Annotated in this window: 118 protein-coding genes and 1 pseudogene (1 of these 119 running past the window's edge); 82 read left to right on the top strand and 37 right to left on the bottom strand. The window is 42.4% G+C overall.

The features are described 5' to 3' along the window. The 4 genes from ACTWP7_RS15495 to ACTWP7_RS15480 form a co-directional block, all read left to right on the top strand. Nucleotides 1-45, top strand: the end of a protein-coding gene (locus ACTWP7_RS15495; RefSeq protein WP_443123962.1) for a hypothetical protein. 195 nt of this gene lie to the left of the window's left edge; only the last 45 of its 240 coding nucleotides appear in the window; the start codon falls outside the window, past its left edge; its stop codon occupies nucleotides 43-45. Nucleotides 46-208: 163 nt separating this feature from the next. Then, nucleotides 209-1063, top strand: a complete 855-nt coding sequence (locus ACTWP7_RS15490; protein ID WP_443123961.1) for a GNAT family N-acetyltransferase — start codon at nucleotides 209-211, stop codon at nucleotides 1061-1063. Nucleotides 1064-1114: 51 nt separating this feature from the next. Beyond that, nucleotides 1115-1672, top strand: a complete 558-nt coding sequence (locus ACTWP7_RS15485) for a VanZ family protein (protein ID WP_443123960.1) — start codon at nucleotides 1115-1117, stop codon at nucleotides 1670-1672. Nucleotides 1673-1708: 36 nt separating this feature from the next. Further along, nucleotides 1709-2164 (top strand): hypothetical protein, encoded by a 456-nt coding sequence (locus tag ACTWP7_RS15480; RefSeq protein ID WP_443123959.1) that lies wholly within the window; start codon nucleotides 1709-1711, stop codon nucleotides 2162-2164. A 66-nt stretch (nucleotides 2165-2230) separates the two neighbouring features. On the opposite strand, the gene ACTWP7_RS15475 is transcribed toward ACTWP7_RS15480, so the two are convergent. Together ACTWP7_RS15475 and ACTWP7_RS15470 are read right to left on the bottom strand one after the other, a co-directional pair. Further along, nucleotides 2231-2848: a hypothetical protein gene (locus ACTWP7_RS15475; protein ID WP_443123958.1), complete on the bottom strand. Its 618-nt coding sequence runs from the start codon at nucleotides 2846-2848 to the stop codon at nucleotides 2231-2233. A 201-nt stretch (nucleotides 2849-3049) separates the two neighbouring features. After that, nucleotides 3050-3385, bottom strand: coding sequence for a winged helix-turn-helix transcriptional regulator (locus ACTWP7_RS15470; protein WP_014644495.1), 336 nt, complete (start codon nucleotides 3383-3385; stop codon nucleotides 3050-3052). A gap of 123 nt (nucleotides 3386-3508) precedes the next feature. On the opposite strand from ACTWP7_RS15470, the gene ACTWP7_RS15465 reads away from it, so the two are divergent. Further along, nucleotides 3509-4003 carry a lactoylglutathione lyase family protein gene (locus ACTWP7_RS15465; protein ID WP_443123957.1) on the top strand — a complete coding sequence of 165 codons (495 nt, stop codon included), beginning with the start codon at nucleotides 3509-3511 and terminating at the stop codon, nucleotides 4001-4003. 319 nt (nucleotides 4004-4322) lie between these two features. Then, the gene (locus ACTWP7_RS15460) at nucleotides 4323-4799 is read left to right on the top strand and encodes a hypothetical protein (protein WP_443123956.1); all 477 of its coding nucleotides are present in this window, start codon (nucleotides 4323-4325) and stop codon (nucleotides 4797-4799) included. A gap of 42 nt (nucleotides 4800-4841) precedes the next feature. On the opposite strand, the gene ACTWP7_RS15455 is transcribed toward ACTWP7_RS15460, so the two are convergent. Next, a complete protein-coding gene (locus ACTWP7_RS15455) occupies nucleotides 4842-6467 on the bottom strand; it encodes an L-lactate permease (protein WP_443123955.1) in 1626 nt (541 codons plus the stop codon). Between the two features lie 28 nt (nucleotides 6468-6495). Then, nucleotides 6496-7461, bottom strand: coding sequence for an L-lactate dehydrogenase (locus tag ACTWP7_RS15450; protein WP_014644491.1), 966 nt, complete (start codon nucleotides 7459-7461; stop codon nucleotides 6496-6498). A 350-nt stretch (nucleotides 7462-7811) separates the two neighbouring features. Here ACTWP7_RS15450 and ACTWP7_RS15445 point away from each other — a divergent pair, with 350 nt between their 5' ends. Further along, nucleotides 7812-7985: a hypothetical protein gene (locus ACTWP7_RS15445; protein ID WP_443123954.1), complete on the top strand. Its 174-nt coding sequence runs from the start codon at nucleotides 7812-7814 to the stop codon at nucleotides 7983-7985. Between the two features lie 30 nt (nucleotides 7986-8015). Beyond that, nucleotides 8016-8216: a hypothetical protein gene (locus ACTWP7_RS15440; protein WP_443123953.1), complete on the top strand. Its 201-nt coding sequence runs from the start codon at nucleotides 8016-8018 to the stop codon at nucleotides 8214-8216. A 155-nt stretch (nucleotides 8217-8371) separates the two neighbouring features. Here the strand turns inward: ACTWP7_RS15440 and ACTWP7_RS15435 are convergent, their stop codons facing one another. The 3 genes from ACTWP7_RS15435 to ACTWP7_RS15425 form a co-directional block, all read right to left on the bottom strand. Beyond that, a complete protein-coding gene (locus ACTWP7_RS15435; RefSeq protein ID WP_443123952.1) occupies nucleotides 8372-9541 on the bottom strand; it encodes a hypothetical protein in 1170 nt (389 codons plus the stop codon). A 171-nt stretch (nucleotides 9542-9712) separates the two neighbouring features. Continuing rightward, complete coding sequence (locus ACTWP7_RS15430) at nucleotides 9713-10612, bottom strand: alpha/beta fold hydrolase (RefSeq protein WP_443123951.1); 900 nt, start codon at nucleotides 10610-10612, stop codon at nucleotides 9713-9715. Nucleotides 10613-10652: 40 nt separating this feature from the next. Then, the gene (locus tag ACTWP7_RS15425) at nucleotides 10653-10991 is read right to left on the bottom strand and encodes a hypothetical protein (protein WP_443123950.1); all 339 of its coding nucleotides are present in this window, start codon (nucleotides 10989-10991) and stop codon (nucleotides 10653-10655) included. Between the two features lie 366 nt (nucleotides 10992-11357). Here ACTWP7_RS15425 and ACTWP7_RS15420 point away from each other — a divergent pair, with 366 nt between their 5' ends. The 4 genes from ACTWP7_RS15420 (at nucleotide 11358) to ACTWP7_RS15405 (ending at nucleotide 14237) form a co-directional block, all read left to right on the top strand. After that, nucleotides 11358-12506: an MFS transporter gene (locus ACTWP7_RS15420; RefSeq protein WP_443123949.1), complete on the top strand. Its 1149-nt coding sequence runs from the start codon at nucleotides 11358-11360 to the stop codon at nucleotides 12504-12506. Nucleotides 12507-12702: 196 nt separating this feature from the next. Next, on the top strand, nucleotides 12703-13071 hold the full coding sequence (locus ACTWP7_RS15415; RefSeq protein ID WP_014644485.1) for a nuclear transport factor 2 family protein: 369 nt from the start codon (nucleotides 12703-12705) through the stop codon (nucleotides 13069-13071). A 37-nt stretch (nucleotides 13072-13108) separates the two neighbouring features. Continuing rightward, nucleotides 13109-13498: a hypothetical protein gene (locus tag ACTWP7_RS15410; protein WP_443123948.1), complete on the top strand. Its 390-nt coding sequence runs from the start codon at nucleotides 13109-13111 to the stop codon at nucleotides 13496-13498. A 55-nt stretch (nucleotides 13499-13553) separates the two neighbouring features. Then, entirely contained in the window at nucleotides 13554-14237 is a 684-nt protein-coding gene (locus ACTWP7_RS15405) for an HAD family hydrolase (protein WP_443123947.1), read from the top strand. Between the two features lie 78 nt (nucleotides 14238-14315). On the opposite strand, the gene ACTWP7_RS15400 is transcribed toward ACTWP7_RS15405, so the two are convergent. Further along, complete coding sequence (locus tag ACTWP7_RS15400) at nucleotides 14316-15155, bottom strand: TetR/AcrR family transcriptional regulator (protein ID WP_443124016.1); 840 nt, start codon at nucleotides 15153-15155, stop codon at nucleotides 14316-14318. A 108-nt stretch (nucleotides 15156-15263) separates the two neighbouring features. Further along, a pseudogene (locus ACTWP7_RS15395) lies at nucleotides 15264-18344 on the bottom strand (efflux RND transporter permease subunit); the annotation flags it as partial. 114 nt (nucleotides 18345-18458) lie between these two features. Here ACTWP7_RS15395 and ACTWP7_RS15390 point away from each other — a divergent pair. The 7 genes from ACTWP7_RS15390 to ACTWP7_RS15360 all read left to right on the top strand — a co-directional run bounded on the left by ACTWP7_RS15390 (nucleotide 18459) and on the right by ACTWP7_RS15360 (nucleotide 23481). Continuing rightward, the gene (locus ACTWP7_RS15390; protein ID WP_443123946.1) at nucleotides 18459-19304 is read left to right on the top strand and encodes a TetR/AcrR family transcriptional regulator; all 846 of its coding nucleotides are present in this window, start codon (nucleotides 18459-18461) and stop codon (nucleotides 19302-19304) included. Nucleotides 19305-20694: 1390 nt separating this feature from the next. Beyond that, nucleotides 20695-21036, top strand: a complete 342-nt coding sequence (locus ACTWP7_RS15385; RefSeq protein ID WP_443123945.1) for a helix-turn-helix domain-containing protein — start codon at nucleotides 20695-20697, stop codon at nucleotides 21034-21036. 102 nt (nucleotides 21037-21138) lie between these two features. Beyond that, the gene (locus ACTWP7_RS15380) at nucleotides 21139-21348 is read left to right on the top strand and encodes a hypothetical protein (protein WP_443123944.1); all 210 of its coding nucleotides are present in this window, start codon (nucleotides 21139-21141) and stop codon (nucleotides 21346-21348) included. A 3-nt stretch (nucleotides 21349-21351) separates the two neighbouring features. After that, entirely contained in the window at nucleotides 21352-21651 is a 300-nt protein-coding gene (locus tag ACTWP7_RS15375; protein WP_443123943.1) for a TIGR04104 family putative zinc finger protein, read from the top strand. A gap of 36 nt (nucleotides 21652-21687) precedes the next feature. Further along, a complete protein-coding gene (locus tag ACTWP7_RS15370; protein ID WP_443123942.1) occupies nucleotides 21688-22449 on the top strand; it encodes a class I SAM-dependent methyltransferase in 762 nt (253 codons plus the stop codon). Nucleotides 22450-22675: 226 nt separating this feature from the next. Continuing rightward, nucleotides 22676-23020: a MerR family transcriptional regulator gene (locus ACTWP7_RS15365; RefSeq protein ID WP_443123941.1), complete on the top strand. Its 345-nt coding sequence runs from the start codon at nucleotides 22676-22678 to the stop codon at nucleotides 23018-23020. Continuing rightward, entirely contained in the window at nucleotides 23020-23481 is a 462-nt protein-coding gene (locus ACTWP7_RS15360; RefSeq protein ID WP_443123940.1) for an SRPBCC family protein, read from the top strand. Before ACTWP7_RS15365 ends, ACTWP7_RS15360 begins: the two co-directional genes overlap by 1 nt. A 139-nt stretch (nucleotides 23482-23620) precedes the next feature. Here ACTWP7_RS15360 and ACTWP7_RS15355 read toward each other — a convergent pair whose 3' ends face one another. Continuing rightward, complete coding sequence (locus ACTWP7_RS15355; RefSeq protein ID WP_443123939.1) at nucleotides 23621-24382, bottom strand: sporulation protein; 762 nt, start codon at nucleotides 24380-24382, stop codon at nucleotides 23621-23623. 926 nt (nucleotides 24383-25308) lie between these two features. Here ACTWP7_RS15355 and ACTWP7_RS15350 point away from each other — a divergent pair. The 5 genes from ACTWP7_RS15350 (at nucleotide 25309) to ACTWP7_RS15330 (ending at nucleotide 28461) form a co-directional block, all read left to right on the top strand. After that, complete coding sequence (locus ACTWP7_RS15350; RefSeq protein ID WP_443123938.1) at nucleotides 25309-26646, top strand: short-chain fatty acid transporter; 1338 nt, start codon at nucleotides 25309-25311, stop codon at nucleotides 26644-26646. A 148-nt stretch (nucleotides 26647-26794) separates the two neighbouring features. Continuing rightward, nucleotides 26795-26989, top strand: coding sequence for a hypothetical protein (locus ACTWP7_RS15345; protein ID WP_443123937.1), 195 nt, complete (start codon nucleotides 26795-26797; stop codon nucleotides 26987-26989). Between the two features lie 83 nt (nucleotides 26990-27072). Further along, entirely contained in the window at nucleotides 27073-27237 is a 165-nt protein-coding gene (locus ACTWP7_RS15340) for a hypothetical protein (protein ID WP_443123936.1), read from the top strand. A gap of 156 nt (nucleotides 27238-27393) precedes the next feature. Next, complete coding sequence (locus ACTWP7_RS15335; protein WP_014644471.1) at nucleotides 27394-27789, top strand: VOC family protein; 396 nt, start codon at nucleotides 27394-27396, stop codon at nucleotides 27787-27789. Between the two features lie 213 nt (nucleotides 27790-28002). Further along, entirely contained in the window at nucleotides 28003-28461 is a 459-nt protein-coding gene (locus tag ACTWP7_RS15330; RefSeq protein WP_443123935.1) for a hemerythrin domain-containing protein, read from the top strand. A gap of 141 nt (nucleotides 28462-28602) precedes the next feature. Here ACTWP7_RS15330 and ACTWP7_RS15325 read toward each other — a convergent pair whose 3' ends face one another. Further along, entirely contained in the window at nucleotides 28603-29412 is an 810-nt protein-coding gene (locus tag ACTWP7_RS15325) for a ZIP family metal transporter (RefSeq protein WP_443123934.1), read from the bottom strand. A 348-nt stretch (nucleotides 29413-29760) separates the two neighbouring features. On the opposite strand from ACTWP7_RS15325, the gene ACTWP7_RS15320 reads away from it, so the two are divergent. Then, complete coding sequence (locus ACTWP7_RS15320) at nucleotides 29761-30393, top strand: hypothetical protein (protein ID WP_443123933.1); 633 nt, start codon at nucleotides 29761-29763, stop codon at nucleotides 30391-30393. A gap of 75 nt (nucleotides 30394-30468) precedes the next feature. Here the strand turns inward: ACTWP7_RS15320 and ACTWP7_RS15315 are convergent, their stop codons facing one another. The 3 genes from ACTWP7_RS15315 to ACTWP7_RS15305 are packed head-to-tail and all read right to left on the bottom strand — an operon-like array spanning nucleotide 30469 to nucleotide 32061. Continuing rightward, nucleotides 30469-30909: a DMT family transporter gene (locus ACTWP7_RS15315; protein WP_443123932.1), complete on the bottom strand. Its 441-nt coding sequence runs from the start codon at nucleotides 30907-30909 to the stop codon at nucleotides 30469-30471. Between the two features lie 12 nt (nucleotides 30910-30921). Next, entirely contained in the window at nucleotides 30922-31617 is a 696-nt protein-coding gene (locus ACTWP7_RS15310) for a Crp/Fnr family transcriptional regulator (RefSeq protein WP_443123931.1), read from the bottom strand. 18 nt (nucleotides 31618-31635) lie between these two features. Beyond that, nucleotides 31636-32061: a DMT family transporter gene (locus ACTWP7_RS15305; protein WP_014644465.1), complete on the bottom strand. Its 426-nt coding sequence runs from the start codon at nucleotides 32059-32061 to the stop codon at nucleotides 31636-31638. A 542-nt stretch (nucleotides 32062-32603) separates the two neighbouring features. Here ACTWP7_RS15305 and pgsB point away from each other — a divergent pair. The 6 genes from pgsB (at nucleotide 32604) to ACTWP7_RS15275 (ending at nucleotide 37763) form a co-directional block, all read left to right on the top strand. Beyond that, on the top strand, nucleotides 32604-33785 hold the full coding sequence (gene pgsB, locus ACTWP7_RS15300) for a poly-gamma-glutamate synthase PgsB (protein ID WP_443123930.1): 1182 nt from the start codon (nucleotides 32604-32606) through the stop codon (nucleotides 33783-33785). 13 nt (nucleotides 33786-33798) lie between these two features. Continuing rightward, entirely contained in the window at nucleotides 33799-34248 is a 450-nt protein-coding gene (gene pgsC, locus ACTWP7_RS15295) for a poly-gamma-glutamate biosynthesis protein PgsC (protein ID WP_014644462.1), read from the top strand. Between the two features lie 12 nt (nucleotides 34249-34260). After that, nucleotides 34261-35421, top strand: coding sequence for a CapA family protein (locus tag ACTWP7_RS15290; protein WP_443123929.1), 1161 nt, complete (start codon nucleotides 34261-34263; stop codon nucleotides 35419-35421). Then, nucleotides 35414-37069 (top strand): gamma-glutamyltransferase, encoded by a 1656-nt coding sequence (gene ggt, locus ACTWP7_RS15285; protein ID WP_443123928.1) that lies wholly within the window; start codon nucleotides 35414-35416, stop codon nucleotides 37067-37069. Before ACTWP7_RS15290 ends, ggt begins: the two co-directional genes overlap by 8 nt. A 21-nt stretch (nucleotides 37070-37090) precedes the next feature. Further along, nucleotides 37091-37477: a hypothetical protein gene (locus tag ACTWP7_RS15280; protein WP_443123927.1), complete on the top strand. Its 387-nt coding sequence runs from the start codon at nucleotides 37091-37093 to the stop codon at nucleotides 37475-37477. 145 nt (nucleotides 37478-37622) lie between these two features. Beyond that, nucleotides 37623-37763, top strand: a complete 141-nt coding sequence (locus ACTWP7_RS15275) for a hypothetical protein (RefSeq protein ID WP_443123926.1) — start codon at nucleotides 37623-37625, stop codon at nucleotides 37761-37763. A 328-nt stretch (nucleotides 37764-38091) separates the two neighbouring features. On the opposite strand, the gene ACTWP7_RS15270 is transcribed toward ACTWP7_RS15275, so the two are convergent. Together ACTWP7_RS15270 and ACTWP7_RS15265 are read right to left on the bottom strand one after the other, a co-directional pair. Continuing rightward, nucleotides 38092-38322 carry a YjcZ family sporulation protein gene (locus ACTWP7_RS15270; protein WP_443123925.1) on the bottom strand — a complete coding sequence of 77 codons (231 nt, stop codon included), beginning with the start codon at nucleotides 38320-38322 and terminating at the stop codon, nucleotides 38092-38094. A gap of 115 nt (nucleotides 38323-38437) precedes the next feature. Beyond that, nucleotides 38438-39274 (bottom strand): protein-glutamine gamma-glutamyltransferase, encoded by an 837-nt coding sequence (locus ACTWP7_RS15265; RefSeq protein ID WP_443123924.1) that lies wholly within the window; start codon nucleotides 39272-39274, stop codon nucleotides 38438-38440. A gap of 285 nt (nucleotides 39275-39559) precedes the next feature. Between ACTWP7_RS15265 and ACTWP7_RS15260 the strand changes: the two genes are divergently transcribed. From ACTWP7_RS15260 to ACTWP7_RS15240, 5 genes are all read left to right on the top strand, one after another. Further along, a complete protein-coding gene (locus tag ACTWP7_RS15260) occupies nucleotides 39560-39823 on the top strand; it encodes a helix-turn-helix domain-containing protein (RefSeq protein ID WP_443123923.1) in 264 nt (87 codons plus the stop codon). 202 nt (nucleotides 39824-40025) lie between these two features. Next, nucleotides 40026-40370 carry an ArsR/SmtB family transcription factor gene (locus ACTWP7_RS15255; RefSeq protein ID WP_443123922.1) on the top strand — a complete coding sequence of 115 codons (345 nt, stop codon included), beginning with the start codon at nucleotides 40026-40028 and terminating at the stop codon, nucleotides 40368-40370. 13 nt (nucleotides 40371-40383) lie between these two features. Beyond that, nucleotides 40384-41679 (top strand): arsenic transporter, encoded by a 1296-nt coding sequence (locus tag ACTWP7_RS15250; RefSeq protein WP_443123921.1) that lies wholly within the window; start codon nucleotides 40384-40386, stop codon nucleotides 41677-41679. Between the two features lie 502 nt (nucleotides 41680-42181). Continuing rightward, nucleotides 42182-42604 carry an arsenate reductase (thioredoxin) gene (arsC, locus tag ACTWP7_RS15245; RefSeq protein WP_089752823.1) on the top strand — a complete coding sequence of 141 codons (423 nt, stop codon included), beginning with the start codon at nucleotides 42182-42184 and terminating at the stop codon, nucleotides 42602-42604. Between the two features lie 151 nt (nucleotides 42605-42755). Then, nucleotides 42756-42959 carry a hypothetical protein gene (locus ACTWP7_RS15240; protein WP_443123920.1) on the top strand — a complete coding sequence of 68 codons (204 nt, stop codon included), beginning with the start codon at nucleotides 42756-42758 and terminating at the stop codon, nucleotides 42957-42959. Between the two features lie 142 nt (nucleotides 42960-43101). Here ACTWP7_RS15240 and ACTWP7_RS15235 read toward each other — a convergent pair whose 3' ends face one another. After that, entirely contained in the window at nucleotides 43102-44343 is a 1242-nt protein-coding gene (locus ACTWP7_RS15235; RefSeq protein WP_443123919.1) for a hypothetical protein, read from the bottom strand. 1076 nt (nucleotides 44344-45419) lie between these two features. Next, entirely contained in the window at nucleotides 45420-46529 is a 1110-nt protein-coding gene (locus ACTWP7_RS15230) for an oxidoreductase (RefSeq protein ID WP_443123918.1), read from the bottom strand. A 188-nt stretch (nucleotides 46530-46717) separates the two neighbouring features. Here ACTWP7_RS15230 and ACTWP7_RS15225 point away from each other — a divergent pair, with 188 nt between their 5' ends. The 7 genes from ACTWP7_RS15225 (at nucleotide 46718) to ACTWP7_RS15195 (ending at nucleotide 55044) form a co-directional block, all read left to right on the top strand. Beyond that, the gene (locus tag ACTWP7_RS15225) at nucleotides 46718-47395 is read left to right on the top strand and encodes a lysozyme family protein (RefSeq protein ID WP_443123917.1); all 678 of its coding nucleotides are present in this window, start codon (nucleotides 46718-46720) and stop codon (nucleotides 47393-47395) included. Between the two features lie 209 nt (nucleotides 47396-47604). Continuing rightward, nucleotides 47605-48558, top strand: a complete 954-nt coding sequence (locus ACTWP7_RS15220) for an LCP family glycopolymer transferase (RefSeq protein ID WP_443123916.1) — start codon at nucleotides 47605-47607, stop codon at nucleotides 48556-48558. 377 nt (nucleotides 48559-48935) lie between these two features. Beyond that, the gene (locus tag ACTWP7_RS15215) at nucleotides 48936-50237 is read left to right on the top strand and encodes an ABC transporter substrate-binding protein (RefSeq protein WP_443123915.1); all 1302 of its coding nucleotides are present in this window, start codon (nucleotides 48936-48938) and stop codon (nucleotides 50235-50237) included. A 64-nt stretch (nucleotides 50238-50301) separates the two neighbouring features. Next, on the top strand, nucleotides 50302-51270 hold the full coding sequence (locus ACTWP7_RS15210) for a carbohydrate ABC transporter permease (protein ID WP_443123914.1): 969 nt from the start codon (nucleotides 50302-50304) through the stop codon (nucleotides 51268-51270). Next, nucleotides 51257-52096, top strand: coding sequence for a carbohydrate ABC transporter permease (locus tag ACTWP7_RS15205; RefSeq protein WP_014644444.1), 840 nt, complete (start codon nucleotides 51257-51259; stop codon nucleotides 52094-52096). The genes ACTWP7_RS15210 and ACTWP7_RS15205 overlap by 14 nt, the downstream gene beginning before the upstream one ends. Before the next feature lie 52 nt (nucleotides 52097-52148). Continuing rightward, a complete protein-coding gene (locus ACTWP7_RS15200; protein WP_443123913.1) occupies nucleotides 52149-53492 on the top strand; it encodes a GH1 family beta-glucosidase in 1344 nt (447 codons plus the stop codon). An 868-nt stretch (nucleotides 53493-54360) separates the two neighbouring features. Continuing rightward, nucleotides 54361-55044, top strand: a complete 684-nt coding sequence (locus ACTWP7_RS15195; protein WP_443123912.1) for a CPBP family intramembrane glutamic endopeptidase — start codon at nucleotides 54361-54363, stop codon at nucleotides 55042-55044. A 56-nt stretch (nucleotides 55045-55100) separates the two neighbouring features. On the opposite strand, the gene ACTWP7_RS15190 is transcribed toward ACTWP7_RS15195, so the two are convergent. Together ACTWP7_RS15190 and ACTWP7_RS15185 are read right to left on the bottom strand one after the other, a co-directional pair. Continuing rightward, nucleotides 55101-56132: a LacI family DNA-binding transcriptional regulator gene (locus ACTWP7_RS15190; protein WP_443123911.1), complete on the bottom strand. Its 1032-nt coding sequence runs from the start codon at nucleotides 56130-56132 to the stop codon at nucleotides 55101-55103. Between the two features lie 163 nt (nucleotides 56133-56295). Next, complete coding sequence (locus ACTWP7_RS15185; RefSeq protein ID WP_443123910.1) at nucleotides 56296-59298, bottom strand: carbohydrate binding domain-containing protein; 3003 nt, start codon at nucleotides 59296-59298, stop codon at nucleotides 56296-56298. Between the two features lie 375 nt (nucleotides 59299-59673). Here ACTWP7_RS15185 and ACTWP7_RS15180 point away from each other — a divergent pair, with 375 nt between their 5' ends. Further along, a complete protein-coding gene (locus tag ACTWP7_RS15180; RefSeq protein WP_443123909.1) occupies nucleotides 59674-60156 on the top strand; it encodes a sigma-70 family RNA polymerase sigma factor in 483 nt (160 codons plus the stop codon). A gap of 214 nt (nucleotides 60157-60370) precedes the next feature. After that, a complete protein-coding gene (locus ACTWP7_RS15175; RefSeq protein WP_443123908.1) occupies nucleotides 60371-62044 on the top strand; it encodes an NlpC/P60 family protein in 1674 nt (557 codons plus the stop codon). Between the two features lie 49 nt (nucleotides 62045-62093). Here the strand turns inward: ACTWP7_RS15175 and ACTWP7_RS15170 are convergent, their stop codons facing one another. After that, a complete protein-coding gene (locus ACTWP7_RS15170; RefSeq protein WP_443123907.1) occupies nucleotides 62094-63281 on the bottom strand; it encodes an aminotransferase in 1188 nt (395 codons plus the stop codon). Next, complete coding sequence (locus ACTWP7_RS15165; protein ID WP_224893563.1) at nucleotides 63278-63775, bottom strand: Lrp/AsnC family transcriptional regulator; 498 nt, start codon at nucleotides 63773-63775, stop codon at nucleotides 63278-63280. Before ACTWP7_RS15165 ends, ACTWP7_RS15170 begins: the two co-directional genes overlap by 4 nt. A gap of 174 nt (nucleotides 63776-63949) precedes the next feature. Here ACTWP7_RS15165 and ACTWP7_RS15160 point away from each other — a divergent pair, with 174 nt between their 5' ends. The 5 genes from ACTWP7_RS15160 (at nucleotide 63950) to ACTWP7_RS15140 (ending at nucleotide 68298) form a co-directional block, all read left to right on the top strand. After that, a complete protein-coding gene (locus tag ACTWP7_RS15160) occupies nucleotides 63950-64786 on the top strand; it encodes an aldo/keto reductase (RefSeq protein ID WP_443123906.1) in 837 nt (278 codons plus the stop codon). 193 nt (nucleotides 64787-64979) lie between these two features. Further along, nucleotides 64980-65552, top strand: a complete 573-nt coding sequence (locus tag ACTWP7_RS15155; protein WP_443123905.1) for an RNA polymerase sigma factor — start codon at nucleotides 64980-64982, stop codon at nucleotides 65550-65552. Further along, nucleotides 65521-66363 carry a hypothetical protein gene (locus tag ACTWP7_RS15150; RefSeq protein ID WP_443123904.1) on the top strand — a complete coding sequence of 281 codons (843 nt, stop codon included), beginning with the start codon at nucleotides 65521-65523 and terminating at the stop codon, nucleotides 66361-66363. The genes ACTWP7_RS15155 and ACTWP7_RS15150 overlap by 32 nt, the downstream gene beginning before the upstream one ends. Then, nucleotides 66335-67207, top strand: coding sequence for an ABC transporter ATP-binding protein (locus ACTWP7_RS15145; protein ID WP_443123903.1), 873 nt, complete (start codon nucleotides 66335-66337; stop codon nucleotides 67205-67207). Before ACTWP7_RS15150 ends, ACTWP7_RS15145 begins: the two co-directional genes overlap by 29 nt. Beyond that, nucleotides 67204-68298 (top strand): hypothetical protein, encoded by a 1095-nt coding sequence (locus ACTWP7_RS15140; RefSeq protein WP_443123902.1) that lies wholly within the window; start codon nucleotides 67204-67206, stop codon nucleotides 68296-68298. The genes ACTWP7_RS15145 and ACTWP7_RS15140 overlap by 4 nt, the downstream gene beginning before the upstream one ends. A 53-nt stretch (nucleotides 68299-68351) precedes the next feature. On the opposite strand, the gene ACTWP7_RS15135 is transcribed toward ACTWP7_RS15140, so the two are convergent. Further along, complete coding sequence (locus ACTWP7_RS15135) at nucleotides 68352-69536, bottom strand: M20 metallopeptidase family protein (RefSeq protein WP_443123901.1); 1185 nt, start codon at nucleotides 69534-69536, stop codon at nucleotides 68352-68354. A 35-nt stretch (nucleotides 69537-69571) separates the two neighbouring features. Between ACTWP7_RS15135 and ACTWP7_RS15130 the strand changes: the two genes are divergently transcribed. Further along, entirely contained in the window at nucleotides 69572-70216 is a 645-nt protein-coding gene (locus tag ACTWP7_RS15130) for a 3-dehydroquinate synthase II (RefSeq protein ID WP_443124015.1), read from the top strand. A gap of 232 nt (nucleotides 70217-70448) precedes the next feature. Next, on the top strand, nucleotides 70449-70799 hold the full coding sequence (locus ACTWP7_RS15125; protein ID WP_443123900.1) for a hypothetical protein: 351 nt from the start codon (nucleotides 70449-70451) through the stop codon (nucleotides 70797-70799). Nucleotides 70800-70864: 65 nt separating this feature from the next. Here ACTWP7_RS15125 and ACTWP7_RS15120 read toward each other — a convergent pair whose 3' ends face one another. From ACTWP7_RS15120 to ACTWP7_RS15105, 4 genes are all read right to left on the bottom strand, one after another. Beyond that, entirely contained in the window at nucleotides 70865-71080 is a 216-nt protein-coding gene (locus ACTWP7_RS15120) for a M4 family metallopeptidase (protein ID WP_443124014.1), read from the bottom strand. Beyond that, on the bottom strand, nucleotides 71059-72555 hold the full coding sequence (locus ACTWP7_RS15115) for a M4 family metallopeptidase (protein ID WP_443123899.1): 1497 nt from the start codon (nucleotides 72553-72555) through the stop codon (nucleotides 71059-71061). The genes ACTWP7_RS15120 and ACTWP7_RS15115 overlap by 22 nt, the downstream gene beginning before the upstream one ends. A gap of 223 nt (nucleotides 72556-72778) precedes the next feature. Continuing rightward, the gene (locus ACTWP7_RS15110) at nucleotides 72779-73906 is read right to left on the bottom strand and encodes a glycerate kinase (RefSeq protein ID WP_443123898.1); all 1128 of its coding nucleotides are present in this window, start codon (nucleotides 73904-73906) and stop codon (nucleotides 72779-72781) included. 120 nt (nucleotides 73907-74026) lie between these two features. Then, complete coding sequence (locus ACTWP7_RS15105; protein WP_443123897.1) at nucleotides 74027-75076, bottom strand: CdaR family transcriptional regulator; 1050 nt, start codon at nucleotides 75074-75076, stop codon at nucleotides 74027-74029. Nucleotides 75077-75460: 384 nt separating this feature from the next. Between ACTWP7_RS15105 and glaH the strand changes: the two genes are divergently transcribed. Together glaH and lhgO are read left to right on the top strand one after the other, a co-directional pair. Beyond that, the gene (gene glaH / locus ACTWP7_RS15100) at nucleotides 75461-76396 is read left to right on the top strand and encodes a glutarate dioxygenase GlaH (protein WP_443123896.1); all 936 of its coding nucleotides are present in this window, start codon (nucleotides 75461-75463) and stop codon (nucleotides 76394-76396) included. 14 nt (nucleotides 76397-76410) lie between these two features. After that, complete coding sequence (gene lhgO / locus ACTWP7_RS15095) at nucleotides 76411-77616, top strand: L-2-hydroxyglutarate oxidase (protein WP_443123895.1); 1206 nt, start codon at nucleotides 76411-76413, stop codon at nucleotides 77614-77616. A gap of 110 nt (nucleotides 77617-77726) precedes the next feature. On the opposite strand, the gene ACTWP7_RS15090 is transcribed toward lhgO, so the two are convergent. The 3 genes from ACTWP7_RS15090 to ACTWP7_RS15080 form a co-directional block, all read right to left on the bottom strand. Further along, entirely contained in the window at nucleotides 77727-78725 is a 999-nt protein-coding gene (locus tag ACTWP7_RS15090; RefSeq protein WP_443123894.1) for a hypothetical protein, read from the bottom strand. Nucleotides 78726-79479: 754 nt separating this feature from the next. After that, complete coding sequence (locus ACTWP7_RS15085; protein ID WP_014644424.1) at nucleotides 79480-79785, bottom strand: DUF3870 domain-containing protein; 306 nt, start codon at nucleotides 79783-79785, stop codon at nucleotides 79480-79482. A 19-nt stretch (nucleotides 79786-79804) separates the two neighbouring features. Continuing rightward, nucleotides 79805-80857, bottom strand: coding sequence for a DctP family TRAP transporter solute-binding subunit (locus tag ACTWP7_RS15080; protein WP_443123893.1), 1053 nt, complete (start codon nucleotides 80855-80857; stop codon nucleotides 79805-79807). Nucleotides 80858-80951: 94 nt separating this feature from the next. Between ACTWP7_RS15080 and ACTWP7_RS15075 the strand changes: the two genes are divergently transcribed. From ACTWP7_RS15075 to ACTWP7_RS15020, 12 genes are all read left to right on the top strand, one after another. After that, a complete protein-coding gene (locus ACTWP7_RS15075) occupies nucleotides 80952-82571 on the top strand; it encodes an ATP-binding protein (RefSeq protein WP_443123892.1) in 1620 nt (539 codons plus the stop codon). Next, the gene (locus tag ACTWP7_RS15070) at nucleotides 82549-83235 is read left to right on the top strand and encodes a response regulator (protein ID WP_443123891.1); all 687 of its coding nucleotides are present in this window, start codon (nucleotides 82549-82551) and stop codon (nucleotides 83233-83235) included. The genes ACTWP7_RS15075 and ACTWP7_RS15070 overlap by 23 nt, the downstream gene beginning before the upstream one ends. A 785-nt stretch (nucleotides 83236-84020) precedes the next feature. Further along, nucleotides 84021-85016 (top strand): TAXI family TRAP transporter solute-binding subunit, encoded by a 996-nt coding sequence (locus tag ACTWP7_RS15065; RefSeq protein ID WP_443123890.1) that lies wholly within the window; start codon nucleotides 84021-84023, stop codon nucleotides 85014-85016. 38 nt (nucleotides 85017-85054) lie between these two features. Beyond that, entirely contained in the window at nucleotides 85055-85543 is a 489-nt protein-coding gene (locus ACTWP7_RS15060) for a DUF1850 domain-containing protein (protein WP_443123889.1), read from the top strand. Between the two features lie 7 nt (nucleotides 85544-85550). Then, on the top strand, nucleotides 85551-87704 hold the full coding sequence (locus tag ACTWP7_RS15055) for a TRAP transporter permease (RefSeq protein WP_443123888.1): 2154 nt from the start codon (nucleotides 85551-85553) through the stop codon (nucleotides 87702-87704). A gap of 16 nt (nucleotides 87705-87720) precedes the next feature. Next, the gene (locus tag ACTWP7_RS15050) at nucleotides 87721-88590 is read left to right on the top strand and encodes a fumarylacetoacetate hydrolase family protein (RefSeq protein WP_443123887.1); all 870 of its coding nucleotides are present in this window, start codon (nucleotides 87721-87723) and stop codon (nucleotides 88588-88590) included. Between the two features lie 14 nt (nucleotides 88591-88604). After that, on the top strand, nucleotides 88605-89396 hold the full coding sequence (locus ACTWP7_RS15045; protein WP_443123886.1) for an SDR family oxidoreductase: 792 nt from the start codon (nucleotides 88605-88607) through the stop codon (nucleotides 89394-89396). Between the two features lie 279 nt (nucleotides 89397-89675). Then, complete coding sequence (locus ACTWP7_RS15040) at nucleotides 89676-90890, top strand: C40 family peptidase (protein ID WP_014644415.1); 1215 nt, start codon at nucleotides 89676-89678, stop codon at nucleotides 90888-90890. A 914-nt stretch (nucleotides 90891-91804) separates the two neighbouring features. Beyond that, on the top strand, nucleotides 91805-92329 hold the full coding sequence (locus ACTWP7_RS15035; RefSeq protein ID WP_443123885.1) for a GNAT family N-acetyltransferase: 525 nt from the start codon (nucleotides 91805-91807) through the stop codon (nucleotides 92327-92329). A 70-nt stretch (nucleotides 92330-92399) separates the two neighbouring features. Continuing rightward, nucleotides 92400-93299 carry a formyltetrahydrofolate deformylase gene (gene purU, locus ACTWP7_RS15030; RefSeq protein ID WP_014644412.1) on the top strand — a complete coding sequence of 300 codons (900 nt, stop codon included), beginning with the start codon at nucleotides 92400-92402 and terminating at the stop codon, nucleotides 93297-93299. Between the two features lie 95 nt (nucleotides 93300-93394). Then, complete coding sequence (gene galU / locus ACTWP7_RS15025; protein ID WP_014644411.1) at nucleotides 93395-94279, top strand: UTP--glucose-1-phosphate uridylyltransferase GalU; 885 nt, start codon at nucleotides 93395-93397, stop codon at nucleotides 94277-94279. 251 nt (nucleotides 94280-94530) lie between these two features. After that, nucleotides 94531-95166, top strand: a complete 636-nt coding sequence (locus ACTWP7_RS15020; RefSeq protein ID WP_443123884.1) for a toxin regulator — start codon at nucleotides 94531-94533, stop codon at nucleotides 95164-95166. Nucleotides 95167-95252: 86 nt separating this feature from the next. Here ACTWP7_RS15020 and ACTWP7_RS15015 read toward each other — a convergent pair whose 3' ends face one another. Continuing rightward, nucleotides 95253-96893, bottom strand: a complete 1641-nt coding sequence (locus ACTWP7_RS15015; RefSeq protein WP_443123883.1) for a PucR family transcriptional regulator — start codon at nucleotides 96891-96893, stop codon at nucleotides 95253-95255. 228 nt (nucleotides 96894-97121) lie between these two features. Here ACTWP7_RS15015 and ACTWP7_RS15010 point away from each other — a divergent pair, with 228 nt between their 5' ends. The 4 genes from ACTWP7_RS15010 to ACTWP7_RS14995 are packed head-to-tail and all read left to right on the top strand — an operon-like array spanning nucleotide 97122 to nucleotide 101137. Further along, nucleotides 97122-98489: an aspartate aminotransferase family protein gene (locus ACTWP7_RS15010; protein ID WP_443123882.1), complete on the top strand. Its 1368-nt coding sequence runs from the start codon at nucleotides 97122-97124 to the stop codon at nucleotides 98487-98489. A gap of 11 nt (nucleotides 98490-98500) precedes the next feature. Next, a complete protein-coding gene (locus ACTWP7_RS15005; protein WP_443123881.1) occupies nucleotides 98501-99202 on the top strand; it encodes a CoA transferase subunit A in 702 nt (233 codons plus the stop codon). Then, on the top strand, nucleotides 99187-99849 hold the full coding sequence (locus ACTWP7_RS15000; RefSeq protein ID WP_443123880.1) for a 3-oxoacid CoA-transferase subunit B: 663 nt from the start codon (nucleotides 99187-99189) through the stop codon (nucleotides 99847-99849). Before ACTWP7_RS15005 ends, ACTWP7_RS15000 begins: the two co-directional genes overlap by 16 nt. A gap of 19 nt (nucleotides 99850-99868) precedes the next feature. Next, nucleotides 99869-101137: a peptidase gene (locus tag ACTWP7_RS14995; RefSeq protein WP_443123879.1), complete on the top strand. Its 1269-nt coding sequence runs from the start codon at nucleotides 99869-99871 to the stop codon at nucleotides 101135-101137. A gap of 176 nt (nucleotides 101138-101313) precedes the next feature. Here ACTWP7_RS14995 and ACTWP7_RS14990 read toward each other — a convergent pair whose 3' ends face one another. Continuing rightward, the gene (locus ACTWP7_RS14990) at nucleotides 101314-101754 is read right to left on the bottom strand and encodes a hypothetical protein (RefSeq protein ID WP_443123878.1); all 441 of its coding nucleotides are present in this window, start codon (nucleotides 101752-101754) and stop codon (nucleotides 101314-101316) included. Nucleotides 101755-101989: 235 nt separating this feature from the next. Here ACTWP7_RS14990 and ACTWP7_RS14985 point away from each other — a divergent pair, with 235 nt between their 5' ends. The 3 genes from ACTWP7_RS14985 (at nucleotide 101990) to ACTWP7_RS14975 (ending at nucleotide 104898) form a co-directional block, all read left to right on the top strand. After that, a complete protein-coding gene (locus ACTWP7_RS14985) occupies nucleotides 101990-103645 on the top strand; it encodes a glycoside hydrolase family 13 protein (protein WP_443123877.1) in 1656 nt (551 codons plus the stop codon). Nucleotides 103646-103732: 87 nt separating this feature from the next. After that, nucleotides 103733-104500 carry a putative hydro-lyase gene (locus ACTWP7_RS14980; protein ID WP_443123876.1) on the top strand — a complete coding sequence of 256 codons (768 nt, stop codon included), beginning with the start codon at nucleotides 103733-103735 and terminating at the stop codon, nucleotides 104498-104500. Nucleotides 104501-104634: 134 nt separating this feature from the next. Beyond that, the gene (locus ACTWP7_RS14975; protein ID WP_443123875.1) at nucleotides 104635-104898 is read left to right on the top strand and encodes a hypothetical protein; all 264 of its coding nucleotides are present in this window, start codon (nucleotides 104635-104637) and stop codon (nucleotides 104896-104898) included. A gap of 24 nt (nucleotides 104899-104922) precedes the next feature. On the opposite strand, the gene ACTWP7_RS14970 is transcribed toward ACTWP7_RS14975, so the two are convergent. After that, nucleotides 104923-105090, bottom strand: a complete 168-nt coding sequence (locus tag ACTWP7_RS14970; protein WP_443123874.1) for a hypothetical protein — start codon at nucleotides 105088-105090, stop codon at nucleotides 104923-104925. A 183-nt stretch (nucleotides 105091-105273) separates the two neighbouring features. On the opposite strand from ACTWP7_RS14970, the gene ACTWP7_RS14965 reads away from it, so the two are divergent. Continuing rightward, nucleotides 105274-105924, top strand: a complete 651-nt coding sequence (locus ACTWP7_RS14965) for an NIF family HAD-type phosphatase (protein ID WP_443123873.1) — start codon at nucleotides 105274-105276, stop codon at nucleotides 105922-105924. A gap of 108 nt (nucleotides 105925-106032) precedes the next feature. After that, a complete protein-coding gene (locus tag ACTWP7_RS14960; RefSeq protein WP_443123872.1) occupies nucleotides 106033-106230 on the top strand; it encodes a hypothetical protein in 198 nt (65 codons plus the stop codon). A gap of 45 nt (nucleotides 106231-106275) precedes the next feature. Here the strand turns inward: ACTWP7_RS14960 and ACTWP7_RS14955 are convergent, their stop codons facing one another. The 3 genes from ACTWP7_RS14955 to ACTWP7_RS14945 are packed head-to-tail and all read right to left on the bottom strand — an operon-like array spanning nucleotide 106276 to nucleotide 108742. Then, complete coding sequence (locus tag ACTWP7_RS14955; RefSeq protein ID WP_014644396.1) at nucleotides 106276-107388, bottom strand: RNA-guided endonuclease TnpB family protein; 1113 nt, start codon at nucleotides 107386-107388, stop codon at nucleotides 106276-106278. Nucleotides 107389-107399: 11 nt separating this feature from the next. Beyond that, a complete protein-coding gene (gene tnpA / locus ACTWP7_RS14950; RefSeq protein ID WP_014644395.1) occupies nucleotides 107400-107789 on the bottom strand; it encodes an IS200/IS605 family transposase in 390 nt (129 codons plus the stop codon). Nucleotides 107790-107815: 26 nt separating this feature from the next. Next, complete coding sequence (locus ACTWP7_RS14945; protein ID WP_014644394.1) at nucleotides 107816-108742, bottom strand: prenyltransferase; 927 nt, start codon at nucleotides 108740-108742, stop codon at nucleotides 107816-107818. A 337-nt stretch (nucleotides 108743-109079) separates the two neighbouring features. Between ACTWP7_RS14945 and ACTWP7_RS14940 the strand changes: the two genes are divergently transcribed. The 6 genes from ACTWP7_RS14940 (at nucleotide 109080) to ACTWP7_RS14915 (ending at nucleotide 113273) form a co-directional block, all read left to right on the top strand. Beyond that, complete coding sequence (locus ACTWP7_RS14940) at nucleotides 109080-109328, top strand: RDD family protein (RefSeq protein WP_443123871.1); 249 nt, start codon at nucleotides 109080-109082, stop codon at nucleotides 109326-109328. 88 nt (nucleotides 109329-109416) lie between these two features. Beyond that, complete coding sequence (locus tag ACTWP7_RS14935; RefSeq protein WP_443123870.1) at nucleotides 109417-109623, top strand: hypothetical protein; 207 nt, start codon at nucleotides 109417-109419, stop codon at nucleotides 109621-109623. 24 nt (nucleotides 109624-109647) lie between these two features. Then, entirely contained in the window at nucleotides 109648-109905 is a 258-nt protein-coding gene (locus ACTWP7_RS14930) for a hypothetical protein (RefSeq protein WP_443123869.1), read from the top strand. 417 nt (nucleotides 109906-110322) lie between these two features. After that, the gene (locus ACTWP7_RS14925; protein WP_443123868.1) at nucleotides 110323-110763 is read left to right on the top strand and encodes a hypothetical protein; all 441 of its coding nucleotides are present in this window, start codon (nucleotides 110323-110325) and stop codon (nucleotides 110761-110763) included. A 176-nt stretch (nucleotides 110764-110939) separates the two neighbouring features. Further along, nucleotides 110940-111722, top strand: a complete 783-nt coding sequence (locus ACTWP7_RS14920; RefSeq protein ID WP_443123867.1) for a zinc ribbon domain-containing protein — start codon at nucleotides 110940-110942, stop codon at nucleotides 111720-111722. 111 nt (nucleotides 111723-111833) lie between these two features. Continuing rightward, nucleotides 111834-113273 (top strand): TcaA NTF2-like domain-containing protein, encoded by a 1440-nt coding sequence (locus tag ACTWP7_RS14915; RefSeq protein ID WP_443123866.1) that lies wholly within the window; start codon nucleotides 111834-111836, stop codon nucleotides 113271-113273. A gap of 46 nt (nucleotides 113274-113319) precedes the next feature. On the opposite strand, the gene ACTWP7_RS14910 is transcribed toward ACTWP7_RS14915, so the two are convergent. Next, a complete protein-coding gene (locus tag ACTWP7_RS14910; RefSeq protein ID WP_443123865.1) occupies nucleotides 113320-114732 on the bottom strand; it encodes a LysM peptidoglycan-binding domain-containing protein in 1413 nt (470 codons plus the stop codon). 363 nt (nucleotides 114733-115095) lie between these two features. Here ACTWP7_RS14910 and ACTWP7_RS14905 point away from each other — a divergent pair. Next, nucleotides 115096-115343 (top strand): helix-turn-helix domain-containing protein (locus tag ACTWP7_RS14905; RefSeq protein WP_443123864.1); only part of this gene is annotated, 248 nt, incomplete at its 3' end.

Raw genomic sequence — 115343 nt, 5'->3', positions numbered from 1 at the left:
GTTCATCTCAGAAGTGAATCCAGAACAAACCGGGCATTCGATTGAGTTAAATATCGGCAAATCTCGTGAAAATTTCCCAGGAAATAATCCTCTTCGGCAATTAACTTGTTTATGTTCCTATATGAAATTTTTAATCGTGCTGCATTGTGAACCAAACTCATGATGACTAGGAATATTCGACTTTTGTTAAAAGAAGGGTAAGGAGCCTATGAATAGAAATGATTACCGCTTAACCAGCAGAATGGAAAGAATCGTTCAATTAGCTGAAGAAGCCAGCAGTCAAAGAATTATAGAGCCTCATCACCTATTCATTGGTGCGTGTAAAGAAGCAACGGGTGTGTGCGGGGAACTTCATTTATATCTATGGCAGAAACTTGGCCAAGATTTTATGAGCCTAATTGGTAAATTACATAAACAGACTTCTAATTCGGGTTTCTCCAGCTTTCACCATTTCAATATCTCAAGAGAAACCGCTAGTGTGCTCGATATGGCGAATGAGAAGAAATTACATTATGGTCAATCTCTTATTAATGAAGGTCACGTGATCCAAAGTATTCTGGACACGGATGTTCCATTAAATCGATTATTGAATGAAGATATTATTAAGGAAATCATCCAAATAGCGTGTGTTCCCAGGGATTTAATCGTAAACTTAACTGATTTTATGGCCGATTATACAATGAATTGGACCCACTCAATAAGAAGAGCCGATAGTCACGATCGTAGGGAATTAAAAAGCTTTATCCGAAGTGAGTTTGGAGAACGTTGGATAGAGCATGTTGATACACAAATGAAGCAAACTGATCGAACTATTTTCATAGCCCACTATCATGAAGAGATCATCGGTTTTGCCTGCTATGATGTTGTTCGAAACAGAAAAGGGCTATTCGGCCCCATGGGGACTTCTTCAAGCCGGCGATTTCAATCAGTTGGAAAAGAATTGTTACATACAGGCTTGCGGGAGATGGCAGATGAGGGCTATGAATATGCCGTGATCGGGGAGGCAGGACCGATTGAATTTTATGAGAGAGCCTGCCACGCTAAGTTGATTCCGGTTTCTTAGTAGTAAGTGTGCGTAAGTTTTATCATAAATGCCGTTTGGAGTGTTTTTTAAGTGGTTCAATTATGGAAGTCTTTCGGGGAACTGGTCCCATTATTTTTGATTAGCGTAATAGCCGTAAGTATTGGAGCTTATTTTGTAAGTAAACAGAAAAAGGTAAGCTTTAGAAGAGTGATGATTGAGGCTCTCTTCCTGCTTAGTGTGCTCGGAATACTGTTCATTACTATTTTTCCTGCATCCTATACATCACAAAGAGTTTTAAACGTAATCCCATTCGTTGGAATGTACAATATCCTTTTCCATTCCGTTGATATAACGGTGCCAATCCGTATCGTGGGATTAAATATTCTGCTTTTTACACCTTTTGGCTTTTTTCTGGCAGTAAAATCTGCTTCATTAAATAAGAAATTTATGGGAAGAGTTGTGCTCGCGGGCGCTATGCTTTCCTTATTTGTGGAAGTCATTCAATTTATTTTTCCGATGGGACGCTCGGCTGATATAGATGATGTAATCTTAAATACAGTAGGTGCCTGGTTTGGGGCCTTAATCTATAAAGTAGCGAGTGCTAAGCTTAGTCATATATCTGTAATCAAGAACAGGAAGATAGGTTAAATATTAAGAACTTTTGCGATACAAGGGGGAGTGGATATGGAGTATGAGGTTAGAACGGAACGTTTATCTATGTTTAGTATTTTTGGGCTTATCCTATTATGGAACATTCTAACCGACGTTTATGGAGCTTCTATACTTCTATTCTCCATTTTATTTTTAATCATGGTAGTAATCAGTGCGTTACGATATAAATTTAAAGTAGGTCATAAGCAATTAGTATATCGATTCCTCTTCTTTAAAAAAACAATTCATACAAGAAAACTGGTTCCCAGCGATATCAGTCAAATCAGGTTTATCAGGCTAATGTGGGCAAAAAAGGCTGTGATGATTAAAGTTAAAAATGGAAGAAATATTCGGTTAGTTGAACCTTATCCTCCTACAGCTTTTGCCCAATTAATGGAGTTTGCTGACAATCATGAGGTTGAATTGCATAAAACAAGAGATTATTTGATCTTAGAAAGAAAAAAGGAAAGAAGGGGGAGCAGTTATTGAATGTGCTGCGAATAGTAAAGTTTATCATGGGGATAATCGCCCTGCTTCTGGCTGGCTATCACTTTTTCATACATCGAGTTGATTTTGGAGGGGACTGGAGTTCCCAACCATCGACGATTGGGATCCTTTTTCATCAATTTTCACTTGGGGGGGTACTCCCTCAACATTTACTATAAAGGCTTTGGAAAGTGAACCCAGGAATTCCTGGTTTTCATTATACCAATCCATTCTTACAAAATACCTTTCTTTACGTCCGTCTTTACTAGCACTATGGATCGTTATTTCATTTTCATCTAATGTTTCACCTTCAATCGTTGTCTCATAATAACGGGACAAATGAGACTGAGAGGGCTGTTTCCCATCGATATGAACCTGGATTGCCTCACCATCCTCTACTTGCGTAGGTTCCAATCCTTCCGTCATTTCCTCGTGGTTGAGCCGTTTGACGGTGGCAGAATCCTCTGAACAGTCAGGGACAAAACATCCCTGGATTTTATTCGTCTCAATTTCTTCTCCTTTGTATGTAAAGGTTACAGTGGGCCTTTCCTCTAAAACGTCCTTGCTTTCACTTTGAGCTTTAGCAGAGCCTGAGCTGGACTCAGAACTGGAATTAGAAGTTTCCGTGTCCCCGGGCTGACAGGCCGCTAAAGTTAATAATAGAACCAAATAAACAAACTTTCTCATACTCGTACTCTCCCTTTATAAAATCATAATGTTTACGAATCATTACAAGCTTTGTTTCTTACCTCAAACTATTTAGCCTTCTTTACAATCAAATAACCCAACTACAGAATGATTAAATGAAAAAAAGAATGACCAGGCTCAATGGTAAGCATGTTCACTCTTTTTTTAAGCAGAGTGAAGGAAAAAACAAAGATAATTGGCTTATTCTAAAGAACCATGCTCCGTACCCCATACGTGCATCTGCTCAAGAATCGGCATCAGCGTCTTACCGAAGTCTGTAATCGAGTACTCTACTTTGGGAGGAATACTGTTAAACTGTACGCGATGAATAAAACCATCCTCCTCAAGCTCTTTAAGCTGCTGACTTAAAACTTTATGCGAGACGCCGGGAAGTAATCTTCTTAAGGCATTGTACCGAAGAGTTCCATCTACATTCAGGTGCCATAAGATAACCGTTTTCCACTTGCCGCCTATTTTCTTTAATGTATATTCGATCGAACATTTCAATTTTCCATCGTTATCCATCGGAGCATCCATTCTCTATACCGTCCTTCCTTACTTTTTAGTAAGTGTCTCACTAAAAAGTGCATACTTACATCGTCTATTACTAAAAATTATAATGGATGTTGTACAAAAAATGAAACGAGGAGGAACGTTAGTATGCACACTTATCCGAGAGCATTTTCTCATATTGGATTATCCGTACCTAATTTGGATGAAGCAGTTCAATTTTATACAGATGTATTTGGCTGGTATGTCATTATGGAGCCTTCAGAGGTGAAAAATGATGATACGCCGATTGGACAAATGTGCCGTGACGTCTTCGGCAGCGATTGGGACGAGTTTAGAATCGCTCATTTAGCCACAGGGGACCGGATCGGTATTGAACTATTTGAATTTCCGGAGAATGAGCATCCGGAAAATAATTTTGAATACTGGAAAACGGGGATCTTCCATTTCTGTATTCAGGATCCGGACATCGAAGGCATCGTTGAAAAAATAAAACAGCATGGCGGGAAGCAGCGTATGCCGATCCGCGAATATTATCCTGGGGAGAAGCCATTCAAGATGGTTTATGTAGAGGATCCGTTTGGTAATATTTTCGAGATCTACACGCACAGTTATGAATTAACTTATTCGGAAGGCGCTTATTAAATAAGTCAGGGGCGAATCTATAAAAAAATAGGTTCGCTCTCTTTATTATAAGGAGAAATATTAATCTTCATGATGTTCCCTCCCCTGAAACTTGCATAATTTGTAGTTAGAAAATCTATAATAATACGCTGCATATTAAAGAAAATTGGAATTGGATACATAGACAAAAGAGGTATGTACTTTCTTTATTAAAGGATAATCCACGAAAATCTGAAACAATCCATTCACTTTGTACGTAATAAGAATAAAAGCAGATTAGGGAAAATTGAAATAACACTGCGCAAATCCAGGATTGGAGAGGAAGTTTTTATGACTTGTGATGATGATCAGTGAATGGAGCATTCAGTACAGCAATACATCCATTTGGAAAAAGAAGGCACGGGGAGCTCTGATTAATATGCTCGCCCAAATTTCTATACTAGTTATGATTTTGTTCATGAACGGACGTGCGGATGAGTTTTTGGTGTATTTAACCGGAGGGGTTGCCGTGATCAGTACCTGGCAGATGATTTATTACTTGAAAATGCCCGAGCGGAATTATATTCAATTCGAAGACCAGGCCATCGATATTCGCCGTGGTATTACTGGTCCAAGGTGGAGGGCAGCCGATGAGGAAGTGAAGCGAGTACAGCAGGTTGGGGACGTTCTTACCCTTCGGAAGGAAAATGGGGAAGACAAAGAAATTTATTTAGAAAACGTAACCGAAGCCGACGCGGATAAAATCATTAAAGAATTTCAGGAGAGGTACGGAGATCGTATGCATACAGTACCAGAAAAAAACGAAAGCTCGTTCTAGACCACACCACCCGTTTACTAAACGGGTGGTGTGAAGAATCTATTATATTCCGGTAAATGATAACAGGAATGTAGCTAGACAAACGATAATTAGTAACCCCAGGCTGTACTTCAGTGTCATTTTAAACAAGGTAGACTCCTGTCCTGTTTGTTTTACGGCTGCCGTCGCAATTGCGATGGATTGAGGAGAAATCAGCTTGGCCATAACTCCGCCGGCTGTATTAGCAGCGAGTAACAGCGCCGGGTTTGCCATGATTTGATTCCCTGTGACCACCTGTAAATGGCCGAACAACGCGTTGTTACTGACGACAGAACCCGTTATGAACACACCGAGCCAGCCGAGAATAGGACTGAAGAGAGGAAATAGGGCGCCAGTTTTCGCTAAGGCCAGTCCAATGGCTGAACTTAAACCAGCGAAGTTGGATAAATTCGCGAAGCCCATGACAAAACAAATAGTCAAAACGGGAATCCACAAATCCTGGATGGTTAATTTTAAAGAATCCATCCCTTGCGGCAGGGTGATCGCTGAACTGAATAATCCAGTAAGGAGTACAGCCACTAATATCGCGGTCCCAGTCGCAGATATCAAATCTAATTTAAAGAGAGCATCTAAAGCTACCGTATCCGGTGCAATGGGCGGTGCTTTTTGAATCTCCTGATGTAGAAAAGGAACAGGAATAAAGGCCGTTGTTTTCTCTAATAGTCCGCCTTCGCTGAATAGTGCTTTAAAGGAAGGCAAGCTCCAGACGGTAATGGTGGCTGTAAGGATATAGAACGGTGACCACGCTTTAATGATTTCTTTGACGCTGTAGGATTCGCCCTGTTGAATGTCTGGTGCGTTCTCCTCACGGTGAATGGTTTTCGGCTGCCATTTTCTCAGGAATAAAGCCAGTCCAGCCATACTTAATAATGCGGCAAGAATGTTCGCAAGCTCAGGTCCAAGGAAAAGAATAGTGAAAAGTTGAGCTCCTGTATAAATCCCACTGACGACCAGCAGTGCAGGTAAGGTTTCTTTTATTCCTTTTACTCCGCTTAGAATGAACACGAGTAAAAATGGAATAGCGAAGGAAATCATCGGAAGAATGTAGGCGAGTGTTCTGGAAAGCTCCATCGTTTCCAGATTTCCCATTTGAGCTCCCACAATGACAGGAATTCCGATCGCGCCAAATGCGCCGGAAGCAGCGTTTGCGATCAGGCACAAAGCGGCTGCTTTCAACGGGCGGAACCCAAGCTCTACAAGAAGAGCGGCGCTAATAGCAATCGGTACGCCGAATCCGGCTGCACCTTCGAGGAACGCGTTAAAGCTGAATCCGATTAAAAGCAGCTGAAGACGCTGATCCTGGGAGATGTTTGCAATACTGGATCGAATCACTTTAAATTTCCCTGTGCGAACGGCAATCTTATAAAGCCAGACCGCCATGATGACAATGTAACCGATCGGCCACAGTCCATTAGCTACACCGTGAAGAGATGCTGAAACAGCTTTTGCAATCGGCATGTCAAAGAATACAATGGATACGAGAATACTTAATGCAAGCGTGAGGAAAGCAGCTAAAATCCCTTTCATTCTAAAGCGTGTCAGGGCTAAAAAGAAGAAAAAGATGGGAAGAGCTGCGATCAGCGCACTCAAAAATACATTTCCAAACGGATCATACTGCTGTAACCACATGGACGATCAACTCTTTTCTGCGAATAATCTAGGTTGTTGGCTGGTTTTCAAAATTGGCGCCCAGGATATCTTTAAGGACGTTCACACTATGGTCGAACTGCTGTTGTTCTTTTTCGTTCAAGCTGACTTCTACAACATTCCGTATTCCCGTGCGGTTTACTACCGCCGGCACTCCAATATAAACGTCTTCCGCATTGTACTCTCCATTTAAATGAGCACTTACAGTCAGAACACTGTTTTCATTATTTAGAATAGCTTTTGAAATACGAGTCAGTCCCATGGCAATCCCGTAATAGGTTGCGCCTTTCTTTTCGATGATATGGTAAGCAGCATCACGGACATTGGTGAAAATCTCATCAAGATCTTCCATATGGTAATCTTCGTGACGTTCCATTAATTCATATACAGGCACCCCGCCGATAGATGCATGGCTCCATACTGGAAGCTCGGTATCTCCGTGTTCTCCAATGATATTGGCGTGAACGTTAGAAGGGGCTATGTCAAAATATTCTCCTAATAGAAAACGGAATCGGCCGGAATCCAGAATCGTTCCACTTCCGATGACGCGCTCTTTCGGCAGCCCACTAAATTTCCAAGTGGCATACGTCAGAATATCCACTGGGTTCGTTGCAACTAAGAAGATTCCGTTAAAGCCGCTCGCCATAACGTCATCGACGATGCTTTTGAAAATAGTCAGGTTCTTTTTCACAAGATCCAAACGAGTTTCTCCGGGTTTCTGGTTCGCCCCTGCACAGATGCAAACAATGTCAGCATCTTTACAATCTTCATACTGACCGTACCAAGTTTTCGTTGGATTTGGAGCGAAGACCTTACCGTGGTTTAAGTCCATGGCATCTCCCATAGCTTTATCTTCATTCAAATCGATAATGACAAATTCTTCGGTAACGGATTGGTTCAGCATAGCAAATGCATAGCTGCTTCCTACAGATCCTGCTCCAATAAGTGCCACGCGGTTTACTCGTTCTCTAGTCATATGAATTCCTCCTAAATGGTATCTGTGAATGATTGTGAAATATATCACATGTTCATTGTGCAATATTCTGCTTATTGAATCAATAGGTTTTGTGAAGTTTTTCACAAAGAAATTATTTTAGTAAGATGCAAGCGTTTTCTTGTTCACATTTTGTTCAAAAAATATTCTGACCTTGGAAAACTCGGATTTAATGGGAATGGACACACGGCCTCATGAGGAATTTATTTATGAAAAATTTGTTCTTTTTGCAACCAATACTGGAATCTAATCGTAAAGAAGGACGAATAGAAAGATCGTAAGTGAATAAAGGGACGATTATAAAAACTATTAAATCTGGGGGGGCGGAACGAATGAATTTATTCTTCTACATTACAATCATTGTTGGTTTTTCTCTTATCTATTATGGATATGTCAAAAAAATAGACAATGACCTAAAAAAGAAAGAACTGGAAATTGAAGAGAAGAAGATAGAGCTGGAAATAAAAAAGTTAGATCATAAGGACGGCGAAAAAGAGAAGGAATAGGATGAATGTTTCTAATAGCGAGCGATGATTATGAAAGAGGTGATTTCTTTGAAAACCTACGTGATCTTGTTTATGGTTGTTTTTTTTATGCATGGAATGACCCTGGTGAATGTCACGCTTTATGACGGCAATTGGAATGGAATTGTTCTAATGCTTTCCAATCTGTTATTTCTGGTTGCCTGCGTCTTCTTTGGGACGGAATTTCGGGCACGTAGAAGAGTTAAGGACTAGTTTGATCTGGGGTGTTAGATGATTAGAGAAGTGTGGTTTTACCCGCGGAAACCTTTGGTGACTGGATGATCTTAACCTTTAAACATGGAGTATAGCGCATACGCTTTTGTATAAAAAACAACCCACAGGTGAAGGACACCTGTGAGTAGAGAATTTTATGATTCTGTTTCTACAGTATCTAACCAATCGATGATTTGCGAGGAAATCTCGTGGTTGTTTTTGTCGATCATCATTAAGTGGGAGTTTCCGTTAATTCCTTCTTCTGTTAGCTGTATCACTTCGCCTGTGCCACCGTTTTCTTTAATCATATCAACGGTCGTTTGAACGGCTTCCAGACGACCTACCTGATTTCTTGATTCAAGGTAATCCCCGTAGACGCCAAGGTATGGAATTTCTGCGAACGTGTCTTGTACTTCCTGTTCGTCTGTTGGAGATCCTACAGGTTCGATAGCAATGATCCCTTTAACTAACTCTGGACGTTGACGTGCTACTTCATATCCAATTTCTCCGCCCATTGAGTGAACCATTAGTATAGCAGGGCCTTTATCCTCTAATAAGGAGATCATGTTATCTACTTCTTGCTGACTACCCCGGGAAGTTCCTCCACCAGCTTTTCCACCTGATTCAGTTCCGCTGAAAGCTTGGCCTTGACCGCGCTGGGTGCCTGCATCGCTGCTTGATTGTCCTTGACCCTGGCCTCCACGCGCATTACCGCTGCTGTCAGTTGATCCTGAGCCGCCTCCAGCGCTTACTTGCATGGGAATACCCGCGTAAAATTGTTCAAAAGAATCTGCCGGGAATTGCCCCTTTGGGTAAGGTTCATCCGGAGCGGACCCTAATCCCCAGCGCTGCCAGATCGACTGTGAATCCCATTTAGACATCGGGGAGCTTGCTTCTGATTCCGAAAGACCGGCACTAGCAAGATCTGACGTGTCTACGGTATAAACAGGATAACCGGCCTGGGCAAAATCATATGCCCAGCCATTACGAGAGTCTGGAGTGCTTTCATAAATGTTAGCCCCAAGTCCTAGTCCGGGAACCATGACCACCGGCGTATTGTCCGATTCATAAGGGATAAACGAATGGATCAGAGACTGGGTATCCTGAGAATCTCCTACATAGAAATCATCTATCGTCTTAAAGCTAACGCTGCTTTCCTCATCCCCTGCGCCGGAAGCATCAGAAGAATCGCTGGTAGCGGCGGGACTGCTCTCCTCTGTCGTTTGGTTGTCTTCTGCCGCCTCATCGTCCTCACTTGTATTGGTACAAGCACCTAGTATAAGAAGGGCGGCCATAAGTGCGAATGTGAATGATACTTTTTTCATAAAGATCTAAAACTCCATTTCTATTAAGTATATATTGGAACCGTTCCAACAACCTCAGTATGACATAAGGAGTGTGGTGGAAATTTGGGGAGTATGTGTAAAAAGCATGTAATTATATTGCAATCTTTACCTTTTTAATATCATCTTGCCGGGAATAAGGAGGAGAGGTGTTTATTTTCGATTTTTCAGTTCTGTTTCAGCCAATTTAAATATCATTTCCTGATAGTCCTTTTCAAATAAAAATAAATGACCTTGTCCTTCAAGGGGATGGAAGACAGCATTCGGTATATGATCTGCAAGATGCTGTCCGTAAGAAAAAGGCACTAATCTGTCTTCTGTTCCATGAAAGATATGGATTCTGCCCGGGATTTCTTTCAGCTTTACGCCCCAATCCACATAGTGGACAGCTGCGTCGATCGCAACACCCTTTCCACCCTGGCGGAAAGCCTCTTTCTGTTCAGCTATAAAGCGTTTTTGAAATTGCGGATCTCGCGCAATTTTTTTGTCCGTCTCACTTACCGTCTTTAAGAGACTTTTGATGGTCAGTTTTGGGAACATCTTCATGACAATCCCCATCCCTTTAAATAACAAGCGGAAAAGTGGAGGGGATTTCTCAGCCAACTTGATAGACAGCCGGTCTGCAGGTGCTTCCAGTTTCTCAGCAGCATCAGGCATTTCAGTAAAATTCGTGTATCCTGCAAACGCGAAGTTAAAGGTTAAATGGTCGGCTAAAGAGTAGCTGCAGACAGTCGTGTGGGCGCCTCCACTGGATGTTCCCATCGCACCGAATGTATCAATTGCAAGAGCGTCCGCAAGCTCTCTGATATCTTCCGGGTAATCGAGCAATGCTCGATCTTCTTTAATAGTCGAACCGCCCATTCCAGGACGATCTATCGCAATGATCCGGAATCCGAATTTCTTTGCTGTACTGTCCAGGTAGCGGGCTTCTAACCTAGATCCGGGTCCACCGTGACCATAGAAGATCGGATAGCCAGAGAGATCTCCAAACTCGCAGTAGGCGAGTGTCCTGTCATCTTTTGTTTGTATCGTATTGGTTTGAATTTCTGTCATTATGATCCCCCTCTTATCTTTGCACCTTCTCTAAAACCTTTTATTCTCCCATGGCTATTACGTACATCTTTGATAATCCGTTATATTCTACTATGATGACAGGCGATTTCTCCTCAGTCGTATAGATATCGGCCCCCACCGGTGATTTCGTAGCCATTCCTTTTTTTACTTTTCCTAGCCTCTCCCCTTTTTGATACCCTTTTTCTTTTACCCATTCAGCTCCATGAGTATAGACTTCGTTATTTTCCAACTCTATTAAATCAGCATCCGGGTTCAGTTTTAATACTTGGCTCCTTGATAGAAGTCCACCTTCATTAGCACCTGGATAACATCCAGCTACTATGAAAAGTAAGGCGAAGCAAACCGTAAAACATTTCATTATTTACCTCCTGTGTCAGGCTGCAGCAAGCGTCATGTATAGATCTCATCTCCCCTAACTATAACATTGGACTCGTTATGAGAGATGAGTAGGTTTTGGCTGATCAAAAGTTACAAAATACGTAGTAAGACCTGTGGAATAGTTGTAACGATGCAAACATTTGTTGTGAGTTTTTAGTATTCTAATATAATTTAAATATCCTTACAGCACTACCTAACAACTCTATTAATATTGTATTTACTAGTAATATTTTCGGTCGTAAATCATTCAATATACTTAAATAATATATAAAGAAAGTTTTGAGTGGTTTTACCAAGGGTAACAGTCTCCATATTAGTCATTTTCTTTCAGGGAGGAGGGAGAATTATGAAGAAAATGGAGATCGAAATTCCTGCGATATCTATCATAGGTTTACTGGCTTTATCCGTTATCTTCGGATGGTTCCGGTATGGCTACGGTTTATTAGTGCCCGAATTTAAACGAGCTTTTGGTGTATCCGCCTCTACTTTAGGAGTAATCTCCAGCCTGTCTTTCGTTTCCTTTTTAGCAGGGGTGGTGGCGGTGTTAATGCTGGTTTCTAAATTTGGTTCGCGCCCGGTTATTCTTATCGGGATATTTGCTGCATCAACAGGTTTGTTAATGGCTTCCCTTACTTCAAATCCACTCATTTTTACAGTGGGGTGTGTGGTGGCCGGCTTGAGTCCCGGTTTAACGTGGTCTTCTTTTTCTGAGAACGTCAATCAGCACGTTAAGAAAACGGTCCAGGAGCGGTCGCTTGCGGTGATTAGTACCGGTTCGACTCTGGGATTAATCGTAATCTCCATAAGCTACCTGTTCCTGGATGGACAGTGGAGAATCATTTGGATCACAGGAAGTGTCATAGGATTCTTAATTTTTATATGGGCTTTTCGGTCCATACCATCCTCCAATCAAGACAACCGTGGAGGAAAAGAAGTTAAAATCAATAAACGGTCCTTCCTGACTAAAAACGCGAGACCGCTGTATGTAGCTTCCTTATTGTTTGGGATTACGGAATCAACTTATTGGACGTATGCCGCTGACTTTGTGAAGGAAAATTTCTTCGTAGATAATTCGAACGCCATCTTTTTCTTAATTACGGGTCTGGGAGGAATTGCAGGCTTATGGGCTGGCGATTTAATTAACAAATTAGGTCATAAAATCTGCTTCGCAGTTACGATTCTACTCTACTCGATCAGTATGGTGGTTCTGTTTATCTCTCAATCCTGGTTGTTTGTCGGAATGTCAGGACTGCTATTCGGAAGCACGTTTATGCTTTATGCTGCTTACCTGCCAATCTGGAGTGCCAAAGTATTTCCTGATAATCCCGAGAAAGGCTTTAGTGTAAGCGTCATTCTATTAAACATCGGGGCAATTATAGGTCCGGCCGTTTTTGGTGGAGTGTTAAAATTTGCAGGATACGAGTGGGTGTTTCTAATCATTGGACTGATTGCCTGCCTGAAAGTATTAGTCATGCCTAACACTAGGGAGGCATAGAAGGAGTATAAGGTAAAACGATAGAGCAAAACTATTAAATGGTAAAATCACCCACCTCAGGTCATCCAGATTCTGGATGACCTGAGGTGGGTTTTTTTGGAAAGTGAGAAGAAGGGTTTTATTCTTTCCTTATCGAAAATTGAACGTAATGATAGTCTTGTATAGTTAATAGAACAGGAAACGAAGGAGATCATTTATGACTAATAATTTAATTAATCAAATAAGAGAACTGGAGGAAGCGCACTTAAATCTTAAGGTAAGAGAATCTCCTGAAGAACTCGATAAGATATTGGCAGATGATTTTTGGGAGATCGGCAGTTCAGGCATGATCTATGATAAGAAAGAATGTCTGGAACTTGGAGTTGTATTATCGCAGATGACTTTATATAACTATGAAATCGACAGGCTAGCTGAGGATGTGGTACTCGCAACGTACTTTATTGAAGATCAAACAAGGAATAGACATACCCTTAGGAGCTCTATTTGGAAATTTATAGATGACAGATGGCAGTTGTATTTTCATCAGGGGACCATAACTCAGTTACGAGTGAAAGATTTAACGTGATTCGATCATAAGTATTGGAAGGAGTGGGTAGGCTGCTATGCTTGAATACTTTGTTTTGCTTCCATTGATGGTGGTTGTATTTTACTCATTATATATGACTGCCCTATTTCCGAACTTTCTTACTTACACTGGCTATGGATATTTTCTGGTGCTTACTCTAATTTTTGTGGTACTCAGGGAAAGAATCAAATCCAATTATGATTTTGAGACTCCAGCCTATTGGGAAAAGAATTCTGAGTTAGTTGATATTGTGATGTGGTTCTATTTAATCCCGGGGTTTGCGGTTATCATCTTTGCTCTGATTTATTGGTTTAAAGGAAAGGAAGAAAGAAAGTTCAGACACATTTTTGCAAGTATTATAGGCTTAATTCTTTTCTTCATTTATAACTATGCTATTTTTGAGCTGTTTTTAGGTTATAGCCGGTAAGATCATTATAGGATGGGAACTGGATGAAGGTGGTGTTTCATAGGAGGGGATGATCATGATTAAAGCTATTATTTTTGATTTAGATGGAACGTTACTGAACCGGGATGAGTCATTGAAGGTTTTTATATCTGAACAGCACGATCGATTGAACAAGTGGCTGGGTCATATTCCTAAAGAGGAGTACATACAGAAATTTATTGAACTGGATGATCACGGATATGTGTGGAAAGATGAGGTATTTGAACAACTAACGAAAGAATTTGAAATTGAAGGGATTTCTGTTCATGAGTTACTCGAAGATTACTTGAACTTCTTTAAGGAAAATTGTGTGCCATTTCCTGAGCTATTAGAAACGTTAGAGGAGCTTAAACGAAACCACTTCCTCGTTGGAATGGTTACCAATGGAAAAGGGCAGTTTCAAATGGATAACATAAAAGCTTTGGAAATGGATTCATACATGGATGTCATTCTTATATCGGATTGGGAAGGAGTTAAAAAGCCTGATTCAATGATTTTTAGAAGAGTAGCGGAAAGGCTTCACGTGTGCCCTGAAGATTGTGTATTCATAGGCGATCACCCAGATAAAGATGTAAAAGCAGCCCGGGAAGTTGGGATGAAAGGAATTTGGAAAAGGAACGATCAATGGGATGGAGCAGAGGCGGATGACATGATTGATGATTTAAGCGAGATACCCGGAATCATTTTGCAATTCAATTCTATTTCTAATGGAACGTTATAAAATCTGCATCTCATATTTCTATGTTTATAAATAAATCCACTCCTGATTCTTCAGGAGTGGATTTGATTTTACTCTCTTTTATTTACTTCTGGTATCACCCAGCATCTGGTCCACGTAGCCGCGGATAACCGGACTATTAATCGTCGTCAGATAACTAAGCATCCATTTAATTGCTTTTTTATTCGGAGAGGTAGTATTAACTTCCTCTTCCACAGAATCCAGAGTAGAGAGAAGCTTATGCTGATTCTCTTCACTGAGATTAAGGTGAGGCACCATTTCTCTCAGCTGCTTAATACTTAACCTGGTCAAATTGAAATTCTGGTTGTCTTCATCTGTTGGACTCATATTAGCCCAGGTCAGAATCGGAGCCTGACTGCTCTGGTTCAACTGCGTCATATACCCATCCAGACACTCCATTAAGAAGGAAGTGACGTGGGAGGAGTCAACGTTTGAATCCATCACCATGAATTGTTTCACATATTCCTTGGTCAAACCATTCAGCATAACGGCTGCATCCATGGAATATGATTTTTCCGTTTGATCATAGACACTTGCGATAAGCAATTGCTGATGATCAATAAGGGATTTGTCGCTGAATGTCACAAGGGCCATATGAATAGCCTCAGCATCAGCAGGTTGATGGACCATTTTACGCAACCATAGACCTCGTTTGATGCGGGCCTCAATCTGGTGGTAGATCTTTTCAGACGGTGTCAGCTTGTCGTCCTTATTGATCTCTGCAAACTCCTGGTCCAGAGCTTTTTGACTTTGCTCAATCAAGCCTGAAAGTAAACTGAACTTTGTGGTATAGTAACCGTTTAGTTCTTGTTCATTCATTTTACTCTCCTGAGCCACGTTCGCCATGGTGGCAGCAGTGTATCCTTTTTGGATAAAAAGATGTTCAGCTTTGCTTACAATATGGCTTTGAGATTCCCCGTTCTTAAGCTCCGTTGCAGCCAGTTCATCTTGATAAACGTTGTCACGGTCAAAAGAAGGAGAGGTGTTTGCTGTTTTGTCTTCTGCTATAGTTCGTTTCTTTCTGCCTATTTTAGAAAGCAGTTCATAGACCACAGGAACAATTAACAGGGTCAGAAGCGTCGAACTTGCGAGCCCGCCGATAACCGTTAATCCGAGACCTTTACTAATAATGGATCCGCCTTCTAATCCTAAAGCGAGCGGCAGTAAAGCACCGATGGTCGCAAGGGCTGTCATAAGGATCGGACGTAATCGGGTAGTACCCGCGTCAAGCAGAGCTTCACGAGTGGTAAATCCATCTTTTTCACGCTGGATCACCCGGTCGATTAATACGATACCGTTAGTAACGACAATTCCGATCAGCATGAGTCCACCAATCATGGCCGAGATACTCAGCGTCTCACCGCCAATGAGCAATCCTAATACTGCGCCGATAATGGTAAACGGCAGGGCAAATAGAATCGCAAGAGGGGCTAACGCTCCGCCAAAGAAGATGACGAGTACCAAATAAACGATGGCAATCGCTGCAATCATGGCGAGACCCAGCTGACTGAAGGATTCATTGATATCCTCGGTCACGCCGCCAATCGATAGATCAACGGAGGCAGGGTGGTCAATGTTATCAATCTCTTCCTGCACGTCGGCAGAAATCGAGCCGATGTCGTCGGAGGAAGATGTCGCACTTACACTCGCATAGACCTGACCGCCTTGACGGCTGATCGTATCTTCTGTCGTGCCTTCTTCCACTTCCGCAATTTCATCTACCTGCACGGTCTGGCCGAGCGGTGTCTGAATTTCTTCATTCGTCAGTTCGTCAATGCTTTCATAACTATCGTTTTCAATTTCCAGATAAACCTGCAGCTCTTCTCCATCCTGCTGCACGGTGGTCACTTCCGGACGTTCACGATTCGGACTCAGCGTCTGACCAACCTGACCGGCTGTAAGTCCGAGACTGCTCAGTTCGCCAGGGTTAGCTACCAGCGTATATTCTTCATAGGATTCAGACAGGCTTGATTCGGCATCCGAGAGGTCTTCCTGGTCGTTTAGAATCTGAGTCACTTCTTCTACATATGGTTTGATTTCCTCGGTAGAATCTCCGAATACCTGGACTTGAATATCACTGCTGGAACCAGTTGAAGAGAAGTCCTGGTTACTCCAGTCTCCGCGATCGATCATTTCCTTCAGATCGTCCATAACCTGTTGTTTCTCATCAGAAAAATTCTCCGTGTCTTCGTTATACTCTACGAAAAATGCTGCCTGATTAGAGGCGCCGGGGTTCATTGGATTTTCTCCACCCACGGAATACTGGATATTTTCGACGTCTTCACGGTCAGCAAAATATTGATACGCATCTTCCGCAATTCCTTCCACATCTTCAACGGTCTGGCCTGGTGCCGGACTATACGTTGGCATGACCATTTTCTGTTCTTCAGAAGGAAGGAAGCTCACTCCAACCAGCGGAATTAAGGCAATACTTCCAGCCAGAATCACCACAGCGGCCAGGGAAGTAATGATTTTGTGATTTAATACACTGTTTAATACTTTCTTATAGCCTTTCGCCAGTCGTCCTGGGCCTTCTTTGTGACTCTTAGCTGCCTGCTTTTTATTTAATAGACTGTGAGACAGCATAGGCACAATGGTAACCGCAACCACCAGGGAGGCAAGCAAGGCAAATACAACCGTTAAGGCAAAAGGAAGGAAGATTTGGCCTACGACGCCTTCAACTAACCCTAATGGCAGGAAGACGGCAATGGTTACGATCGTAGAAGAAAGAATCGGCATAAACATTTCCTTCGTAGCGGATCGTATCAGGTCTTTACCTTCCAGTTTTTCATCAGTTAACGACATCCGCCGGTAAATGTTCTCGACAACCACAATGGAGTCATCCACTACTCTCCCTATGGCTACTGTCATCGCACCCAGGGTCATAATGTTTAACGTAATGCCCATTTGGTTTAACACAATAAGAGCGATAAAAAGGGATAGCGGGATCGAAATCACTGAGATGATTGTCGTTCTGAAGTTTCTTAAGAATAATAGAATGACAGCAACTGCAAATAGTCCTCCGAAGAGGGCTTTATTTAACATCGTGCTGACGGATTCTTCAATCGGTTCACCCTGGTCAAAGGAATAAACGAATTCTATTCCATTGATGTCTTCTTCAAATTCAGAAGCTTGGTCTTTCACAAGGTTAACCACGTCAACCGTGTTCGCTTCCTGAGATTTTACGATTTGTATAGAGATGGATTCTTCTCCATTAGTTCTGGAAATGGAATCCGTCTGGGCTACAACCTCGAGATTGGCTACTTCCGAAAGGGGAACCGTAGGAATACTCTCTTGAGCTGATTGTCCTGAACCTTGCTGACCGGCGCCCTGTCCGTTCTGGGAAGGGGTGATCGGGATTTCAAGATTCTCTAAGTCTTCCAGATTCGTAACGTTTCCATCCATAACGACCGATTTTCTCGTTTCATCGAACGTGTATAAGCCTAATGGGAAAGCCACATCCGCGCCCTGGATATAATTGGTCACGGTTTCCTGATCCAGCCCATTTTCCTGTAAGGCTTCTTCATCAAAGTTCATTTGAACTTCCTGGACCTGCTGACCGGAGACTTGAACGTCAGCGACCCCTTCCAATCCTTCCAGCTCTGGAACGATGGTATCATTAACGGTAGCGGTTAAATCTTCTAAACTACCACCTTCATTAAGCACACTCATACTAATGACCGGAAACGCGTTAAAGTTTACACGGGATACTTCCGGCTCCTGAGCAGCTTCAGGAAGCGTGAAGGAATCCACAGATTCTTGCAGTTCATCTTCAGCTTCATCTAAATCTTTACTATAGCTGTATTCAAGCTGTAAACTTGAGGCATTCTGGAAGGAAGATGAACTGACGGTTTGAACCCCGTTCAGATTTTCCACCTGCTGCTCCAGCGGTTCTGATATTTCATCTGCTACCTCTTCCGGAGTTGCTCCCGGATACGTAGTGGTTACGGTAACGATAGGTGGATCAATGTCTGGAATGGTTTCCAGTTTCATGTTCAATCCTGAATACAAGCCCGCTGCTGTTATAATGATCGTGATTAACCAGACAGCGAATTTGTTGTTCATGGAAAAATTTATTATCTGCTTCATTTGTTCCTCTCCTCTCAATTTGACCACTTAGTCAACCTGGTCTAAAATATACATGACCGACTGGTCATAAGTCAAGAATCAAACTCTGAACGTATAGAAAGGGTTACAATCAATATGGATCCAAAGAAAAAGAATATTATAGAGCAATCGATCAAGCTATTTGCAAGAAAAGGCTTCAGCTCTACTTCCGTGCAGGAGATTGCCAGAGAATGCAATATCTCCAAAGGCGCTTTTTATCTTCATTTTAAGTCTAAGGATGAGTTGTTATATGAATTGTTTGAGCATTACTGGAGAAGAATGCAGCGGCGGGTCAACGAGGTTTCTTCCGAGCCTCTTGAGCCGAATGAAAAATTCGCCCAGCAGCTAAAGATTACAATTGAGGAAGTAGCGAATCACAGGGAATTCATTATTATGCAGGTCCGTGAGCAGGTTATTCCTTTTAATGAAAATATCGAGCAATTTATTAAAAAGATGCGCTACCATTCGTATTTATTTTATAAAAATCATCTAATTTCCATCTATGGAAAAGAGGCGGAGGCTTATGCCTGGGAAGGAAGCTTAATCACCCAAAGCTTAGTCAGTAATTACATTGATTTAATCATCATAGATAACGTAGAGTTTAACTTTTTAGAAGTAGCTAACTCTATTGTTACGAAGGTAGATTACATGATGAAGGGGATTATGGAAAACAAGGATATTCCCGTCATCACGGAGGAGATTATTGAGCAGATGGCTCCAGACGACTTCGGTCTCTTACAGCTGAATGAGATCATCCGTGAGTTAAAAGAAGTCACCGTGTCAGAAGCGGATCGGGATATTAAAGATACAGCTGAAGTTCTCACTCTTGAATTGGAACGCACTTCTCCGCGTGTAGCAGTAGTCAAAGGAATGGCTTCGAATCTTGAAAAACATGAAGAGTATTTAGATTTAGCTTCTAAACTAAGAGCTTATTTTATTTAAAAAACTTATTGCGCTAAAGGGCCGGTTAGTTGAAGACTCAGTTTCGAGATATCGGGTTACAGTGAAGGTCCTGCGGGGGACGATTCGCTTTCCGTGGGCATGTGGTAAGCTTCCTCAGGCTTCGCCTTCCGGGATCTTACCGATCATGTTTATCCCACAGGAGTCTTCATCGTCCCCCTCCGGACCTTGCCAAATCAGCAACTCGAAACCACTTCAAACATCACCTGCGTGATGAGGAATTAGACCAAGTGGTTTTCTACTTATTTCAGGATGTAACTAATTTCCCTAGACCGTCATAAAAGCATTTAATCCAGATTTAGCAGGGGAATTTTTCTCTCCTAGAAGGGTCCGTTTTTCTTAATCATGATGGGTTGGTGGGGAAATTGCGAGACTCCCATGGGAGAAGGAACTAGGTGAGATCTCGCAGGGAGTGAAACGAGCTAGGAAGCTCCTGTTAAAAGGAGGATCGACTAAGGTCGCTACGTCCTGTGGCAACGTCGATCGACCCCACATCGTGTAGGGCCATAGGAAAGCGAGTTATTTCCCCACCAGCCATTTTCCATCTTACGTAACGGACCTAACTATCTCGAATTCAATTCTTCCAGTATCGGGAGCTTATATGAAACAATCTTTGAGAATTAACAGTGCTATTTGTAATTCATGAAGGGGGTCGCTTATTAGTTGTACGTTCCGTTTGTCTTTCTATCGATATGACCATCAAGTCAAAGTTAGAAGAATAAAAATATTATCCTCTTTTATCCATTGACTATCCGGTCATTTACGTTTATGTTAGTAGTGTAATTGAATATTTTCCTTTTAAGGGGAGTAGCTTTTACAGCAAAGTCGTCAATCCAGAGTGAACTTCACTCTCGGCTTTGTTGGCAGTGATGCTGTTAGCAAGACCTTACCGTCCGGGTATAGGTCTATAGATATGGAGTGGCCTATACACGTGTATAGGCCACTTTTTTTTATGAACAATGAAGAAGAGAGGAAAGATGATCGTAACCTGCAATATTATAGAAATGGATTCGATGGTTATGGGTGGGAAGCCATAAGTATGCATAATAGGGGAGGCAGAAAGATGTCCGGAATTTTCAATTCTAGCATTCAAAAGTTAAAGGACGATGGAGTAAATATTAAACAGACACCGATGAAGAAAAAGGATTGGAAGAATATGTTTTACAGCATGAAGAAAAACCCACTCATTTGTTTTAGACCAGGGGAATATAGACGGTCTTAATACAGATGAAACAAGGAGTTTGGGGAGAGGTAGAGAATATGTGAGGAGGCAGAGTGGAATCTGTGGTAAAATCCGGTAACAAGATGGTAAGTTGAAAAAATAGAGAGGTAATCTATCTCTATATACCAGAAAATATGAATGGAGGATATGATGAAGCAGTTTGCTAGCAGTCTAGCGCAGATTTTTTTAGGTTTATGTATTTTAGCAGGGTCCTGGATGATCGCCGATGCGATGAGTGATAATAATCCTTCTGGGAATTCTATTGAACAGGTACAAGTGAAACCCCAGACGAAAGATCAATTATTGAGTCATTCGGAATTACAAGAATACTTAGGAATTAAACAGGACCAAGTAGAAAAGCTCCTGCCAAAAAAAGAAGGAAACGTCACCAAGAGCCAAATTCCTTACATACAGATTGGCTATGAATACTATTTTCCAGTCAAAGCGGTTGATCTATGGCTGGAAGAAACGGAAGCTGCAATTTTTGATTAAAGATTCTTAAAGTTTACTGGTAAAAATGAATAGGTTAAGCAGAAAACTAGTTGCTGTATGTATTGATTGAAACATGCTAAAAAAACTCTCGGAGGAATGAGCATGCATACGTATCAAAAACTGACTGTCTATTTTGCTTTTCTAAGTGCTTCCTTTTTAGCAGGAGGGTTAGTGTTTCAATCCTATACAGAGTATTCGATACTCGTTGGATGGGGAGGAAATCTTATCGCGAATTTTTTTGCTTTATTTTATGCTGTGAAGTGGAGGAGAAGACGACAAATAACAAAGAATGTGAATGAAAAAGGAGTGTGAAAAATGCCTGTATGCAAAAGCTGCAAAGAAGAATGGACATGGGGTGAAACCATGAAGAAATCTTTTACGTTAGCTGCTGGAATTACGTGCCCGCATTGTGAAAAGAAGCAATACCTTACTGCTTCCTCCAGAAAGAAAAGCAGTCTAAGTATTTTCCTTATTCCTTTCGTTATGTTGATCTCTCTTTTATTCGATAACTCTTCCCCACTCTTTTTATTCTTTTTAATAGGAACTGGAGCACTTGTGATGAGCGTGCAGCCTTTTATCATGGAATTATCCAATGAAGAGGAGCCGCTTTGGTAATGAGTCCGGGTTATGAAAAGGGAGAGGAGATTACCTATGAAAGAAACCGACTTTTCTACTATTGCTGATCACTACGATAATAATCATTATAGAGTCAAAGAATTAGAAAAGGATACGACCTTAAAGGCCCATATCACTAAACAAAAGAAAGAGAAGTATGAAGTGCTTGATTTATCATGTGGAACAGGGCTGTATCATGCTAAGCAAGTTCCTTTATTTCATGATTCACGAGTTCGATGGACTGGATTGGATGCATCGGAAGCTATGCTTGAAAAAGCAAAAGAAAAGCTTGGATCGATTCAGCTGGTTCATGGCTGCGCGGAGAGTATGCCTTTTGAGTCAGACAAATTTGATTACATAGTCAATAACTATTCGTTCCACCATTATCAGGACAAAGAAAGAGCTTTGGATGAGATTACACGGATTCTCACGACAAATGGACTGCACAAGATGCACAATATGGCTATTCATGCCATGCCAAAGGGGTGGGTGTATCACTACTTTCCTCAAGCTTATGTTGAGGATGTACAAAGATTCTGGCATCATGATGAGATCTATGAAGCACTTAAGAAAAGAGGTCTTGAAGTTCAATTACACGTGGACTATCGCCGGCAGGAGGTCACGGTCTCGGACTATCTTCCGCATGCGGAAAACCGGGATATTTCCGTATTGACGTTAATCAGTGACGATGTATATGAGAAATGGCTGAACAAAATGAAGCAGGAGGTAAAGGAAGATCCCCTCCTAACCATTCCCCATGAATTTGCCGAGCTTTTCCTCACTGCAAAAAGACGATAGGTTGAAAAAATCGTTTGGTCAAAATGAACGAAATAAAGGGAGGTTAATAGAAACCTCATGATAGGTAGTAACGAATTGTTCTAAGGGACGATTGTTCCTCTGGTCAATTCTATAACCCTCTCCATGGAAAAAGGGGATCCTTGTCATTATGCCAGGTTATCTGCGAATTTCTATTGACTGTGTGGTGTACCCCATAGTTTAAGCTAAAGGAGAAGAGGAGGTCTTCATGTATAAAGTCAGCGAATTTTCAGCTTTAACAGGATTAAGCAAAGAAACATTAAGATACTATGCCCAAGTCGAGCTTTTAGAGCCTGTGTTCGTCGACCCAGCCAACCAATACAGATATTACGACGACGGATCCTACCTTCTCGCTTTATTGTTGGCGAAGCTGCGGGGGTTCGGCTTGACCATCCAGGAAATGAAGACTGTTATGAACGATAAATCCTTTGACAATCTGGAAAAATTATTGCTTAAAAAAAAGAAAAACATCGAATCTGAGATTGAAGAATTACGTTCTAAGGTAGCAGATATTGACGAGTTTATCGAGTCCGGAAAGGAGAGGGATAAATAATGGAATGGAAAGAAGAGCGAACCATAGAAGCGAATATAGAAACGGTATGGAATTTATTTCGGGAGGAAAACATGCTTGTGATTATGCCGAAAGTTATTGAAAATGAGCCGGTTCACATAGAAGAAGGGGGAGTGGGATCTAAATACCGGCAAAAGTACCAGGAAGGGAAACGCGTAGAAACCTATATCGTGGAAACGGTAGGGTATGAAGATACGGATGAGAAAAAGTTTAAACAGCTTAACTTTACCTTAGCGAAAGCATTCGATATTACTTTTTCTTTCACCCTTGAAAAAGTGACTGAGTCCACGACCCGCTTTATTTATGAAGGGAATAACCGGGGAGTCAACTTTGTGGGCAGAGCGTTTATGAAGCTTGGAAGTAAGAAGAACAACCAAAAGGTCGTAAATGACTTTAAGGACCGTGTGGAGGAAGAAGCATTAAAAGAAGAAGCTAGGACTTAAAAAAGGAGCACAGACGCTCCTTTTTTGCATGAACAAATGTAATTCCACTGCGCATACTCTTCGTGTAATAGGGAGAACTTTGGATGGATTTCGTGCTTCATAAATAAAACGTCCAGGGGACTCCTGGACGCTTTGCTTATCATTGTTTAAATTGATCAATCGTTTGCTGCAGCTTACGCGCCACGCCATCTAACGAACCGTTAAGTTCGTCGCTCGTAAGCGTGACTTTCGTTCGGCTTTCATCCATTTCCAGGGCTTCAGCAAATAACCCTCCAAGACCACGTGCGCGTCGATCCACTTCAAGCATCACATCGACATGGTTTTCTTTTAGAAAGAAAATCGCTTCCAGTTCATCTAAGTAAGAACGGTATTCTCCGCCCGGGGCGAATTCGAATTCCTGCACGTAACCAAAGTGTTTGGAGTACTCCATTTCCACTTCTCTAAGGCGGAAGCCGAGTCTGTTCTCTAATGCGTCCAGTACTTTTTCAATGTAAGGGTGCGGGGATACCTTAATCGGATCGCGGTCTTCTGGATCCAGAGCCATAGGAATATCCAATCCCGTTTCAAACCAAAGCGGCAGCCTTCCGAGGGAAGCAGGAGTGTGATACGGAAGCTGAATTGAAAATGGGATTTCCTTTGTTTCACCTTCTTTAATCGTCTCCTGATGAGCGATCGGGTATTTCTGGATCGCGACTTTTTCTTTGATTTTCTTATCGCCCGATTCACGGAGGGCTTCTGTCATGAGGAAAATGTGGATGGAGTCGATGGATTGTTCTACATCTCCTCCTTTGATGACGACTTTCCCGTGCACGTCTTCACCTGGTACAAATTGTGCTTTTTCCAACTGGGTGTCTACCTTAGCCGATCCCACACCTACACTTGCTAAAAATTTCTTGAACATCACTATCTCCTCCTTTCCTTGATTATACGAAAAAACGCCGGGAAAAGGTTCAACTTTTTCGTAAAGGATCAGAGATTAAATGGGGAATTTATTATGTATTAGACTCTGTTAAACTTCCGTGTTGATTTTAAGGTAAAGCTCCCGTTTGTTTAAGACTCAGTTTCGAGATAAATGGGTTATAAGGAAGGTCCTCCGGGGGACGATTTCGCTTTCCGGCCCTGCACGACGCAGGGTCGTTCGACGTTGCCACAGGACGTGGCGACCTTAGTCGAACATCCCATGTGGTAAGCTTCCTCAGGCTTCGCCTTCCGGGATCTTACCGATCATGTTCATCCCACAGGAGTCTTCATCGTCCCCCTCCGGACCTGGCCGAATCAGAAACTCGAAATCCACCAAAAATGCCTACTAAAATTAACGGGAGAGCAAAAGAGTATCTAGCTTATTTAAGTGTACAACCCCTGATATATAAGGGGTTAAGGCTGATCCAGAACGATTACCTCTATTATGGAAGGGTCCGTTCACTCCTCAATCATAGGATGGCGGAGGAAACGGCGAGACTCCCGCGGGAGAAGGAGCTAGGCGAGACCCCACAGGGAGTGAAACGAGCGAGGAGGCTTGCCAGTTCCCCCGCAGGAAAGCGAGTTGTTTCTGCAGCCACCCCCTCTCTTTATTAGCAACGGACGCAGAATATCTCGAAACTGAGTCTTCCACAATCCGGCCCTATTGCGTAATAAGGCTCTTATGAAAAATCAACATTAAACTTTAACAGAGACATGTATTAAAGGGTTACCTTTGAAGGATCATCTTGCATAGCAATTTGATCTGACTGGATATAATTTCTTTAATCTACCTTGAATTTTCCATTCATTTCAGAGAGACTAGAACATGTTAGATTATTTTGAAAACGTTTACAAAATTGAGGGGTGATGAAGCTGCTTAAAGGAATGACTTTGTTTTTTGATCGACTGGTTCAGCGGTATCTACCGGATGCTTTTTTGTTTGCGGTCATATTAACACTCGTGGTGTTCGGTCTTGGGATTGGTTTTACAGAAAGTTCTCCCGTTCAAATGGTTCAATTCTGGGGAGACGGGTTTTGGGATTTATTAGCTTTTGCCATGCAGATGTCTTTAATTGTTGTAACTGGATACATATTAGCCAACACCCCGCTTGTTAAGAGTGGGCTAGAGAGATTGAGTACGCTGGCTAAAACGCCAGGCCAGGCTATCTTGTTAGTTTCTTTTACTGCAGCGGCAGCGTGTTTAGTTAATTATGGCTTTGGTTTAGTTGTAGGAGCTTTACTGGCGATTCACGTAGCCAGACGTGTACCAAACGTGGATTATCGATTATTAATGGCCAGTGCCTACAGTGGATTTTTACTGTGGCACGGAGGATTGTCTGGTTCCATCCCTCTTACGATTGCAACGGAAGATCATTTTCTTTCGGACACGATTGGTTCGGTCCCGATTACAGAGACTCTTTTTAGCGGTATGAATTTATTTATCGTCTTTGTTCTATTAGTGTCCCTGCCGTTTCTGAATTTATGGCTGTTAAAGACCAGTGGTGATTTGAGCAAAAATAACCTGGAGCTGTTACATGAAGATCGGGCGGAAGAAGAGCTTGCAGCAACTGCTGAGCAGATGACACCTGCCGAACGTTTAGAAAACAGCGCCATCGTTTCTATCGCGATAGGGTTGTTAGGGCTATCGTTTGTTATTTACTTTTTCGTACAGAATGGTCTCGATTTGAATATCAATATCGTCAACTTTCTCTTCCTGTTCCTGGGGATTCTGTTTCATAAAACCCCTCGGAATTTTTTGAACAGTGTCAACGAAGCGGTAAAAAACGCAGGTGGTATCATCATTCAGTTTCCTTTCTATGCAGGGATTATGGGAATGATGGTGGCTTCTGGATTATCTGAGCAAATGTCTTCCTGGTTTGTAAGTATATCTACGGAATTCACATTTCCTTTGTTTGCTTTTATTAGTGCTGGAATTATTAACTTTTTTGTCCCTTCCGGCGGAGGGCAATGGGCTGTCCAAGCACCAATCATGGTTCCGGCTGCGATGGATCTTGATGTCAGTACCGCCAAAACAGCGATGGCTGTTGCCTGGGGAGATTCATGGACGAACATGATTCAGCCATTTTGGGCTCTACCCCTGCTTGCAATCGCTGGGTTGAAAGTGAAAGATATTATGGGATTCTGCGTGATCATTTTTCTTTGGAGTTTCATTCCGATCTCCATCGCTCTATTATTCATCAATTGATCCATTGAAAAGCGGGACCTTCGATACTGGGGGTTCCGTTTTTTCGATGTTTGGATACAAGTTGAAATGATTAAGTCTATATGACTTTAAACGAGAAAAACACACCTGTATTTTGTAAAATTGTTTATGAATTGGCAGGAGTTTAATTATGGGGGGGAAGCAGATGAACAAAAATCAAAGACTAACTATTATTTTTATACTGTTGGGCTCAATTTTGATTTCAGGAGGCATAGGTCTTCGTGATTATGTGAATTATTCACTTGCGATAGGATGGTTAGCCGGGTTTATCTCGCAACTGCTTGCAGTATGGTTTGCAATTAAATGGTATAACGAAACAAGATAATCACTAAGATTCAACTGATCATCTGTTTATCCCTCCGGTTTTAAAAGAAGAAACATCCTAGGATACAAAAAGGAGTGAAACGAATGAATGGTTTATTAATTATTGTTGTCATCATCCTTTCTCTATGGTCAATTACCAATACTATCCAAAAGGTAACGGATAAGGTATTGGAGAAGCAGGACCAGCAGACGCAACTATTAGAGGAAATAAAAGCGAATATAGAGTCTGGGGGACATGGTGATAAGTAAGGAGTGAATTGCTCTGGAATGATGAGTAGGAACTCGGAGTAATAGGTACTTTGCAGGATACTTACGCATAAAGAAGGAGTCTGAAACTAGAAATAGAATATACATACTTGAATGAGCGATTGGAATGTTTTAAAAAAATATCAACAGGAGGTTCCTATGGGAAGAGTTATTCATTTTGAAATTCATGTGGATGATATGGAACGGGCTAAGAATTTCTATAGCGGGGTATTCGGATGGACATTTGAAGATTGGAGCGAGTACGCGGGAATGCCTTATGCCGGAGCTGTGACCGGCGATGACAAGGAGCTTGGGATCAATGGAGCTTTAATGCAGCGCCAAAGCGCGCCTCCTGAATTAAATCAGGCTCTAAATGGCTATGCATGTACCATAGGTGTGGAAGATTTCGATGCTGTTGAATCTAAGATTTTAAATCATGGCGGCCAGGTCGCAATGCCGAAATATGCCCTGCCAGGAATGGCCTGGCAAGGATACTTCCTGGATAGCGAAGGAAATATTTTCGGTCTTCATCAGACAGATGAAAACGCAGAATAGAGAGAGGCTATTTATATCTATAGCCAATTAATCTGTAAACCGTGTTGTTGATTCTCATGAGAGACTTATTAAAAAATCAGGTTAGATTATTGAAGACTCCATTTCGAGATGTTTGGTGGAGAAACTCCAGGGAAAGACTCGCTTTCTATCTTTTACAGCTTTTCGTTCACTTGCTTAGTGGTCTTGAAGGTGCTTATGGAAAGGAGGATGGACATGAAAAGACATGAAGCTTTGATCCCTCTATCCCACCACCACCATCACGCTTTAGTGATGGCTCTTGAAATGAAAAAAGCTGGAACAGAAAAAAGTCAAAAGAACTATAAGCAATTAATAAGGGACATGATTGATTTTTGGAAAGACGATGGCCGGGATCACTTTAGGGATGAAGAGGATATTCTACTACCGGTTTATCTTGAATATGCTGAACAACCTAATGAAGCTTTGGTCAAACAGATGCTCTATCAACATGCGCAAATCAGATGTCTGATTCGTCATCTTCGAGAAAGTCACAATACATCCTATGATAAAGTGAATGAATTAGGCAAATTACTGGATGAGCATATACGACTGGAAGAAAGAGAATTGTTCCCATTGATAGAAGAAGCAGTACCTGATAAATATCTTTATGAAGCAAAAGGTGGTTTTCATAGAGATTCGCTCAGTGGAAAATAAAACGTATTTGCACATACAAGGTTATACCGGTCATGTTATTGTTCATTTAACTATGCAAGTGAATGGGCGGCATGATGGAAATTTTGCCGGCACGAAAATGTCCAGAGTACATCACTCTGGACATTTTTGATTCTTATTCAATTAGCCAAGCGCGACATCGAGTGTCATCATGAGAGTGAAACCAAGCATGAGGCTCATGGATGCGAGATTGACATTTCCTTTTTCATGGGAGCCTGGAATGATTTCCTTAGCCACCACAAAGATCATGGCACCAGCGGCGAAGCTGAGTGCGTACGGAAGAATAGGCTCAATGACAATCACGGCCGACGCACCGACGACTGCCGCTATTGGTTCGACCATCCCTGAGAATTGACCGAACATAAAGCTTTTCTTTTTCCCCATCCCATCACGGTGAAGCGGCATGGATACGGCCGTACCTTCCGGGAAGTTCTGGATGCCAATTCCAAGAGCGAGTGCCAAAGCCCCCGCAAGCGTCGATTCTGTCATGTTGGAAGCAAGAGCTCCAAAGGCCACGCCGACAGCCAGCCCTTCAGGAATATTGTGAAGGGTCATGGAAAAGAAAAGCAGAGCTGTGCGATTCTTAGCCTTATGATCTTTAATATCGTGCATGTAACGATCGGTGTCAATCGCTGGAAGCATGCGATCGACAAACAGCAGCAGCACGCCACCTAATAAGAAACCGACGGCAGCCGGAAGCCAGGCTGGACCTGGGCTTTTAGATGACATTTCGATCGCAGGAGCAAGCAGAGACCAATAACTGGCTGCGATCATCACGCCGCCGGCGAAGGCGAGCATGCTATCAAGGAATTTCTGATTCGTTCCCTTGATAAAAAAGACGAGAGCGGCCCCGAGAGCTGTCATCCCCCATGTAAATAATGTACCAATAAAAGCTTGCATAGTAGGATGGAGTTCTTTGAAGGCTTCTAACATATTTATTCACCTCTCAATGTTGTATATTTTTATAAAAATTGCACACGTGCAAAAAACGTTTGTGACGCCATTTTACATAGAAGCTATGCGACCGTCAAACTTCCCGTTTGTAAAATATTAGGGAGGAGTTTTTCGTACATTTCGAACAAGCGAAAACTTCACAACGAAAAGAATATACCCAATATTTCACAGATTAAATCTCGAATTTTTGAACCTAATGTGTATGTAACGAACGCGTTATCCTGAAACTTATCGGTCCATGGAATCGTAAGCGTATGTAGAGAAGATGATCTTAAACAACACTCTCTTTTTCATCTATTGGTATAAACGAGAATGGGGGCTAAAGAAATGAAGCGACTTATGATTCTGATTGGAATAGCGCTTGTACTGGCCGGGTGTACGAATCAAGGCAGCAGCGAAACGGGGCATGCTCAGGAAGAGAACGACAGTCAAAAGGCTTCTTCATCCTCACTGGTGGTAAAGCCCGCGAAGCTTTCCAAGCGCGAGAAAACGCTTGTTAATCAGATCGGTGTTGATTATCAAACTTTCTTCACGGTGGATGGAAAGGTACCAGAGGGAGAAGCCTTGATCAGTTCCATTGAAGTCTACGAAAACGGGAAAATGATCAATGAAATCACCACCCAGTCTACGGCTGAAGAGAATAGTAAATATAAGAACGCTCTCCATTCTTTTCAAGTTCGTATGGGGGAGGAGATGAATGATTTAACGATTGGAGGACCAGATGGATATGTAGCGGGACAAGCGGAGCAGCCCAAAGACCTAAAAGCGTTCCTGTTTGAACATCCGGAAGAACGGGTCACGCTCAATAAGGGAGAAACCATCTACTGGGCTTATGTAATAGGATCAAGTCAGAGTCAATTATCCACCCGGGGGACGGAGAATTTGAAGACATTGCCTCCATCCATTAAGAATGAGGACTACGCCATTATTTTTAAAATGGAACTGAATGAGGAGAAGTAGCCATTAAAAAAGGCTGAAGGTGATTTTATTCATCTTCAGCTTTTCTAATTCGTCCAGGCTGTTTATAAGCCCCCCTCATTCCACCCTTTTTTCTAATTTATAAACGAGAACCCCGCCGATCAAAAGCGTGATACCGATCAGCTTCTGCCATGAGATGGAAGAAGATTCGAACCCGAACCAGCCCGCTGTATTGATTGTAAAAGCAATCAGGATCTGTGAAATCAGTGCTATCGATATAGCGTAGGCCGGTCCGATCAAGGAAACGCCCCTCATTAAGAAGAAAACGATTCCGACACCAAATACACCTCCGAATAAAAAGATGGGATTAACATCTCCAAACGCAAACAGGCTTTTTTGTTCGACCGAGTAAAAGACAGGCAGGGAACAGACGAGACCTAACCCGAGCACAAGTGTAGTGGTAGCCCAGGGTCCTGTTTTTTCACTGACTCTGGCATTAAATATATTTTGCAGACTAATTAAAATTCCGGAAATGATGGCGAGTGACGCACCAACCATAAGAGCACCTCCTTATTCGTAGATATTTCCTTTTGCGAGGGTTCGAAGCTTTTCCAGATCTTTAATCGTAACCGATCCATTGGTTCTCTCGACGACATGATCAGAAGCCATTTTCTTCAAAACCCGGTTCAAATGACGATAACTGGTGCCGATCCATTCGGCGAGTTCGATTAAATTGGACGTTCGCATTTCCTGATGAAAAACCGTTCCTTCTCCTACCGATGAGATGGATAATAAATAACTCGCCAGCCGCACTTCTACGGGGTAAAGCATGTGCATACTAGTCGTATGGGATTCGGTATAAAACTTATGGGCTACGGTTTCCAGCAGAAACCGGATGAAGCTTGGATGCTCCTTTTCAAGCGCAGTTAAATGTGAAAAGGGGACGGAAATCATCACGCCTTCGGTAACGGCTTCCACCGAATTGAGGACCGGGCTGCCTTTAACATATTCCACATCTCCAATTACAGCGAGTGGCTGTTTAAAGCGGTTAATCAGCGACTTTCCTTCCGGCGTCAGCGTGAAAATTTTAATTTTTCCTTCGACGAGAAAATATAATTCTTCAAGTTCATCCCCGGCAGAAAACAAAGTTTCGCCCTTTTCAAAAGGGGAAACCTTCATATGCTGCCTGAAGGAAGCTGGAAATAAATCGTCCAGCTGGTACTGTTGGATATTGGAGTCTAGTGTTGTATGCGGTCTTTCTTTCACGTTAAGCCCTCCTTCTATTTACAATTGAAAAAGGATGACACCGACGAGCATCATGGTCAGGCCGATACTCTGTCTGCGTGTGATCGGAACTTTTCGTTCACCGAACCATCCTTGTGACTCAATGATAAAAGCTGTCCCGATTTGTGAAACAAGGAGTAAAGCAATAGCAGGCGCTGGACCGATTCTGTGAATTGCTGTTAACTCTGAGAACACCACAATCACCCCAAACGATCCTCCCACCAAATAAAGCCAGGGTACCTGCCTGAAGCTTTTTCCTTTTCCATCCCGTACGTTTAAATAAATAATAATGGCTATGGTGAAGGCAATGATATGAACCATGGAAGTCGTATGCCATCCGCCAATTGCTTCACTTACTCTTGCGTTAAAGATTCCCTGCATTGTAATGCAGAGCCCTCCAAGCAGGGCAAATATTGCTCCTTTCATTGATCATCCTCCTCTTCTGCATTTATTAAAGAGGAAATTATAAGCTTTCGAAAGGACATATGTCCTAACATGGATATTTTTTGATTTTTTAGTTCTTTTTGAAATCACAGTATCAAAGTCATTAGTAAGAATTCTACCCATTTTTACATTGGATAGAAAGAAGAATGATACTTTAACGAAAATCAAATTTTTTGATCTTTTACTATACCATTTCTCATCTTTAGTAATAAGGTCCCGTATCTAATAGTTATGAAATTTCATAGTTACATATCCCTGTATAATATTCTAAAAATCACCCTATATTACGTATTTGTTACAATTAACGTCTCGAAATAACAATAATTTCCTCTGTATTTATATATTGGATTAAAAAATAAACCTTATTCCTTACGGTTAATATTAATATTTTAGTAGATATGAGGAATAGTATGGATTTTTATTATATAAATATTAAGTTTATCCCTAGCTGTTGTGAATTGAAATTATATAACTTAAACTGACTTAGGGTTACAGACTAATGAAGATAGAGGAAGTGAAAACACATGTTATTAATACCTATTGTGTTGATCACGGTTCTAATTATAGGTGCTTATGAGTGGCATCAGCATAAAAAGAACGTCAATGCCCTGCCTATCCGGGTAAACATCAACGGTATTCGAGGTAAATCAACAGTGACTCGATTAATAACCGGTATCGTGAAAGAATCAGGCTACAAAACAATAGGCAAGACCACAGGAACGTCAGCAAGAATGATCTTTTGGGACACAGAGGAAGAAAAGCCGATTAAACGTAGAAGAGAAGGGCCTAATATCAGAGAGCAAAGATTGGTCGTGAAAGAAGCGGCTGATAAGGGTGCTGAGGCATTGGTCAGTGAGTGTATGGCCGTAAATCCTGATTACCAGGTTGTATTTCAGGAAAAAATGCTGCAGGCCAATATCGGCGTTATTGTAAATGTTTTAGAAGATCACATGGACGTAATGGGACCTACACTTGATGAAGTTGCGGAAGCTTTCGTATCCACTATTCCATATGATGGTCACTTGATAGTATCCGAGAGTCCTTATGTGGATTACTATAAGAGAATTGCCGAGGAGAGGAACACGAAGGTGATCGTAGCGGATAATAGTAAAATTTCAGATTCTTATTTAAAGAAGTTTGAATATATGGTTTTTCCTGAAAATGCTTCATTATCATTAGCCGTGGCAGAAGCCATTGGAATTGATGAAGCTACGGCATCCCGAGGGATGCTAAAGGCTCCTGCTGATCCTGGGGCGATGCGCATTCTTCCACTTGGTAGTCCTGAAAAGCCAGCTTATTTTGTAAATGGCTTTGCGGCTAATGACGCCGTTTCTACTATTAATATATGGAAACGAGTAGAATTTCTCGGTTACCCCTCTGAAAATCCCATCATTATTATGAACTGCCGGGATGACAGGGTGGAGCGTACCGAACAATTCTCCAAAGATGTCTTACCTTACATCCCTACTGATACGCTCGTTTTGATAGGGGAAACCACAGAACCAATAGTTACAGATGTTAATGAAGGAAAAATTGAAGTAGATCATCTTCTGGATTTAGAGGGTTATACTACAGAACAGATTATGGAAGTTCTGTCTGAGATGTTAGAAGACCGGGTCATGTACGGAGTAGGGAACATCCACGGAGCTGCAGAACCATTGATAGATAAGTTTCACGAAAATAAACTTCAACCGATTGTCAGCTAGGAGGAAAAAGCATATGTTCGGTTCCGATTTATATATATCCCTTGTATTAGGGGTAATTTTAAGCTTGATTTTTGCTGAGAAGACCGGGGTCATGCCTGCAGGATTAGTAGTGCCAGGGTATTTAGCTCTTGTATTTGACCAGCCTATATTTATAGCCGTTGTATTATTTATTAGTTTTTTGACGTATTTAATTGTCACGTATGGCGTTTCTAAATTTATGATTCTTTATGGGCGGAGAAAGTTCGCGGCCATGCTGAGTACAGGAATAGTGCTCAAATTGCTGTTCGACTATTTTTACCCCATGGCTCCATTTGAAATATTAGAATTCCGGGGGATCGGTGTGATTGTTCCCGGCTTAATTGCCAATACCATGCAGAAACAGGGATTGATTATTACCACAGGCAGTACGCTGCTTCTAAGTGGAGTAACCTTTTTGATTATGACGGTTTATTATCTCATATAGGATGGATGTCGTATGTCTATGAAATTATCATATCAAGAGAAATTTTTACAGAAAATTAAGAAGCATAAAAAGTCTACCAATAAACACGTCATCATTGGAATTATTGTTTTATTTGTATTTATTGTAGGGTTCGAACTTTTTTATAAGCAGCCCGCTCCAGAAGCTGAAGAAAAAGAAAATTCTTACTTCAGCGCGGCTTTTGTAGGCGATATGATGTTTGGGCGGAACGTAAAAGAAGTTACAGAGAGAAAAGGGACCGATTATCTGTTCGAAAAAGTGGCTCCCTATTTCGAGTCCGCAGACTATGTAACGGGGAATTTTGAAAATCCTGTGACGCTAGAGGGGAAAAGCTACGATCAAATCGATAAGTCTATTCATTTGAGTGCAGATCCAAGTGCTGTAGAAGCTTTAAAAGATGCTAACTTTTCAAATGTAAATCTAGCTAACAACCACGCCATGGACTTTGGACCCGAGGGGCTGCTTGACACGGTTCAAACCTTTAAAGATAAAGAGCTTGATATTGTAGGTGCCGGTAAAGACCTGGAGGCAGCTCAGCAGATTGACTACAAGGAGACCAATGGGTTAAAAATAGCAACCCTGGGCTTTTCAGATGTCTACGTGTCAGGTTTTCGAGCTCTGGAATATAATCCAGGGATTGCAGCTGCAGATCCTGAGTCTTTTCTTCCTCTAGTAAGAGAGGCGAAAGAGAATGCGGATATGGTGGTCGTCAACATCCACTGGGGAGCGGAGTACGATAACAAACCTCATCCGAGACAGCAGGAAATGGCAAAGGCGATCGTGGGTGCCGGTGCAGATGTCATTATAGGCCACCACCCTCATGTCTTGTCTCCGATCGAGGTATATGATAATTCAGTGATTTTCTACAGCCTTGGAAACTTTATCTTTGATCAAGGCTGGTCCCGTACAAGAGATAGTGCTTTAGTTAACTATGACTTGATGGAAGATGGAACTGGCAGGTTTGAAATCTTACCTATGCGAATTAGGGAATCACGTCCTGCCGTGACCAATAATAAATACAATCAAAAGAAAATCTTTACTCAATTAAAACGAGGAGAGCCTGAATCGAACTTTACAGTAGAAAATGGAAAACTGGTGATCGAAGTTGACCACTCTTCCATTTTAGAAGAAGGAGAATTAGAGGAGGATGAATAAAAAAATCCTTTCTATTCTTATGATGCTGATCATTGTAACTGCAGTGGGCGTTACTTACTTTATTAGTAATCAAGGAATGGAAAAGTCTCCTAATTATGGGATTAAACCTTCTCCATCCACCGGTACTACGGAAGCATACGGAGTAAGTTCGTCACATCCTCTGGCGGTTAAAGCAGGCATGGAAGTCCTCGAAAAGGGCGGCAACGCTGTTGACGCAGCCGTTGCTGTTTCCTATGCTCTCGGAGTCGTTGAACCCTATGGGTCAGGCATCGGAGGAGGGGGAGCTATGCTGATTCACCCTGCTGACGAAGAGGAGGATCCCGTTATTTATCAATACAGGGAAACAGCACCGATTTCAGGTGCAACCCCTTCTAATAAATTTGGAGTTCCAGGCCTCGTTAAGGGTCTCGAGGCAGCCCATTCTGATTTTGGTTCCATGGCCATGGAAAAACTGTTGGAGCCCTCCATTTCACTTGCAGAAGATGGGTTTAAGGCGGATGAGCACCTTACACAGCGATTGGAGGATAATGCTCAGCGTATGCCTGTTAAAAAATTAGAACATTTCTTTCCTGATGGAGAGCCGATTCAACCGAATGAAACATTAAAACAAAAAGAATTAGCCAAAACTCTAAAAAGCATTCAATCAGAAGGTTCAGGCGCTTTTTACTCCGGAGATATCTCTGATAAACTCACGGACGGTGTAAAGGAATTAACCAAATCAGACTTAAGTAATTACAGCGTTATGAAAAGTGCTCCCGTAAAAGGTGAATTTGCAGGTTATGAAGTCTATTCAGCCCCGCCGCCATTGTCAGGTGTAACGTTAATTCAATCCTTAAAAGCCAGCGAAATGGTTGATCTAAAAGAGGCGGAAGGCAGTCAAGCTGATTACATCCATATGATTGGTGAGATAACCAAGCGAACGTACGATGATCGTGTGGAGAATATCGGCGACCCCTTATTCACTGATAAATCATACGAAGAACTGACAAAGGATGATTATGTAGAAGAATTCGCTGCTTCTATTGATATGGATCAGTTATCCGATGACTATAAAACAAGTGATACAGTGGCAGAAGAAGATCATGTCAGTACCACCCATTATGTAGTCGTAGATGCAGAGGGTAACATGGTTTCGGTAACGAATACGTTAAGCGCTTATTTTGGCTCTGGTGAAGAAATCGGCGGTTTCTTTTTAAACGATCAGCTTAAAAACTTCAGTCCTGATGACTCTTCAATAAACGGAATGGAAGCTGGAAAAAGACCGAGGAGTTTTACCAGCCCGACCATTATGACAAATGGAGACAGAAAGATAGGTATTGGTTCACCGGGAGGAGAAAGAATTCCGATGATGCTCACTGAAGTTCTTACCAAAAATGTGATGTTTGGTGAACCACTCGAGGACGCCATTGCTTCGCCCAGGTTTTATATAGAAGATGAAAATGTCTATGTAGAAAAAGATCTGGATGATGAAGTGAAGGAAGAATTAGAGGAACGAGATTATGATGTTCACCTGGAGGTAACCCCCACTTACTACGGAGGAGTCCAAGCTCTGGTTGTTGATGAAGAAGAAAACAGGGTATATGGCGGCTCAGATCCACGGCGAGCTGGTGCTTGGCAGGTTAAGGAAAATAGCATGGAAAAAGATTGATAGAAAGAGAGGGAGTTTGTCATGTTTAAAACTGTAAAATCCATTATACCATTTGTACTTCTAGGACTGGCTCTAACGTTTATGACCCAGTTCAAGCAGTGGGAAACATTATCAGCAAAAGAAGAGGTCGAGATTACGAACTTCCAAAAAGAAGCTTCAAAAGATCAATCTCAATCTAAAACAGCAGAAAATAATCAGGAGGATGGTGCAAAAGCATCTGCCACCTCAGCGAATGAAACAGAACAGACTTCCACAACCGCTGATCAGCAAAAGGAATATGCCATTACGAGCAATCAAAATATCGTAAGAGTTTATGATCAGCAAGGTGAACAAGTGTTTAAAACTACACTAAGTGATTGGAAAAAGAACCAGCGTCATTATTATGATAAATACAATTTGGATTCCTGAATATATGAGAACCACCGAGGATTGGTTCTCGGGCTGTCGAGAAAGTTTTCGACAGCTTATTTTTTTGGTGCCACTGAGAAGGTTGAGCAGGTGGAAAGAGACTGAAAGAATCAATACATAGAAATAGGATAAGAGGGGGAGGAAGTTGCCCAAAAAACTTACATCCTTATCAGGTGCGCTTTCAGGGTGGTTCTTATACTATATATCTTTTATTCTAGTTAATTTTCTGGACCAGTTCGGAGCTACGTTAACGTTAGGAGATTACATAGTTGGAATTTCAGATTAATAGTGGTTTTTCCTTTGCTCTCAAAAAGGAAGCCCGGAAAGAGCGTAAGCATTCTTAAGGCCAGCTGAAAAGAATTGTTATCCATTAATTCCTACTCCCACGCCCTATTCTATGTAACCATAACAAAAGAGAACGTGAAAGTTTCTTTCGGACTTCCCGTGGTTTCTTAAACCAAAAACCAGCACCCATCGAAAAGGAGAGCTGGTTTAAGTTTATCTCGTTCTATTTGTAAAAGGGGATTACCTTTACCTGAGCGGTTTGCAGCCTTCTCATAAGCTGGATGCTTCTAAGGGGTGTTAGCTTTTTGACTGAAAAAACAACAGATGAATTACCAGCTAATGCTGCATCCCACAATAATTAATAATATAAACAACACAATAATTAATATAAAATTGTCTTTCTGCGGAGGGCAGTGGTGTACAGGAGCACAGGACATTTGCGGGGCCATCATGTAAGGTGCATTTACATTTGCATCCATATAAGGTGCATTTACGTTCGCCCCCATATAAGGTGAATTCATGTTAGCGGCCATAGCATACGGAGAATTTAAGTTATCCATTTGAAAACTTCCTTTCCTTTTTGTGTGTTCGTCTCTATATAGTACTCGCCTACCAGAAAGTTGAGCCCGTCAACCTTAAAAATGGGTAGGTGTCACGACCACACAACTTCAACTTTCAAGGTGTCAGATTATAACTCAGCTCAAACAAGTAAGTCATATAAGATATTGAATCCTTGTTGTGATGGACGACGAAAGATGTCCTTTTATGAACACGCCCGCCACCTGAGAAATTAGCTAATTGATTGAAAGATGGTCGTGTAATTAAGCTTGCTAAATAGGCTGATTGCTGACTATCCGTCTTTCTATTTCGGTTCAGCGCTTCAATCATCTGATTTGCCGTCCTGATACTGAATCCATGTCCAAAAAAACGACCATTCCCCATGGCAATTGCATTAATCCCTCTTAACCAAGGGGTATCGGGGTCAAAATCAGGGTTATTGAAATAGACCACATCACCGGGGATAAAATGATCCGCATAAAAAGAATACAGCCCAAGGTCTTCATCCGTGTACCAGCTATATAAATAGAGTCTAGGAAAAAGAGTGTTAAAAGAGAGACTGCCCATCGTCAGCAAGATGCCGTGGTAAAAATTAATGACACAGGCGGTCGCGCATTCAAATTTATAAAGATCACTATTTTTAAAAATATCAAAAATCGCATCTGAAGGGCGCACCTGGGGCTTTAATAAGAATCCGCCAGCTTCAGTCAGGGTCCAATACTCAGGGTTACAGGAGGAACCCTTAAAGGTGGCAAAAGTTGATTCTCCTTGATCCATTTGCCTTGCGCTTAGAATAATGTTTTTTCTGGCTTTGATTACAAAGGAAAGTTCCCTTTCTGAAGAAAAAGAGTATAGGTCTTGAACTTCCTGCATAGCTTCAATGATGAATTTCCCGACTTCATCCGTGTTCAAGTAGTTGCTAGATTGAAAAGGCCGTCCGGCTACTTGGATCATATGAATCCCCCTCTTCTAAAATAAAACTTCTGTTATTGTACCTATCGTATTCATACAGGGGTGGAATCATGTTTGCATCTAAACGTGATCGTTCATCAGAATTCACAAATCGGTTACTATTATGCAAGATAAATAGTCAGCTGAAGAACCTTATTTTTTAAGGGGAAAAGGTTTAATAGAGGTCCTCATGAACTTTACCTGGATTTTACGTGGAGTTTATCTCAGATTTACAACCACCCATTAACTTATAAGTATATACTTATATCATTATTGAGGAGGTCACGTATGGTAACTCAAAGACCATGTAAAGGGTTTGGTGCAGAGATTCGTCTTTTAAGGGAAGAGAAAAAAATGACAGAGGAAGAGTTTGCCTGGCTCCTGAATACGGATACGAAAGCAATTAATCGTTTGGAGAAGGAGCAATTGTATCCTTCCTCTAATCTGATAAAACGGATCGCGGATAGTCTTCGTATCGATGAAGCTAAGGTTCTCCAACGGGTCTGGTGTGATTTACCTGAAGAATGCTCAAAAAGCAGGATGAACGCTTAATGGAAGTTCTTGCTGTTGCGATCCTTTTCGTTATAAGTGTAGGAATTGTGTGTGGATTTCTGCTCAGATTTGGAAAAAAACCTGTACGATCAAGGTATATGGAATCGAAGTGGCTTTCCAGTAGAGAAAAATATAAGGAGCGGGAATAATTTTCGTTGCAAATATAAGTATATACTTATATACTGATTCCCGAGGTGATGTTATGGAAAAAACCATCATACAGATAGAGGATGCAGCCAAAACGCTGAAGCTTTTGGGAGATAAAAGCCGTTTAACAATTGTAGGCCTCCTGAAGGACGGGGAATGCTGTGTCTGTGAATTTGTTGAAGTATTAGAGATGAGTCAGCCTTCTGTCAGTCAGCATCTTAGGAAATTAAGAGACGCTGGACTTGTGAAAGAAAAGCGGAAAGGTCAATGGATTTTCTATTCTTTGAATGATCAGCATGAAACGTATCCAATCATACAGCAATTATTAGATCAAATACCGGATCAGAAAGAAAAGTTAGCGGCATTGGAGGAAGCCGGTTTACGTATCCAATGCGATTAGTAGGGGGATTCTCTTGAATTTGGCAATTGTAGCAACCATTATTTTTTTACTTACATTAGTTTTCGTTATCTGGCAGCCCAAGAATCTGGGGATAGGCTGGTCAGCCTGTGCCGGAGCCGTCTTAGCCTTACTCTTTGGCGTTGTGGATTTCAATGACGTACTCGCCGTAACTGATATCGTCTGGAACGCAACGCTTGCTTTTGTGGCCATCATCATTATTTCCTTAATCCTTGATGAAATCGGCTTTTTTGAATGGGCCGCTCTGCATATGGCACGCATAGCTAAAGGCGATGGCCGGCGGATGTTTATTTACGTTACTCTGCTTGGCGCTGTTGTAGCCGCTTTATTTGCGAATGATGGGGCAGCTTTAATCTTAACACCGATTGTGCTCGCCATGGTTCGAAATTTAAATTTCAAGGAAGCCATGATCCTGCCATTTATTATGGCGAGTGGATTTATCGCGGATACGACTTCACTGCCTTTGATTGTCAGTAACCTGGTGAACATTGTTTCTGCCGATTTCTTTGACATTGGTTTTATTGAATACGCATCTCGAATGATCGTTCCCAATCTATTTTCATTAGTGGCGAGTATTCTTGTGTTATTTGTTTTCTTCAGAAAAAGTATTCCTGAGAACTATGATTTATCCCAGTTGAAGAAGCCGAATGAAGCGATTCAGGACCACAAAATGTTCCGCATGTCCTGGGCCGTTCTGGCAGTACTTTTAGTCGGTTACTTCGCAAGTGAGCCGCTCGGAATTCCGGTTTCCATTATTGCTGGAATTGTAGCTATTTTCTTTCTAATCATGGCTCAAAGAAGTGCCGCTGTGAAAACAGGAGAAGTGGTTAAAGGCGCTCCATGGGCAATTGTGTTCTTCTCGTTAGGCATGTATGTCGTCGTTTATGGACTGCGGAATGTAGGATTAACCGATATGTTAGCCAGTGTCATTCAGGCGGCAGCGGACCAGGGATTATTTGTAGGAACCATATCGATGGGATTCATTGCTGCGATTCTTTCATCGGTAATGAATAACATGCCGACCGTGATGATTGATGCGCTGGCGATTTCTGATACGAACACGACAGGGACTATGAGGGAAGCCCTCATTTACGCCAATGTGATTGGCTCTGACCTTGGGCCGAAAATTACACCGATTGGGTCGCTTGCCACTCTGCTTTGGCTTCATGTTCTCTCAATGAAAGGCTTCCGCATTTCATGGGGATACTACTTTAAAGTTGGAATTGTGCTGACCGTTCCTACCTTATTTATTACGCTAGTCGGATTATATGTATGGCTTTTAATTATCTAATTATTATTTAAATAAAAAGCTCTAATAACCGTTGATGTTTTTTACAAGCATGTTATTGCACTATCGGAACGGATTGTGGAAGACTCGAATTCGAGATAAATCGTGGTCCGTTACTTAAAAGGTATAAGGGTTGGTGGGGGAATAACTCGTCTTGTTCCATCACCCAGACACTCGAGACATAAGCCGTTCATCAACGGACGGCAAGACCACCGTCCTTTTGATGCTCGGCTTATGCTGTTCGTGTCTATCGGGGTGATTCCACATTTGGACACTTTCCTATGGGGAAACGGTGAGCTTCCTCGCTCGTTTCACTCCCTGCGGGATCTCACCTAGTTCCTTCTCCCATGGGAGTCTCGCCATTTCCCCACCTACCCAACCATATCTGATGAACGGACCCTTCCTGCCATCAGATATATTGAAACTGAGTCTTACAGAAACGGAAGCTTATTTGCAGCAAGCAATACCGAGATTGGATAAACCAAACAAAAAGGAGAAATTTACGATGTCTGAAAAACCAGTTGTTTACTTTCTATGTACAGGAAACTCTTGCCGCAGCCAGATGGCTGAAGGATTTGGAAAAGAATATTTAGGGGATAAGTACGACGTCCGTTCTGCCGGAATTGAGGCTCATGGATTAAACCCGAACGCGGTAAAAGCGATGAACGAAGTGGATATTGATATTACAGATCAAACTTCCGATATTATTGATCCTGATACCCTGAACAACGCAGCCTACGCCATCACGCTGTGCGGGGATGCTAATGATAAATGTCCAATGACTCCGCCGCATGTTGAACGCTACCACTGGGGATTTGATGATCCAGCTAAAGCAGAAGGAACGGAAGAAGAAAAATGGGCCGTTTTCCAAAGAGTTCGTGACCAAATAGGTGAGCGAATTCAACGGTTTGCTGAAACGGGAGAATAGATAAAAAGTCTTTAGAACAAGATTAACATGTATACAGGAAATCGTTTTTTTCATCCATTAAGCCGACCAAATTCTTCCTTTTGGTCGGCTTAATATGTTACAGTATTTTAAAATATCTTTCAGTCAAAACGGCTAAGAGGGGGAGAGGAACGTGATAGATTTCTTAGAGAACGTTTATGAAATTTCGATAGCTGTTCTGCTTCTATGTTCACTCTTTTATGTTCGCCAGCTGAAAAAAACAAAGAAGGAAAGAGGATTGTCGTCTTTCGAACAAGTGATGTATGTTGTAACTCAAATAGGCATTATGGTTTGGCTGGGCAGTTTTCTTATTCTTACCTATGGAGTAAATGCCTGAATTTCTTCATACATTTATACGTATAGAGATGAATGAGTAGATCAAAAATGGGGGACTGGTTTCAATTAAGAAATCAGTCCCGGCTTATTGAGTCGATTATATGATTAAATAGGGAGAAACAGAACATCGTCCAAGTACCTGATCAGCTGGCTTTTTGGGCGTTCTTTTTTTCCTGAGCAGCTTCTTTCTTTTCTTCGGCAGCTTCTTTTTTCTCTTCTTCAGCTTCCTGCTTTTCTTCCTCCGCTCGCTTAATCTGTTTATAACGCTGGCGCTGACGGTATCCATAAGTAGAGGATAGGACAACCTCTTCATTTTCAAGTACGGATCCCAATGCACCAATAATGGTTGAAATGCTGGTTGCCGTCCAGGCGATATAAAAATAGTGACTGTAACCGACAGTGCCGGACAGTTGTGACTCCAGCATACCAATTGGAATAATCATGATGACAGCGAGTGAAAACAAAACAAATAGTAGAGTGTAATATAAACAAACGGTGATAAAGAGCGTCAGAAGCGTAGCTGTATTGTAGAACTTACGTATGATATCCGCCCGTTCCTTGTTGGGTTTTTCCCATAAATTGTGCGCGACAACTACCCATCCGACCATAGCTAGAATCGACACGATCGAAAGCATGAACATTCGCCAGACATCGTAATTGTTGGCAAGCTGCCATAGCGTAGGGAAAACAAGGGCATAGGCTCCTGTGGTAAAGGCGATGACAATGACTTTCATAAAAGCTGGAAACATCGCCCAGGGACGGTTAGCACGTACCATCCCGGATATTAGACGCAGGGCTCCGCTGCCCCGGGAGTTTACCAGAAATCGAACGTCAACGTTTGAGTCCTCCTCATCGGGCGTTTCACGCCGTATGGGTGAAAGTCGCTCAAAGGCACGAGTGCCGACGAGGCTTGTGGAGTTTTTATTTCGCAACTCGTGGTGATCTTCCTTATCTTTTGATTGAATTCTTTCCTCTGCCTCTTCCCGTTCTTCTTCCGAGCTTCCATAATACATTTCGTTGACTAACTGTAAGATGGATTCCCTAACGCGTTTGACCATCGGAGTCGAACCCAGGCTGGGAAGGCTGATTAAAGCAACATGTCCTTCTTCATAACCTTCAGCCACGATTAGTCTTTTGTTATTGAATAGAGGGAGGTCGGTGATGCAGACGGAAAAGTCCCAATCCTCTTCGTCTTTTTTGTCCATAGTCGCATTTAATACTTCTATAGAATCTTCGGTCACTCCTGTAAGAGCGTTGATGACATATTCTACTTCCCAGTTATATTCGTCAGCTACGTAATAGCTGAGCCATTCAGGCAATTCTTGCTCCATTCTCTTCCCTAATTCTTTAGGATATCCGGGAGGTGCAATTAAACCTAATCTCATTGTTGATGCTCCCATGGTGATCACCTCTGTTTACTAATTCCTCCACATGTATTACCCAGAAAGCGAAGTATAAAAACGCGTTTCGAAAAAATTATACCTATATAGTAAAAAGAATCTGGCCCTGCACGACGCAGGGTCGTTCGACGTTGCCACAGGATGTGGCGATCTTAGTCGAACTTCTTGTATGTGTTGAGCCTCCTCGAGCAATGAACTGCGGGTCTCACCGATCATGTTCATGAGGCCACTGAGAAACACCATTCTACCATAGGGGAGTTGGTAACGTTTGTTGTTGCTTCTCACGACTCGCTGGTCGGTGGATGCTTGCCGCGGGCACGGCCTCAGCTAACTTGGTCAAGAAGATCACTTGACCAAGTGGATCTTCGGCTCACGCTGTTTCCGCAGGCATCAACACCGAACGCTCATCGTGGAATCAACGAAAACCCATCTGAAAAGAGGGGTTTTTTGGAACTTATAAAAGTAAAAGAACCTGGAGGGATGCTAAATCCATACGGGACGCTTTTTTTGGAGTCTACCTTTCATAAATTTTTAGTTTTTCAGCGACCTCATGTTCATCCGCAGGTCTACATCGTCCCCTCCGGACCTTGCGATATATAGAGCTCGAAATCCTCTACGAAAACGCCTGGTCCATGAGAAAGGAAAACCTGGATGCACCGTTAATTTTCAGCATTTTCAGGGATGTAAACTTTGCTATAGAAGCATTTAAGATTAATGTAGGACGCTGGTTTCTCTTATAGGAGGGCCCGTTCTTATCCTATAGTTGGGTTGGTGGGGAAATGGCGAGACTCCCGTGGGAGAAGGAAGTAGGCGAGATCCCACAGGGCGCAGCCCGAGGAAGCTTGCCGGTTCCCCCACAGGAAAGCGAGCTATTTCCCCACCAGCCCTATACCTATAAAGTAATGGACCCAATTCATCTCGAAACTGAGTCTTCCACAATCCGGCCCTATATTTCAATAAGTCTTATATGAAAAATCAATCACCAGTACTAGAAGAATATTAGTAAAGGGTATAAAAAAGCTGCTCTCCTTATTGATTGGGAGAGCAGCTTTTGTCGTAAACTATTTCACGAGTTCCATTTGTAATTCATGATCCTTGATGTCAGCTTGAGGCAATAATGTAGATTCGAAATCGAATTCGTTCAAGTTCTGTCCAAGCTGAACTTTATTCGGAAGATCTGGATTGGCAAGCGCGCTGGTACCTAGCGAGATTAGATCGGCCTGTTTTCCTTCCAGTACTTTTTCTGCTCTCACAGGGTCGCCTAGTTTTCCATTTGCGATGACAGGAAGTCCGCTGAAATCTTTCGCTGCCTGAGCTAACGTACGGCTGTCCTTTCCGAAGGAAGGAGCAGAACCGTCCCCGTCTGTCACATGGATATAGTCGAGAGAGCTCTTTCCAAGTGTTGAGAAAATGTACTCAGCTTCATCCTCGCCCTCGGCCCATTTGTGTTCAGGGTCTGATACTTTTATTTGAGACATGCGAATCCCTATCATAAATTCTTCACCCACAGCTTCGCGTACATCTTGAATGACTTCAATGAACAAGCGGAGGCGATTTTCAACAGAACCGCCATATTGATCCTCTCGATCGTTCAAATAATCGGTTAAGAATTGGTCGAGCAAGTACCCGTTTGCCCCGTGAAGCTCCACGCCATCAAAACCTGCGCTCTTAGCCCTCTGTGCACTTTGTACGAAGGATTCTTTCACTTGTTTAATATCTTCTTCCGTCATTTTTTTTGGTGTCTGGAAGGGGCCAGAACCACCGTAAAAACCAAGCTGTTCGCCTTTAGGAGCGTTCTCTGAAGGAGCAATCGTCTCCTCGGTATAGGCATTTCCCTGACTTTGTCCACCAGCATGCATAAGCTGAGCAATTAAGTGAGCGCCTTCTTGATGGACTGTTTCCACTACAGGTTCCCAGGTCTTCATCTGTTCATCATTCGCAAGCCCCGGTTGATTGTAATAGCCCTGGCTATACTTTTCATCTGTATAAATGCCTTCTGTGATAATCGTGCCAAAGCCGCCTTTAGCGAACCTTTCGTAATAACGTCTCATCTTTTCATTCGCATGACCGTTATCGAAAGCGCTGATCCGCGTCATAGGTGCCACAACGAAGCGATTGTTTAAGGACACGTTTTTTACATGTATATCTGAGAATAGATGTTCAAATTTCATGATTCCACTCCCTTTCCTTTTGGTCTACTTTCACATCATAAGGTGGGTATATCTCAACTTCAAGATATATGCTCGCTATCTATCTCAAGCGTTCTATGGAGATAACGACACAAGATAGGGTGTTACTATTAGAAATGGATAATTTTTCATTTTTTGGGGTAATAGATTGATAGGAGGCGTTTTAGTATATGAAACGACAAACCTTTTTTATTTTACTTGCCTGCTCCAGTTTTATTTTAATTGTAACCCTGCTTCTTGTTACATCACGTTCTACTGATCAAAAGTCTACGAAAGATACCACGGAAATGTCTGAGGTAAGCTCTGAAGATGCCGAAGAAGACATCATAAAAATCAGTTATGATGGCGAGCAATTCCCGATTGCAGAAACGCCTGACGTTTCAGAAAGTGTCCAGCAGTACGAAGAACAAATTGAAAAACACGCTGCATCGTATGAAGTGGAGGATTACTCCAATTTGATTATGGCCTTGATGATGCAAGAGTCTCAAGGGAAAGGAGAAGATCCGATGCAGGCTTCTGAATCCTTATGCGGTGAAACTGGGTGTATTGATGAACCTTCACAATCCGTTAAACAGGGTGTCTACTATTTTTCCGAAGTTCTAAATCAAGCCAATGATGATGTGAAGCTGGCTTTGCAATCCTATAACTTCGGTAATGGTTTTATTGACTATGTAAAAGAAAATGGAGGAGCTTACACGAAGAAGCTGGCCATTCGCTATTCTCAGAAGATGTTTACGAACTTAAAAGATTCCGGCCATTACACCTGCCGTACACCGGAAGAAGCAGAATTGAATGCGTGTTACGGAGATTTTAACTATGTTGGAGAAATTCTCAAGTATTTTGAGTGACCTGTACAGATATACGAACCCCCATTCATACGCAGGCCAGCGTCTACTGGGCTGGGTGTGAATGGGGGTTGTTGTGTAACCCATTCACTTATCTATATTCACTGCGTTTACTACCTTTTGTATTATTTTAAATTATCTTGTAGAATGATAGGTTGATAGATATAATGGAAATAGTGTGAAATTTAGATAGAATCTGGAGTGAAGAATAAATGTCTCGTTCTTCTAGGTTAAAAATGAAAAAGGGGAAATGGTGGAAAATCCCGCTCCTTTTACTGGCATTCATATTAATTGGCGGGGGCGTGTACGCCTATACCATCTATAGTGGTGCGAAAAATACAGTTGATAAAAAAATGCAGGAACAAGTAACAGCTATAGATACCGAAGTAACCACAAAGAAAATGAAAGAGAAAGAACCGTTAAATATCCTCCTGATGGGAGTAGACGAGAGAAGTGGTGATCGCGGTCGTTCGGATGCCTTGATGGTGTTGTCCGTCGATCCCGAGAACAACCGCAGCCAGCTCATCAGTATTCCTCGTGATACAAGGACCGAAATGATCGGCGATGATCCGCAGGCCGGCAATATGGATAAGATTAACCATGCTTACGCGTTTGGCGGTACAGATATGGCTGTGAATACCGTGGAGAACTTCCTGGATTTCGAACTTGATTATTATGTGAAGATGAACATGGAAGGTTTATCCGAAATGGTCGATGCAGTTGGCGGAATAACCGTAGACAATGAACTGAGCTGGACCGATACCGGTTATTATGAAAAAGGATATAAATACGAAAAGGGCAATATTGAAATGAATGGTGAGAAGACGATGGGGTACGTTCGGATGAGATACCAGGATCCGAACGGTGATTTCGGACGGAACGAACGTCAGCGTAAAGTCATTCAAGGGATAATCGATAAAGGCGCTAGTGTCGGATCCGTAAACAAAATCGGTGATATTATGGATGTTCTCGGAGATAACGTCACGACGAATATGGATTTCAGTACGATGCAGAATATGCTGATGAATTACCGAAGTGCCCGCGAAAACATGACGACGTATCAGATGACAGGAAGCGGTACAAAAATCGATGGCATTTATTATCTTCAGGTTCCTGACGAAGAGGTAGAGAATGTGCAGGAAATGGTTAAAGAATATAGTTCCTGAATTGAAAACAGTCTCTACGGAGGCTGTTTTTTTATAGGCTGCGGTATTTTCTTTAAAGTCGGCCAAGGTGCAATCCTTCATATGAAAAATAGTAAATAATTTAACAGAATAGGTGCTTAAAGCCCTTATTCCGCAGCTTAAGAATCGAAAGCGGTTTCTTTTTTTGTAAAAAAACCTTGAAAACGGATACATTTCGTCTTATAATCAAAGTAAGTTAAACGAAGGGCTATTTTTTTTACACCAACCGGAAACCGGTTTCGGAACAGTTTTAATAAGGTTTTCTCTTTTTTTAAGTAAAACGGAAACCGGTTTCGATAAAGGGTGTAAGCGAGTAGAACTCTTCGGATATTCATTATTTAATTCAAGGGGGAAACGCAGTGAAGTTTAAGAAGAGTTTGCTAGTTGGTCTGCTTCTCGGTTTAAGTTTGATTTTGTTTGCGTGCAGTAATGATGATGGGAACGCTTCAGGTGAAGGTGACGGAAGCGATGGAAACAACGGGGAAAAAGTTGAACTGGATTTCTGGGTGTTTGGAGCCACGAATTACGAGTCCCTGGCTAAAGAATATGAGGAAGAAAATCCGAACGTTACCATTAAAATCCGTAAGTCTGAACTTGGAGATCACCACAATAGCTTATTCACAGCCATTTCTTCTGGAACAGGCGCACCGGACTTAACGATGATTGAAGTGGATCAGCTGGATCGCTTCCGAGAAGCGCAGGAGCGTTTTACGAATTTATATGACCTGGGAGCGGGCGACATCCAGGATGAATATTTAGATTGGAAATGGAAAGTAGCGGAGAATGAATCTGGAGATTTCCTATTCGGACTTCCGACTGATATCGGACCGAAAGCCATGTATTATCACACAGGCGTATTTGAAAATGCAGGTCTTCCAACAGATCCTGCAGAGGTAAAAGAGCAAATTTCCAGTCCAGAAGCTTTTAAAGAGGCGGCAGCAAAAGTACAGGAAGCTACCGGAAAGCCAATGGTCGATAGTATGGAAATGGCGTTCCGTGCGAACATGGATGCTCTTGAAGTGAGCTATTTCAACCGTGAAGGTGAGCTGCTTATTGAAAATCCGGATAACAAAGTAAAAGATGCCTATGATTTTGCAGTTGAGTTAAAAGAACAGGGATATGTAGGATCTTATGAAATGTGGACGCCGGAATGGGCAACAGCGTTAAACAAAGGTGAATTTGCTGTAGAGATGGCTCCTGCCTGGTTGAAAGGTTACATGACCGAAAACGCACCAGAAGCTGAAGGTGAATGGCGCGTAACGACTTTGCCTGAACAGTTCTCTGGAAACTGGGGCGGATCTTACATCTCCATTCCAAAAGAAACGGAGCATGCTGAAGAAGTTTATAAATTCTCCAAATGGCTAGTCAATCCTGAAAACCAATTGAAGTCATTTGTAGAAAGCGGATTATTCCCATCCACTCCAGCTACGTATGAAATGGAAGAGTTTACTCAGAATTCGGACGAGTACTTTGGCGATCAAAATACAGCAGAAGTATTTGCTGAAGCGGCTCAAAAAGTTACCGCTACCTATAAAGGACCAAACTATGTAACGGTGAACAACGAAATTTTGACAGCTCTTCAAAACGTAAGTGAAGGAGCGAACCCAGAAGAAGAATGGGAAGCTGCTGTTACTAGAATCAAGGACATTATGAAACGATAATTTTTAAATCAAAGGGCTGGATGCTGCTTATGATCTGGCCCTTTATTAATAGGAGGTTGTCTGGGTGGATTTAACTAGGTCTAAGGCTAAGGACAAGGCTGAACCGAAAAAAAGAAAGCTATCTGAAGGTAAAAAAGATATGCTTTCCGGCTATTTATATGTAGCTCCCTTCTTTATCATTTTCGGCATCATCGGTTTGTACCCCGCTATATTCAGCATCTATCTTGCTTTTCAAAAGTGGAGCGGGTTTGGCGAGATGGAATACGTCGGCATGCAGAACTTTACATTGGTACTTCAGGATCCATTATTTTGGAAGTCCCTTTATAACACGCTTATTATCGGGGTTATGGGTACCGCCCCGCAATTGATAGTTGGTATTATACTCGCTTACTTTTTAAATTTAGCGGTCATTAAGTTTACAAATTTCTTCCGTGTGACCATTTTTATGCCATATATTACGTCAATGGTTGCGGTCGCATTAGTGTTTGGTGTCTTTTTTAGTAACAACGAGTCAGCCCTTGCGAACTATGTCATCGGCTGGTTTGGCGTGGATCCTATCAACTGGAAAACTTCAGAATGGGGAGCGAAGATTGCCATTTCCTTAATGGTGTTCTGGAGATGGGTAGGATATAACACGATTATTTATCTTGCTGGACTTCAAAGTATTCCTAAAGATTTGTACGAAGCGGCGAAGATCGATGGGGCGAACGGCGTGCAGCAGTTCTTCCACATTACGATTCCTCTTTTAAAACCATTCATCGTGTTAACCGTCTTTATGTCCACAGTTGGAGCACTTCAACTCTTCGCAGAGCCTACTGTTTTCCTTGGTGGATCAGCGTTTAACCGTGATGAAGCGATGACGGTCGTTATGTACTTATACCGGGATGCCTTTAACCTGAACTCCTTCGGTACAGCATCTGCAACGGCAGTCTTACTGCTTATCATTATTGTGATTATTGCATCCATCAACACTTGGTTAACATCAGGGTCTAAACGACGCAAGAAAGTGAGGGCTAAACATGCCAAAGGATAATAAGAAAAAATTCTCTATGAAATCGGTTCCGATATATGCCGTGCTGATCTTCGCATCTCTCTTATCCTTATTTCCGTTTTACTGGATGTTTGTTATGGCGACAAGGCCAAGTGAAGCGTATAACTCCATTCCGCCAGCTATGATTCCCGGGACGAAGCTGGTTGAAAACTTTCAAAATGTGCTGGATCAGATTCCGTTCTTCCAGGCCATGTGGAATACGTTTCTGCTCTGTACCATTACGACACTGCTCGTGCTGTTGATTAGTTCACTTGCTGGATTTGCGTTTGCCAAGTTCCACTTTCCAGGAAAAAACGTTTTATTTGTATCGATTTTGCTCACGATGGTTATTCCACCTCAACTTGGATTAATTCCGCAGTATTATCTGGTTTCCCAACTAGGATGGCTTGATACATTATTTGGAGCGGGTATCGTTTACCTGCTTAATCCGCTCGGAATTTTCTTAATGAGGCAATATGTCAGCCAGTCGGTGCCTGATGAATTAATTGAAGCGGCTAAACTGGACGGGTGTTCGAACTTCAGGATTTACCGCAGTATCGTACTGCCGATTATTAAGCCGGCCTTTGCGACGCTTGGAATTATCGTCTTCACGCTAGTATGGGGCGAGTTCCTGTGGCAGTTCACGGTATTACGGAGTCCGGAATCTTATACACTTCAGGTAGCGCTCGCTTCCTTGAACGAATCGTATAATATGGACTTTGGCATGGTGCTGTCCGGTGTGTTCTGGGCAACTGTACCACTCATCATCATTTTCCTTATGTTTAATAAACTATTTATTTCAAGTATTACAGAAGGTTCTGTGAAGTAAGAAATCGCATGAACATACGACTTAACTATAAAGCTATTCGGAGGTACGGAACATGACAACAATCGAATTTCCTAAATCAATGAAATGGGGAGCGGCTACAGCGGCCTACCAAATTGAAGGCGCAGCCGATAAAGGCGGCAGGGCTCCTTCGATCTGGGATACCTTTTCGCATACTCCAGGAAACGTGAAAAATGGTGACAACGGGGACTATGCGTGTGACAGCTACCACAAGTATGAAGAAGATGTACAGCTATTAAAGGAGCTGGGCGTGGACGTGTATCGCTTTTCTATTTCCTGGCCACGTGTCATTCCTCAGGGAAAGGGAGAGGTGAACCCTGAGGGAGTCGCCTATTACCAGCGTTTAATAGACTCGCTTATTGAGAATGGAATCGAACCCATGATCACGTTGTATCACTGGGATTTACCGCAGACGCTTCAGGATCAGGGCGGCTGGGAAAACCGCGATACGGTCGAAGCATTTCAGGAGTACGCGAAGGCTATGTATGAAGCGTTTGGAGATCAGGTAAAGAACTGGATTACCATTAACGAACCGTGGTGTGCTTCTTTCCTTTCCAATTACTTAGGAGTCCATGCTCCGGGTAAACAGGATCTTCAGGCAGCTGTTGACGTCTCCCACCACTTATTGCTAGCGCACGGAAAAGCAGTGGAAGCCTTTCGTGAGATGGTTCCTGACGGTGAAATCGGCTATGCACCGAACGCGGACTGGCTGGAGCCGTTCAGTTCGGCTGAAGAGGACCATGAGGCCTGCCGCCGCGAGATGCAATGGAAGGTCGAGTGGTTTATGGATCCAGTGTTCAAAGGCACTTATCCAGATCTTCTTCAATCCATTTTTGCCGAGAACAATGCGTACCTTAAAGTTGAAGAGGGCGATATGGAAACGATATCTCAGCCGATTGATTTTATGGGAATCAACTATTATTCGGGCAGTATTGCGCGCTATAAAGAAGGTAGCGGATTGTTTGAAGCTGAACCGATATGGGTGGACTACGATAAGACCGATATTGGCTGGCCCGTCTATTCAGAGGGCTTCTATAAACTATTAACTTATATTCATCAGCAATACGGTGAGGTTCCGATTTATATCACGGAAAATGGAGCCTGCTACAACCATGAAGTAGAAAACGGCATCGTTAACGATCAGCCGCGTATTGATTATTTGAAAAAACACTTAACTGCTCTTCATCGTGCCATGAAATCTGGGGTTCCGATTAAAGGATATATCCTCTGGTCGCTGCTTGATAACTTCGAGTGGGCGGAAGGGTACAGCAAGCGATTTGGATCCGTTCATGTTAACTACAGGACATTTGAAAGAACGAAGAAAGAGAGCTATTACTGGTATCAGCAGACGGTTCATAATAACTGGTTCGAGATTTAAGTTAAAAGCTTTGTTAAAATTCAATATTGGTTTTAAAGTTAAGCTTCCGATACTGGAAGACCAGTTTCGAGACAATTGGGACCGTTATGTTAAATGGAAAAGTGTTGGTGGGGAAATAATTCGCTTTCCTGTGGGGGAACTGGCAAGCCTCCTCGGTCGTTTTCACTCCCTGTGGGGTCTCGTCTCGCTCCTTCTCCCACGGGAGTCTCATCATTTCCCCACCAACCCCAGCGTTTTTTTGTGAACGGACCCTTCCAGAAGAGGAAGGGTCGCCTCCTTAACCTGTATGAAATGCTTTTATGACGGGGTATTGCGGGTTGTTCATCCTGAAAATAGGTAGAAAACACATGGTCTAATTCCTCATCACGCAGGTGATGGTTGTAGTGGTTTCGAGCTTCTGATTGGGCAAGGTCCGGAGGGGGATGACGAAGACTCCTGCGGGATGAACATGATCGGTGAGACCCCGGAGAGCGTTAGCTCGAGGAGGCTCAGCACATGGCCGCGGAAAGCGAGTCATCCCCCGCAGGACCTCTCCTCTCATAAGATATTTCGAAACGGAGTTTTACAGTAACCGGCCCTATCGCGTAATAAGCTTCTTTATGAAAAATCAACAATAAACTTTCAGAACTAAGCTAAAAAGACTGTCGGGAGATGATCCTGGCAGTCTTTTTCTTTTTATTATCACTGGAAATTGAAACGGTTTTCTTCTATATACGTATATAAAGATGCTTCCTGAAGATGGTTATTAAGTCCATAGAATGAAGAGAATTTGATTGGGGAAGTCCATTGGAAGAATCACTTTTCATTTCAACATTAGGAGAGAGCCACTTTCTGTACGTAACCTACTTATTGAAATGGGGTGGCAAGCATGATTAAGAGTCTGGCCCTTTGGTTTTCAATCATTATAGGTGGATTCATCCTGTTTATCATCACGCAAATTCCTTTTCAAATGGGGCTGTTTGGTGGATATGAGGGTGCTGGTTTAACTTTCGTTGGATTATTACAAGCCATAACGATCATTCCTTTATTGTACATGGGATTACGATTTTTAAAGATGAATTTTAGAAGCATAGGCGTAACCACTGATAATTGGAAAAAGGATAGTCTATTGGGGGCAGCTGTAGCGATTGGATGGGCCCTAGTGCAATTTATTTGGATCATCCCGCATACAGGCGGGGCTTCCCGTGAAGATGTAGCTGAGATACTTATGATGCTTGATTCTAACTGGGTGAATATTTTGTGGTATTTACCTTTGGGTATCATTGGTGGAGGGATAGTTGAAGAGTTATACAACCGTGGTTTTTTTATTGGCGCGCTAGCTGGCATTTTTAAAGACTCTAAATTTGTATTGTATATAGCTTCTGCTTTCTCCATTTTGTTTTTTGCAGCGGGTCATTTACCAGCAGGTTTTGTAGAATGGGTGGATCTTCTTATACCTGGTACAGCTTATACATTGCTTTATTTATATACGAACCGATTAACCGCACCTATGGTAGCTCATGGACTGTGGAACACTATAGTCGTCATTGTAGTCCCCATCCTTTATTCATAGTTTGGTCGACTCAGAAAAAAAGCTGTATCCTCCATCTTGAAGGATACAGCTTTTTTTTAGGATGGAGAGCTTTCCGTCTGGACGAGAGCTTTACAGCTGTCACGAATGACGAGCTCAACCGGTACGACAATACTGTCGTTCACTTTCTGGCGGCTGTTGATTTGCTGAAGCAATAATTCTGCAGCTTCTTTTCCAAGTACATCCGTATTCTGCCGGATGGTGGTTAAAGGTGGGTTCACGAACTGGGAGATATCAATATCATCAAATCCGATAATAGAAAAGTCCTCCGGAACGCTATATCCAGCGTCTTTGATCGCTTGCATTGCCCCAATTGCTAATTCATCACCAGCTGCATAGACAGCGGTAGGGAGATGGGGAAGGGCCAGAAGTTTTTTCATAGCTTCATAGCCTCCTTCTCGAGAAAAGTAATCCCCATTTACAATGTATTCATCTGGTATATCGAGACCTAATGATTTCGTCGAAGTTAAAAAGCCATTTAGTCTTTCCTGTCCAGCAAACGTGGTGGCGTGCCCTGCGATATGAGCCATGTTACGATGCCCGAGGGAATACAGGTAATCAACAGCTTTATAGCTTCCATCGAAGTTATCCGATTTCACGACAGCGGATTCGCTGCTATGTAAATCAATGACCACGGTAGGAATGGTCGATTCCATGAGCTCCTTTACTTGCTTATCGTTAAATAACGAGCTGACGATCACGACGCCATCGACGCCGCGGTACTTGAACTGCTCCAGATAACTTTTCTTCTGATTATTGATCATCCGGGAAGCAAATAGCAGATCATAGCCGAGCATTTCTACATTTTTACGGAAGCTTTCAATAACGGAACTGAAAAAGGGATGCTTCATTCCAATCCCTAATGATTCGATGAAAATAACACCGATTGTCCATGATTTTTTCGTCGTCAGGGTTCTTGCATGGGAGTTTGGTAAATAACCCATCTCTTCCACTGCATCTAAAATGGTTTTTCTTGCTTTCTGACTGACATCCGCATAGTTGTTAAGAGCTTTGGATACGGTTGTAACTGAGTATCCGGTTTTTTTAGCGATATCATATATAGTTACCATGGTTTTATTCCATCTCCTCCGGTATCGAAAGCGCTTTCGATTGTTGACATATATGTATTATAATATCATGCTGTATTTATTGCAAGACTGAAAAGTCAACAGAGAAAAGCCTTTAGAGTTTGAAAAAGGAAGCTGCTTCATCAGCTTCCTTTTTCATTATGAATTATTCGTATTCACTTGCATTCTTTACTTGTAAAACGACATTGTCGATATAAATGTCATGAGCTTCCGCAAATTGTCCCATTAAAAATTTCAGGGAAACCGTGTCGTCCGCCGTCATGTTCCATTCATAGTCGAAGCTCTGAGTCTCTGTTCCAAGGGATGTTTTTTCGCTGAAATACCTCTGGTAAGAAGCGTTCTCTACCGTCAGTTCTATGTCTCTTTCCACAGTGGAGCGGGCGTCAAAGGATAGTTCGTACGTGACTCCTTTGGAAAGCTTGAGTCCTGGCTGTTCAAGGAGCACACTCCACATTTCATTACCTGGATTGGTAATATGAGTTTCAAGCTCTCCACTGTCAGCTGTAATTTCGGCGCCGGCATCAAAGTGAATATAAGTAGACCAATCGTCCAGTCCAGCCGTAAAATCTCCATTGGTTAAAGGATAAAGGTCAACGTTACTGTAATCAATAAAACTGGATGTTTGAAGCAGGACGACGTTGTCCAGGTATATGCTGGCTGACTTTCCGCCCGCATTAAAGACAAGCTGTCCTTCACGATCTGTGATGTCCTGCGGCATTTCAAACGTAACTTCGTGCGTATTCATATCTTTCGTTAACTGGACCTCCTGCTCTGCATAACGAACCGTGCCGTCTTTACTCAGGAAAGCCACTTCAATTGATTGATTTTCCTCAGCTCGTCCTTCAAACGTAAGCGCGTACGTATTTCCTTTCAATAATTGAAGTCCTGTTTGATTCAGCTGGACAGCTTCAGGGGAGTCCCCGCCTTCAGAAACGTCCAGGTGCAGTTCGCGCGTTTCTGAGTCAACGCTTGCTTCTGCGACCGCATCATCTGTGGTGTTTACATTCCAATAAATCATGCGGGACTGATCTCCCTGATCAAAGGTTCCATTGTAGACATGATTTCCATCTGGAAGCGGAGTCTTTTGATCACTTGTCTCTTCCGTTCCCGTGATATCTTCCATGCGGACATTTCCAATCCAGACAGGGGCTGTCCCATTTGCGCCCATATTGAATTCGAGTCTAGCCGCAAGATCCGTGTCCTGGTTCAGGGTGAAGGTGTACTCATACGATTGTACCTGATCCGACAGGGCGATCGACTGCTCGCCGGAGTAGTTGGCATAGCCTCTTTCCGCACCGCCCGAAACTTTGGTCATCATGTTTCTGGATGTATTGGATTTAGCATCAAAGCTGACCTTATACGTGTGCCCTTCAACGATCGCTGCATTTTGGATCAGCTGAAGCGACCATAAGGCGTTTCCAGGATTACTAATATCGGTTTTGGCAAACGTTTCTCCATCGACATCAGAAGTCGAGATGGAACCAGCGCCTTCAAAGTCTGGCAGCTGAAGGAAGTTCCAATACAAAGGATCATAGGAATCGTTTCCTGAATTTACTTGATTGATCTCTCTCGTGTATTGATTATCATAGATAAGGTTTCCGTCTTCGAGTGGCTGCTTGGCATCCTCAGGAAGCTCCTCTTTTTCAACTTCAGGTTTAACGGGTTCTTTATAATCGCGTCCGGTTAGTTCATAGACACGGACGTAATCCACTTCCATGATACCCGGGAATGGAGTTGTTTCATCTGCATTTCCGCCGTACCATCCCCCAACAGCGAGGTTCATAATAAGATAGAATTCCTGGTCAAAAGGAGCAGGGTAGGTATAGTTTGCTGCTTCGTCTTCCCCTTTACTGAACCAGTTATTCAGCGTCTGATAGAGTTCTCCGTCTACATACCATCGGATTTCTCCCGGCTCCCACTCCACAGAGTACGTGTGATAGTCCGTGTAATCGGTTCCTTCGGGAAAATGATATTCCGTGCCGCGATACGTATTATTTGGATATTGCTCTCCATAATGAATCGTTCCGCCAATATTGCTTGTGTCTTTTCCTGCTGCTTCCATAATGTCAATTTCACCTGATGCAGCCCATTCCCCATACACACTGTCTTCCGGCATCATCCAAAAAGCCGGCCAGAACCCTTGGCCTTCCGGAAGTTTCATTCTGGCTTCAAATTTACCGTACTTCTTGCTGAATAACCCCTTCGTTTTCAGCTTGGCAGAGGTATAGTCGTAAGAACCAAATTGATCCGTAATCGGCTCTTCTTCTTTTTGAGCTTTAATAACCAGTTTTCCGTCTTCAATATATGAATTCTCCGGAGAATCGGTGTAATATTCCTGCTCGTTGTTACCCCAGCCTGGAGAGATTCCTTCCCCATTTTCATCGACGATCCAGTTGCCGATGTCGTAGGTCCATTTGGAGTCATCTATCTCGGCTGTCATAAATTCATCTGACCATACGAGAGACCAATCTGTTTCTTTTTGACCGTGTTCATAGATTTTCACTTGATTTACATCAGAATCGATTAAACGTACGTGATTCTGAACCTGCTTGTGCACGTAAATCGTTCCATCTACCGTGACGTTTTCTAACTTCGTCCAGCCTTTTTTGGTTCCCTGTGTAATGTATAGGTCACCGGTGATCGTTGTATTTTTCAGGGTAACATCCGCTGAACTGATCACCGCTGTACCTTCAATTGTTTCATCCTGATATGTACCCGGTGTGGTGTACGTTCGCTCGATCAGCCTATCAAAAATCTCCATCGCTTTGGATACTTTGAGGGGCTTTTCAGCCTTCACGCTTAGTTCATTGGAGGTTAATTGTTCTTCTTCGGGCATGAGATAGGCCATCATCTCGACGGCATCTTCTTGTTTAATCACTGAGTTTTTGGAAGCTTCGTCCTCTAAGACCGTTTCCCAATAGTCAACCTCTTTGTCTTCGTATCCAAACACTCGATTCACCAGGGAAGCGAATTCCTCTTTCGATAAAGCAGCATTGGGATTCTTCAAACTTTTTTCCAAGCCGGAAAAGATCTCCTGCTCACTCCACTCATTCGCAGCTCCTTTCTTTGACTTGGCTAAAACAGGGGAAGCTGCTGACACAAACACCATTACCAGCAAGATACAAATGAACAACCATTTTTTCAACATGTATTCCTCCTCTAAGGATTATATATGATGAAGTGGGGGAGACCCACCAACCATCGACAGGTAACAGAAACCGGTTTCGTTAACGAGTAAAAAAATAAGCGAAACGTAAGTGGATATAGTTGCGAAAGCGCTTTCGTTTTTTCTTAAAAAATAAGAGTTCTATTAGGTATCTGTTATGTTAGTCCATATCTTACCACATCTTACCACAATTTTCTGAATTGGCAAGAGATGACTGTAATAGAAATACAGAATATTATTGAATAATTATAGTGTAAAAGGACTAAAATTTACAAAAATAGTCTATCATTTTTATCCATTATAGGTAATAATAAGGGGGCGCGTACTACCTGATTGAATATTCAATAGAAAAGAGAAATGATGAACCAGTTACCTTGTCCATTTGAAGATTACCATGCCCTCGTGCATCATGTACTGCATCAGTTAGGTATGCCGCTTCCTTATGAGGATTACATACAGGATGCCTACTTTGTTTATGAGCAGTGCATTCAGCGCTACGACGCTTCACTCTCTAAATTTTCTACTTATTTCACCTGGCAGTTACATTACCACTTTCGAACTATTATTCATAAAGAGCAGCAGTACTGGAACCGAATCTCGATTATGTATCCGAAAGAGAAGGGATTCTTTCCTGATCCGACCTCAGAATTTAATCAATTCTATGATGTATTTTACTGCAGTCAGCTGAACAGCCTGGAGAGTGAGATTCTTCATTTAACGCTGCAAGGGTATACGGTTGAAGAGATATCGGCTGATCGATCAGTCAGTGTGTCGACGGTGAAAAGGTACAGAAAAAAGATCAAGCATAAGGTAGGAAGAAATTTTAAGAGTGCTGAGTAGAGGAAGGGAGCATCAAAGCTGGTAAGGAACGATGGAAGACTGTCTCGATTGAGGCGGTCTTTTTTTCTATCCAACAGACTAGGCCTTTATTCACTCATTCCGTGATTTTCATAAAAATAACTTCAGCTTATTGAAGACTTTACAATTCGAGTCGATATACCTTTTAGAGACAAATATCGACGTTTCAATAAACTTTAGGAGGAATGAGATTCCCATGACCAAACGTACATATGTAAAACGGGTGATCGCTTCGGTTGTTTTGCCCATCGCTCTTCTTATCCCCCTGCAAACAGTGGATGCAGGATCCAAACAATTTTCTGATGTTGACGAGGGAACGATCTATTATGAACCGATCCATGCGCTTGCAGAAAAAGAAATTGTTCAGGGCTATACGGATGGAGAATTTAAATATCGATCTGAAATTACCAGGGCGGAAGCAGCGCTCATGATTACCCGGCTATTAAACTTAGATACGGAAAATGCTCCTCCTGCTCCATTTACGGATGTGAAGCAGGGAGAATGGTATTCAGGAGCAGTCAATGCTCTATATCATGCAGGAATCATTGTAGGAAACGGCGATGGTTTATTTGGCACAAATGAGGATATTACCCGGGCAGAGTTATCCAAGATCATCGTAGAGGGATACAATCTTGAAATGCAGGAAGGAAATGCTTTACCTTTTGAAGATGTGAATAACCAGGCCTGGTACACCGACTATCTTCGTGTCTTATATTCACATGGGCTGATTTCAGGTACCTCTGCAACTACATTTGAACCAAATGAGCCTATGATCCGTGGTGATTTTGCCTTGCTATCCTATAATACTGAGTTTGGATATGGTGATTTGTTCCTTGAGCTTGAGGAAGCGATGGCGATCAGTGCCTATCAAATCTCGGCAACTTTTAACAATGAGGAAACAGCTGTCATTCATCTGGATAAGCCTCTGGAAGAAGGGGAAAATTCGAGAACATTCACTTATAAAGGGGAAACGTATGAGGACCGCGTAAACTATGAATTAATCTATCCAAAAGACATCGCGCTTGAGAATGATTACGTAGCTGCGGCACTGCCGTATCTAGGTATTCCCTATTTATTCGGGGGAGAAACCACAGAGGGATTTGACTGCTCCGCTTTTACGAGACGTGTCTATGAAGATGCAAAAGGTTTATATCTTCCCCGGTCCACGGATCGGCAGTGGGAGGTAGGACATGATGTAGCTCTTGAAGATATTCAAGTAGGGGATGTTGTATTTTTCAGTAATACATACCGGGAAGGAATCTCGCATAACGGCATTTATGTAGGAAACGGGAAAATCATCCACTCTTCGAGAACCTACGGCATCAGTATTGCTTCGCTGAGTTCTTCCTATTGGCAGAAGAAATTCACCGGGGTCAAACGATTCGAGAATTTACGAATTCCGGAAGAAGATCCGGTTGTTTCAGAAGCAACGAAATACATAGGTGAATCTCCATATCAAGCAGGTGGTGTGACTCCAGAGGGCTTCGGAGCGGCTGAATTTGTTCAATATGTATTTAAGGAAGCGGAAGGAATTGAGCTTCCAGCCGATGGTTATGCTCAGATGCAAATTGGAGACGACGTCGCGAGAGAAGACTTGCAGCCCGGAGACATCGTCTTCCTGGAAGCGAATTATATGAACCCGACGATCTATGTAGGCAATGGGCAGATTGTTCATGTTACAGTGTCGAAAGGAGTGACGGTGACAAACCTCGTGACAAGCAGCTTCTGGGGGCCGAAATACGTAGGTGCGAAACGTGTGACTAAAGAAAATTACGACGATGTACCGGAACCTGAAGAGCCGGAAGATTCGGAGAATCCTCCTGAAGATCCAGAAGATCCACCAGAAATCCCGGTAGATCCTGTGAACTAAAACAAAACCACCTTCCTGAGTAACGGGGAGGTGGTTTTGTTTTAGTTATTTATGTCTGACTTACCGTTTTCGGAGTCCGGCTTTCCACAAATCGTTTCATGCGGTCCATCGCTTTATCAAGCTGCTTCAGCGAAGTGGCATAGGAGCAGCGGATGTAGCCTTCTCCACTTTCTCCGAACACATCACCAGGAACGACAGCAACTTGCTCTTCGTGGAGCAATTGCTCGGCAAATTCTGCGGAGGATAATCCGGTGGCTTTAATGGAAGGGAAAGCATAGAAAGCGCCGCCAGGGTTCGGACATTCGAGTCCCATTTCATTTAAACTTGTTACGATAAAGTTTCTACGCTGTTTATAGCTTTCGAACATATCCCGCACACTCGGGCGTCCGTTTTTCATGGCTTCAAGCGCTGCATGCTGAGCCATTGTCGGTGCGCACATCATGGTATATTGATGAATTTTCACCATGGCCGCAATTAAATCGGATGGACCTGCCGCATAACCAAGGCGCCAGCCAGTCATCGCGAACGCTTTCGAAAAGCCACTGATTAAAATCGTTCGTTCCTTCATCCCGGCGAGGGAAGGGAAGCTCGTATAGGAAGCGTCATAAGTAAGCTCTGCATATATTTCATCTGACAGCGCTACTAAATCGTGCTTCTCAATTACTTCAGCAATCGGCTCCAACTCTTCTTTTGTTAAAAAGGTGCCGGTCGGATTATTCGGGTTGCAGAGCATGATCGCTTTTGTTCTTGGAGTAACGGCTTCATCAATAGCTTCAGCGGTGAGTTTAAATTCATTATCCGCTTCTGCCTGGATTGTGACAGGCGTTCCTCCAGCAAGACTGACGGTAGGAACATAAGCCACAAAGCTTGGTTCGACCACGATGACTTCATCTCCTGGTTCGACCACCGCCCTCAAAGCAAGATCAATGGCCTGACTTGCTCCTACCGTCACAATCACCTGTTCGGCAGGGTCATAGTCCAACTGGAAATTCCCATTTAGATATGTGCTGATTTCTTTGCGCAGTTCGATCATCCCTGCATTTTCCGTGTAGGATGTATATCCTTGCTCAAGCGAATGGAAGCTTTGCTCGATAAAGTTCCATGGGGTGACGAAGTCCGGCTCGCCAACTCCCAGGGAAATGACATCCTCCATCTGGGCGGCGACATCAAAAAAACGGCGGATCCCCGACGGTTTCAGATTCTCCACATGCTTCGATACGAACGACTTTTTATTCATGGAGATACCACGATTCTTTTATCATCTTCATCATCGTCTTCCAGAATAAAGCCGTCGTGCTTGTATCTTTTCAGGACAAAATGGGTCGTGGTGGATAGAACGGAATCAAGTGCCGAGAGCTTCTCGGAAATGAACTTACCGATATCCATCATCGTCTTTCCATTAACCGTTACGGATAAATCATAGGCCCCTGACATTAAATACACCGCTTTCACCTCAGGAAAACGATAAATACGCTCGGCCACTTTATCAAAACCGACCCCGCGTGCCGGTGTTACTTTCACATCTACCATAGCCGTGACTTCCTCGTGCTCTACGACCTTTGCCCAGTCAATCAAAGTGGAATAGCCAAGGATCGCTTTTTTGTCTTCGAGGTCATCAATGACCTGCTGAATTTCTTGTTCACTTTTTCCCATCATCTTGGCGATTTTAGCTACGCCTAGGTTTGCATTTTTCTCAATAATCTTTAATACCTGGATTTCTGTTTCTTTCAATGGAGTCACCTACTTTCCTTCTATCCCATCATTTTAACAGTATTGGGTATAAACGAGAACCTTGTTTCAGAGATATTTTCATAATAGTTTTACAATGAGTAAGATTCGAGCGAATATTTGGAAAATTATTCATTAAAGTGATACGCTGAATTCATATTTAGGAAGGAGTCGATTATGAGTATTCCAACTATTACACTTCATGATGGTTTGACCTTACCAGCGATAGGCTTTGGCACTTACGCATTGAACGGTAATGCTGGTGTTCAAGCCATTACAAGCGCCATTGATACCGGGTATCGACTCATTGATACCGCTTATAACTATGAAAATGAAGGAACCGTCGGAGAGGCCGTCCGCCGCAGTTCCATCCCAAGGGAAGAATTGATCATAACCTCGAAGCTTCCCGGTCGTTATCAGACTTATGATAAGGTCGTTACAGCGATCCAGGAATCCCTGTACCGCGCGGACCTGGATTACTATGATCTGTATCTGATTCACTGGCCCAACCCTAAACAGGATCATTACGTAGAGGCCTGGCAGGCTTTAATCGATGCAAAAAAATGGGGGCTCATCCGTTCCATCGGCGTATGTAACTTCCTCCCTGAGCATCTGGAGCGGCTGGAAAACGAGACGGGCGTAAAGCCGAGCATCAATCAAATTGAACTTCATCCGTTTTTCAATCAGGAAGAGCAGCGAATCTTTAACGATGAACATGAAATTAAAACGGAATCCTGGAGTCCGCTTGCGAAAGCTAACGAAATCGTTCATAATGAAACGCTTCAGAAAATAGCGGACGAGCACAATAAAACGATCTCGCAAGTTGTCTTACGCTGGCATCATCAGCTTGGGGCGATTCCGATTCCGAAGTCAGCTTCTCCTAAGCGTCAGCTTGAAAACCTATCTATATTCGATTTCTCACTCAGTGATTCTGAAATGGGAATGATTGCAGAATTAACTCGTCAGGATGGCCGATTGAACGATCAGAATCCGGCAGAATATGAGGAGTTTTAATAATTGGAGAGCGCATCCATCAGGGTGCGCTTTTTTGTTGCTAAAAAGAGAGATAGGAGCTAATTTTATGAAGTTCAATAGGGACGAAATAAAACTTAAATCTTAATCCATTTCAGTTTCCAATTAATCTTTTATAATTGATTTAAATCTTTCTACATACTTAATCGTCATAATTATTGGAGGTGAAAAAGCAATGGATGATTCGAAGTTAGTAAAAGAAATATTGTCTGGAAGCGAAGCGGCCGCGGAAGTGTTGACCAGGAAGTACTATAAAATGATCTACGCTTTTGTCTACCGTAAAATGCAAAACAAGGATCTTGCTTACGATCTGACTCAAGACATTTTCATTAAAATGATGAACTCATTACATACATATTCTTCAAAAGGAAACTTCAAAAGCTGGTTGTTTACAATAGCTGTAAACCGCTGCAGGGATTATTGGAAGAGTTCTTACCATAGATATATGCGGACTCATTCAGAGCTCCCGCAAAGCCTAACAGATCAACAGCAGAATGTGTCTTATATCTTTGATAAGAAAGAGACAAGAGAAGAAATTAAAAAAGCAGTTGAAATGCTTCCCGATTATCAAAAAGAAGCCTTGCTTTTAAAATATTTCCACGATATGAAGATTAAAGAAATTGGGGAAGTTACTAGTGTGAAAGAGGCAACAGTTAAATCCAGGCTAAAACAAGGGCTGAAAAAATTAAAAAGTATTTTGAAAAGAGGTGAAGAGAATGGAGAGAAAAATTTCCAAAACCACAGCTAGTCAGCAAAGTTCCATTTTAGAAGATAGCGAGATAGAAAATTTAGAAATGGAGCTAGAGGATGCACTTTCTCATTACGATGTAGAGTATCCAAGTGAAGAACAAATGGAGGCTACGATTGAAGCGATTCGACCACTGACCCCTGTTCGAAAGCAGTCTGCTTTTTCTTTGGGTAAAGCGGAGAAATTGCTTAGAACAGCTATATATGAATTCTCAAATATCCATTCGGTATTCTGGATATCCAACCTATTGTTTTTCCTGACTGGCTTCGGTTTCGTTCTATTAAGGGAAGCGAATCCTTATTTTACGCTCATGCTTCTCGCTCCAGTGCCTTTTACTTTGGGATTACTTGAGATTTTTAGAAGCTTAAACAATGGTATGGCTGAGCTTGAACTAACCTTTAAGCACACTTTATTTGAGATTATAATGGCTAAATTGCTCGTAACAGGTGGTTTTAATGTGGGATTGAACCTCTTGTTTTCGCTGATTATTCCTATTATTACGGATGGCGCTTTAATAGGGAAATTGACGCTATACTGGGTTACGCCTTTTTCCATCGTGGCAGCGCTTGGTTTTACAGTTGCCTGTAAATGCAAAGCTCGCCTTTCTTTTGTAGTATTCACTTTACTCATATGGCTGTCTTTTGCTGCAGTTGTTTTATCCTCTGAGGAGTTTCAGCAGGTGCTTCAGAATATACATGAGGGTTACTTTATTGTGGCAAGTATATTCTCGCTGGGCATACTACTCTATCAATTCCAACATCTTAGAAAGGGGAGGTTTAACTATGAAGTTGACTTTGAACCAAGTCACTAAACGATATAAATATAAAACAGCGCTCGATTCCATTACAGCTGAGTTAAATGAAGGAATTTATGGCGTTCTAGGTGCAAATGGCTCAGGAAAAACTACGTTAATGCAGATTCTGGCCACTGTATTGAAGCCTACAAATGGAACGATTACATTAGACGGAAGAGAAATCTTAGGAATGGATGAAGAATACCGTGAATTACTAGGATATTTACCTCAACAAGCAGGAGTTTATCGGTCATTTTCTGCTGAGAAGTTCCTTCTATATATAGCTGCCTTAAAAGGTCTTCCGAGAGATAAAGCAAAACAAAAAGTACCTGAATTGCTCAAACTTGTTGGACTGATCAGTCATCGAAAAGAAAAACTAGGGAAGTTTTCTGGGGGAATGAGGCAAAGGGTAGGTATTGCTCAGGCATTGCTCAATGATCCAAAAATTCTAATTGTAGATGAACCAACTGCAGGTCTAGATCCCAACGAGAGAGTGAGGTTTCGAAATATACTCTCAACAATCGCGGCAGAAAGAATTATTCTCTTATCAACGCATATTGTATCGGATATAGAGTTTATCGCAAAGGAAATAATGGTTTTAAAAGCAGGACAGCTGATAAAAAAAGCAAAACCTGAAGAGCTATTAGACGAGGTACACGGTAAAGTCTGGACTGTAAATGTGAGGGGGCAGGAAATTCCAGCTATTCAGTCACGCTACAAAGTTGGAAATATATTCAGCTATAAGGAAGATTATACGCTGCGCATTATCAGTGACACTCAACCCCATGAATACGCTGTAAATAAACGTCCTAACTTGGAAGATCTATACCTTTACTACTTTGATGAGGAGCGCAATGAATGAATCAGCTTCTAAAAATAGAATTAACCAAGATACTTAAACTGAGGATGATTTATGTCTTATTATTTATGTTGCTTTTGATTACCTCCAGCTATCTGCTCAATTCAGATCACATAACTGAGGAAGAATTAGAGATTTATCATAAGTTGGATGGTGAACTGACCGAGGAAAAAATGGAAAAGGCTCAAGAAGCAAGTACGGATCAAGTGATAGGACAAGATAGCCATATGGTGAGTACTACAGAGAAGGCGAAGAAAAATATATATCGAGCGATTTCTTCAATCCCAATGATTGAGGAAAAATTAGTCTCAAGAGTATCTGAGCTTTCCGAGAAAAATAGCTCCTCTGCCTCTATGGAAAAGGCAATGATTAACGAAATTGATGTATCTTCCTATTCTTATCATAAAGGCCCTGAAGAAATTATAGATTACACTGGTACATTTGCCTTTATCATTACAGGAGCTATGTTGCTTGCAGGACTCTCGTCTATTTATACTCGTGAATATACATCAAAAATAGACCATTATATTCTTAGTTCTAAAAAGGGTAAATCAACTTTGGTATGGGCAAAAATATCGGCAGCACTAATCTATACTTTTATTGTCATGCTAATATGGGAGGTTTGGAATTTAGTTACCAAAGGCTGGATATTTACAACTGAAGGGTGGGAAAATCCTATTCAGTATAAATTTGGTTATCATAGTTCTCCATATCCTCTAACGATGGGAGAATATCATATTATCCAGTTAAGTATTCACTTATTAGCTGCTATTAGTTTTGCTTTACTTGTATTACTGATTTCGTCGAAGTGTAGAAACAGCTTATTTTCTTTTATGGTTAGCGGAGCAGTGTTTGGTATCCCTTATACTATACTGGAGATAGTCGAACTCCCTTATTGGTTGAAAGAGGCCCTTCAATTCAACTTTCTACAGATAATGAGAGTAGATTTTTTGTTTGATGAATTTAAAACAATTTCTTTATTTGGGTATCCTTTAATTTATCCACTTGCGGCTGTAGCTCTAATGGTAGTAATAGGTTTGGTATGTCTCCTGATAAATATAAGAACTTTCAAACATAAGGAAATAACTTATTGATCTTCTGCTTATTAGAAAGCTTGCAGAGATATCATCTCTGCAAGCTCTCCACACTATTTATACTTCCTTAAATCCTCCGTCATCGAAAGCGCCCACTGCGTCAAAGTCGCAGAACCATAAGGTAATGCTTCCTCATCAAGGTCAAACTGCGGATGATGAAGAGGGTAAATGGCTTCTTTTTCTTCATTTCTAACTCCAAGTCGGAAGAAAATTGCTGGAATCTTTTCGGCGTAAAAGGAAAAGTCTTCTCCGCCCATTGAAGGCGGGATGACAGAGAATTTTCCAGGACCGAATACATTGTTCACGGCCTGTTCTACTGAAGGAAGTAGATCTTCATCATTCACAAGCGGCGGATAGAAATATTGGTAGTGGAACCGGTAATCCATGCCAAAGCCCTGGGTAATTCCTTTAATGATACTTTCCATTTTCGCTTCAATTGAATCACGCACTTCTGGATCCAGCGTACGGACGGTGCCGCCAATCGAAACTCTTGGTGCAATCGCATTGTTTGCCGAACCACCGTGGATCTGGCCGACGGTAAGTACTGTAGGAGACAACGGATTTACCTGGCGGCTGACAACCTGCTGCAGGGAACTGATGACTTCGGCAGCTACACTGATCGGATCTGCTGCTTTATGAGGCTGGGCCGCGTGGCCACCTTTTCCAATAACCTCAAGGTCAAAAAAGTCAGCGGCTGCGCAGGCCTCTTTTTGAGCACAGGTTACTTGCCCAACAGGATAATCCGGATTGACGTGCAGACCAGCCATCACGTCGATCTCAGGGTTTTCAAGAACGCCATCCTCGATCATCGTTCGAGCGCCAAAAAGCGCTTCCTCCGCCGGCTGAAAGATAAGCTTGACCCTGCCTTGTTTAGGAGGGTTATCTTTTAATAGCTTCGCTGCTCCTAACAGCATAGTGGTGTGCCCGTCGTGCCCGCATAAATGGGCTTTCCCTGGCGTATTCGATACATAGCTTGTCGTTTTTTCATCCTGTATCGGAAGAGCATCCATGTCGGCTCTTAACCCGACCGTGGGGCCAGGATTTCCAGAGTCGATCAAAGCAACGACTCCTGTTTCCGCGATCACATAAGGTTCATAACCATATTCTTTCAGTTTTTCCTGAACAAATCGGGATGTATTGTATTCTTCATACCCTGTCTCCGGGTTTTGATGTAAATATTGTCGCCACTGGGTCAAACTCGCTTGCATGGATTGTGCTTGTTCCAATAACGTAGTCATCCAATCACCTCTGTTCTTTTTATTAACCATGACACATCCTAACCTCTGAGGACAACTATTTATTCGAATATTCTATATTCGAGACGGGCATAGGGTCTGATATACTTAATTTATTAAGAAAAAGGAGGTCCAATCAATCGATGACTAGCAAAAATGAATATATAGAAGTATCGAAGATTGAGGAAATCGGTGAAGGCATGAGAGTCTGTCTAGATTTCATCGACGTCCTCAACCCAGAGGACGGGCTCTATGTAGGAAATACAGGACACGGTTACGTGAAGGTACTTTCCGAAAACCGCGAGTCGGACGGTTATCCGCCGCGCCCTTTTCGAATTAACTGCGGCGCGTTCCACCAATACTTGTATCAACAACAAAAAACCTATTACTTACATGAACTGAACCCTGGAGAAAGCTTGTTGCTATCTGGAAAAGAGGAGCGGGAACTCCCTATTGGACGGGTGAAGGTCGAGAAGCGCCCGTTTGTAAGGGTTGAATGTCAGACGGAAGAAGGAACAATTTCGGCCACTCTGCAAAAGTCCTCGAGTGTATATTTGATGGAAGAGGAGGAGGGGGAACTTCCTTTACTCAGTCTGGAAGTTGGCCACCGCCTGCTCGGGATCAAGGATAAGCCCGGACGGCACTTAGGTGCGCAAGTGGATGAGGTTATTTGGGAGAAATAAAAGGCAATGCTTCCGCAATTAAGGGTGGAAGCATTGCCTTTTATCTACCTATGACTTACCTATGTATAAACTCCCTGCTTACGCCAATCCTTTCAAATCTTATCCCAACACGCCATTCATACTTATGGGTAAGGGCAAAATGCTGAAGAACAAGGAGTTTCACTCCATACGAATCTATTACCTTTTCGTCTAATTCTGTAGCTTATTAAAGTGTTTTGTAGATAGAAGTGAAATGAAAATGTCATATGATATAATGAAAGAAACGAAAAATAAGGGATGGAGTAAGATGACTATTAAAACTAAACGGGATATTGAAGAGTTGTTGTCGTCTTTTTGTGATTTCGCACAGTACGATGAAAAGGGTGCTAAGCACTATCTGGTGTTTTCGGACAAGGAACGGAGCGGAGACTGGACACTGATGGTTTATCGTGACGGTTTGATCACGGCGCACGGGCGAGGCCTCGATTATTGCGACGAAGGTGAACGTGTACTGAAGCGGGAAGAGGCGGGTAAGTTTGTCTGGAAAAATCGGAAAGCGATTAATGCCGTCATTCGAGAGAAACGTAAGGTTACAACTTCATAAGCTTGATGCACAAAAAAGGCAGAGGGTATATATACCTCTGCCTTTCTTTATTTTTCATTCACTTATTATTCGGTGATTCCTACCTGATTCAATCCATCTTCTGTGGCCTTGGCTTCTGTACTATTATCACCATATAGATCAACAGCTGACTGAATTAAGGATTCTCTCGCATGACTGAAGTCAGAATCTGGAGTCAGATAAACCGTCAGTGCACGATAATAAATCTGCCCTAGTTTATCCTTGCCAATCTGTTCGCCTGTTAGATAGGCTGCATGGTTGATGATGGAAGAGTTAATATGAACACCGCCATTATAAAATCTAAAGGAAGATCATAGTACTCGTCCATATGGGAAGGATACTTTCCGTTTCCATCTCCATATGACGTATATTTTTCTCCAACTGAATATTTACTAGGGTTACTCAGACTGCGAAGGGAGGTACGGCCCGACTCTCTAGCGTCTTCTGCCATAATGTCTTCTCCGATTTCCCAGTCCTCCTCATCTACTAAAGCACCAAATATATCCGAGAAGGCTTCATTAAGCGCCCCGGATTGGAATCGATATTTCAAACCAGCGGAGTAAGTCGTAACCCCGTGTGCCATTTCGTGCGCTGCTACATCGAGACCAGCTGATAGAGGTACGAAAAATTCGCCATCTCCGTCTCCGTAGGTCATTTGCTCCCCGTTCCAGAAGGCATTATTATAATCCTGGCCAAAATGAACTGAGGACTTGATGGCCATGCCTTCTCCATCAATGGAGTTACGATCATGTTCTTCCAGGAAGTACTCGTAAACTTGTTCAGAATTGTAGTGTGCCTCTACAGCCGGACTATCATAAGAATCTTTAAATGATGCGTTTGGAGAGCTGAAAAGAACCCCAGGGAACTGAACATCACTGTCGCCCCATTGATTTTTCATATCATAAGTGTAGATCCCTTCCAAGTCTTCATGGGAATTATCAAACAGATAAAAGTTTGTCCCAGGTTGAACGGATTTATCGTTTTTATGTGTGATGTGAAGCTTACGGTGATCCCCTAACACACCAATTCCGGATCCCTTGGATGCTTTATAATCCTGTGCGTGCATAATTTTGTTGTATTGATCGATAACTTCGCCAGAATTCGCATCGACATAAACCGACCAGTTCCCTGGATTGTCACCCAGGAAATTCACATTTACTTTGTAAGCTAAATGATTTTCACCTTGAAACGAGTAATAAACAAGCCCTGAATCTGGTGATTCTACCAGTTGGTCCGGAGCCTCAACTGCTTTCTTTGCGAGTTTTATACTTTCCGAAGCTGATAGAGAAGCTTTGGAAGGAAGCCCTTCTTTTTCAATCGCTTCGTTGAATTGTCCACTAACCGATTGAACGCGATTATCGCTGCTGTAATGCACGGTAACTTCATGACCTTCCACCGGTATATTGTTCTTTTTCTGCTGGAGCTTAACGTGTGTCATACCCAACTCATCTTTCGTGACTTTAGAGGATTTTAGACTCTCTTCAGGTTTATCCATATTGAACTTCGCTTTATTTTTATTTAAGAATTCCTTCGCAGCTTTGCCATCTGCTGATTTTTGTTTCTCTGACTGCATCTCTTTGATGAAGAATGGTTTCCCTTTACCTTCACTATGTACTTTCTTCTGAACAACCTCTGTATTCGCATTTGGACTTACAGCAAGTGTTTGTGCTGGTGAAACGGTCCCCATAAACAAAGCAGATGATAGAACAGCTACCGGTATTACGTGTTTTTTCTTCATAAAATACCTCCCAAGCGTAATATATCCAATTATAGGAAATTGAGGTAAGTATATACAGATTATTTTTAACTATCTTTATTTTCTGAAAATTATCGAGCGTGGTATAAAAAGACTATTATAGTGGAAAGTCGTTATAAGAAAAAAACGTCTAGTAACTTAGACGTCTCTCTCTTTATAGTTGATTTAAAACAGCTTCATATAAATTTAGTGCGAGGCTCACCTGTTACTTTGCAAAACTTAATATGAGATGCGCCACTTGTGTTGTTGCTTTGTACAAGTACTCTTCGGCATAATCCATACATTCTGTTAGATTTCTAGGTCCTGGAACGATTGAAAAGCATCCTGTAAAAACTTGATTTAATTCCTCGTATTCTCCATCTAAACTCCCTGACAGGAGAAGAACAGGCTTATTGTGCTGCTTGGCCAATTCTGCTACATAACCTGGAGCTTTTCCGTACATCGTCTGTTCGTCACTTTGCCCCTCACCGGTTACAACGAGGTCAGCCCATTGTATCTCTTCCGGCAGATGAATAGCTTCTGAGATGAGTCTGGCTCCCGATTCCAGTGATGCTCCAATGGATAAAAAAGCAAAGCCCAGTCCGCCTGCAGCTCCGGCTCCAGGAGAATTCATGACCGCTCTACCACTCGCTTTTTCGACAAGCTTTCCGTAGTCAAGCAAAGCCTGGTCGTAAGTAAGTACTTGTTTTTCAGAGGCACCTTTTTGAGGTCCGTAAACATGGCTCGCCCCTTTAGGACCAGTTAGAGGATTATCAACATCAGAGGCAACCCTGATTGTTGTGTTTTTTAACCGGGCATCGATCGAAGAAAAATCAATCCTTTTAATATGGAAAAGATCTTTTCCAAATCCTCCTGTTTCCCTGCCCTGGTTGTCAAACGTCTTCATTCCGAGAGCTTGCAGCATGCCGAGACCTCCATCATTAGTGGAGCTTCCTCCAATGGCGATTATTAACTCCCGGTGCCCCCGATTCAGGGCATGTAGGATCGCTTCCCCAATCCCAAAAGTAGTGGTGTAATCAGGATTTCTCTGTTCATCTGGAACTAGGGGTAATCCCGCAATAGCAGCTCCTTCAATGACAGCTCGCTGATCCTCAAATTCGATATAAAAGCTTTCCACCTTTTCACCAAGAGGACCTGTACATGTCAGGCTCACTTTTTGAGGGTCAGAGGCTTTGGACAGAGCTTCAAGCGTTCCTTCTCCGCCATCAGCCATCGGTTTCAGAATGGTTTCTGCATCTGGATCGACGTCGAGAAAAGCTTGTTCCATTATTTCTGATACTTGTACGGAAGTCAGACTTCCTTTAAAAGAATCTGGGGCAAAGACTACTTTCATACTAGCTACCTCCTATTCATCAGCCTGTTTCAATTGAAACGAAATTCAGGGCTGAAAACAATTGATTATTTACACAAACATTCTGAAAAATGAAAGCGTATTCTTAGGCAAATGCACAAATTAATTATGTAAAAGTATCGTTTGCAATATAACTGCATCTTTAAAATGCCTGGGGTCCAAACCTACTTTTCTTGTTAATTGATCCAGACGGTAGATAAGTGTATTGCGGTGAATATGAAGAACTTCAGCTGTCCGGTTCATTTTCATATCCTGTTTGAAAAAATGTGTAAGGGTGGTGTGATAAATCTTTTCTAAATGCTGCAGGCGGTTTTGATAAGCTTCCGTCACCTCAAGAAAAGTACGTGGATCTACATTATGCAGAAGTCTCTCCATTTGTAAATCTCGACTGTAAATAGGTTCACACTTTCTATCACTAAGTTCAATGGCTTCACAGGCTTGTTTAAAAGAGTGTCTTATTCCATCTATTGAAAACCCAGGCTCGCCTACTCCGATTCTTGAGCGGATATTATCTGGATAAAAGATAGAGGTTTCAGGAAAAAGGATAGTTGCAATCACCATGTTATCCTGATATGGAAGAATAAATAGATAATCTTTATGATGAAACATAGACTTCAGGGATTCAGCTAATTCAAAAGGTTCCTCCGCTTGAAAGACTAGCACCTGCCATGTACGATTCACATCTGTTCTTAACGTGTAGGAGGCTTCTCTTATCAGTTCATCACGATCCATTTCTTCGTTCAGAAGCTGCTGGAGCCAATGGTTCCATTGCCTTTCCTGATAAAAAGCCTGTCTTTGTATGTAAATTTGTTCTAAGGCAATTTCAACAGAACCTTGAGTCATTCCAGCTGCCTGGGTCACCTGATCAGGCGGTCCCGTTAAACCAACCACACCTGCGAGTTTATCACGGTGAAAAATAGGAAGATTCGCGCCCGGTTTAACGTTAGCATAATGAATCACATCCTCGTCCGTAATAAACTGCGGTTCAGTAGTTTCGATAACCGCTATCGCGCCGCCATGACTTTGACCGACACGCGCAGGATCAGTACTGGCGACTATTTTACCCTGGGGATTCATTAAATTAATGGGCACATTAATATATTTAGATAATCGGTTTATGATTTCACGGCCTAATTGATCAGTAAGTTCCATTGTTTCCTCCTGAGACACGTTGATTTTACTAGTTTAATGATAACAGATGAGAGGGTTATGAAGCGCAGTAGATCTTCTCTTTTGCCTGAAATAAGACTGCTACTCAACTGTTTATCTTTCTCTATTGACAGAATATTAAAACATCGATAGGATAGATAATAGAAAGCAGTCCCATAGAAAGGAAGCCCCTTTCATTGTCCGGCTGCAACGGTAGTATAATAAGCAGATAACGTAACTGTTAAAACTGTCTAATCTCTACAACGCCAGAGGTTAACTCGCAGTTTAAAGCCAGTTTTCTTCCTTAAATCGGAAGAGGACTGGTTTTTTTAATTTTTATGGGCCCATAAAGATGTACCACTACAACTATTATGGAGGGAAGTAAACATGTGTGCAGTAGAAATGAAGAAAGAGAGTCTTCCGTCAATAACAGGACAAGGATATTCTATTAAGTCGCATCCAAAGCATAATCGGTTATATCATATTGAATTTGAAGAACAGGTGATTGATCAGTTTTTGCAGGAGGTTCAAGCCATTAGTGATGAGCAGTTGGAGTATATTCCTTACCAGCGGTTTATCACAGCAAATATACTGCTGAACTTAGTGGATCAGGACTTTGGAAACACGATCCGGACTCTTCTTCATGACCGGAATTCCGGTGGTTTTACAGTGGGACTGCAAGGGCGTACGGAGGATGCTCAGGACTATGTGAAATTCTCCACGGCCTTGTCGCACCTGGCGGGCATTCCAAACTTTGATGCCATGTCAAAAAAATACTATGCACGCTTCTCTGTGAAGCATACGGATGACAGTGATTCGTATCTTCGTCAGGCATACCGTCGCTTTACACTTCATACGGATGGAACCTATGTGGATGAGCCGACGGACTGGCTGCTCATGATGAAGATGGAGGAAGAAAATGCAGTTGGAGGAAGCTCTCGATTGCTGCACCTTGATGAATGGGAAGAGTTTGATTACTTTTACAATCAGCCACTTGCTTCCTATCCTTTCACCTATAAGGCTCCGGCCAGTAAAAACGTCTCGGAAGATGTACAGCGGAAACCATTCTATGAATGGAATAATGGTCCCTGCATCTGTTTTATAGATCAGTTTGTGTTCCCAGAAACGATCGCTCAGGCTCAGTATCTGAAAGAACTGTCTCAATCTATGGAAAACTCAAAAGGGGTCATTGAACTGGAACTTCCAGTTGGAGATTTAGTAATGCTGAATAATCGTTTTTGGCTTCACGGCAGGGCCGGGTTTGAAGAGAATCCTGATCTCCATAGAGAATTACTTCGTCAGCGAGGACATTTTGTACAGTAGTAGGAGGCAGAAGAATGTATGATTATGTGATTATCGGCGGGGGTATTGTGGGTCTGTCCACAGCCTTCGCACTCATTCAGAAGAATCCCGGTGCTTCCATTATAGTTGTTGAAAAGGAACAGGAGCTTTCTGCCCATCAGACTGGAAGAAATAGTGGCGTCATCCACTCAGGTGTCTATTACAAGCCTGGCAGTTTAAAAGCGCGGATGGCCATGCAGGGCAGGAACTCGATGGTAGAATTCTGTGAGACTCATGACGTTCCTCATGAAGTGTGCGGAAAAGTGCTGGTCGCAACCGAACAAGAGGAAATTCCTCGTTTAGAAGCCCTGAACGATCGCGTTCAGGAAAATGGATTGAATGTGACTAGGATTGGGCGTAAGGAATTGCAGGAAATTGAACCGTACGCCAATGGGATTGAAGGACTCCGCGTTCCTTCAACAGGCATTGTTAATTATAAGAAGGTCAGTGTAAAAATCGCAGAATTGCTCAGGCAGGCCGGTGTCGAGTTTTCATTCGGATCAGCTGTCGAGACAATTGACGAGGGGGCCGGCGAGGTTACGATAGAAACGAGCGAGCGCACACTGAAATCGCGCTTTCTCATAAACTGCGGAGGTCTTCACAGCGACCGGCTTGTCCGGATGGCAGGAATTCATACGGATTTGCAGATTGTCCCGTTCAGAGGAGAATATTTTAAATTAACCGAGGAGAAGAACCATTTAGTAAAAGGTCTGATTTATCCGATTCCGAACCCTGCTTTCCCTTTTCTCGGCGTTCATTTGACGAAGATGATGGACGGTGGCATCCATGCAGGACCAAACGCTGTACTAAGCTTTAAGCGTGAAGGGTATCGTAAGACCGATTTCCACTGGAAAGATGCGTTTGATGTTTTATCATTCCCTGGGTTTTGGAAAATGGCAAGAGTCAATATGAAAGAAGGCATGAAGGAAATGGTGCGCTCTTTTCATAAAGAGAGTTTTGTGAAGAGCCTTCAACGCCTGGTACCGGATATTCAAGAAGAAGATGTAATTCCAACAGATGCTGGCGTCCGGGCGCAGGCCATGTTGAAGGATGGACGTCTCGTCGATGATTTTCATATCATTACGGGTAAGCGTTCTGTTCATGTGTGTAATGCCCCATCACCTGCGGCAACCGCTTCTTTTGAAATTGGGAGAGAGATTGCGGAGCGGATTCCAAAGTTGGAACGAGTTCAAGTGAGTTAAAAAAGAAGAGACCAGTGCCATGCACTGGTCTCTTTTAAATAGGAATTATACCGGAATCTAATAAAAGTTGAATATTCTGCATAGAGTCAAGTGTTGCTGCTCTCTTACTTTTAGCAATTTCGTTTGTGGTACAGATCCATGATGGACATCGGTGCCTTCTCATAATCCTCGAAGTCAGGAGAGGAGTAATGTTCGTCAGACATGGACTGATCTTTACTGATAGAGCTTGTTAATTTTTCCGGAAGTGAATTGGCATTCGCTAATACCCAGGGCTCAGCAGGGACCTCGGCCTCGTCGGTATTCATTACACCTTTGAGGTACGCCGTTTTCCTTAGTTCTAAGGTTTCTTTCAGGTTAACAGCATAGGCAAGCAGACTTTCCAGTGTTTCACGGTCATATTCGTCCATCACGTATGAGCTCTCTTTTCTCATTCTCACAATAACAGTATCTTCTTTGTTCGGTCTTTCAACTACACCGAGTAAAAGGTTGTAAGGTCCAAAAACAGAGTTGTAGTATCTTGTCGTGCTATAAGGATCAGAGATAATTTCTTCATATACATTCTGTTCAAAATTCTCCAACTGAGAGTAAGAGACGATGTCAATTTCCATTTTAACGTCGTTCTTGGTCGCTTTAATCAATTTATTAAATTCAGCAACCAAGTACTCAACAATATCCGGAAGGGCCGTTCTCTTTTCTCTTACTAATTTAATGAGCGTGTCCTCATGGTTTTTTAAGACTGAAGAAGTGAATCGGAAGTTACTGGCGATCGCTCGTTCTTTTTCTTCCCATTCCCCAAATTCCACCCCCAGTTTAAATACGGTTAAGCTCTTCAAAGCGGATAAGGATAAGACTCTTGCAAAGAAAACGGTAAACATAATGAGAATAGCAACCACAAAAAGAGCCAGGAGGGAAGGGCGGATGAGATAGTCAATAAAGGTTTTCGGGCTTGCTGCGTAGGCACTGTCTAAGATTTCATAATAGAAGAATGCTCCGTAGGCTATAGAACCGATAATGCCGAGGGTAACCAATATGAAATAAATTTCTTTCTGATTGTTCATAATCAGGCTTGCGGCTCTTGAGATCTTGCGCCAAATTGGTCCTTTATACATCTTTATCCCCTTTCTCTTTATTATATCTTACTATTAGATTACTACATTTTTCCTCTTTATGAATTATTTTTTTCTATTAAACCTCCGTGTTGTTATTACAGAAAAGCTCCTGTTTGTTTAAGACTCAGTTTCGAGATAAATGGGTCCGTGACGTTAAAAGGAGGAGGTCTGGTGGGGAAATAAGTCGCTTTCCTGCGGGGGAACTGGCAAGCCTCCTCAGTCGTTATCACTCCTTGTGGGGTCTCGCCTAGCTCCTTCTCCCGCGGGAGTCTCCTCATTTCCCCACCAGCCCTGCGATTTCTTGTGAACGGACCCTTGCTAATAGGAAAAACGGGAAACCTGAAATCGTCCTAAATGCTTCTATAGCGGCGTTTATCCCCCTGGACAGACTCGGAATTAACGTTGATCACAGGTCATTTTTCCTCATATGGAGGTATATACGTAGAGGATTTTGAGCGTTTAATAATCGCAAAGGGGCGGAAGGGAACGGTGAAGACTCCTGCGGGATGCACATGATCGGTGAGATCCCGGAAGGCGAAGCCTGAGGAAGCTCACCATATGCCCGCGGAAAGCGAACCGTTCCCTGGAGACCCTTTCTCTACAAAATATCTCGAAACTGAGTCTTACAGATAACGGCCCTATTGCTTAATAAGCCTTTGATGAATTCACAATAACGTTTAACTGAACTTTTTCTAAATTCCGCAATCCATGTTGGTTGTAAAGAAGGAAAGAAAAAAGCCACCTGTGGTGGCTTTTACTGGTGAAGTTGATATTGTTTGTATGAATCTTTTAAAGCAGCTTCCAGAGCATTTCCGGCTTTGCCGAGATAGCCTTCTTTAAGACGCGCCACCGGTTCGTCTGTACCTTCTTTTAAACTGTAGCCTTTTAATAAGGATTTGATAAATTCCCTTCCATGATCCGTGGCGAGAGTACAGGAAGCGTCCACTATGACACCATATTTTTTGTCAACTTCCAAAGTAAGCGTTAAAGATTCGGATATGTGGTTTGCGGCCATTCCGGTAGGTAGTTTGGAATGACCAGCAACAAATAATGTGTTCATATTGATTCCTCCAGTGTTCCTATTGATATTTTTCTTGTAAGCGATAAACTTCTTCCATTAGATGCTCCCCGACGATAGGCTCTGTTTCCCGATATACAGGTTGAACAGCCTTTTTCCACAAGGCACGTTGTTCTTTTGTTAAATAATACACTTCCAGAGAGTCGTCCCGTTTAATCTGACGGAGGTGTGCATCGTTAATTTCTATGGAATGCCGTTTAATCCAATCGGTCGTTTCTTCTATGGACTGTGAAATTATAGCCTGATGTTCGTTAGAAAGTTCACTCCAAAACTCATCATTCATAAGGACAGCATAACCCAGATAGCCGTGATTACTGATCGTTAAGTAGTCTTGTTCTTTGTATAGATTCTTAGAGTAAATGTTTGATAAAGTGTTCTCCTGGCCATTAATAAAATCGACTTCCAAATTACTGTACGTTTTATTGAACGGCATCTGGCTGGTACTTGCTCCAAGTGCATGGAACTGGGACTCAATAACAGGACTGGGCATGATTCTCACGTGAGTTTGATTGAAATCAGAAGGTAAGATCATAGGTTCTTCGCTGCTGGTCACATGCTTATAGCCGTTGTACCAAAAGGTTATTCCTTTTACCTTAGGGCCCAATTGATCAATCAGTGTCTGACCAATCGTCCCCTCGTAAGCTTCCTCCACTGCTTGATAGGTGGGGAAGGCAAATGGGAGATCCAGGACCTGCCATTTTGGGAACCGCTCGGTAAGCTTGGATGTAGCCGGCGCGATCATTTGAATATGGCCGTTTATTAATGCGTCATACTCATTTTGATCGTTATAAAGGGTTCCATTCGGATAAATCTCCACTTTAATTTCCCCGTCTGTCCGCTCATGAACGAGGGAAGCGAATTGCCGGACGGCCCTGCCTTTTGGGGTGTTTTCGGCAACGACGTGACTGAATTTAATTACGACCTTATCTTCAATTCCTTCCTGTTCATCATCGTACTGCAAGGAATCCTGGGATTCATTTAAATCAAATCCGAATACAAAAGCTGTCACGATTCCTGTGAAAATAAATAGACAAATGGCTGCGACCGTTTTCAAAGGGACTACTCCTTGTAATCGTTTCCAATAGTGTAACATAGGCCTGCTTTAAAGTGATACACTATTAATAATAGACGAGGGAGGAAGATCGGTCATGTCACTTAAACGGATGCCCATCCGCTGGAAGATTACTATTCTATCATTTGGAATTGTAGCCTTTACCGTTTTGATAGGCGGTATTATCATAATAGGAAATTCAATTGAATCCAAAGAAGAATCACTTGGAGAACATGCCCTCGTCACCGGAAGGACTATTGCAAATCTACCAGCTCTTAAAGAAGGGTTAACCGAATCAGAGGGTTGGAAGAAAATCAATCCTGTAGTGGAGCGGATTCGTACAATTAACAGCTCGGACTATATCGTAGTCCTGAATATGAATCGAATTCGATATTCTCATCCGGTGGAAGAGAAGCTCGGCACTTTATCTTCGGGCAAGGATGAAGGGCCGGCTTTTGGGGAACACAGTTATACTTCCAAGGCCGAGGGGGTGATGGGAGTAGCTGTACGGGGGTTTGTACCCGTGATGAATGAAGATCACGAGCAGATCGGTGTCGTGATTGTCGGAAATCTACTGCCATCGTTGCAGGAAATTCTGTTTGCAATGAAAAGCGAAATCCTGCTGGTTCTTTTATTAACAGGACTTTTCGGAATTACGGGTTCCTGGCTGCTGGCGAGGCATTTAAAAGAACAGACGTTTCATTTGGAACCTCACGAAGTGGTTCAGCTGCTCGTGGAGCGGACGGCCACCTTCCAGGCTATGAATGAAGGTATTGTAGCCATTGATAATGAAGGAAAAATTACAATTATGAACGATAAAGCTAAAAAGATTCTCGGTATTAAAGGAGATCAGAGAAAGCAAAGGATCGAACAGGTTATGCCGGACATCAGGCTTGGGGACGTACTCTCTTCGGGACAGGGTGTTTATAATGAAGAGCTTCGGCTGGGGAGCACTTTAGTGATGAGCACACGCGTTCCGATAAGAGTAGAAGAGGAGACAATCGGTGCGGTAGTGATTTTCCAGGACCGGACGGATGTTACCCGACTCGCCGAAGAACTAACAGGCGTGAAAGCTTTTGTGGATGCTTTACGTGTTCAGAATCATGAGCACTTAAACAAGCTGCATACCATTGCGGGTCTCATTCAACTAGATCAGAAGGATAAGGCACTGGATTTTGTATTTGAAACTTCAGAAAAACAGGAGCGCCTATCTAACTTTTTAGTGAAAAATTTGAAGGATTATAGTTTATCCGGTCTATTGCTCAGTAAAGTAAGCCGCGGTAAAGAACTGGGAATTGAAGTGGTGATTGATAGCCAAAGTGAAATGCATCGTTATCCGCCTTTACTTGATCAGCATGATTTTGTTCTTATATTAGGCAATCTTATCGAAAACGCTTTTCACGCCTTTGAGGAAATGGAACGCGAAGAAAAGTGGATCGATGTTTCTATCTCGCAAAATGAACATAGCTGTTCCATTAGTGTGGAGGACAATGGCAAGGGGATTTCCAGTGAACAACAAACAGCTATCTTTGATAAAGGTTTTACAACAAAAGGACAGAAGGGCTCAGGGATCGGGCTTTATTTAGTGAACAATATCGTGGATAAAGGACTGGGAGAGATCGAAGTTTTTTCTCGAAAGGGAGAGGGCACGAGCATATTAATTACGTTTCCTATGATACTTGAGGAGGATTCCTATGAGCAGGCAACAGGTTATTGAAGTGTTGTTAATTGAAGACGACCCCATGGTCCAGGAAGTGAATCGGCAATTCATTGAACGGGTATCTCCGTTTCAAGTCGTTGATGTCGCTTCGGATGGGAGAGAAGGAGTGAGAATGGCCAAAGAGCTTTCTCCCCATCTGATCGTTCTGGATATTTTTATGCCGGGACAGGATGGTGTGGAAGCACTTAAAGAAATACGAAAGCATGCGTTTGATGTTGATGTCATTGTAATTACAGCAGCCAACGATAAAGATACCATTCGCTCCATGTTCAGGCACGGTGCCGTCGATTATCTGATTAAACCTTTTAAATTTGAGCGTCTGCAGCAAGCGCTCACAAACTACCGGGATTTCCGTTCGGAAATAAGGGGTGAGGGAGCTTTACAACAGCAGCAGATCGATGGGCTGGTTGGAAGTAAGCTTGATCATGATGTCAAAGAATTACCTAAAGGATTAAATCAACAGACTCTGGAGCAAATTACTACTTTTCTCAGCCGAAACTCTGATGCTTTATCCGCTGAACAGGTAGCAGACGGTGTGGGAATGGCCCGGGTAACAGCACGCAGGTACTTAGAATACCTCCAAAAAATCGGCGAGGTGGATATCGACATTCAGTATGGAGGAGTGGGCCGCCCCGTAAATCGCTATCATATGAAAGTGTAAGACCTTTTGCAGATCAGGCAAAAGGTCTTTTTTATTTTCTCTTTGTTAGATCCCCAAGTTGATCTTACAGTAAAGCTCCCTTTTGTTGAAGACTCAGTTTCGAGATAGTTTGGGTCCGTTACTCTATGTGGAAGAGGGCTGGTGGGGAAATAACTCGCTTTCCTATGGGGGAACGGTGAGCTTCCTCGCTCGTTTCACTCCCTGCGGGATCTCACCTAATTCCTTCTCCCATGGGAGTCTCGCCATTTCCCCACCAACCCAGCCACGGGAGAATAACGGACCCTGCTAGAAGAGAGGATGCTCTCTTCTTAACTGGTCTTAAATGCTACTATGACAAGCCATTCCACATCTTTTTAGTATGAAAAACCCTCATGTTCCCATGCTCTTTTTGTTTATCAAGAAGATATCTTAAGTGGTTTCGAGTTTCTCATTCGGCTAGGTCCGGAGGGGGACGATGTAGACTCCTGCGGGATGAACATGATCGGTGAGATCCCGCAGGGCTGTTAAGCCCGAGGAAGCTCAGCACATGCCCGCGGAAAGCGAAATCGTCCCCCTCCGGACCTTCCTCATAACCAATATCTCGAAACTGAGTCTTAAAGTAAACGGCCCTATAGTTTAATAAGTCTTCTATGAAAATCAACAATAATGTTTAACTGCTCTTTAACTTTTGTGTACTACGTGACCAAAAAGACCAAAATGTCCAATATGTTCATAATATTCTAAAAATAATATGAAAGCGTTACCATTAGTTTTAGAAATTGAAATTCAGAAACGGGGGATGAACGATGTTGAAAAAATTAGTATTTTTAATAGCACTTGCTTCTGTGATGGTATTAGCTGCCTGTGGAGGAGACGGAGGCTCAGAAGGAGCGTCTGGATCAGGCGGATCGGATTCGAAATCTATTGTACTTGGAACAGGAGGAACATCAGGAACTTACTACCCAATCGGCGGAGCCTTAAAGCCGGTTTTTGAAGAAAGTGACAGTATTGATAATGTAACCGTCGAATCGACTGGAGCTTCTGTAGCGAATATCCAGAACATCCAGGATCAATTAAATCAGATGGCTATCATTATGAGTGACGTCGGGTATGATGCTATCGAAGGCAATGGACAATTTGAAGGGAATTCAGTTGATGTTCAAGCCATGGCCGGCATGTACCAGAATGTGGTGCAGGTAGTTGCGCTGAAAGACAGCGGCATCCAATCCATAGAAGATTTGAAAGGTAAAAAAGTAGGCGTTGGAAAAGTCGGTTCTGGGGTAGAGCAGAGCGCGAAGAAAGTTCTGGAAGCGGTTGGACTGACTTATGATGACTTCTCCAAGGTAACCCATACAGGTTATGCAGATAGTGTACAGGAAATGAAAAATGGAAACCTGGATGCGGCTTTCTTTACCTCAGGAGTACCGAACAGCAATATTACAGATTTACAGCAGCAAACGGACATTAATTTTGTAGAAATTAAAGGAGAAACGGCTAAGAAGCTGATGGATAAATATCCTTTCTACAAAGCCAATAAAATTGAAGCTGGAAATGAAGCAAAATATAACTTAGAGAATCCAGTTGAAACGGTAGGGATTCAGAATATGATTATTGTTTCTCCAGACTTAAGTGAAGACGTGGTCTATGACCTGACGAAGCGTTACTACGAATACTTGGGTACAGAAGGCGTTTCGGTAGGGGCATTGAAACAGCTAGGCCGTGATGAAATTGCTAAGGATTTAGTGGCCCCTCTTCACCCGGGAGCTAAGAAATTCTATCAAGAACAGGGCATTTTAGAGTAAGGGTCATAGGGCATCGCTCCGGTGCCCTTTTTTATACGATGAAATGGAAAGTAGTAATGATCGCCGCTGTCACTCTTTGCCTGGGCATTCTCCTCGCAGTTGTCAAAATTCCACTCCTTCTGATTGTAGCGGAAGATGAAACTGAAAGTGCGTTCCTGTACAAGGAAGATGCGGAATTCTCCGTTCGATGGACACATTCGGTGGAAAAAGAAGACTGGGAAGAAATGTTTGTACTTGAGGACGGGGTGATTGAACTAACAGCTACCCGTTTTAAGACCTTTGGAGCGGGAGTGCCGAATGATGCGGGTGAAGACACCTTCCTAAAAGATGGATGGGTCTATATGACAGGCATCACTCAAACGATTGGGAAAGAACTAGCCTTACGGACAGGTAGGGAGACGAACCATCGTGTGATATATGATCGTCACCGCCTGGACCTTAAGAAGAATCAGTCCTATCGAATCAGGGTCGCCCGTTTCTCTATTTTGAAGGGCATCAAAACTTATATTTCAGTAAAGCTGAGGTGAGGGAAAAATGAAGAAAAAAGCAAAACAGGCAGAAGATTATGACCGCGAAAGTACTACCCGGGAGAACTTGGCCAAACCGGTGGCCTTGACGATATCCGTCCTCGCGATTGCTTTATCCTTGTTTCATTTATATACCTCTTACGCAGGGTCGCTTGTAGATATTAAGCAGCGGAGTATCCACTTGTACACATTAATGACCCTTGGATTTTTACTCTATCCTTTTGTAAGGAAAAAAGGGGGAAAAGGAATCCCTTTTTATGACTACATAACGGCCGCTCTTTCGCTGTTTGTCGCGGTATATATGTTTGTTACTGCCGAACGGATCATCCAGTCCGGCGGCCAAATTAACGACATGGACTTTTATGTCGGCATTCTGGTTATTGTGCTGCTGTTTGATATTACTCGACGAGTAACAGGCTGGGGGCTCTCTTTATTAGGACTTGGATTTCTTATATACGGATTTTACGTGAAGCTGTCGGTTTATCCTGTCCTCAATATGAACACGATCACTGGAGTAGGAAAACAGATTATCTCTCAGCTTGTGTTTATTACAGAAGGCGTACTCGGTACAGCCATTGGAGTATCGGCCAGTTATATCATTCTATTTATTTTATTTGGTGCCTTCCTGGGACGATCCGGCATGGGCAAATTATTTAATGACCTTGCCTTAGCCGTTGCAGGTCATACGAAAGGTGGCCCGGCCAAAGTAGCCGTAATTGCCAGCGGCTTCTTAGGTTCCATTAATGGATCGGCGATTGCGAACGTGGTTACCACAGGAACCTTTACCATCCCTTTAATGAAAAAAATCGGCTACAATAAAAACTTTGCAGGCGCTGTCGAATCAGCCGCAAGTGTCGGAGGTCAGATTCTGCCACCGATTATGGGTGCCGCTGCCTTTATCATGGCTGAGAACTTAAATGTAGCTTACACCAAAATTATTCTAGCTGGTATCATTCCGGCGCTTCTATTTTATATTGGAATCCTTCTGCAGGTTCACTTTCGTGCAGCCAAACGCGGTTTAAAAGGATTGCCAAAAAGTGAACTGCCTTCGTTAAAAGGTGTAATTGTCGAACGCGGACATTTAATCATTCCCATGCTTACACTGCTTTATTTACTTTTCTCAGGAAAAACGCCTTTTTATGCGGCTTTCTGGTCCATTATTGCGACCGTTGTAATTGCAGGATCTAAGCGTATGCTCCCAATTATCACGGCGATTTCTCTCTTCCTGATTTTTCAGCCGCAATTGTCTGCGATTCTTACCGGCAGCTCCCTTCCGAACGTTAGAAGTGATTGGTGGGAACTGTTCATTATTCTAGTCGTACCGCTTTTAATTAATGTATGGAGAAAACGATTAAAAATTGAGGGTGAAGAAGTAGGTATTAAGGATTGCCTGCAAGCCCTTGAAGACGGGGCACGGACCACTGTTCCAGTAGCCATTGCCTGCGGGGCTGTAGGAATTGTGGTAGGAATCGCATCCTTAACCGGAGTGGCCCTGGAAATTGCCAACAGTATTGTCAATATCGGAAGCGCCGTGAACAGCCCACTGATTCAATTGCTGATTACACTTGTGCTTACTATGATCACATCGATCATTTTAGGAATGGGACTGCCTAGTATCCCGACCTATATTATTACAAGTACGATGGCCGCACCGATTCTGCTGCAGCTTCCTCTGTACCGTGAAATTGCGGGCTCTACGGAAACGGCTACCTTTGTAGCCCACATGTTTGTCTTTTACTTTGGTATTTTTGCGAACATCACACCGCCTGTTGCCCTGGCCGCCTTTGCAGGAGCTGGTGTTGCCGGAGGAAATCCGAACAAGACTGGTTTCCAGGCCATGAAACTAGCGATTGCTGGATTCATCGTACCCTTTATGTTTGTGTTCTCCCACGAGATGCTTATGGTCGATGCCACCATTATAAACATCTTGGTGATTACTGTAACGTCACTGATCGGTGTGTTTTTGCTTTCGATTATGGCTGAAGGATATCTGAAAAAAGGTGTGCCTGGTTGGATGCGTGCGCTGTCCGGAGTAGGGGCGATGCTCCTGATTTATCCAGGATTTATAACCGATGTGATTGGTCTGGCCGTATTTGCCCTGGTACTTGCTGTGAATTTTAGAAAAACAAACGAGATTCAGCAGGAACGATCCGCACTTTAATGAAAGGAGAAAGGGTATGCGCTTTTTAACAATTGAACAAGAGGGAATAGAAACAGCAGCCGTCCTCGATGAAGAAAGAAACGTTGTAACTGTCCATGCCATTAATGAGCAGATGGATAAGGCGTGGCCGACGGATCTATTTGAACTTCTTCAATCCGAGAGCTTTGAACGATTTAAGAACTGGTGGAAGAAGCTTCCGAAACCTGAAAAAGAATCGTTAAACAGAGCGGAAAAGTATAACATCGGTCCTCTTTACCGCCGTCCAAGGAAGATTTGGGGGATAGGGTTGAACTATGTGGACCACGCATCCGATCTTGAGGAGATGGCGCCCCAGAAAGAACCTGCCAGTTTTATGAAGCCTGATACGACCATTATCGGTCAAGAGGATCTCATATGTATTCCGACTCAATCCGAACGAACGACCGGAGAAGCGGAATTAGGTATTGTGATTGGTCAAGTGTGTAAAGATGTTCCTGAAGAAGGAGCTGCTCAGGTGATCGCGGGTTATACATCAATTATCGATATGACTGCTGAAGATATTTTAAAGCGAAATCCAAGGTATTTGACCCGGTCGAAGAGCTTCGATACTTTTTTCAGCTTCGGGCCTGAACTTATTACTCCTGAGGAAATCGAAGACGTAAAGAGGCTTAACGTCACGACGATCATTAATGACCGGGTTCACCGGACTAATGAAGTCAAAAATATGACGTTTGACCCTGATTATCTCGTATCGTTTCATTCTAAAGTGATGACCTTGCTGCCTGGTGACATCATCTCGACAGGGACACCGGGGGCTGTAGTGATTAGAGAGGGGGATGTGATCGAATGTCAGATCGATGGATTTACAACTTTACGAAATTCAGTGAAGGATTTAAAAGATAGCTAGAAAGGATGAAATAGATGGATTTCCAATTAAAAGATAAATCTGTTATCGTACTCGCTTCGAGCAAAGGATTGGGGAAAGCAATCAGCACCGAATTTGCTAAAGAAGGTGCGAAGGTGCTTATATCCAGCCGCAGCGAGGAAGATTTGGCAAAGGCCAAAGCAGAAATTCAAGAAGTAAGTGGCAATCCGAATATAGAGTATCAGGTTTGTGACGTGACCAATAAAACACAGATCGAACAGCTTGTTCAAAAAGCAGTCGAACTGCACGGAACCGTAGATGTATTAATTAACAATGCAGGCGGTCCACCGGCCGGAACATTTGATGACTTCTCCGACGAAGATTGGCAGCAGGCGTTTGAACTCAATCTGCTCAGTTTTACCAGGACGATCCGTGAAGTGCTTCCTTCCATGAAAGAGCAGAAGAGCGGAAAGATACTGAACATTGCTTCTTCATCGATTAAGCAGACGTTGGATAATTTGATTTTATCGAACACTTTCCGGGCTGGAATCGTTGGTCTTTCTAAAAGTCTATCTCAGGAACTCGCCCCTGATAATATTTTAATTAATACGGTAGGCCCTGGCCGGATAGCTACTGATCGCGTCGCTTCATTGGACCAAAAACGCGCGGTTCAGGCAGGGATTTCTGCGGAAGAAGTACGTGAGAAAGCTGAGCAGAACATTCCGATCGGACGTTACGGAGAGCCGGAAGAATTTGCGAAAGCGGTGGTCTTTCTGGCCTCGGGTGCAAATACGTATTTGACCGGTCAATCGCTTGTAATTGATGGGGGACTGGTTAAAGCTTTATAAATAAAGAGGGAAAAAGACTGTCTCGGGGAGACGGTCTTTTTTTGGTATATTGGTCAGTTAGTTCTAGCAGTGTGGATACCTTGTTGGAAAAAGATCAGACGGATTTAATCTACCATCTCATATATCTGAAATGGTAGAAGAGACTCTTTCTATTTTCCCATTTATATATCTCTAACAAACTACCGAGAGTATTGACCGGACAGATCAGTAAACTTTCCCAGCAATCTTTGGTAAAATTTGCATCAATACACCAGCCTTATATGTAAAGGAGGCCAATCATTGCGCAAGCATCGTGGTAAATGGATGACAGCCATCACACTCATGGTTATTAGTTTGGTTGTATGGCAGTTTTCCAAAGATGATCGTGAAAAGCATCCGCTTGTAGAAGAAGCGGAAATCTATATAGGCGTCGATTACGAGCAGGGAGGTGCTTCTCCAAAGCAAGGGTTCGACAGTTCTGGATTTATTCAATATATATTCCAGCAAGTCCTAGAGTTCGAACTCCCGCGAACGCTGGAGCAGCAGAAGAATATGGGGGAGCAGGTAGAGCGCGATGCTTTGCAGGAAGGTGACGTACTCTTTTTCAGTAAAGACGATGAAGGCCTGACCCATGCGGCGATCTATATGGGAAAAGACCAGATCATTCACCCAACCGTCTCGGATGGAGTGGAAGTGACATCTTTTGAGGGTGACAGCTACTGGAGTGGAAACTTCGAGATGGCTAGAAGAATAACGGATGCTCCGGAGATTGCAAGAGAGGAAGATCTGGTGCAAACAGCTCTTCAGTATCTGGGAGTGCCTTATCTTTTTGGTGGGGAAACGCCAGAAGCATTCGATTGTTCCGGGCTCATTCAGTATGTATTTGAGGAAGCGAAAGGGATTTACCTCCCTCGTTCTACTGACCAGCAGTGGCAGGTGGGGGAAAAGATAGATGTAGATAACATCCAACCGGGTGATGTTATCTTTTTCAGCGACACGTACCGGGACGGAATTTCTCATAATGGTATCTACATTGGAGGGGGGCGATTTCTCCATGCCTCAAGGACCCAGGAAGTCACAATCTCTTATCTAAGTGGAGAATACTGGCAGGAAAAATTCACCGGAGTAAAACGATTTGAAGATCTGACGATTCCCAGGGAAGATCCTATAGTCTCAGAAGCCACTAAATATATTGGAGAAGTACCTTATCAAAAAGATGGAACCACACCCGCCGGATTTGATACCGCAGGATTCGTCGAATATGTTATGGAGAAGGTAGGTATGTCGTTCCCCCGTCGTGCAGAAGAACAATGGGAGGTTGGTGAATCTGTAGAAAAAGATGATCTCCAGCCTGGCGACCTTGTATTTTTAAAGGACGATTACCTGAATCCAGCCTTCTATATCGGCAATCATCAAATCGTTCATGTAACCTTAGCTGAAGGCGTGGAAGTGACGAATCTGAAGTCGAACGAATACTGGGGACCGAAATATTATGGAGCGAAGCGGGTCGACTAGCTCTTGTTTTTTGAGTGAGCAGACTCCTGTCTACACTTGATGGTTGGCTTCTTCTAAGAGGAGTGGTTTTGTGTATCTGGCTATAACGATTATATCGATCAGCTTCCTGATTCTTATGTTATATGGCTTTCGCAGCTCTCTGTTTTCAAGCAATCCAGAGAACCTTAAAGTGCTGATAGGGGTTTTTGTCCTTTTGCCCCTGATCATTTTAACAATCTTAGTAGCTGCATTCTTGTAAAGAAGAAAGGTTATTAATCATTCACAAACTTATTAAGCTAAAGGGCCGGATTGTGGAAGACTCAGCTTCGAGATAAATTGGGCCCGTTACGCTGTGAGGAGGGGGCTGGTGGGGAAATAACTCGCTTTCCTATGGGGGAACGTTGAGCTTCCTCGCTCGTTTCACTCCCTGCGGGATATCACCTGATTCCTTCTCCCATGGGAGTCTCGCCATTTCCCCACCAGCCCAACTTTATTAGGAGGAACGGCCCCTGGAAAGTGAGGGTCCTTTCTTCCTTAACCTGCCCGAAATGTATATATATTAGGCTATACCCCATAGTTCCAACCCGAAATTTATTATCGTAAATGAGGCTATATCTTCTTATGCGCGTTTAGGATAAAGCCGTTTCGAGATTCTGATTTGGCAAGCTCCGGAGGGGGACGATGAAGACTCCTGTGGGATGAACATAATCGGTAAGATCCCGGAAGGCGAAGCCTGAGGAAGCTTACCACATGGGATGTTCGACTAAGGTCGCCACGTCCTGTGGCAACGTCGAACGACCCTGCGTCGTGCAGGGCCGGAAAGCGAAATCGTCCCCCGCAGGACCTTCCGCTCCTCCAATGTCTCGAAACTGAGTCTTCAAGTAATGAGAGCTTTTCTGAAAGAACCAATACTATGGAAAGGGGTTAAAGATTAGATGAATGAGGAATTGTATTTAGTCAAACCTACGGTAAAGTTAGAAAAGGAGTACCTATCTTTCTATAACGAATGGCTGGAAAGCGGTGAAAAAATGGTGCCCTGGGTTATTCAGAAGGATCCGGCGCCCTTCGGAGAAATGGTTCAATATTTAATCGATCAGGAGAATGGAGTAAAACTTCGGGAAGGATGGGTACCAACTTCAACCTACTGGCTGCTTAACTCTGAGAATAGAATCCTTGGAGTGGTCAATATTCGTCACGATCTAACGGAATTGCTTCGGAACAACGGCGGTCATATTGGGTATGGCATCCGGCCTTCCGAAAGAAGAAAAGGATACGCGAGTAAGCTTCTGGCATTGTCTCTTGAGGAAGCGAAAGGATTAGGAATAAACGAGGCACTTGTTGTATGTGATGAATGGAATACAGCATCCTTTAAAACCATTCTCAATAACGGAGGAAATCCTGATGAAGACTACATAGAAGAGGATGGAAATGTGTTAAAAAGGTTCTGGTTGAAAAAATAAGGCTTACCTTTTCAATCGAATCACCCTCCTCTATAATGAAGGAAACAATGAATAAAAGGTGAGGTAGTTTATGTCTTCATACAACAACGAACAAATACAGCAATACTTAACTAATAATCAAAACAAAGCACGGCTATTGGTCAGCTGCAGCGACCAGCCGGGCATCGTTTCAGCCATATCTACATTTTTGTTCGAGCAGGGAGCGAATATTGTGGAATCCAGTCAGTATACGACGGACCCGAGCGAGGGTACTTTTTTCCTGCGGATCGTATTTGAAGCCCCTGGCATGAAAGAAAAGGAATCGGAAATCAGGGAAGCTTTCAACGATATTGGCGAGAAATTTTCAATGAAGTGGAAGCTTACTTTTCTATCCAACTTAAAGAAAACAGCGATTTTTGCTTCTAAAGAAGTTCATTGTCTTAGGGAGCTTCTTTACCAATGGGAGAGCGGCGATTTGATGACTGACATTGCTCTTGTGATCAGTAACCATGAAACGGGAAGGGAAATTGTGGAGTCATTTGGGATTCCGTTTTACTATATTCCAGCAAATAAAGATATACGAAAAGAAGTCGAAGCTCAGCAGCTGAAACTTTTGGAAGAGTATGAGGTGGACGTGATTGTTCTCGCTCGTTATATGCAGATTTTGACGCCGGATTTCGTGGCGGCGCATCCATCCAAGATTATCAATATTCACCACTCGTTCCTTCCGGCGTTTATCGGAGCAAGCCCGCACAAGCGTGCTTATGAGCGCGGCGTTAAGCTGATCGGAGCCACTTCTCATTATGTCACCGATGATCTGGATGAAGGTCCGATTATAGAACAGGATGTGATTCGGGTCGATCACCGGAACGGCGTGCGGGATTTAAAGAAAAAAGGGCGCTTAATTGAGCGAAGTGTGCTAACCCGAGCGGTTAAGTGGGATATCGAAGACCGGGTCATTGTACATGAAAATAAAACGATTGTATTTTGATTCTTTTTTACCATAAAAAATTCAGTTTGTTATAATCTACCTTTTAAATTATACTAAAGTTAGACAAAATTCATGCTAAAGGTGGAATGAATGGAATGGGGAAAATAAAAAAAGCGATTATCCCGGCAGCAGGGCTGGGGACAAGGTTCCTCCCTGCAACAAAAGCCATGCCAAAAGAAATGCTGCCAATTGTAGATAAACCAACTATTCAATACATAGTGGAAGAAGCAATTAAATCCGGCATTGAGGATATTATTATTGTGACAGGTAAAGGGAAGCGTGCGATTGAAGACCATTTCGATAAAAACTTCGAGCTGGAAGACAACTTAATGAGCAAAGAGAAGTTTGAAATGCTTGATAAGGTGAACGAAACCTCCAATGTAGATATTCACTACATTCGTCAAAAAGAGCCTAAAGGCCTTGGACATGCGGTCTGGTGTGCCCGTAAGTTTATTGGAGATGAACCGTTCGCTGTCCTTCTTGGTGATGACATCATCCGCTCGGAAGAACCGGGACTGAAGCAGCTGATGGATCAATACGAAGAAACGCGCTCTTCTGTTATTGGAGTACAGCAGGTAGAAGAGGATCAGACGCACCGTTATGGGATTATTGATCCTGAAAATAAGAATGGCCGTTTGTACGGCGTGAAAAATTTCGTTGAGAAGCCGCCTAAAGGGCAGGCTCCATCTAACCTTGCGATCATGGGTCGCTACGTTCTTACACCGGAGATTATGATGTATCTGGATAAGCAGGAGAAAGGCGCCGGCGACGAAGTTCAATTAACGGATGCCATTCAGCACCTGAATACGATTCAACGCGTGTTTGCTTATGACTTTGAGGGTGCTCGCTACGATGTGGGTGAAAAGCTTGGCTTTATCAAAACGACCATTGAAATTGCACTGGAACGTGAGGACTTGAAAGACGATGTGATGGAATTAATTACGGAGCTTGTAGAGTCTAATGAGAAAGTGAAAAGTTAATGTAATGTGGCAAAGGCTGTCCCTTCGGAGGCAGTCTTTTTTTATTTGCTTTTTTATAAACTATGATAGATTTTTTATATTTCCGAACAACCTCCTCCCTTTATCATCGTGGTTCCAATTGTTTTTAACCGAGTTTACACTCAGATTTAACTGATCATTTTATTAAAGATAAGTGTTTAAATGCATGGAATTCCTCGGATCTTAGCCGATAATACTATAGAATCGTTAAGTCTTTAGTCTTAGGAGGATGAATGTTGGAAACAAAAAAGAACAAGAAAAAAGTCTGGTTGTGGATCAGCAGCAGTGCTATTGTATTTTTTATTATGATTGGAATAGCTTCTGGAAATACGGCCGAAAGTGAAAGTCTTAATAATAAAGTTGCCTCACTAGAAGAAGAGGTCGAGCAAAAAGATCAAACTATCTCAGAACTTGAAGCTAAATTAGCAGAAGCAGAGCCATGGTTTAAACTAAGTGAAAAAGAGAAAGAACAGAAGTTAGCTGAAGAGAAGAAAAAGCAAGAAGCTGAAGAAGAGAAAGCAAGGAAAGAGGCGGAGGAAGAAGCTAAGAAAGGATACGAGACAGGTACCACGTTTGAACAATTAGCCCGCACACCTGATAATTATGAAGGGGAAAAGGTTAAGCTTTCAGGGAGAGTTATTCAAGTGATTGAAGCAGAAGGAGAAGAAACACAATTAAGGATTGCTGTTGATGATGATTATGATCAAGTCATCTTTGTTTCTTATGATTCCGCTATTATTAATTCACGCATATTAGAAGATGACAAAATTACAATTATGGGAGTTTCGCTTGGTCTCTTAACCTATGAATCGACCATGGGTGGAGAGATTACTGTTCCCGCTATTGCTGTGGATCAGATTGAGCAATAGTGTATAAACAATATCTTCAGGAGAGGGCTGGGTTCCGGTTTATGGGAACCCAGCCCTTATTGAAGCAGCCGCTTATATTATCATTATTACTGATAGTACTGCTCCAGCTTATACGCTGCCATCGCCAGCTGAAGCTTTAACCGGTCATCGGCTGAATCCAGATGATAACCGCTTCGCTCCTCAATAAGATTTAAGCGATATTTCAAGGTGTGGCGGTGGATGAACAGCTCTGATGCCGTCGCCTGAATATGGTGGTTATGCTTAAAGAAAGCTTCGAGCGTATGAATAAGGTCAATGCCCTGCTTACTCTTATTTAATAAGCTGCCCATTTGCTCCTCGTAGAATTGCTTGAGGCTTAGTCCGGCTTCTTTCATTTGCAGCAGTAAGTGAAAGGCAGCGAGGTCGTCATAATGGATGATTTCTTTCTCCATAAACAGGAGGGTATGGAGGTCGGCGGCATATTCAGCTTCTACAGCACTCTGATTCAGCCGGCTGACCTCTGCATATGTTCTGCCAACCCCGACCGTGAATTGAACTCCCGGGAGTTTTTGTTTCCAAAAACGATACAGAATCCCGGCTGTCTTAAGGCTGTCCTGTTTCCGGTTTGTATTTCTTCCCTCTTTTACTTCAAAAAGAATCATTAATCCTTCGAGCCGTTCTCTAATTACAAACTGACGGCCGAGCTTTTCCAATTCCGTACGAGCCAGATCTTTTAGAAGATCCATGCTTTTCTTAAAGTGACGGCTGTCTTGTATGTTTTCCAGTAGTTTTACGTAGAGGATGGCCTGACTTAGAGAGAGGTCAAATCCCAGTTTCTTTCCCCGTTCCAACGCCATCGACGAAGTTTGAAAATTCTTGTTGATCAGCTGCTCGAGAAACTCTCCCCGGAGACGGTTTTGGGTTTGTAAGACGACCTCTTCTTTCAGGTATTCAATGGCAAATACGGCAGCGGCATGCTCGAGTGTACTTATATGAAGCTCGCTCCATTCATCGAGTTTTTTAATCGCAATCAGGCAGCCGTAGTTTTTTTCATTAGCTGAAATAGGATAGAAGAGGACCTTGAATCTATTCAGCTCCATTTCCAGGGGCTTCCTTTCTAACTGGCACTTTTCTGATAAGTCTTTGTAAGGTAAAGAATCCTGATGCACTATGAGTTCTGTTTCATCGATGCTGATGGATTCATGCTTCTGCACAGAATAGGAAAGATCCCCTGACTCATCCATGATAAATAGAGAGGTGCCGGTTAAAAGAGAAAGGCGATCTGAAATGCTTGGTTTTCCTTCATTTTTAACCACGAGCTGGGTTAATTGTTTATGAAAATCCAGAGAAGACGAGATTAACTCCATCTGTTTATTGAGAATCTGTTCTAAGATACTTTTGGTAATGCTGGAGAAGTTGAGAGCGGTAGGAAGTTCGATTAAAGGCAAATCATTCTGGTTCGCTATATCCTTAAATACCTGAGGAATCTGTTTCAGATAAAAACCGGTGTAGATGGCTGCGCCGGATAGTTTCTTCATGGCCAATAGTTTTTGAAAATGTTCACTATGCTTGTCCAGTCCATATCCAGTTGTAACTAAGAACTCTCCTTCCTGAAGACGGCTAATATCTTCAATAACCTCAACGGTCGTCACCCATTTAATCAAGTTGTGAGTGCCACCTTGTCCTGCGATGAGCCTCGCAGATGAGAGACCCGGAAGCCGTAAAGCTTCGTAAACTGTAATACTCACGTTCATATCCCCCTTCTTTCACCACTCTGTATAAAGATCCATTCATTCATCTTTTCTAAGAATAGATATTCCTTTTATTTATTATACAAAGCGTACAATAAAAAAGGTGTGAATTACATGATAAAGACGAATATAAATGATCGGTAAATTAACATAAACTATATGTAATAGGAATCTTTTACAAAAAAGTGGATGTAATAATTTGTGGTAATAGGAAGGAGGCAGAAAATGAACGATTCATGGTTGATTAAACCGTCATTTGATGATGTTTATCCGGTAGCTGCTTATGGGGAGGGGGTCTTCATATATGACGAACATGGTAACAAATATTTGGATGGATCCTCTGGAGCCGTTACCGCAAGTATCGGTCATGCCGTTCCTGAAATTGTGGAGGCTGTGACGGAACAGGCAAGGAAAATTTCCTTTGTTTACCGTTCTCAGTTCACGTCCCAACCAGCCGAGAAGCTGGCGGAGAAATTAAATGATCTTGCTTTTGAGGCAGACGATCCCTATTATTCTTTTTTTGTAAATAGCGGGTCAGAGGCAAATGAAACGGCCTTAAAGATTGCTGTGCAGTATTGGCAGGAGCAAGGGCTGTACCAGAAGCATAAAATCATTTCGCGCTGGACCAGTTACCACGGGATCACCATGGGGGCCCTTTCCATGTCAGGGCATACAGAACGAAGGAAACGTTTTGCCCCCATGTTAGAAGATTATCCAGGCATTTCGCCACCTTACTGCTACCGGCGGCCCGCTCAGGAGTCTTGCAGCAATTATGAAATGAAATGTGCGGATGAACTGGACGCAGCCATTCGCCGGACTGGTGCTGAACAGGTAGCTGCGTTTATAGCGGAACCCATTATAGGGGCTGCTGGAGGAGTCATTGTTCCTTCTGCTGAGTACTACAAACGGATTAAAGAAATTTGCGATCATCATCAGGTGTTATTTATTGCTGATGAAGTGATGACTGGCATAGGCCGGACAGGAAAAATGATCGCAATGGAGCATTATGGAGTTAAGCCGGATATTCTTACACTTGGAAAAGGAATGAGTGCAGGCTATGCACCAATCGCCGCCGCTCTTATTCATGACCGGATATTGGAACCAATTCGTAAAGGGTCAAAAGCGATTATCGGAGGTCACACCTATAGTGCCAATCCTCAATCTTCGGCAGTGGCTCTAGCCGTTCTCACCTTTATCGAAAAACACCAGCTGGTCGATCGTTCCGCTAAAAACGGTGAGTATTTAGTAAACCAGCTGCGAAATATGGCACTTACAACTCCGATAGTTGGAGACGTTCGCGGGAAAGGGCTGCTGATAGGAATTGAATTTGTATCTCATTTGTTTACAAAGACACCATTCCCTAAACAGCTGAACTTGACCCGGCTTTTGGTTGAAAAAGCTCGTGATAAGGGACTGTTGATTTACCCGGCTTCAGCGGGGATTGAAGGAGGCGACGGAGATGCCATTATTGTCTCTCCTCCATTAACGATCAATAAGCAGGAAATGGATACGTTAGTCAAGCTGCTTCAAGATTCTATTCACGAAGTTCAACGAGATTTGATGCTGAAGGGATACATGGATTCGACTGGATAGGAGGAATGAAGATGCAAAAAAGTAAACAAAAGCCTGTAAATAAAGTAGGAACTATACATGAAGCTCTGTCCTATATTCACGACGGAAGCACGCTAATGTTCGGAGGCTTTGGAGGGATCGGAAACCCGCCAACACTAATTGATGCCATTTTAGAAAAGGGAATCAAGGATCTGACACTGATTGGAAATGACGCTGCTTTTCCTGATATCGGCATCGGACGTATCGTCAGCCGAGGGCTTGCGAAAAAAATCATTGCCTCACACATCGGCTCCAATCCTGTGGCGGGTCAATTGATGACGGATGGAAAGTTAGAGGTAGAATTCTCTCCGCAGGGTACACTCGCTGAGCGGATCAGAGCGGGCGGCGTAGGTTTGAAAGGGATTTTAGTGGATGTAGGACTTGGAAGTATGGTGGAAGAGGGGAAACAAAAGGTAACGGTCGATGGAAAAACGTGCATTCTGGAAACACCACTCAGAGCTGAAGTTTCCATTGTCTATGCAAAAAAAGCGGACACTTTTGGCAACCTAGTGTACGATACAAGTGCCAGAAATACGAGCCCACTTGTTGCTATGGCAGGGGACTACACGATTGCCGAAGTCGAAGAAATTGTGCCAGCGGGTGAATTAGATCCTGAATGCGTAGTAACACCCGGGATTTTCGTTGATATGATTATTCAAAGTAAAGGGGTGAACTGGACATGGGCATGGGAGTAGATCTGCGCAACCGGATGGCCAGTCGGGCGGCTAAGGAAATAGGAGCCGGTATGATCGTCAATTTGGGAATTGGCATCCCTTCCCTCGTTTCCAATCATATTCCGGCAGATATGCAGGTTATGTTCCAAGCGGAGAACGGAGTGCTTGGCATGGGAGAATCTCCGGAGGAGGGAGGGGAAAATCCAATGCTCTGCAATGCAGCTGGTTTTCCTGTAAGTATCGTGCCGGGTGCTTCTTATTTTGACAGCGCGACCGCCTTTGGCATTATTCGATCAGGAAATCTGGATATTACTATTTTAGGAGGTCTGGAAGTCAGTGAAAAGGGGGATCTGGCTAACTGGATTGTGCCAGGAAAACGGGTACCGGGGATCGGCGGAGCCATGGAGCTTGCACAAAAGGCTAAAAAGGTCATTGTACTGATGAGTCATGTAAACAAGCATGGAGAACCCAAAATAGTACCCGAGTGCCAGCTCCCTTTAACGGCTAAAACATGTGTAGATATCATCATTACCGACCGGGCTGTGATAGAAGTAACGGAGAAAGGACTGCTGTTAAGAGAAGTGATGGCTCCTTACACAGCTGACGATGTAATAAAGAATACTGCTGCTGAGTTAAAGCTGTCTGAGCAAGTAACTACATTATCGTGATGAGAAAGGAGAATGGATAGTGGAACTCCACAAGGATAATATTCACGAATGGCTTCAGGGTTATAGAGAAGAAGGCACGAAACTTCTTCAGCGTCTCGTTCAAGCGGACAGCACTCAGGGAAATGAAGCCGAAGCGCAGGCTGTCGTGATCGAGACGTTAGAGGAACTGGGAATGACCATCGATCGTTGGGATCCGGATGAAGAAGAGGTCAGGAAGCATCCTTATTTTGCTTCTTCAAGAGAGAACTTTAAAGGAAGCCCGAACGTTGTAGGGGTCCAACAAGGAACAGGCGAGGGCCGGTCTATTATCTTTAATGGCCATATTGATGTGGTTCCTGCCGGGGACCGCACCCAGTGGGAGCATGATCCTTATAGCGGTAAGGTGATCGACGGACGGATGTATGGCCGCGGGGTTACGGATATGAAAGGCGGCAATGTCTCCATGCTCCTTGCTTTGAAGGTATTAAAGAATCTTGGCATCAGACTTAAGGGAGACGTTATTTTTCAAAGCGTTATCGAAGAGGAAAGCGGAGGGACAGGAACCCTTGCAGCCGTAATGAAAGGATATAAAGCCGAGGCGGCTCTAATTCCTGAGCCAACAAACATGAAGATTTTTCCAAAACAGCAGGGCTCCATGTGGTTTCGTATTTATGTAAAAGGCCGATCGGCTCATGGAGGGACGCGCTATCAAGGGGTTAGCGCAATTGAAAAAAGTATGATGGTTATCGATCATATTCGCCAGTTAGAAAAACAGCGAAATGATCAGATCAACGATCCACTGTACCAAAACATCCCGATCCCCATTCCGATCAATGTAGGGAAAATTGAAGGAGGAGACTGGCCATCTTCCGTGGCCGATCTCGTGAAAATAGAAGGACGTATGGGGATTTCTCCAGAAGAAACGATCGAAAATGCTAAAGCAGAAATGGAAAACTGGCTGAAGCAACTGAAAGATAAAGATCCGTGGTTTGAAGAACATCCGACCACGTTGGAGTGGTTTGGCGCACGCTGGCTTCCAGGAGCGATGGATCAAGAGCACCCGTTCATGAACACCCTCGTAGCTGGGTATCGGAACGTACTGGGCGCTGATCCTGTTATTGAGGCCTCCCCATGGGGAACAGACGGCGGATTGTTAACGGAAGCGGGAAAAACGCCTTCTTTAGTCTTTGGTCCTGGAGTAACGGAAATGGCTCATTACCCAAATGAGTATATTGAGATGGACAAAGTATTTGAAGCAGCAGAAATTATGGCATTAACCCTGATCGAATGGTGCGGAACAGAAGAATGAAACCACAATAGATTAAAAAAAGATAAAGGAAGAAACTCCCACCTCAGGTCATCCATAAAATGGATGACCTGAGGTGGGAGTTTCTTGAAAATTTGGATCTGAAGTCGTTAGTATAAAGCTGGGATTAAGAGCCTGAAAAAAAGGAAGAGCTGCAAAAATTGCAGCTCTTCCTTTTTTTAGTCCATATCCACATCTTCACTCGTTACCACATACAATCTGTCAGTTTTAAAAGTCTTAAATTCTTTTAAGTATTCACTATGGTAATGGATTTTTTGCTCAATCACTTTATCTAATTTATCTTCTCGATCAGCTTCCTCAAGTGCATCCCTGGACCCTAGTCTACTTGCAAGCTGGTCAAGAAAAACTTCTTCTTCAGGTGTCCTGGTTTTTCTATTTAATTGAATTGTAAAATCCTCAGTCGTTACGTATTTCTTGGATTCTTCATCATAACTTACCAGATTTTCAAGTCCAAAATCTTTGGCGTAAGAGAGAATATATTGCGTCAAATCTTCATAGTCGCTCAAGTGATCTTGTTTTTTAGTTCCTACTGTACGATTGGTTATGTAAGCCATTTCCATAAGTAACTGAAACTGTTCTTGTGTAAATTTCATGTCCATTCTTAACAACTCCCTTTCAGAACCAGCCTACTAATATCCTATCAAACTCCAGCACATTTAAAAGGTGAAAATGAAATTTAATTAAATAATCCAGAACCTTCCACCTCAGGTCATCCATATTTTGGATGACCTGAGGTGGAAGGTTCTGGATGAGGATATGTTAGAATGAGGTTGTTTCCAGATAGGTAGTGTTAGGGAAAAGGTTATTAAATAATGGAAAAGCAGGTGAAGATATATGACAAATCAAACGCACGAATGGTGGAAGAAAAGCGTGGTCTATCAAATTTATCCGAAAAGCTTTAATGATACGAACGGGGACGGAATCGGAGATCTCCCCGGAATCATAGAGAAACTCGATTATTTGAAGGAGCTTGGTATTGATGTAATTTGGCTGTCTCCGGTCTATGATTCTCCTCAGGAAGATAACGGCTATGATATACGCAATTACCGGCAGGTGGATGATCTGTTTGGATCGATGGAAGATTTGGAGCAACTACTCGATGAAGTACATCAGCGGGGAATGAAGCTTGTAATGGATCTGGTAGTCAACCACACCTCCGATGAGCATCCCTGGTTTGTTGAATCTTCTAAAAGCACAGACAACCCGTACCGTGATTACTACATATGGAAGGATGGCAAAGAAAACGGGGATCCCCCTACGAATTGGAATTCCGTTTTTGGCGGCCCGGCCTGGCAGTATGATGAACAGACTGGGCAGTACTACCTTCATATTTTTGCTAAAAAGCAGCCCGACTTAAATTGGGAGAATCCCCAACTCCGTAAAGAGGTTTATGACATGATGAAGTTCTGGTTGGATAAAGGCATGGACGGATTCCGTATGGACGTTATCAATTTCATCTCGAAAGATCCTTCTTATCCGGAAGGACTGGATGGCGATGGAAGCCCTTATTTCATGAATGGCCCAAGAATTCATGAATTTTTACAGGAAATGAACAATGAAGTTCTGTCTCACTACGACGTCATGACTGTTGGGGAGATGCCTGGAGCTTCACCGGAGGATGCCAGGCAGTACACTGACCCTGAGAATGAAGAATTGAATATGATCTTTACCTTCGAACATATGGACTTGGATTCCGAAGGAGATAAGTGGAATTTAAAACCACTTAATCTAATAGAACTCAAGGAAAACTTTGAAAAATGGCAGACAAAGCTGCACGGGACGGGCTGGAACAGTTTGTACTGGAATAATCACGATCAGCCGCGGATCGTCTCCCGATTTGGAAATGACGAGTCCTACCGGGAGAAATCGGCTAAAATGCTTGCCATCTGCCTTCACATGATGCAGGGAACACCGTATATTTACCAGGGAGAAGAACTTGGTATGACCAACGCCCGTTTTGAAAACCTGGAGGATTACCAGGATATTGAACTGCTTAATATGTATGAAGAAAAGAAAGCGGAAGGCTGGTCACATGAGGAGCTAATGGAAGCCATTTATGTTAAAGGTCGAGATAATGCGCGGACGCCGATGCAATGGAACAGTCAGGAGCACGCCGGTTTTACCAGTGGAACACCGTGGCTTCAGGTTAATCCTGCGTATCCAGAAATCAATGCTGAAGCCGCGCTTCAAGATAAAAACTCGATCTTTTATTTCTACCAACGGCTGATCCAGCTGAGAAAAGAGAAAGATATCATTACGGATGGAAATTTTGAACTGTTGATGAGAGAAGATCCGGTGGTATTTGCTTATAAACGAACGAATGGGAATGAAACTCTTGTCGTACTATGCAACTTCTCTGACCAGCAGGCAGGAGTAGCCGAGGAGTTAATCCAGACCATTCAGGCAGGCTCAGTAGTTGTATCGAATGATCAGGAACAAAAGAACCGAGGAGTTCTGGAACCATATGAAGGTGTGGTTTATTCCGTTTAATTAAAAGGAAAAAGCAGAAGAACAATGGATCACTTAGAAGAAAGTTCTTAAGATGCTATTTTTAACTATAAAAATGAGGTGCTGTTCATGAAGCCGGGAGATGAGAGATTTCGTTTTCGTAACGAAGAATGGACAGGGACAACGTCTGGATTATGTGAAAAATACGTTCAAACTAATTTAGTAACCCTGCCGAAAGAATATGCTTTTGATTTTCTACTCTTTTGTATTCGAAATCCAAAGCCCTGCCCATTAGTTGAGGTACTTGAAGCCGGTCAGACCGTTCCGGCAATGGCCGATGCGGACGTACGAACGGATCTGCCTCGATATCGTATTTACCGCAATGGTGAATTTTCAGAAGAAGTGCTGAACTTAACGGATGTATGGCAGGACGATTTCGTAACCTTTCTGATTGGATGCAGCTTCACTTTCGAAACAGCCCTGGTGGAGGGCGGCATTCCGATGCTTCATCAGGAACAAGAGAAAGTTGTTCCTATGTATAAGACGAATATCCCGTTAGAGAAAGCTGGGGTGTTTGAAGGGGAAATGGTGGTCAGCATGAGAGCGATTCCCAATAATCTAATGGATGAAGCTTTGGAAATATCCGAGCGATTTGGACAGGCTCATGGAAGTCCGGTTCACGCCGGACATCCGGAGGACATTGGCATCCCTAATCTTCAGAATCCTGATTACGGAGACTCTGTTGATTTCGATCATGCTTCTTCGACACCGGTGTTCTGGGCTTGCGGGGTCACTCCTCAAAATGTAGCACTTCAAGTGAAGCCTCCGATCATTATAACCCATGCACCAGGTCACATGCTCATTACGGATCAACTGGATCCTAATTACGACAGATAAGTACAAGACTCGTTCGTTTAGAACGAGTCTTGTACTATATTAAATGCCGGACTCACTCCTGATAAACTTCTATGTTATGATTTATTGAAACTGTAGAATAAATGAGGTGAACCATTTTTTCTGGAGGTGCGAATGTGAGAAGCGCTGTCATTCTCCTATGTGTGGGCTTTATGCTCGCGGCATGCTCAAACCATTCAGAAGAAATTCGATTAAGCGGCGAGATTACTAGAATCGAAGGGGATATGGTATCTATTGGGCACAATGAGATCATAGTTAAGGATGGGGACAAATTTAAGGTTGGCCAGCAAGTGGAAGCTGTGTTGATTGATCCCACATCAACAGAAGCGTGGACGCCTCATGAATACGATGTGAAAAGCATTCAGATTTTGAATGATTAGCTGACCAATAAGTATAATGCATCACTATAGACTATTTTCAATAGCAATCGTGGTAATCAGGCAGCATACAAATCCAAGAAGCATGATGTTCATGACGATATCGTATGATCGCTGCATCTGTAGAAAGAATCCCGTTAGCAAGGCTGCTGCACCTATTATTCTCAGGATCTTTAAAATAACGTTTGTTCTCATTCAAGCACTCCTATTTGGGAAAGAATTTTTTATTCCATACCCTCATCGAATATTGAAAAAACTGGAACCTGAATTACTTGTACCAATGAGAATCACTAATGGTACATTGTCTAAGCCCTCTTAAGAGGTGCTTCACCATTAAGTAACCAGCTAAAAAAGAGATACCGTAAAGGAGAAAAGTTCATGACACAGTCCCTGATTTTTGATATGGATGGAACTCTGTTTCAAACCGACAAAATTTTAGCGTTATCTTTGGAAGATACGTTTAATCAGTTAAGGTTACAAAATAAATGGAATGACGCCACTCCGATAGATTACTATCGAGAGATTATGGGGGTACCACTTCCGAAAGTGTGGGCTACCCTCTTACCTAATCATTCAGAAGAAGTAAGGGAAGAGGCTAATGCTTATTTTCTGGAGCGTTTGGTGAAAAATATTAAAGATGGACAAGGAGCTCTATATCCTCATGTGGAGGAAGTTTTCCAATACTTAAAAGAAAATCAATACGAGATTTACATAGCAAGTAATGGACTAACCGATTATTTAAACGCCATCGTGGACTATTACCAATTAGATCAATGGGTGACGGAAACATTCAGTATTCAAGAGATCAATACGCTCGATAAAGCAGATTTAGTCCAGCATATTATGAAAAAATATGAGATCAGCCGGGGAATTGTCGTTGGAGACCGGCTGTCCGATTTCCGTGCCGCTAAAGAAAATGGGCTTAAGGCTATTGGGTGCCGTTTTGATTTTGCCCGTAAAGAAGAACTTTCTGAAGCTGATTTGGTCATAGAAGACTTAATGGAATTACAAAGCATCGGGAACAAATGAATTAATTCGTAGAAAAATTTAAAAGACATGAAGAAGGCAAGAAGAAACTAAACATCGAATTTCTTCAAATCGTTGTGATGTGATTTCCATTTTTAAGGGGGCTTATTTATGATTTTACTTACAGCTTCAAGTGGTAGTTTTAATATTGGAGACATGATGGTGCAATTATTTTTCTTCGCTATTTTGATATTCATTATAACGGGCATTACTTCATTCGCTGTTTCATGTGAACTACCCGCCACTTACCACCCTTACGGGTCGCTTGAAGGGGGGGCTTCTTGGGTAATCGCCACTTTTGTTAGCTGACGAAATAGACCAAGCTAACCCTCTTGTTCCAAGAGTTTATATTCATTAGAGTAGTGCTAATAGCCGAATCCCTTCTTTTTTAATGTTGAGAGCCGAATTGTAATCTCTATCGAGATTCAGCCCGCACGAACAAGTGTATGTCCGAATATTCATAGGCATTGGCTGTGTATTTCCACAATGCGAACAAGTTTGTGTAGATGGGTACCATTTATCAATCTTGATCAAATGCTTCCCTTGTTCGTTCAGTTTGTACTTTAAGAAAGATTTGAACATTCCCCACCCATTATCAGCAACACTTTTACCAAACTTCAAGGCTTGTGACATCCCTTTCATATCCAGGTCTTCGATGATAACGGCATCATAGTTTGTCACCAACTCTTTTGATTTGTGATGAAGGAAGTTCTTACGTTGATTGGCCGCTTTCTCCTGGATTTTAGCCACTCGTATGCGTTGCTTATTCCAATTGGAAGAGCCTTTCTTTTTGCGAGACAATCTCCGTTGTTCTTTTGCTAATTTCACAAGTATTTGACGATAGAAATTTGGGTAATTGGCTTTCTTACCCTCACTATCGACAAACAACCCTTTCATCGCAAAATCCAACCCAACGACTTGTTCGGCTTTTTTAGGTTTTATCTCTTTCTCGTATTCTGTAAGAATGGAACAAAAGTATTTTCCTGAACCCGTCACAGATAACGTACAAGACTTTATGGTATATTCCGAAGGAATATCTCGATGTTGCTTCATTTTTACCTTTTTGAGCTTTGGTAATTTGATATGGCCATCTAATAGTTGAATGTTTCCGTTCACGGCGTTGGTTGTGTAGCTTTGTTTATGTCGCTTACTTTTGAATTTTGGAAATTTGTTTTTTCCTTCGAAAAAGGATTTATATGCCTTATCCAAGCTCAGTTGAGCGTTTGCCAAAGCGAGACTATCTACTTCTTTCAACCAATCAAATTCCTTCTTATATTTAGCAGGCGTTGGATGTTTGACCTTTTTTAGTTCCTCTTTATCTTTTTTGTGAGTTTCGTATGTTTCTATGCGTTCGGCTAACATTTTGTTATACACGAAACGAACACAACCGAAGGTTTTGTGGAGAAGCAATGCTTGCTCATCCGTTGGATACAAACGAAACGTATAGGCTTTGTTTTGTTTGGCCATATCAAATCACTTCATTTCTTCTCTTGGTTTTCAATATATTTTTTTACTACTTCAATGGACGAACCACCCGTGGTTACTAAGCAAAAGCTTCTTGACCAAAACATTTCCTTCCATAATTCCTCCCGAACGGAAGGAAACTCTTTTTTGATAAGTCTGGAGCTTGCACTTTTATAAGCGTTAATAAATTTTGATAATTCGGTGTTGGGATGAGCTTTGAATAAAATATGAATATGATCAATGTCGTGATTCCATTCGACCAGTGAAATATTGTAGCTTTCACTCAACGACAAAAATTTATCTTTAGCATAGTTTGAAATGGTGTCATCGATGACGTGTCTTCTATATTTCACGACCAATACAAGATGATAATACAACAAATCCGGGCAAGCACTTCGAACCATTCGAAGTGCTTTTTTACTAATGTGAGTTAAATAAATATTCCGAGCCATACGGCATTGACCATGGCTAAAATAAGAATGATCTTTTCGTAGGCCGAAACCTGTTCATAATCATGCATACTCATTTTAAAAATTAAATAGATAGAAGCGCCAGCCATCGCTACTACGCCGAGAGCGGCCACCCCTCGATCTGCACCTAGCCAAAAAGCACATAGAACTGTAAAAGTGAAATACATTAATGCTGGGAGACGAGCGTAAGCGATGCCGAAGCGATCAGCGGCCCATACGACACTCGTCTGCTTCATAGGTGTTGCTTTTTTATCGGCCTCCCGGTCAGGAATATGGTGAACCATTACCCAGGCAATGCAAAAAAGAGCATTAATGACAGCATTCTGCATGACCCATTCAGGCAGAGAATCAAGTGTGAGCCACGCACCGGCGAGACCGAGGAAGAGAACGGACGGGAAGGTCGATAGCCATTCACCTAAAAATGGGCGGTAGCTGAATTGAAGAGGTGGCAGCGAATAGGACACAGCTCCCCATACTCCTACTGCGAGTAAAATCCCGAGTTTTGGATACCCGGAAATAAACAGCAAAATGATAGTTAGACCTAAAAGCAGAAGCAGCCCTTTTCCAATTTTCCAGAGGTTGGCTGATGATATAAAGCCAGATTGAATAACGCGGCTTCCGCCCGATAATATAGCAGGGCTGTATGTATCGGTGCCGGAGAGATCGTCTACATAATCGTTCAGGATATGCGTAAGAATGCCGTGGATGAGGAATGCGCCAAAGATTAATAGAAGGAATAAAATCATCAACTGATTTGTAGAGAAGGTGAAATATAAATACAAAGGAAGAACAGTAGAAACAATGGTAGCGACACTGGAGGAGACAACGGCAATAGAGCGCATTAAGAGCCAGACTCCTTTAAGGTTGTACAAGGCTTGCTTCTGCATGTGGAAGAACTCCTTTTTAATAGAAGATATTCTTCTATTATAAGGGAAGTCGAAAAAGGAAGAAATAGCCACTCGCAGAAAAAATAGAATCATAAGCGAATCGAAATAGATGGATAATTATGTTAAAATAGTGGTGTTAAGGTAGATAAGTATGGAGGGGCCTGATCAGATGAATTCTGGTTTAGAAAGGGATGGATTTAAAGTTCGTGGGATCTCCTTTATGCTCGACTTTTAATTTTAAGTACCCCCCTTCGCTTTCATATTTACTATAGTAAACGATAATTTTTCTCTAGAATTTACATAAGGGTTTTCCTAGGATATAGGGTATGGTTTCTACTTGACCGTTCTCCCTGTGATATGGAGCGGTTATATGATCGGTAAAAGAATCTTTAGGATTCATGTGGTTAAAGTTAACGGCAAGCGTCTTACATTGCTTGACACGTTTATTCTCGAAATCATAGGAAAGCTGGTCTTAACCTACTTAACTCTTGGGATCAACAGCGTGATTAGTGCAGCTATGGTTGCTTTTTTAAAGGACAGACGATCCATTCATGACCATTTATCTGGAAAATGTGTAGACCATTGATACTGACGATGTGGTAGGGTTTTATATTTTCTTAAAGCGATTTCTGCAAAAAGAGCAAGCTGAATCAAAAGTTTCAGGAGGAGATTACTTGTTTGCTAATATTCTATGGGGGCTATTTTTAGTTCTGTTTGTAGCCATGATGATTTATCTCGACAAACGAAAACAGAAGAAACGATATGATACTCATAGAATGCAAAAGGGAGAAAAAACGGAAAAAGAAGTGGATCGGGCGATAGAAAAAGAGAAATCCTTTAGAGGCGGTCCTCCTAGTCCTCCCTCTGGAGGTGGATTCTGATGTGTTTTCGAGAGGAGAGACGAAATGGTCCATGTAGTAGTATCCATTATTGTAGTAGGAGCCCTGGTTGGGTCTGTAATTTTTACAATTAGAAAGAGAAAAAAGCTGGGTTATACGGATTTCAAAAGTGCCTTAACACCTATTTGTTTTTATCTGATCGCGGTAACCCAGCTTATGGCGTACTGGTTTGATTTTCTAGGCCTTATCAGTTGGGGAGTTACAATTGGCCTCTTACTCCTTGGTGCATACTTTACTAAGTATTCGATCAGAATCGAAGCATAATTGAATAGATAAGTAGATTTATGGATTGATAGTGGACATGAGAACGGTATACTGCTGGGTTATGTCCACTTTTTTTAATGAAAAGCCAAACGTATTCACTATGATTGTTTTATGAAATAAAAGGATATTTAATCAATCAATTGTATGGGGAATAATAACTTATAAAATTGTAAAAATTTATGCAGGTAATTTGTGGCAAATGTCGAAATTGTTGAAAAGAATTTACGAATGTACCTAAAAAAATAAGTAATTAAAAAGGAGGGCAAAATGACCCGGATTTGCATAAATTGTTCTCACCCCGTAAGTAATGAAAGCTTCTGTGGTCAATGTGGACAAACTCAGAATTGTCCCAGCTGCAAAACCCTCTTCTCAAAGCCAACTATTTATTGTCACGAATGTGGGAAGCATGTGGGGCATATGGATGAGAAGAGTGATTCTACACGCGCCAACCGTAAACCTGCTTTTATTTGGCTTATCCCATGTATCGTAATATTATGGTTGATTATCAATTCTTCTTCCTCATTGAATTCAGATGTTTTTGGTTTCTTGTCTTTGATTGAAACACCCGAAAAGACGGTAGAGGATTTCTTTACTGCTATTGAAGCTGGAGAACTATTCGAGGTTGAACAGTATCTACATCCCTCTATTCCATGGCATCCTGTTTCAAACAATGGTTTTATTCCTGAGAATGCCTCAATAGAGATATTGAACATAGAAAGTGATGTATCTGAAAATATTGCTGTATTAAATGTAATGGTAGAGTTATATCCGGAACCCCTTTATGAACAAAACCCCGACTTAGTAATTGTAGAATTGGAACGTGTAGATGGAAAATGGTTGATCTATGGGTTAGAGTAACTTGTATTCGAGGACATGTATCTATAATAAGTCCTATTTAAGTAAGAATTAAGACTTGTAGGGAGGATGTTTATATGAATGCATGGTTTATGGATGAATTTTCTTAGGAAGGAGGTGTGGTTATTTAGATTAAAATTAGTACTTATTCTTATTTACAAACAGTGAAGGATGATTAGATGAAATGTACAAATTGCGGTAATGAACAAAGTTCAGGTAAGTTTTGTGGAATGTGCGGAAGTAGTTTAAGTACCGAAGGAAATTCTAATTCCGAGGTTGCAGCTACTCATGTTAGTGGTGTAAATGAAAATGCGTCATTGTCTATGGATAAGGTTAAGCAGTTTTCTGGAGAATATGGCCAGACTTCGCTCGATTTTTTGAAGCGTCCTGTATCTGCTTTACAAGCTACTGAAGCTTCTGTTGTCCAAGGCGTGATAAGTTTGTTTCTCTATATGGTGACATTTACATTGAGTATTTACTTTTTAGTGAACACCCTCTTCAAACAAGCAAGTGGATTTTTTATGGAAAGTGAGTCTCTACCATTTTTTGCGGTGAGTTCCCGGATATTTGTAGTTTCCTTGATAGGTATTGTGATTAGTTTTGCTGTTCTATTCATTGTATCTAAATTATTGAATCTTCCTTTAAGTTTAAGAAGTGGAATAGCTCAATATGGCGGGGTTTTAATACCTTTTGTGGGCGTGAATCTGCTAGCAATTGTATTTGGCTTAAGTGGGGCTATAGTATTTACTGTAACTACATTAAGCATTTCATCCTTCTTTGCACTATTAATTGTTCCTACCCTATTTATTTATCACCATGGGATTACCAAAATGCCAGAAAAAAATATCTTTTACTGGAGTACCGGCACTAGTCTGTCTATACTAATCATCTCTTATTTAATAGTACGTGGAATGGCTGTCAACACTTTGAGAGATATAGAATCCTTCCTCAACTTCTTTTAAAAAACTATAATCACCACACTACATAATGCTGAATGGCTGTTTATTTTAAATTTTAACAATAGTAATGAACCATAAAAGAAGGATGAGTGATACTGGAAAGGAGAAATAGTTGTGAACTATTGTACTCATTGTGGAAGTCACGTTGAGAAGGACGAACATTTTTGTACATCCTGTGGAAAGAATCAACATGAAGAAGGAGCCAGTACGAAAGAAAAACAGTCTGAAACTCAAAAGGTCCACAGGAAACCTCTGACACGAAAAACAAAAATTATTGCAACTGTTTCAGTGGCGGCGATCATTCTTTTAATTGGTACTCATATTGCCATATCATCTGCGCTTGATCCACTCAAAAATGTTCAGGCTATGGATCGTGCTTTGACAGATCGAAATGCCAAAGCGTTTTTTAACCACGTAGAAGTGGATAAGGAAGCCTTATTAGATAAAGATCAATACTTAGAATTTATTCATCAAAGTGATTGGGAGTCGCTGAGAATGCAATTAACAGATGAATTTCATTCGGAAGACTCTCAACCTTTTGATTCGACTGTAAAAGATTACAATGGAAATGATTTATTTGTAGTAAAAAGGAATACGATTGTACCTGGTTTATATCATAGCTACGAGATTGAGGCTATACCTAATAATGTAGTCGCTTCAGCAACTATGGACAAGACTACAGTTAACATGGGAGATCATACCGCAAAAGTGAAAGAAGCGGGAGAGGTTGTGGAACTAGGTAAAGCATATCCCGGGGAATACGGTATTGAGGGGTCCTCTTCTAATGATTTCGGTGAATTTAGTTATCAGGAAACTGTGTCTGTATATCCTAATGATGCAAAAGAAACGGAAGTTCTTGCTCAATTCCCTGAAGAAACGTATAGAATTGAAACCAACCATTCTGATGCTACTTTGTTTATTAATGGAAAAAGCACTAAGAAGAAACTATCTGAATATCAGGCTCTAGGGCCTTTTCCAGAAGAAGAGGTAGTGCTACATGCAGAGTGGAAAGATGAAGAAGGTAAGACTCTTCAAACAGAATCCATAAATCTGGACTCTGACATGTGGGGTTCATTAGTATTCGAGTTTGAAGAAGAGGAAGAGACGGAGAAAGAAATTCCAGTTTACGAAACCGAAACAGAAGATGAAGAAGTGGAGTCTGTGGATGCTAATATGTGGACTTCAGTAGATGCTGAAGAACATGTATTGGGATTTAGAGATTCATATGAAAGTGCTTTAAATGACCGTGATTATGACCAGGTGGCCCCTTATCTCGAAGAAGGCAGTAAAGCTGAAGAAGATATTGCAGAATATATAGGGGACTTGAAAGATAAGGGTTACAACTATGAATTCACGAATAATGAAATAATAGAAGTAGAAGAAATGAGTGATGCTGTTTTTATCATAACAACAAACGAAGAATTTATTTTCACAAACCATAAGGATGAACAGATTCATTATGATCGAATTAAAAATTATACTGTACATGTGAATGGGGATGGCTTGAAAATATCTGATATTGATATTGATGAAACCGAACGAAATGATTTATAAAATAAAGAAGAGGGGATCGAAATAAATGATCCTCTCTCTTTGTTAATCACAACTTTTTCACACGAAAATTACTTTGCAGCACCGGCCAATTTTGTGGAAAAGGACTCCCAAGAACCCAGTAACTCGCCCCCCTCAGTCCGTAAATTTTGATGGTATCATATTTCGCTTGAACACTTCGCGCATCCTCAAACCATACTTCGTGTTCCTGGCCACTGTTATCGGTATAGCGGAAGAAGGGAGATTGGTATTCTTCATTATACTGAATAGCTACTCCATAGTTTGCAGCCAGCTGCACGGCTTCCACCGGGCTTACGGTTCGGGCGAGCGTTCCTTCCACCCAGGGAATCTTCCAGTCGCGTCCATAGAGCGGCATCCCCATGAGTATTTTATCTCTAGGAATCACGGTTACGGCGTAATCAAGCACTTCTCTCACTTTGTTAATCGGTGCAATCGCCCACGGTCGCCCTCCGGCCCATCCCCACTCATAGGTCATAAGAACAATGAAATCAACTATGTTAGCCTGGGTTTCATAATCATGAGCTTCGTAGAGAAGTCCCTGTTGATCAGCGCTGATTTTAGGGGCAAGGGCAGTGGAGACGAGAAACCCTTGGGGCCGCAGCCTGTCAGTTAAACGGCGCAAGAAATCATTGTAATTATCCCGATCTGTTTGATATACGTATTCAAAATCAACATTCACCCCTCTGTATCCTTTTTGGCCCATCACCTCCAGTAAATTGGTTATTAATGTATCTTGAAGTTGAGGGCTTCTAAGGATGGTTGCAACTAGATCGGAATCAAAGGATCCATCTGAAAAGTTAGTGAGGACTAGTAGCGGGAGTGCTCCTGTCGAAGCGGCAGCGTCCAGCACAGGCTGTTCATCTCGTTCCGTTATACTTCCATCTGCCTGAATGGCGTACATAAAAAGTGAAAGGTAGGTAAAGTTTCGGCCCAGCGCCCTTACTTCCTGGCTGCCGGAAACATTGAGCTTTGTTGTGTAAGCATTTACTTCGATTATAGGGCGAGGCCGTGCAGGGACTCTTAATGTTTGACCAGGATAAATGAGAGCAGGATTTGCGATCGAATTCACCTGCGCCAGTTGATTAACTGTAGTGCCGTAACGAGAAGCAATGCTCCATAGATTTTCACCCGGTTTCACCTCGTGGGAAAAGTATGGAAAGATCAGCATCTCGCCCGCATAAATCTGGGCAGGGTTCGTAATATTATTCTCTTCGGCTAGCTCTTCGATTGATACGCCGATACGCTGAGCAATGGCATATACACTATCCCCTGGCTGCACCACATATTCACGAACTGGGTCAGGAATCACAAGACTCTGACCAATGACGAGATTATCAGGGTTGTTCAGCTGATTGAGAAGAACAATCTGATTCATATCAGATCCATATTTTTGTGAAATTCTCCATAACGACTCTCCTTGCTCCACAACATGAATTTGCATAGCCACGCTCCTTCGTTATTGTCACTATATATCATGTTATTCAAAATAGACATGTCCTATTTTTAAGCTTTGCTTATAGTTGAGGAAACAGTAATATAGATTTTCCTGTATTAATTTTCATCGTTTTAAAAACAATTTGTATCGTATTTGTAAAATTGATAATAGAAAAGAATTTCTTTTTCAGAAAAGAGGGTCCGTACCTGGGGACATAGTTGCTGTTTTTATCATTCATCGGCAGAAGACTCCCTCTTCAAGCGCCGTGTCGAAGACCGGTGGCAAGGGGGAGATGAATGCCTTTGAATATTCTCCCTTCCGTGATATCCTAAAGTAAGAACGTATGTTCCTGGTTAGGAGGTTGAAAGGTTGAAGCATAAAGCGTATAACTTTCGTATCTATCCAAATAAAACCCAAGAATCGCTCATCGCTAAGACAATCGGTTGCGCTCGTTTTGTCTTCAATCATTTCCTCTCCGAATGGAGCAGTGCCTACAAGGAAACCGGAAAAGGTTTGAGTTACGCTACTTGTTCCAAACAACTACCCAAGCTTAAAAGAGAATTCCTTTGGTTAAAGGAAGTGGATAGCACGGCCATCCAAACGTCGGTCAAACATCT

Origin of the sequence: Halobacillus sp. B29, from assembly GCF_052246755.1 — a bacterium.
GTDB classification, from domain to species: Bacteria; Bacillota; Bacilli; order Bacillales; family Halobacillaceae; genus Halobacillus; species Halobacillus halophilus.
This window is presented reverse-complemented; position numbering and strand designations above follow the sequence as displayed.

Bases quoted from the DNA above. Each gene is read 5' to 3' on its own strand.
- ACTWP7_RS15490 (WP_443123961.1), top strand. From the start codon at position 209: ATGAATAGAAATGATTACCGCTTAACCAGCAGAATGGAAAGAATCGTT.
- ACTWP7_RS15480 (WP_443123959.1), top strand. From the start codon at position 1,709: ATGGAGTATGAGGTTAGAACGGAACGTTTATCTATGTTTAGTATTTTT.
- ACTWP7_RS15475 (WP_443123958.1), bottom strand. From the start codon at position 2,848: ATGAGAAAGTTTGTTTATTTGGTTCTATTATTAACTTTAGCGGCCTGT.
- ACTWP7_RS15470 (WP_014644495.1), bottom strand. From the start codon at position 3,385: ATGGATGCTCCGATGGATAACGATGGAAAATTGAAATGTTCGATCGAA.
- ACTWP7_RS15465 (WP_443123957.1), top strand. From the start codon at position 3,509: ATGCACACTTATCCGAGAGCATTTTCTCATATTGGATTATCCGTACCT.
- ACTWP7_RS15460 (WP_443123956.1), top strand. From the start codon at position 4,323: ATGATGATCAGTGAATGGAGCATTCAGTACAGCAATACATCCATTTGG.
- ACTWP7_RS15455 (WP_443123955.1), bottom strand. From the start codon at position 6,467: ATGTGGTTACAGCAGTATGATCCGTTTGGAAATGTATTTTTGAGTGCG.
- ACTWP7_RS15450 (WP_014644491.1), bottom strand. From the start codon at position 7,461: ATGACTAGAGAACGAGTAAACCGCGTGGCACTTATTGGAGCAGGATCT.
- ACTWP7_RS15445 (WP_443123954.1), top strand. From the start codon at position 7,812: ATGAATTTATTCTTCTACATTACAATCATTGTTGGTTTTTCTCTTATC.
- ACTWP7_RS15440 (WP_443123953.1), top strand. From the start codon at position 8,016: ATGAAAGAGGTGATTTCTTTGAAAACCTACGTGATCTTGTTTATGGTT.
- ACTWP7_RS15435 (WP_443123952.1), bottom strand. From the start codon at position 9,541: ATGAAAAAAGTATCATTCACATTCGCACTTATGGCCGCCCTTCTTATA.
- ACTWP7_RS15430 (WP_443123951.1), bottom strand. From the start codon at position 10,612: ATGACAGAAATTCAAACCAATACGATACAAACAAAAGATGACAGGACA.
- ACTWP7_RS15425 (WP_443123950.1), bottom strand. From the start codon at position 10,991: ATGAAATGTTTTACGGTTTGCTTCGCCTTACTTTTCATAGTAGCTGGA.
- ACTWP7_RS15420 (WP_443123949.1), top strand. From the start codon at position 11,358: ATGAAGAAAATGGAGATCGAAATTCCTGCGATATCTATCATAGGTTTA.
- ACTWP7_RS15415 (WP_014644485.1), top strand. From the start codon at position 12,703: ATGACTAATAATTTAATTAATCAAATAAGAGAACTGGAGGAAGCGCAC.
- ACTWP7_RS15410 (WP_443123948.1), top strand. From the start codon at position 13,109: ATGCTTGAATACTTTGTTTTGCTTCCATTGATGGTGGTTGTATTTTAC.
- ACTWP7_RS15405 (WP_443123947.1), top strand. From the start codon at position 13,554: ATGATTAAAGCTATTATTTTTGATTTAGATGGAACGTTACTGAACCGG.
- ACTWP7_RS15390 (WP_443123946.1), top strand. From the start codon at position 18,459: ATGGATCCAAAGAAAAAGAATATTATAGAGCAATCGATCAAGCTATTT.
- ACTWP7_RS15385 (WP_443123945.1), top strand. From the start codon at position 20,695: ATGAAGCAGTTTGCTAGCAGTCTAGCGCAGATTTTTTTAGGTTTATGT.
- ACTWP7_RS15380 (WP_443123944.1), top strand. From the start codon at position 21,139: ATGCATACGTATCAAAAACTGACTGTCTATTTTGCTTTTCTAAGTGCT.
- ACTWP7_RS15375 (WP_443123943.1), top strand. From the start codon at position 21,352: ATGCCTGTATGCAAAAGCTGCAAAGAAGAATGGACATGGGGTGAAACC.
- ACTWP7_RS15370 (WP_443123942.1), top strand. From the start codon at position 21,688: ATGAAAGAAACCGACTTTTCTACTATTGCTGATCACTACGATAATAAT.
- ACTWP7_RS15365 (WP_443123941.1), top strand. From the start codon at position 22,676: ATGTATAAAGTCAGCGAATTTTCAGCTTTAACAGGATTAAGCAAAGAA.
- ACTWP7_RS15360 (WP_443123940.1), top strand. From the start codon at position 23,020: ATGGAATGGAAAGAAGAGCGAACCATAGAAGCGAATATAGAAACGGTA.
- ACTWP7_RS15355 (WP_443123939.1), bottom strand. From the start codon at position 24,382: ATGTTCAAGAAATTTTTAGCAAGTGTAGGTGTGGGATCGGCTAAGGTA.
- ACTWP7_RS15350 (WP_443123938.1), top strand. From the start codon at position 25,309: ATGAAGCTGCTTAAAGGAATGACTTTGTTTTTTGATCGACTGGTTCAG.
- ACTWP7_RS15345 (WP_443123937.1), top strand. From the start codon at position 26,795: ATGGGGGGGAAGCAGATGAACAAAAATCAAAGACTAACTATTATTTTT.
- ACTWP7_RS15340 (WP_443123936.1), top strand. From the start codon at position 27,073: ATGAATGGTTTATTAATTATTGTTGTCATCATCCTTTCTCTATGGTCA.
- ACTWP7_RS15335 (WP_014644471.1), top strand. From the start codon at position 27,394: ATGGGAAGAGTTATTCATTTTGAAATTCATGTGGATGATATGGAACGG.
- ACTWP7_RS15330 (WP_443123935.1), top strand. From the start codon at position 28,003: ATGAAAAGACATGAAGCTTTGATCCCTCTATCCCACCACCACCATCAC.
- ACTWP7_RS15325 (WP_443123934.1), bottom strand. From the start codon at position 29,412: ATGTTAGAAGCCTTCAAAGAACTCCATCCTACTATGCAAGCTTTTATT.
- ACTWP7_RS15320 (WP_443123933.1), top strand. From the start codon at position 29,761: ATGAAGCGACTTATGATTCTGATTGGAATAGCGCTTGTACTGGCCGGG.
- ACTWP7_RS15315 (WP_443123932.1), bottom strand. From the start codon at position 30,909: ATGGTTGGTGCGTCACTCGCCATCATTTCCGGAATTTTAATTAGTCTG.
- ACTWP7_RS15305 (WP_014644465.1), bottom strand. From the start codon at position 32,061: ATGAAAGGAGCAATATTTGCCCTGCTTGGAGGGCTCTGCATTACAATG.
- pgsB (WP_443123930.1), top strand. From the start codon at position 32,604: ATGTTATTAATACCTATTGTGTTGATCACGGTTCTAATTATAGGTGCT.
- pgsC (WP_014644462.1), top strand. From the start codon at position 33,799: ATGTTCGGTTCCGATTTATATATATCCCTTGTATTAGGGGTAATTTTA.
- ACTWP7_RS15290 (WP_443123929.1), top strand. From the start codon at position 34,261: ATGTCTATGAAATTATCATATCAAGAGAAATTTTTACAGAAAATTAAG.
- ggt (WP_443123928.1), top strand. From the start codon at position 35,414: ATGAATAAAAAAATCCTTTCTATTCTTATGATGCTGATCATTGTAACT.
- ACTWP7_RS15280 (WP_443123927.1), top strand. From the start codon at position 37,091: ATGTTTAAAACTGTAAAATCCATTATACCATTTGTACTTCTAGGACTG.
- ACTWP7_RS15270 (WP_443123925.1), bottom strand. From the start codon at position 38,322: ATGGATAACTTAAATTCTCCGTATGCTATGGCCGCTAACATGAATTCA.
- ACTWP7_RS15265 (WP_443123924.1), bottom strand. From the start codon at position 39,274: ATGATCCAAGTAGCCGGACGGCCTTTTCAATCTAGCAACTACTTGAAC.
- ACTWP7_RS15260 (WP_443123923.1), top strand. From the start codon at position 39,560: ATGGTAACTCAAAGACCATGTAAAGGGTTTGGTGCAGAGATTCGTCTT.
- ACTWP7_RS15255 (WP_443123922.1), top strand. From the start codon at position 40,026: ATGGAAAAAACCATCATACAGATAGAGGATGCAGCCAAAACGCTGAAG.
- arsC (WP_089752823.1), top strand. From the start codon at position 42,182: ATGTCTGAAAAACCAGTTGTTTACTTTCTATGTACAGGAAACTCTTGC.
- ACTWP7_RS15235 (WP_443123919.1), bottom strand. From the start codon at position 44,343: ATGAGATTAGGTTTAATTGCACCTCCCGGATATCCTAAAGAATTAGGG.
- ACTWP7_RS15230 (WP_443123918.1), bottom strand. From the start codon at position 46,529: ATGAAATTTGAACATCTATTCTCAGATATACATGTAAAAAACGTGTCC.
- ACTWP7_RS15225 (WP_443123917.1), top strand. From the start codon at position 46,718: ATGAAACGACAAACCTTTTTTATTTTACTTGCCTGCTCCAGTTTTATT.
- ACTWP7_RS15220 (WP_443123916.1), top strand. From the start codon at position 47,605: ATGTCTCGTTCTTCTAGGTTAAAAATGAAAAAGGGGAAATGGTGGAAA.
- ACTWP7_RS15205 (WP_014644444.1), top strand. From the start codon at position 51,257: ATGCCAAAGGATAATAAGAAAAAATTCTCTATGAAATCGGTTCCGATA.
- ACTWP7_RS15200 (WP_443123913.1), top strand. From the start codon at position 52,149: ATGACAACAATCGAATTTCCTAAATCAATGAAATGGGGAGCGGCTACA.
- ACTWP7_RS15195 (WP_443123912.1), top strand. From the start codon at position 54,361: ATGATTAAGAGTCTGGCCCTTTGGTTTTCAATCATTATAGGTGGATTC.
- ACTWP7_RS15190 (WP_443123911.1), bottom strand. From the start codon at position 56,132: ATGGTAACTATATATGATATCGCTAAAAAAACCGGATACTCAGTTACA.
- ACTWP7_RS15185 (WP_443123910.1), bottom strand. From the start codon at position 59,298: ATGTTGAAAAAATGGTTGTTCATTTGTATCTTGCTGGTAATGGTGTTT.
- ACTWP7_RS15180 (WP_443123909.1), top strand. From the start codon at position 59,674: ATGATGAACCAGTTACCTTGTCCATTTGAAGATTACCATGCCCTCGTG.
- ACTWP7_RS15175 (WP_443123908.1), top strand. From the start codon at position 60,371: ATGACCAAACGTACATATGTAAAACGGGTGATCGCTTCGGTTGTTTTG.
- ACTWP7_RS15170 (WP_443123907.1), bottom strand. From the start codon at position 63,281: ATGAATAAAAAGTCGTTCGTATCGAAGCATGTGGAGAATCTGAAACCG.
- ACTWP7_RS15160 (WP_443123906.1), top strand. From the start codon at position 63,950: ATGAGTATTCCAACTATTACACTTCATGATGGTTTGACCTTACCAGCG.
- ACTWP7_RS15155 (WP_443123905.1), top strand. From the start codon at position 64,980: ATGGATGATTCGAAGTTAGTAAAAGAAATATTGTCTGGAAGCGAAGCG.
- ACTWP7_RS15150 (WP_443123904.1), top strand. From the start codon at position 65,521: ATGGAGAGAAAAATTTCCAAAACCACAGCTAGTCAGCAAAGTTCCATT.
- ACTWP7_RS15145 (WP_443123903.1), top strand. From the start codon at position 66,335: ATGAAGTTGACTTTGAACCAAGTCACTAAACGATATAAATATAAAACA.
- ACTWP7_RS15140 (WP_443123902.1), top strand. From the start codon at position 67,204: ATGAATCAGCTTCTAAAAATAGAATTAACCAAGATACTTAAACTGAGG.
- ACTWP7_RS15135 (WP_443123901.1), bottom strand. From the start codon at position 69,536: ATGACTACGTTATTGGAACAAGCACAATCCATGCAAGCGAGTTTGACC.
- ACTWP7_RS15125 (WP_443123900.1), top strand. From the start codon at position 70,449: ATGAAAATGTCATATGATATAATGAAAGAAACGAAAAATAAGGGATGG.
- ACTWP7_RS15115 (WP_443123899.1), bottom strand. From the start codon at position 72,555: ATGAAGAAAAAACACGTAATACCGGTAGCTGTTCTATCATCTGCTTTG.
- ACTWP7_RS15110 (WP_443123898.1), bottom strand. From the start codon at position 73,906: ATGAAAGTAGTCTTTGCCCCAGATTCTTTTAAAGGAAGTCTGACTTCC.
- ACTWP7_RS15105 (WP_443123897.1), bottom strand. From the start codon at position 75,076: ATGGAACTTACTGATCAATTAGGCCGTGAAATCATAAACCGATTATCT.
- glaH (WP_443123896.1), top strand. From the start codon at position 75,461: ATGTGTGCAGTAGAAATGAAGAAAGAGAGTCTTCCGTCAATAACAGGA.
- lhgO (WP_443123895.1), top strand. From the start codon at position 76,411: ATGTATGATTATGTGATTATCGGCGGGGGTATTGTGGGTCTGTCCACA.
- ACTWP7_RS15090 (WP_443123894.1), bottom strand. From the start codon at position 78,725: ATGTATAAAGGACCAATTTGGCGCAAGATCTCAAGAGCCGCAAGCCTG.
- ACTWP7_RS15085 (WP_014644424.1), bottom strand. From the start codon at position 79,785: ATGAACACATTATTTGTTGCTGGTCATTCCAAACTACCTACCGGAATG.
- ACTWP7_RS15075 (WP_443123892.1), top strand. From the start codon at position 80,952: ATGTCACTTAAACGGATGCCCATCCGCTGGAAGATTACTATTCTATCA.
- ACTWP7_RS15070 (WP_443123891.1), top strand. From the start codon at position 82,549: ATGAGCAGGCAACAGGTTATTGAAGTGTTGTTAATTGAAGACGACCCC.
- ACTWP7_RS15065 (WP_443123890.1), top strand. From the start codon at position 84,021: ATGTTGAAAAAATTAGTATTTTTAATAGCACTTGCTTCTGTGATGGTA.
- ACTWP7_RS15060 (WP_443123889.1), top strand. From the start codon at position 85,055: ATGAAATGGAAAGTAGTAATGATCGCCGCTGTCACTCTTTGCCTGGGC.
- ACTWP7_RS15055 (WP_443123888.1), top strand. From the start codon at position 85,551: ATGAAGAAAAAAGCAAAACAGGCAGAAGATTATGACCGCGAAAGTACT.
- ACTWP7_RS15050 (WP_443123887.1), top strand. From the start codon at position 87,721: ATGCGCTTTTTAACAATTGAACAAGAGGGAATAGAAACAGCAGCCGTC.
- ACTWP7_RS15045 (WP_443123886.1), top strand. From the start codon at position 88,605: ATGGATTTCCAATTAAAAGATAAATCTGTTATCGTACTCGCTTCGAGC.
- ACTWP7_RS15035 (WP_443123885.1), top strand. From the start codon at position 91,805: ATGAATGAGGAATTGTATTTAGTCAAACCTACGGTAAAGTTAGAAAAG.
- purU (WP_014644412.1), top strand. From the start codon at position 92,400: ATGTCTTCATACAACAACGAACAAATACAGCAATACTTAACTAATAAT.
- galU (WP_014644411.1), top strand. From the start codon at position 93,395: ATGGGGAAAATAAAAAAAGCGATTATCCCGGCAGCAGGGCTGGGGACA.
- ACTWP7_RS15020 (WP_443123884.1), top strand. From the start codon at position 94,531: ATGTTGGAAACAAAAAAGAACAAGAAAAAAGTCTGGTTGTGGATCAGC.
- ACTWP7_RS15010 (WP_443123882.1), top strand. From the start codon at position 97,122: ATGAACGATTCATGGTTGATTAAACCGTCATTTGATGATGTTTATCCG.
- ACTWP7_RS15005 (WP_443123881.1), top strand. From the start codon at position 98,501: ATGCAAAAAAGTAAACAAAAGCCTGTAAATAAAGTAGGAACTATACAT.
- ACTWP7_RS15000 (WP_443123880.1), top strand. From the start codon at position 99,187: ATGGGCATGGGAGTAGATCTGCGCAACCGGATGGCCAGTCGGGCGGCT.
- ACTWP7_RS14990 (WP_443123878.1), bottom strand. From the start codon at position 101,754: ATGGACATGAAATTTACACAAGAACAGTTTCAGTTACTTATGGAAATG.
- ACTWP7_RS14985 (WP_443123877.1), top strand. From the start codon at position 101,990: ATGACAAATCAAACGCACGAATGGTGGAAGAAAAGCGTGGTCTATCAA.
- ACTWP7_RS14980 (WP_443123876.1), top strand. From the start codon at position 103,733: ATGAAGCCGGGAGATGAGAGATTTCGTTTTCGTAACGAAGAATGGACA.
- ACTWP7_RS14970 (WP_443123874.1), bottom strand. From the start codon at position 105,090: ATGAGAACAAACGTTATTTTAAAGATCCTGAGAATAATAGGTGCAGCA.
- ACTWP7_RS14965 (WP_443123873.1), top strand. From the start codon at position 105,274: ATGACACAGTCCCTGATTTTTGATATGGATGGAACTCTGTTTCAAACC.
- ACTWP7_RS14960 (WP_443123872.1), top strand. From the start codon at position 106,033: ATGATTTTACTTACAGCTTCAAGTGGTAGTTTTAATATTGGAGACATG.
- ACTWP7_RS14955 (WP_014644396.1), bottom strand. From the start codon at position 107,388: ATGGCCAAACAAAACAAAGCCTATACGTTTCGTTTGTATCCAACGGAT.
- tnpA (WP_014644395.1), bottom strand. From the start codon at position 107,789: ATGGTTCGAAGTGCTTGCCCGGATTTGTTGTATTATCATCTTGTATTG.
- ACTWP7_RS14945 (WP_014644394.1), bottom strand. From the start codon at position 108,742: ATGCAGAAGCAAGCCTTGTACAACCTTAAAGGAGTCTGGCTCTTAATG.
- ACTWP7_RS14930 (WP_443123869.1), top strand. From the start codon at position 109,648: ATGGTCCATGTAGTAGTATCCATTATTGTAGTAGGAGCCCTGGTTGGG.
- ACTWP7_RS14925 (WP_443123868.1), top strand. From the start codon at position 110,323: ATGGATGAGAAGAGTGATTCTACACGCGCCAACCGTAAACCTGCTTTT.
- ACTWP7_RS14920 (WP_443123867.1), top strand. From the start codon at position 110,940: ATGAAATGTACAAATTGCGGTAATGAACAAAGTTCAGGTAAGTTTTGT.
- ACTWP7_RS14910 (WP_443123865.1), bottom strand. From the start codon at position 114,732: ATGCAAATTCATGTTGTGGAGCAAGGAGAGTCGTTATGGAGAATTTCA.